Genomic DNA, 115,343 nt, shown 5'->3' with positions numbered 1-115,343 from the left:
CATTTCCATTTCAAAGAGCTTAGCTTTTAACAACTTCATCGCCGTTGCACGGTTCTTATGTTGAGAGCGGTCAGCTTGACAAGCGACAACAGCGCCCGTTGGAACATGGGTAATACGAATAGCTGAATCAGTTTTATTAACATGTTGACCACCAGCGCCCGAGGCACGAAAGGTATCAATACGTAAATCAGCAGGATTAATATCGATTTCAATATTATCGTCAATCTCAGGATAAATAAATGCCGAAGCAAATGAGGTATGACGACGACCACTGGAATCAAATGGTGATTTTCTTACTAAGCGATGAACACCTGTTTCTGTACGTAACCAGCCATAAGCGTATTCACCGGTATACTTAATCGTACACCCTTTAATACCGGCAACATCACCGTCAGTCACTTCAATCGCTTCTGTTTTATAACCGTGTGCTTCACCCCAACGCAAATACATACGCATTAACATTTCAGCCCAGTCTTGTGCTTCAGTGCCACCAGAGCCCGATTGAATATCTAAATAACAGCTATTTTCGTCATGTTCACCAGAAAACATCCGGCGAAATTCTAATTTTTCTAAACTTTTTTCTAGCGCTTGAATTTCATCGCTCGCATCGTTAAAGGTTTCTTCGTCGTCTTCTTCTAGAGCAAGTTCAACTAAACCTTCAACGTCTTCACAGCCTCGATCCATTTCATCAATGGTTTCAACGATGGCTTCAAGAGAAGAGCGCTCTTTACCGAGTGCTTGTGCTCGTTCAGGATCATTCCAAACTTCAGGTGACTCTAATTCACGCACCACTTCAACCAAACGTTCTGATCTTTGGTCGTAGTCAAAGATACCCCCGAAGCATATCTGTACGCTCGCGGATGTCTTTAATCTTGTTTAATACCGGGTTAGCTTCAATCATAGTTTATAATTTTACATCGCAAATTTGGCGTCAAGATGCACGCCCGAAAGAATAAAATAAAATAGTCGCGCATTATAGCGTAATTTCATCGCTAAATAAACGATTTAACTGACTAAACTGGCTGAAAATAAAGCAATGAATCGCCAGGCTTTTATTCAAGGTATTCCACAATAAATTGCACACTTTGCTTGCCACGAAATTCATTAATATCGAGACGGTAAGCAAGGTGGACTTGTTGAGTTTGATGGTCAGGCCAACGGCTTAAGTCAACATTAAAAGCGATAGCATCAAAAACTTGCCCCGCTTTTTCAACAACCAGTTTCAGATGTTTCTGGCCGACAATGCGTTGCTGAACCAACTTAAATTTATCGTCAAATAAAGGTTCGATAAAGTTTTGTCCCCAAGGGCCAGAATCACGTAATAGCTGAGCAAAAGATAAGGTCATTTCATTGGTGGGTAGTTCGCCATCGGAGGCGAGCGTACCTTTGAGATCGTCACTGCTTAACCAAAGCTCGGCATATTGATTTAATAAGCGCTGAAATTCTTCAAAGTTTTCTTCTGCTATTGATAAGCCAGCTGCCATGGCGTGACCACCAAATTTAATAATGATATTTGGGTGCTGCGTGTCAATATGTTCCAGTAAATCTCTAATATGTAAACCAGGAATAGAGCGTGCGGAACCTTTAATTTCACTGGTTTTTCCTGTTTTCTCAAGAGAAAGGTCATCACTCGTGCCAGCAAAAACAATACTGGGTCGGTGATACTTTTCTTTTAAACGACCAGCAACAATACCGATAACCCCCTGATGCCAATCTTTTTGAAACAAAGAAATCGCGTGCGGTAAGTTATCATCAGAAAAATTTAAGCTTTTCAGCACTTGTTCTGCTTCTTGCTGCATGCCCTGCTCGATTTCTCGGCGCGACTTATTTAAATCATCAAGATCAGCAGCCATTACTCGAGCAGAAGCAAGGTCTTTGGCAAGCAAACAATTAATACCGTAAGACATATCGTCTAAACGCCCTGCGGCATTTATTCTTGGACCCAAAGCAAAACCAAAATCACTAGCAACTATCTTTTTCTGATCTTTACCGGCTATTTCGAGCAATGCTTGAATGCCTGGGCGCGTAACTCCCGCACGAATTCTTTTCAAGCCTTGTTCAACCAAAATTCGATTATTGTTGTCAAGAGAAACAACATCGGCTACGGTCCCCAAGGCAACTAAGTCAAGGAGTTGAGCAATATTAGGCTCTGCTATTTTTTTGTCAACGAACCAGTTCTTCTCACGTAAATATTTACGCATTGCCATCATAAAATAAAAAGCAACACCAACACCCGCCAGCGCTTTACTGGCGAAGTCACAGCCAACTTGGTTTGGATTAATAATAGCGTCGGCATCAGGTAGTGTCATGCCCGGTAAGTGATGGTCGGTAACAATAACACCTAATCCTAAAGACTTGGCTTTAGCGACGCCGGCAACACAACTAATACCATTATCAACGGTTATTAATAGCTCAGCGCCTTGCTTAGCAGCTATTTCGACAATTTCAGGTGTTAAACCATAACCATATATAAATCGATTAGGTACTAGGAATTGATAATTATCACAGCCAAACAAACGTAAAGCTTCCATCATTAATGCAGTGCTAGTCGCACCATCTGCATCAAAATCCCCAATAATGGCAATGTTTTTATTCGCGACTAAGCCTTCATATAAAACCTCACAGCCTTGATTAATCCCTTTTAAACTTTCAATGGCACAGAGTTGGCTGACATTAAGTTCGAGTTCAATTGCCTTATCAATACCGCGGCTGGCATATATCTGCTTAATAAGTGGATGAAGATGATTGGGAAGATGGTTATCTTCAACTTTGACACGGCGTACTATTTGCTTTTGCATAAGGAGAGTTTCTGATGATTAATTCAAAGAGGTTAAGAGAGCAAAATGGCAGGCTATTTGGCCTGCCACTTAGGTTAAATCATTAACAAACGATTATAATTTATCCTGCCGCTTTCATCTGTTCAATTATAGCAACAAGCGCATCCGGTTCTTGATAGCCAGGTAACATCATACCGTTTTCTAAAATAACAGCCGGTGTGCCACTAACCCCAACTTGACGGCCAAAATCAAACTCATCTTCAATGGGTTTATCACATATACGTTGTGCAACATTTGAACCCATTTTAGCTTTTGTTAACGCATCTGCTGGATTTTCATGACACCAAATAGAGCGTAAATCTTTAAAGCCTTGAGAATATTGACCCGAACGGTCTTTCACACCTGAACGAGGGTAAGCTAAATAACGTACCGTAATACCTTTTTCATTATATTCATCCATTTGTTCATGCATCTTACGGCAGTAGCCACAAGTGATATCGGTGAATACGGTCACAACATGCTTTTCATTTTTTGCTGGATAGACAATCATCGCATCAGCAAACTTGTCCAGACCATCAAGTCGAACTTGCGCTAAACTTGCTTCTGAATAATTGACAACCTTGCCGCCTAAACCATAAAGTTTACCTTGAATGAAAAATTGACCATCGGCACTCGCATAGAATAAACCTTGGTTAGTGATAAGTTCAACTAAACCAGGCATAGCTGATGGTTTAACGGCATCAATTTCTAGGCCTAACATTAAACTAAGCTTTGCTTTTAATTGAACCGCATCGAATTGGGTAGGATTATTCATGGTAGATGTGGTGGTTGAGGCGCTACTTGCAACCACAGTCGGCTGCTCTACAGCAAACACTAAACCAGCAACACCGATACAAACCGCCGTAAGGGCAAGGGAAATTTTCTTAAACATTAATGACTTCCTAAAAGTAGAACTAACAATCGGTAATCTCAGTGATTACACAAGATTAATTGAGCTATATAACATGACCGTTTCTTAGTCGGTAAAATTACAGGGAATTGAAATAAAATGCAATAAACCTAGTCATATCACTCTATTAATAAGTGTAAACAGCCACTTTATAACGATATATATATTTTACTGCCTTGATATAAACTATCTGTTAAACTCTCGCAAAAATAGTGACCCTAATGTTAATCGGTCAATATCTTACTTCTAAGCTCAAAAAAGATGCTAAAGGCTACCTCATGAAAATTGGTTTATTTTACGGTTCTACCACTTGTTATACTGAAATGGCGGCGGAGAAAATTCAACAATATTTTGCTGACAAAGCAAAGTTCAAGACAGAGTTCGACGTTGAATTGTTTAATATCAAAGAGACACCACTAAGTAAGATTGACGATTTCGATCTGGTTATCATGGGTATTTCTACTTGGGATTATGGTCAAATTCAAGAAGATTGGGAGGGCCACTGGGATGATATCGCGACTTTAGATTTATCAGGAAAAATTATCGCCCTTTATGGCATGGGTGACCAAATTGGTTATACCGAGTGGTTTCAAGATGCGCTGGGCATGTTGCATGAACAAGTCATCGCCCAAGATGGTTTTGTTATTGGTTTTTGGCCCAACCAAGGTTATGAGTTTGAAGCCTCTAAAGCGCTCACCGAAGATAATAGTCAATTTGTCGGTTTGGCATTAGATGAAGACAATCAATACGAACAAAGTGATGAACGTATTGCATTGTGGTGTCAACAAATTCAAAGAGAAATAGCTGAGATTATTGAAAGTGAATAAAAACTAAAAATAAATAGCTTTAGCTTTAGCTAAATAGCCTGTTTCGCTTTATAATTCACGGCAATATTATCCTGACCGAAATTATACTTTATGTTTGAGCAATTTGACCTAGATTCAGCACTACTAGGCGGCATTACAAATGCTGGCTATAAAAAACCAACATCTATTCAAGAGTTGGTTTTACCTGTCGCCATGACAGGTAAAGATGTTTTAGCTTCAGCGCCAACGGGCACAGGTAAAACAGCTGCTTTTATATTACCTATCGCTCAACATCTGCTAGATTACCCGCGTAAAAGCCCAGGTTTTCCTCGGGTACTTATTTTGTCACCAACGCGCGAGCTTGCTATTCAAACCAGTGAGCAATGTACACAATTAACTGAATTAACTGATATTAAAACTGGGTTGATCACTGGTGGTGTTAGTTATGACAGCCATAAAGATGTCTTAACTAAGAACACCGATATTCTAGTTGCTACGCCAGGCCGTCTACTTGAATATCTTGAATCAGAACAATTTGAAGCCCGCGACATTGAAATTCTTGTACTTGATGAAGCTGACCGTATGCTTGATATGGGTTTCTCTGATGCGATTAACCGTATTGTTGGTGAAGCTCGCTGGCGTAAGCAAACCATGCTTTTCTCAGCAACCCTCGAAGGTGCGGGTGTTTTACGTTTTTCAAAAGAAGTACTTAACGAGCCAGTATTTTTAGAGTCTCACCCATCACGAAAAGAAAAAGCCAAAATTCACCAATGGCTTCATTTAGCAGATGACAAAGAACATAAATTTAAATTATTAATCAACTTGTTAAAACAAGAAGGCTTTGAACGCACGGTTGTTTTTGCCAACAAACGTGAAACGGTCCAGCATTTGTCAGGAAAACTCTACGCTGAAGAAATCCCCTGTGCTTGGCTTGAAGGTAAAATGCCACAAGACAAACGTAATCATGCCATTAACCGTTTACGCTCAGGTATGGTAAAAGTATTGGTTGCTACTGATGTTGCTGCTCGTGGTTTAGATATTGATGACATTACTCATGTTATTAACTTTGATATGCCACGCAAAGCAGATATTTATTTACATCGTATTGGTCGTACAGGCAGAGCGGGTAATAAAGGTACGGCTATCTCTTTAGTTGAAGCACACGATATGCCTGTCATTGCCAAGATTGAACGTTACATGGACGAGCGTTTATCACGTCGAAATATTGAAGGCTTAAAACCACAATATAAAGAGTCTAAAGTTGCCTTGAAAAAACCTAAGATCAAAATTAGTAAATCACAGAAAAAAGCTAAGGCGAAAAAACAAGCAAAACGTGCAAACAAAAAGAAATAAAGGTAGAGTAGAAAATATAGGAGGGTTTTCTAGTTTTGAAAGCCCTGATTATCATATTGATTTGTTAGGTAAAGTAAGTTTTACTTGATAATAAAAAACCGTTTGCTATTACGCTAGGATGCACGGCATGGTCGAATAAATATATCGATGTTTGCGTGAATTGAATGAAGACAAAATATTTATTATGGCTAAAATACAATATAATAATGAAATAGAAGTGCAGGCCAAGTATTGGCTATCTCGCATTGAACAAGGATTATCGCAACAAGAGCGACAAGCTTTTGTTGCTTGGGTTAATCAAGAAAACAATCATCACTTAGCCCTTCATAAGTACTCACCTTCGACCAAAATTTCTAAGTTACTTGCCGAGTTTAATGGTTTATTTCCTTTAGAAAAAAAACATTCTCCTCACTCTAAAAAATTATTCATGCAATTATCAATGGCTGCCAGTGTTATTTTCTTTGGTATCATTACCAGTGAGTTTTTTTTAAATAAACCAATATTTTCGTTTTTTCAATCAACGTCATCTGAAGTTATTTATGATCAATTTTCAACAAAAATAGGCGAGCATAAAAAAGTGACCTTACCCGATGGTTCAAATGTCGAGTTAAACACTGATAGTTTACTCACTATTAGCTTCAGTGAAGAACATCGTCAATTAAATTTGATCAAAGGCGAAGCCTCTTTTGAAGTCGCAAAAGATAAATTACGCCCCTTTAGTGTCACGTCTGGGCAACAATCATTTACCGCTTTAGGCACCATTTTTAATGTACAAAAAAGCGATAATAATCAGTTAGAGTTAATTGTTACCGAAGGGCGAGTATTAATCGCTGATTCGAATGAAGCATTACCGGCATTAACGAAAAAAATAGCCAGTACGGTTCAATTTCCGCAAAAAAATAGCATTATAGTTGCAGGTGAAAAATCGACTATAATCAACAAAATTCAATCACCGACAAATAAAATTTCATCACTCACTTTATCTCAGGAACTTTCCTGGAAAAAAGGCATACTTATTTTTGATGGTGAATCACTGGCCACTGCACTTGATGAAATTAGTCGCTATACCGATGTTAAATTTACCATTAAAGATAAAGCGCTTGCCCAAATGAAAGTGTCCGGTTATTTTAAGTCAGACGATGTTGGTACTTTATTAGATTCAATTAGCTATAATTTCGACCTAAAATATACCAAGACAAGTCACAACACTGTAGTTATCACCAAAGCAACTGACGCCATAATTTAATGGTCAACGCCTCAAATAGGCTATAGATAAGTACAATGAATAAAAATTATAAATAGAAGGTGAGCTTTCTGTATTCAACGATCACAATCAAAGCACTAGTTGACACCTTGCTAAACTATTTATTTAAAGAAAGAAAAAAACAGCAACACCGTGCCGTTTTAACAAAACTATTGACACATTTTTTTTGTTCATTCTTTATTATTTTTCCATTATCTTTTAGTTTAACCACTCAAGCTAAAGTACAAGCTATTGCACCCAATATAACGCACTTTACTGTCGCCGCTCAATCCGTTGATCAAGCATTAATTAAACTTGCCCAGCAGGCCGATCAGACCATTATATTTTCTTATGATTTAACCCGAAGTTTTAACAGTAATGCCATAGAGGGTTATTACTCAGTTTCTTTGGCTTTGAGGAAGCTCCTTAAAAACACGGGGCTTCATGCAGAAATAAATAATAAAGGCCAATGGTCGATAAAGCAGAAAAATAACGTTACAGCGCAGAGCAAATCTAAACAAGAAATTAAGACCACAGAAAAAGTCAAAGCCATTGAAAAAATAGTTATTGTTGGTAGTCATATTAATGGCAGAACCGTAAAAGAGTTACCTGTTCCTGTTGATATTATATCTGCGGACACTCTGCGTAATAGTGGCCAGACTAACCTTGGTCAAATATTGCAAGCACTAGTACCTTCTTTTAATTTTTCTCGTTCAGCAATAAGTGATGGCAGTGACGTATTACAGCCAGCAACATTGCGTGGTTTAGGACCGGATCAGACACTGATTTTATTAAATGGTAAGCGTCGTCATCAAGCGAGTTTAATTCATATTAATAGCTCTGTTGGCCGAGGTACAGCTGGTACAGATATGAACGCCATTCCAGTAAGAGCCATTAAACGTATTGAAATTTTACGTGATGGTGCAGCCGCACAATATGGCTCGGATGCCATAGCGGGTGTTATTAATATTGTGCTAAACGATAGTAATGAGCAAGCGACCTTAATAACATCAGCTGGTGCTTATCAGCAAGGTGATGGTCAAGATTTTCAGCTATCTTATACGCAAGGTTTACCGCTGGGTGATGATGGCTTTATCAATGCCACATTAAGTTTAGTCGACCATCAAAGTACCAACCGCTCAGGTTTACATGGTGCCTGCCAATTTGGCCAGTGCACTCAATTGGACAATGGTCATTGGCAAACCGATGATCCTCGAGAGTTATCCGCTAACCGAGCAACATTTCGTATTGGCGACCCTTCGTATCAACAACTTTCTTTTGCCGCAAACAGTACATTTGAACTGAATAACGGGCAACTTTATGGCTTTTTAACCTATTCACATCGAGAAAACCAATCTGCCGCATTTTTTCGTCACAGCGCGAATAACAATGAAAACCCATTATTAAGTGATGGTCAAGCAACTATTCCTCAGGGTTATTTACCCAAAATAGATTCAGATATAAAAGATATGTCATACAATTTTGGCTATAAAGTGGCTTTCGATAATGACAGCGCCATTGATATTTCATATACCTATGGCAAGAACCAAATAGACTATACGACTAAAGATTCACTTAATGCTTCTTACGCTAACTATCTATTACAAACCAGTGACTTAACAGTAGATGAATTACGTGCTCAATTACCAAAGTCTGCTTTTGCTTACGGGCTATCCTTGTCACTTGAGACAGTAAATTTACTTTTTAGCCAAGACTATGAAAATTACTCACTCGCGTTAGGCGCAGAGTTTCGCCAAGAAATATACCAAATAATACCAGGTAACCCCTACAGCTTTCAGGATTATGATACCGACAATAATCAAGCATTGTTTGACCAAGATGCCGCTGGTGGTATTCAAGGTTTTCCGGGGGTTGCACCTGAACTTGCGGTTAACGAGAACCGTGATGTTGTTTCACTTTTTGCGGAGTCTGTGACCCAAATCAATGACTTTATCGAGCTCAGTGCGGCCATTCGTTATGATGATTATGATATATTTGGTAACAGCACCAATACAAAACTTGCGGTGCATTGGCAAGCACACCAGCAACTTATTTTGCGCGGAGCCTATAGCACAGGTTTTCGTGCACCTTCTATGCAGCAAATGTATTTCAATAATATCAGTACACAGTTTATTGTTGACGAAAGTGGCTCATTGTTGAGTGAGGAAGTGGAAACATTCAGAAATGATAGTACTTTGACCACTCGACTCGGGGTGCCTTCTTTAAAAGAAGAAGAATCTGACAACCTCAGTGTTGGCTTTATCTACAGCCCTACTGAAAATGTAGATATTAGCTTTGATTTTTATCAGATTGATATTGATAATCGTATTGTCATTAGTAGTAAATTGGGTATGGGAATATCACCTCTACTCGACCAAGCTTTTACTGAGGAGTCTGTTACCAAAGGACAGTTTTTCTTAAATGGCGCTGATACCGCAACTCAAGGCACAGATATTGTTGCTACTTGGCAGACTCAAGCTTTTGCTGGAGATATTAACTTCACCTTGGCGGCAAACTTTACCAATACTGAGGTAACCAAGTTATTTACACCTGATCACAGCACACTGCATACCATTAGCGTTGAAGAAATTTTTTCACAGCAAGATATTTCTATCATTGAAGAGTGGCAACCACGCAATAAAATAAGTGTAAACACCCTTTATAAAAACCAGCACTGGACCATCAATATATTGTTCAATCACTATGGTAAATATACGATAACCGATGGTGGTAAACAAACTTATGGCGCAGAGCTATTAACTGATATTAGCGTTAGCCATCAAATGTCAAAAAATCTTGCGGTCACTGTGGGTAGTCATAATTTATTTGATGTTATGCCTGACAAAAATCGTATAGGAAACTCTCGAGGAGGCACGATTGAAGATCAACAAGGTAATATCATTGTTGATAGCACAGGTGTATTCAAATATTCACGCCGATCAGCTCCTTTCGGTTTTAACGGCGCATATTTTTATGCAAGTCTGCAGTATGATTTTTAAGGGTGTGCTGTTAACACTTAATAATAGGTAACCGCTTTAATTTCACGTTTGGGTGAAGAAGCTAAATAAATATTATAAACATCTTCAAAGTCTAAACTTAACTCTGTGGTGTAACTGTCGCCAACAGGATAGCTTTTAATCACTTTAGCTGCGCGGATGACACCTTGAACTGACGCTGACACTTCATTTTTACCCATTATCAGTTGTGACATGGTCATTTCACCATTTATCTTTTGCCCATAAACTTGTTCTGCAAGTTCTGCATAAGCGGCAAGCTTTGAGGCATTAATCGCCATCAACATACGCTGCGTTTCATGTTGTGAGTTTTGCAAACTTATCGGCGCTTGGCCAATAGCATGTAACACAGGGAAGGTTTCAGGCTTAACACTTTGCCATTGTACGTGTTTGTCATAAACACTAGAACAGCTGGCAAGTAACAAAGCTAAACTACCAGCGGTTAATATATTAAGAATAATTTTTTTCATCATAAATACCAAAAGTTAGTCCTACATCAATATAAAAAACTAATTAACAATTTTAATTGAACGTTCGTCTTCTGCTAACATAACGCTGTTTCGAATGATTAATCCATCTTTTATCCGAACACTTTCATCTTGATTAATCTGTTCACCAATTACCCAGCTTGGAATAAAAGATTGTGCCGTGGCAACAACAACACGTGATTGCATACCAATCATCCGAGCATTAATCATCACACCATTTTCTTGTTCCATCATGGTACCGGTTACAACATAGTCAATAATCTGCCGCTCTGGCAGCTCTTTCCAGTCGCGACTAAAAACATAATCACCTTGAGCAGTGACACGAATATGTCCCGTCGTTTTAAAATCAATAACAACTAAACCATGGCGCTGTAATTCATGAACAAAGTTCTCTGATATTTGATTACCCAGCCAATTAGTTGACTCAAGGTTTTCTAATTCGACAAAAGAAGCTACCGCGATAGGTGTTTTAGGGTTTACAAAAGAGCTGCTTTCAAGCATCTGATAAGTAAGCCCTTTAACAACATCTGCTATCGCATGTCGAGGTAGATTGAAACTGTCAATTTCACCTCGTACTTCTTGCTTTGATTTATAAAAATTATCTTCATCACTCATCATATTCATTGATGAACACGACATCAACGTTGGAATAAATAATGGAATAAGCCACTTTTTCATTGAGCTCCCCTTGATCGCTCTGAAAGCGAATAATCAGTTTTGCAGTAATATCGATAAACGACATCAAATAGTTTCTAATATAAATAAAGCACAAATCGCGCCAATCTATAAAGTTACTTGCGTATTAAAATAAGTGGGCATAGAAACTGCATATTCGACAGTAGATATTAAACCTTTTTTACTGACGGACTTCATATGCGCTTATTTATATCAGCTCTACTTTTATTTTTTATCACTCATTCTGCTGATGCCCAGTGGTATGAAGCTCAGGGAAAGTCAGTAATAATGCAGGGCAATGCCGAACGAGCAAAAACATTAGCCATAGAGAATGCATTAAAAAAAGCCTTACTCGTTGCCGGAGCTTCCGTATCGAGTGTGCAAAAAACGGTTAACGGATTATTGACACAAAATGAAATAAATATTCGCGCCAGCGGTACCGTAAACTCTTTTGAGCTGGTTGATGAAAATTATGAGGGCAATTTGGTCACCGTAACCATTCGTGCTGACATCTTCCCACAAAGTAAACAGTGCTTCTCTTCTGATTATCGAAAGTCTTTATTAATTACCCGTAGTAACTTAATGCATAGAGAGCAAGCGAGTATCGGTAAAATTTATGCTCTTGATAATAAATTGATGGCTAAACTTGCTTATAAAATTAACAACCAAGGTATTTATCTAGACACCCGATTGTTATTAAAAGAGAAGTCTCAGTTCTCAAGATTAAATAACAGCTTACAAGTTGAAGCAATAAAAAATCTCACCATGTCGTTAGCTAATATCAGCGATACTCAGTATGTCATGTATTCTGAAATTAATGACATTAGCTTTGCACAAGCCTCAACCAACGGTTGGCAGTTCTGGCAAGAAGATGTTTTTAACCGTCAGTTTAGTGTCAGCCTATATATTTACAACGGTACTAATGGTGAATCTGTCTTCACTAAGCAGTACCGTAGTTCTGCCCCATGGGAATTTGGCAAACGTCAGCAAGTTGATGTTCATAGCGAAGTATTCTGGCAAAGCCAATACGGAATGGCCATTGAAAAAGTGTTAGGGGATATGATCATTGATATCGACGAAAATATGATGTGTCAACCTACTCGTGGCAAGGTAGTGCAAATAGCTGGTAATTCGTTAACGATTAATTTAGGTAAAAGGCATGGCGTAAAAGTTGGTGATGAGTTTTCTCTGTTACACTTAAATAATATCATTACTGACTCAGGAAAAACCTATGCAGGTTTTAACGTTAGCCCTTACACAGTAAAAATAACCCAAGTGTCTCAGCAAAGCGCACAGGCAATGACTACTGACGGGCAATTATTGGGTAACATCCAATTAAATGATTTAGCGGTGCGTTACTAACTTCATCGCTATATAGAATGTTAACGTTACCAGCATGCTGTTAACGTTAACATTGTCACTGTTTTGCGCCTTATTCGTTTGACAGACTAATACGTTTAATCAATAAGGCTGAAAGTCCAGCAAACAAAGCGGAAATGATTAAACAGGTAATTAAGTTAGTAAATTGATAAATAACACCTGACATAACAGTCCCTAATAACCTTCCCAGGGCATTAGCCATATAATAAAAGCCAACATCCATAGAAACGCCATCTTCTTTCGCCATGGCTACAATCACATAGCTATGTAGCGCAGAATTAATAGCAAAAACAGCCCCAAAAATAAATAAGCCTGCAATAATAATGATTTCAGTACTGATGTTGAGCTTGGTCGCATAAAACATCAACAGTGCTAACAACAAGGTAACACCGGATAAAATCATCCCCCAAGTAAATAACAAATGACCCTTGATATTATGTTGGTTATTTTTAATAAAAAATTTAGGTGTTGAGCCTTGAACAATACCATAAGCGATAATCCATAACGCCATAAATATCCCAACATTAGTATGTTGCCAACCTAAATTACTGACCAAATATATCGGTAATCCGACAACAAACCAAATATCCCTAGCAGCAAATAAAAATAAGCGCGCGCCCGCCAAATAATTTAATGATGAGTGATTTGAGAATATCTCTTTAAATTTAACTTTGTGCTTTGCCTTACCTAAATCACCTTGCAATAATAACAGACTAAGCACAAAAACAATCGCTAGCACACTCGCCATTATTAGCATGGCTACTGAAAATCCCACGGTACTTAGTAACCAGGCACCTAGGAAAAAACCGATACCCTTTAAGGCGTTTTTTGATCCTGTAAGATAAGCAACCCAACGGAAAAGAACAGCGTGATCTTGGTTGTTATTGCTCGTTGGTACCAACGTTTTAATACTGCTTTTAGCGCTCATCTTATTAAGATCTTTGGCTATACCCGACAGCGCTTGTGCCAACATAACCCAGATAACGGTTAAGTATTGTTCAGGAACTGTTAGCATTAATAAAGCAAAAACTTGACTGAACAGACCAATATTCATGGTTTTATTCAAACCAATTTTTGCTCCTAACCACCCGCCAACTAGGTTGGTTATCACGCCAAAAACTTCATAAAATAGAAATAACATCGCAATGGCAAGCGGGGAATAACCTAGATGATGAAAATGTAATAATACCAGCATACGCAAAGCACCATCGGTTAAGGTGAAAAACCAATAGTTAGCGGTAATTAATAGGTACTGTTTTACCGCACTAGGCAGTGCAGTTATTCTGTTTAACATAAAGGTACCAATGATGGTATTTTCGATTGATGTTGGCGTATGCTAATAAATAATCAAGAGTATTAAACATTAGCGTAACGCCAAGATATTATTCGTTTAAAAACGCAGTCTATGTCGATATTCTCAAAGACTAGTCCTTAATATCAGATCGTCCAACTAACAACATTAACTCTGCAGCTCGATTGGCATAACCCCATTCGTTGTCATACCACAAATACATTTTCAATTGGGTGTCATTAACAACCATGGTTGATAGCGCATCAACAATACATGAACGTGGATCCGTTTTATAATCAACAGAGACCAAAGGACGCTCTTCATAGCCAAGTATATCTTTTAGGTCTCCTTGTGCCGCCGTAGACATCAATTGATTAATTTCTTCAACTGTTACGGCTCTATTTAGCTCAAATACACAGTCAGTAATTGAGGCATTCGCTAACGGAACTCGCACGGCATGACCATTTAATTTTCCCTTTAGCTCAGGAAAAATATGGGTAATAGCGGTTGCAGACCCGGTAGTCGTTGGAATTAAACTTTGGCCACAAGCTCGCGCTCGACGTAAATCTTTATGAGGCGCATCAAGGATAGTTTGCGTATTGGTAATATCATGGATAGTCGTCATACTGCCGTGTTTTATGCCAACACTGTCTTGGAGAACTTTAACCACTGGCGCTAAACAATTAGTGGTACAAGAAGCAGCAGTGACAATTTTATGCTGTGCTTTGTTATAAAGGTGATGATTAACGCCCATGACAATATTTAAGGCGCCCTCTTCTTTTACGGGTGCTGTAACCATAACCCGTTTAACACCTTGTGCTAAATAAGCGCTTAATAGTTTGGTCGTTTTCATCACTCCAGAAGCTTCTACAACAACATCACATTGTGACCAGTCAGTTTCAGCTATGGTTAAATTATGACTAATATTAATGTGATGTTCACCATCTTCATCACAGACGATCATTTGGTTATTGTCGACTTGTGCATCAAATTTCCAACGACCATGAATAGAGTCAAAATTCAGTAAGTGTGCTAATGTTTTAGCATCACCTGCGGGATCATTAATTTGAATAAACTCTATTTCTGGCCATTGCCATGCCGCACGTAAAACTAAACGTCCGATGCGGCCAAAGCCATTAATTCCTACTTTAATTGTCATGATTTATTCCTATTTATTAAGGTTATTCGCAACATGTTTGCTGTCTGCTCGGACGATTGCCCATATCAATAAGGTTTGTTACACATGCGGTTAAATATGCTTGATTGTTAAGACTTGATAACTCGATGACTTCTTTTTGCCAAAATGGCATTGCATCAACGAGACTATAAAAAACCCAGCGTCCTACTTTTCGTTCACTGAGAATATGATGTAATTTAAGTTGGGCAATATGACGTGATATTTTAGGTTGAGATAAAGACAAAGCGGCCGTTAATTCACAGACACACAGTTCCTTTTCCATTTGTATAAGTAAAATTATTTTTAGCCGAGTATCATCAGCTAAATTTTTAAAAAATTGAACCACCCTATCATTATTCATAACTGGCACCGCATTAATTCGAAAGCTTATTTGGAACATACATAAAATAACAATACACATTTAACATATGTTTTTTCATATATATGGAAAAACATATGTTATTTCATATTGAGAGAGTATGCAAATAACCTTTTTAAATAAAAACAGTTGTTAGATAAAAGCGCAAAAAAAAGCATGAGTTAACTCATGCTTTGGTGTTAAGAAACTAAATATGGTTAAATTTCGACCATGTCACCTTTACTTTGCAGCCATGTTTTTCTATCTGGGCTACGTTTTTTTGACAGTAGCATATCCATTAACTCCATCGTTTCAGAGTGCTCATCTACCGTTAATTGCACTAAACGACGTGTATTTGGATCCATAGTCGTTTCGCGTAGTTGCAGAGGGTTCATTTCACCCAGACCTTTAAAACGTTGTACATTAACTTTACCACGTTTTTTCTCAGCTTCTATTCGATCTAAAACACCGTCTTTTTCGGCTTCATCTAAGGCATAGAAAACTTCTTTACCGACATCGATACGATAAAGTGGTGGCATAGCCACATAAACATGGCCACGTTGCACTAAAGGTAAAAAGTGTTGCATGAATAAAGCACATAATAACGTTGCGATATGAAGACCATCGGAATCGGCATCGGCAAGAATACAAATTTTACCGTAGCGTAATTCTGATAAATCATCACTATCTGGATCTATGCCTAATGCCACTGAAATATCATGGACCTCTTGTGAAGCCAGTATTTGTCCGGAATCGACTTCCCAGGTATTTAAAATTTTACCTCTAAGCGGCATAATTGCTTGAAACTCACGGTCTCTCGCTTGTTTAGCACTACCTCCCGCCGAGTCTCCTTCCACTAAAAACAATTCTGTTCGGGCAATATCTTGACTGCCACAATCAGTTAATTTCCCGGGTAAAGCAGGTCCTTGAGTAATTTTTTTACGAATAATTTTTTTACTGGCACGCAAGCGTCGCTGAGCATTTGAAATACAAAATTCAGCAAGGTTTTCTGCGATTTCAGTGTGTTCATTTAACCATAAACTAAAAGAATCTTTTACCACACCGGTAACGAAAGCGGCGCATTGTCGAGAAGATAAACGTTCTTTAGTTTGTCCTGCAAATTGTGGTTCTTGCATTTTCACCGATAAAATATATGAACATTTGTCCCATATATCATCTGGCGTTAATTTTACACCGCGAGGAATGAGGTTTCTAAATTCACAAAATTCGCGCATTGACTCCAATAAGCCTTGGCGTAAACCATTGACGTGTGTACCACCTTGGATGGTTGGAATTAAATTGACATAACTCTCTCCAATGCCCTCTCCACCTTCAGAGAGCCAAGTTACGGCCCAATCAGCGGCTTCATGCGAAGAAGAAAAAGTCCCAACAAAAGGGTCTTCAGGTAAACAAATACAGCTTTTAAGAGAATCTTTCAGGTAGTCGACTAATCCATCTTCGTAATACCATTGATATTTTTTATCTTCATTCTTGTCATGGAACTTGATGGTCAAGCCTGGACATAAAACAGCTTTCGCTTTTAATAAATGTACTAAGCGACGCACTGAAAAATTTGCTGAGTCAAAATATTTAGGATCAGGCCAAAACTTTACGCGTGAACCGGTATTTCTTCGGCCAACCGTTCCGGTTTCATGTAACTCTTCAACTTTTTCACCATGCTCAAAAGCCATTTCATACACTTTACTGTCACGGCGAACTGAAACATCAACTCGGGTAGAAAGTGCGTTAACCACAGAAATGCCAACACCATGCAAACCACCAGAAAATTGATAATTTTTATTAGAAAATTTACCACCGGCATGAAGTTTACAGAAAATAAGCTCAACACCTGAGACACCTTCTTCGGGATGAATATCGGTTGGCATGCCTCGACCATCATCAATAATTTCCAGTGATTGGTCTTTATCGAGCACAACGGTGATATTTTGCGCATGCCCAGCCAAAGCCTCATCAACCGAGTTATCAATAACTTCTTGGCCTAAATGATTAGGGCGAGAAGTATCTGTGTACATACCTGGACGATGTCGTACTGGGTCTAAACCACTGAGGACTTCAATGGAGTCTGAATTATATTGTTCGCTCATTTAACTATTCTAATAATGATTATGATTAAAAAATGTTTTAATACCTATCGGTCTACTTTATTGACTCGTTGGGTATAAATTAAAAAACATCGCAATTTTAGGTAACACTTTCGAGTAATCAATAAAGCTGTGATCCCCGCCTTGCTGGACAATTATTTGGCAGTCACAATATTTATCGACAGCTTTTTGATAATCTAACACTTCATCGCCTGTTTGTACCATGACCAAGTAATTATTTTTCGAAATAAATTGTTGTTCAAGGCTTTTTAATGACTCAATAAAATGCTTTTCAATGTAATAAACTTCCTGTGTGTAAGGATTAGTTTGTTCACCTAAATAATCAACTAATAATTCAAAGGGCTTTACCGCCGGATTAATTAATACGGCTTTGCCTTGATATTTCTCTGATAAATACGTTGAAAAATAGCCACCTAGTGATGAACCAATAAAATACCAAATGTTTTCTTTATCGCTTTTTGAGTCTATTAGTGTCGTTAATTGTTCGATAACAGCCGTTGGTGACGAAGCTAACTGAGGGCTAAAAAATGAGACTTCGGGAAAATGTTCATTAAAGTAATGCTTTGTCAGTTGTGCTTTCATCGATTGTGGTGATGAATTAAAACCATGTAGATATAAAATATTAACCTGTTTAGACATTTTATTCCTTTGTTAAAAAGTAGCTGTCTGACTTTATTTTTCCATCAGTAAATAGCGAAAAAACACGATAGCCTGGCCCTTGTCCATTTGAAGCACCAGCGCTTTTATTGGTGTCAAATTGAATCGATGTAGCGGGACAAGTAAATAAGGGAATGGCTGGTGATTGGTCTGAATACAAGGTTAATGCTTGATGCACATGACCACAGGTAATGGCTTTGATACTCGAAAACTTATTAATCGTTTGCCAAAACTCTGCTTGATTTTCTAAACCGTGTTGATCAATAAAATAACCAACATCTAATGGGTGATGATGCATCATCACTAATTGATGTTTTTTATCATCAACGATTGACTCAAATGCAGATAAATCGCTTGGTGTTACCAGACCTTTCGGTGTTTCACTTTTACTATTAAGTAAAACAATTTGCCAATATTTATCATTAAAGACTTTTTCACGATTGAAAGGAGGAACAGATAAATATTGATCCAATAACTCGAGTTCATCATGATTACCCGCCAAATAATAAAAAGGTATCGCTATGTCACTTTCAACAACAGCTTGCACAAAAAGTTGATAAGACTTTTCACTATGGTCTTGAGTTATATCACCGGTGAATACAATAGCATCGACTAAATGCTGATTTTTAATGTCGTCTAAAACACTGACTAAATTATGGTAAACATTAGCACCATGATGCAAACCATCTGTTTGAGAAAACAAATGGCAGTCGCTTATTTGCGCAATTTTAAAAATAGAAGACAAAAGGATTACTCAAAAAGTGATAAGTTGACTTGGCCTAACTTTAAACAAAGTTGCAGCCATTCTTTAAGAAACTGATTAATTTGCTCTTTTTCATCAGGTAAATGCATTTTACTATTAGGATAATCGTAACGAGGTTTAACTTGTTTGATGTCTTGATTACTGATCACCTCAGCCATTCGAGCATCATGATATAAACGGATAATCATTTTGGGACGTAAAATGTGGTCAAATACCGTTTTATTATTGTTATCTTCTCCAGTAACGACTGCTTTTGTCTTAGGCAGTTCTTGGCGAATACTCACCAAGCTGGTGTAGCGAGTAATTTCGAGTATTGTTATCTTGTAAGATAAAAAATCAGAAATAAAAAAACGCCGCTCATCACCAACCGCTTCTTCATCGTTATGACTGGCCAATAAGCGAACTAAAAACATATAGTTAACTTCACAAAGATTCATTAAGGTTGATAATCTTGGCTGATATTTTTTACTTTGCTGTATCATTTACGAAGACCATTTCTGCTGTAGTTGATGAAAGTTATTCTGTAGCCATTGTAACCCAATTATTGTTGCTGCATTGGTGATTTTTCCATTTTCTAACAACGACATGGCTTGTTCTCTTGACATGACATGCAACAAAATATCTTCACTTTCAGTTTCTAAACCGTGCACCCCTGAGACATTTTTGCTATCTATATTAGCAACATATAAATGTATAACTTCGCTCATACCACCAGGACTTGAAAAATACTCCAGCACTTTATCGAGTTGATTAGCATTTAACGTTAAGTCGGCTTCTTCTTTAGCTTCTCGAATAGCAACATCAATAGGCGATTCATCTTGACCAAACATACCGGCGACAAACTCTAATAGCCATGGCGTGTCTCCTTGACCAATAGCGCCAACTCGAAATTGTTCGATTAACACAACACGATCATAGGTCGCATCGTAAGGAATAACGACTACCGCATGACCACGTTCAAAAACTTCGCGCGTTAATACTTTACTTTCGCCACCATCAAATAATCGATGACTAAGTTGATACTCATCCATTTTAAACACACCTTGGTAGCAGGTTTTTTGTTGATAAATAGTGACGTCTTTATTTGAAAACTTTGATGGTTTTGTATTTTTGTTAGGCATTGAGTGGCTTTATTTCCCATATAAAAATTTAAAATAAATGAAGATACTATAATAAAGCGAGCACTAGCATAAAACATTTTGTTACACTAGAATGCATTCGCAAACACTTATTTTATTTAGCTAATTCAAAAATCAAGATACGATAGTATCATAATAATATAGCGTACATGGCACACTCAAAGGAATAGCTCACTCATGAAAAAAACAATTACGGCACTGATCATTGGTTTGGTTTGTGTAACTAATACTACGTTAGTTAACGCTGAAGATTTATTGGGCGTTTATCAACAAGCACAAAAAAATGATCCTACCGTATTGAGATCAAAGGCTTTATTTAACGCATCAAAAGAAGGCATAGATCAAGCCAGAGCTGTTTTATTACCAGAGATCAGTGCTTCAGCTAGCTACACAATGAGTAAAGATCAATTTATTCCAACATCGGATGATGGGCAATCATCAAATAGAACATTGACCAATAAATCTGATACTTTGCGCTATGGCTTGAGTTTAAGTATGTCATTATACAATCATAGTACATGGTTAAGATTAGATAATGCCAAAAAAGCCGCGCACCGCAGTGATGTTTCTTATCAAGCAGCAAAACAAGAATTGATTGTTAGAGTAACGACCGCTTATTTTGATGTTTTAAGTGCTAAAGACGATTTAGATTTTGCTAAAGCTGAGAAAGCGGCTATTGAGCGTCAATTAGAACAGACAAAACAACGTTACTCTGTTGGTCTAAAAGCAGTAACAGACGTGCATGAAGCACAGTCGCAATACGATAATGCCGTTACTTCTGAAATTCGCGCTGAAAACAGTGTTTACACTGCAGAAGAAGCGTTAAGGGTAATTACCAATGTGTATCCAAGAGACTTAAGTGTTTTAAACACTGAACGTTTCAGTACCTCACGCCCTATACCCGACAGTGCAAACGAATGGCAACAAACAGCAGAAGCAAAAAATTTAGATTTAATTAGCCAAAAAATAGCGGTTGATGTTGCTAAAGAAAATATTAATATCGCAAGATCTGGTCATTATCCAACATTAAGTTTATCGGGCAGTTATGGTGCTAGAGATCAAGATAACGAAGTAAACAATGCCACTTTTGAAAACCCTGCTTTAGATAGTCAGTCTATCGGCATAACGTTAAACGTACCTATTTATTCTGGTGGCGCTACGTCAAGTGCTGTTCGCGAAGCACAGAGCAACTATGTTGCTGCCAGCCAAGATTTAGAGTTAACTTATCGTAATGTTGTTCGTAATACACGTAATGCTTACAACACCGTTATTGCTGCTGTTTCGGCAATCAAAGCCCTTGAGCAATCTGTTGTTAGTGCTGATAGTGCATTAAAAGCAACGGAAGCTGGTTTTGAAGTAGGAACTCGTACTATTGTTGATGTGTTAGATAGCACGCGTAATTTATATAACGCAAAACGTAACTTATCATCAACGCGCTATAATTATGTACAATCAATTTTATCGTTAAAACGTGCGGCAGGTACAATCAGTGAGCAAGACTTAATCAACATCAATCAAGGGTTAAGTGCCGCTAAGTAAGCTTATTAAACTTCCTTTGTGAAGTATTAATTGTAGGTTTAAAAGTTATAGATATAAAAAAACCCTGATATTTCAGGGTTTTTTATTGTCTACAACTTTATTGTTATTAACTAAACATAGTTTTTACATCAGTAACCATCTGTTGAAATTCTTCACTTTTCATAAAGTCCACGTCAGGTAAAATACCTTTATTCACATAGCTTTTTAATAACACTTCACAGGTTGATACATTCTTGAAAATACCGTTGTGAATAGCACCTGCACGAATGAAGTCCAAATAATGAGTTTCAGAAGGTAATACCGTTAAATCACTCCAACTGGTTACTAAAGTGACAAATTCATCTGAGAATCCCCACGCTTTAGTCACTTCTCCACCAATATCCGCAGCTAACTTAGCAATAGCTTGCTGTAAAAAAGTCGGGTTAGCGAAAACATCAGGATGATTTTCAGCTTCAGTTAAAATGGGTAAAACACCTATATTATGAACCAGTGCCGCCAATGTTAAGGTGTCTAACGTTAATGATGTGTGTTTATGGTCTTGGATATAAAAAGTCATTAAACTGATGGCAACTGCGGCTACATCGACGGTTTTTTTCCATGACTTTTTCAAATACATTGAAACTATTTCATTTTTTGAAACAAATACTTGCTCTAACGCCATCGCTGTTGCGATACTTTTGATTTGGCGCAAACCAATGCGAGTTACAGCCTGGTTGACTGTTTCAACTTTAACAGAACGTCCTAAAATAACGCTATTCGCTACTTTCAACATACCCAAAGATAAAGCAGGGTCATGACCGATAATATCACTCATTTGTTTTAAGTTAATGTTTGGGTCATCCGCCGCTTGGCGCACTTTCAGTGCTACTTCTGGCAAGGTTGGAAGTACAAGCGCATCTTGTTTAATTTTTTCTACTAAAATTGTATAAAGGGCATTTTCAGTTCCCATAGTCTCACCTTAATTATTATTATCATTTGTCAATTATCAATTGTATTACATTAAAAAGTAGCACAGTTTTTTGCTTATATTATTATTTTAGGTCAAATATTAGTAAATTTTTCAATACTGTATCTTTATTAGACAAATGCTCAAATATTTAAAATTCTAGTTTTTAATCACTTAATATGATTTTCATCAAAGAACCGCCTGATAAGCTGTTTACCTATGACAAACGATGTTTTTATAATACCGCTAATATAAATCATCTATGTTGTTCATTATGCTAAAACCTGAATTATTATCGCCTGCTGGAACCTTAAAAAATATGCGTTATGCTTTTGCTTACGGAGCTGATGCTGTGTACGCAGGGCAACCCCGTTACTCTTTACGGGTGAGAAATAATGAATTCAATTTAGAGAATCTTAAAATTGGTATTAATGAAGCTCATTCCCTAGGTAAAAAGTTTTACTTAGTCAATAATATTGCTGCACATAACAGTAAATTAACAACGTTTATTAAAGATATTACGCCCGTTATAGCAATGCAGCCCGATGCCCTGATCATGTCTGATCCCGGCCTTATCATGATGGTACGGGAAAAATTCCCTGATATGCCAATTCATCTATCTGTGCAAGCTAATGCGGTTAATTGGGCAACCGTAAAGTTTTGGTATCAACAAGGTGTTGAGCGCGTTATTTTATCACGTGAATTATCGCTTGATGAAATTGAAGAGATTCGTTTTCGATGCCCTGAAATGGAATTAGAAGTTTTTGTTCATGGTGCTTTATGCATGGCATATTCTGGTCGTTGCTTGTTGTCTGGTTACATTAATAAACGCGACCCAAATCAAGGAACATGTACAAATGCTTGTCGTTGGAAATATGATAGCCACCAAGCAAAAGAAAACGAAACCGGTGATATAATAGCGGTACAGCCAGACATTAAAGTAAAACCAGAACTATTTATCCCTGATTCAGCTAAAATCATTATTCCAGAGCAACAACCAATTGAGGATATTATTTTATTGCAAGAGCAAGGTCGACCCGGTGAATATATGCCAGCATTTGAAGATGAGCACGGTACTTATATAATGAATTCAAAGGATTTACGTGCCGTTGAACATGTAGAACGTTTAATAAAAATAGGCGTGCATTCATTAAAAATTGAAGGTCGAACTAAATCATTTTATTACTGTGCTCGAACAGCACAAATTTATGGCCAAGCTATTTCTGATGCTTTAAGTAATAAACCTTTTAATCAAAATTTAAATACCGATTTAGAACATCTTGCTCACCGAGGTTATACCCAAGGTTTCTTAAAACGTCACCGCCATAGTGACACACAAAATTCTGATTACGGTTATTCAAAAAGTGATACTCAGCAATTTGTTGGTGAAATATTAGGCCGCAACGAAATAACAGGTTTAGTAGAAATAGAAGTAAAAAATAAATTTCTAGTCGGTGACCGTTTAGAGTTAATGACACCGCTAGGTAATACATCTTTTGTTTTATCTCATATGGAGAACGCCAAAGGTGAAGTTATTATTGACGCAAAAGGGTCCGGTCATAAAGTATCAATTTCGTTAGTAACTGAGCACGATTTAACTTTTGGTATTATTATGCGCTACCTTAATGAAGGTGGCACAACACGCCAACCGTTTACACAAAATCAAGTAGCGTAATAGGGCCATGGCACTGATTATAGAAGATGCATGTATTAACTGTGATATGTGTGATCTAGAATGTCCTAATGAGGCCATTGCATTGGGTAGCATGATTTATGAAATTGACGTGGATAAATGTACTGAATGTGTTGGCCATTATGACAAGCCGACTTGTATTAGCGTTTGTCCTATTGATTGTATCAAAAAAGATCCAAAGCATAATGAAAATGAGCAAACGTTATTAGCTAAATTTATCGCTATGCATGGTTAACAGCACCTACTACGACTGAAACAATAACGTGCAATTGCTCAGTCGATTAAGTTTGTATTTAGACAGATATAGCGGCTTTTATATGAGCGTGGCATTGATAATTCACTAATTCAAAGTCTTCAAAAGTAAAATCAAAAATACTTTTTATCTCAGGATTAATTTTCATAGTTGGCAAAGGTAGCGGAGTGCGACTTAGTTGTTCATCAACTTGTTCCATATGGTTTGAGTATAAATGAGCATCTCCGAAAGTATGAACAAAATCACCTAGCTCTAAATCACAGACTTGGGCGATCATCATGGTAAATAGTGCATAACTTGCAATATTAAAGGGTACACCTAGAAAGATGTCGGCACTGCGTTGATATAATTGACACGACAGCTTGCCATTGAGTACATAGAATTGAAAAAGCGTATGGCACGGGGGTAATGCTTGCTTGCCCTGTGCAGCATTCTCTGCAGGGCTTATAGATGTATCAGGTAATAATGCAGGATTCCAAGCGGTAATAATATGACGTCGTGAATCTGGGTTATTTTTTAAATCATCAATCAATTGTGTAAGTTGATCAATTGTTTCGCCATTGGCTGATGGCCAATTACGCCACTGTACTCCATATACAGGCCCTAGTTCGCCCGACTCTGTTGCCCAAGCATCCCAAATTTTAACGCCATTCTCACTTAAGTAAGCAATATTAGACTCACCTTTAATAAACCATAATAATTCATGAATAATTGATTTTAGATGACATTTTTTAGTGGTGACCAGTGGAAAGCCTTTTGCTAAGTCAAAACGCATTTGATAACCAAAAATACTTTTGGTGCCTGTACCTGTGCGGTCTGATTTTTGTACGCCGTTATCACGAACATGTCGCATGAGATCTAAATATTCTTTCACTGTCTTTCCTTCTCTAAAAAATTTTAATTTTAAACAAACGCTATTGTACTAACTTAATATCATTTTAACTGCTACTAGCATCAAAAATATCGCAAATGCTTTCTTGATAGTACCAACCGGTAGCTTACTCGCCGCTTTAACACCTATTGGGGCAAAAAGAGAAGACGTAATAATGATACCAAGCAAGGCAGGTAAATAAACATAGCCTAAGCTATATTTGGGTAAATTCTCTTCTCCCCAACCAGCAATCACATAGCCGCTAACACCAAATATGGCCACAACCATACCACTGACCGTGGCAACACCAATACATTGGCGTAGAGGGACTTTAAAGTAACTTAATATCGGGACTAGAATAGCACCACCAGCAATGCCCATTAGACTTGCTAAAATACCAGTAAAAAAGCCAATACCTTTAACAATGATATTTTTGGGTAGTTTTTCATCATCATTGTGATTAATTAATTTATTTTTCTTCGCTCGATTTATAGCAATAAACATATAAGACGAAAGTAAAAAAACAGCAATAGCAAAAGTATTTTTTAGTGCAACAACAGAAAGCATATCAGCAATAAATCCGCCAAGTAACGATCCTAATGCAATCGCCATCATGAGTTGCTTAGCAAGTGGCCAAGGTATATTGCTATTACGGTGATGAGCTAACGCCGCGGAAAGTGAAGTAACAACAATAGTGGCTAACGAGGTCGCAAGCGCCATTGGCATAACTAAGTTCGGTTCAATCCCTAGCTGCGGTAATAAATACACCAAAGCGGGTACAATTATCAACCCGCCACCTATGCCTAAAAGACCAGCAGAGAAACCGACCACTGAGCCGAGTAACACGCAAATTAGAAAGATACTTAATAACATTGTTTACTGCTTTTTAAGTTAAATTAACCGGATACATTACCTACCGGCACGTACGAAACTACTTAAACCGAATTGTTCAAGTTGTTCATTTAAATAACTGTGTACTTGTTTGGATGTAGAAAGGGTTAACACATGCGCCAACATCATTTTTACTTGATGAAAATCAACATGGCGGATCACCCATTTAATTTTTGCGATATTATGCGCGTTCATACTCAATTTGTCATACCCCATCGCTAATAATAATAAAGCGCCTGCTGGTTCACTGGCTAGCTCGCCGCATAGGCTCAAGGGTACCAATGAGCGAGCTGATTGTTCAGCAATATGGTTAAGCGCTCTTAAAACAGCTGGATGATATGAATTATATAACGCTGATACGCGGGCATTATTTCGGTCAACTGCTAATAAATATTGAGTTAAATCATTACTACCCACCGAAAAGAAATCAACTTTACTGGCTAATTCAGGCAATTGATAAATAATACCTGGCACTTCGATCATTATACCAACTTTTGGACGAGTGAGCTTTTCTTCACCGATAAAATCAAGTTCACCAGACAGTTCATAATAAGCTTGATTGATTAAGCGAGTTGCTTCGTCTACCTCTAAAGTACTTGAAATCATCGGCAACATAATCTCTAAATTATTTAAGCCAACATTCGCTCGCAACATTGCTCGTACTTGTAAGAGAAAAATTTCAGGATGGTCAAGTGTAATGCGAATACCACGCCAACCAAGAAATGGATTATCTTCATTTATCGGAAAATAGGGTAACGACTTGTCACCACCAACATCTAAGGTACGCATAGTTACAGGTTGATCAGGAAAAGCACTTAATACTTGACGATAAAGTTCAGTTTGCTCTGACTCAGAGGGAAAGCAGCTGCGGTTCATAAAAGGAATTTCAGTACGATACAAACCGATCCCTACAGCACCTGAATTTTTTGAATATTCAAACCCTGATGAAAGCCCAGCATTAAGTTGCAACTCAATGGTTTGACCATCTTTGGTAATAGCAGGCAATTGCGCTACTTTTTTAACCTTATCGGCGAGTAATATCTCTTGAGTGATTAAGTGTTGATATTCACGTTGTAAGGCTTCATTAGGCTGAACAAAAAGCTCACCACTAAAGCCATCTACAATACAGTTCTTCTGGTGTAATCGACTAAGCGAAATTTTCTCAATACCCATTACCGCTGGCACACCTAGTGCTCTTGCTAAAATAGCAGCATGAGAATTATTGGAGCCCTGAAGCGAGACTACACCTTTTAAGCCTTGGTGCTGGTATTGTGCAAGCATAGCTGCCGTTACTTCTTCAGCAACTAGTATAAATTCTCGTGGAAGTTGTTGCTCTTTTATATTTAGTTTTTTTAAGTTAAGTAATAATCGATTACCTAAATCGCGTATATCACTGGCCCTTTCACGCAAATAACGGTCATCTAAGGCTTCAAACTGAATAATATAGCTATCAATGATTTGTTTTAAAGCACTTTCAGCAGTCCAACCTGATATTATTTTCTGGGTAACTTCTTTAGTAATATTTGCATTATTTAATAATTGCTTATACATATCGAAAATATCTAAAGTACTCTCCGCAATAATCCCTTGTAACTTACTGGCCATGAAATCAAAATCTATGCGTGTTTTCGCCACGGCTTCTTCAAAAAATTGTAACTCTAGCGTTGGGGTTTTAGTTCGTTGTAAAGAAACAGAAGCTAAACTTACCGCTGGATACACAACAAACATTTCACCAATCATTACCCCTGAGGAGCCAGCAACACCCTGTAATGCTTTAGTCCAATGACTATTAGCATCTTGCTCTGTGATTAACACATTAGCTTCAGCATTGGCCAATGAAGTAGCTAATTGGGCTGATAAGGTAACTAAGAATGCTTCTTCATTTTCGGTAAAATGCCTAGCCTCTTTTTGTTGAATCGCCAGTATGCCCAGCACTTTTCGTCGATGAATGATGGGGGTCCCCAGAAAGGCATTTAATTCGTCTTCCTCAACTTCAGGGGCATGAATAAATTGAGGATGGTTTTGCGCATTAGCAATGTTAAGTGGTTCTTCTCGCTGGCCAACTAAACCGACTAAGCCTTCAGTAAAACCGATGGTTGTTTGACCTAATGAACCTTCTGCCAAACCGTCAGAGGCAACCAATAAAAAATGTTGTTTGAGGTGGTCAGCAAGATAAATTGAACAACAGTCAGTATTCATCGTTTCTTTTATTTGTTCCACCATACGATGTAATGCACTGTCGAGTTCAGCGTTTTGGCTAAATTCTAGAACAATTCTCCGTAGGATAGTTAACATACGGCTCCTTAAATAAAAATGCCCGTTCACTTTAAGATATAGGGTCATCTTTAAGTGATACGGGTATATTATACATTTTGTTTTGTCGTATAAAACTGCTACATAATAATAATCAACTACGACGTTTACGGTTTTGATGGCGATAAGAAGGCATAGACGCCTGAGCAAATTCCTTCATCACTTTACGGTAAACTTCACGTTTAAAAGACACTACCTGACGCACTGGGTACCAGTAACTTACCCAACGCCAATCATCAAACTCTGGATGATCAGAGTGAAGTAAATCAACCGCAGACTCTTCTGAAGTTAGCTTAAGTAAAAACCATTTCTGTTTTTGCCCAATACAAACAGGTTTACTTTCATGCCTAATTAAACGTTTTGGTAATTTATATCTCAACCAGTGTTTGGTCGAAGCAACAATACTGACATGTTCCGGTTTTAATCCCACTTCTTCGTGTAATTCTCGGTACATGGTTTCTTCTGCTGTTTCTCCCTCATCAACCCCCCCTTGTGGATATTGCCACGAGTGTTGACCATAACGCCTAGCCCAAAATACTTGTCCTCTATCATTGATTATGACTATGCCGACATTAGCTCTATAGCCTTCGGCATCTATCAAAGGAATTCCCAATAACTTTCATAAAATATATCTTGATTCTTCCATAATATGGGCTTGCGGGCAATTAATTAATTTTTTATTTTATCTAGACCATAGCGTCAAAAGTTATGAATCTTTATACTGAGTAAAGAAAAGTCACGACTAAAGAGTTTACTCATTAAAATTAATATCCCTACTAACGAAGATGATTTACTAAAAAGAGCGCAAGCGCTTGCTGGACTTAATTTAGCTGAAATAGCTGAACAAGCAGGCGTAGTAGTCCCTGAGAATTTAACGAGAGAAAAAGGTTGGATAGGTCTTTTACTTGAGCAGGTTCTTGGCGCTAGTGCGGGGTCAAAACCTGAACCTGACTTTCCACATTTAGGTATTGAATTAAAATCGTTACCCATTAGCATGCAAGGCAAACCTTTAGAGACAACATTTGTATGTGTTGCACCTTTGACTGGCTTAGTAGGGGCTAGTTGGAAAACCAGCCATATACGCAACAAAATGGCGCGTGTTTTATGGGTACCGGTAATTTCTGAACGACATATACCAATAGGCGAGCGTATAGTTGGCACCCCTTTTATTTGGTCCCCGTCTTATGAAGAAGAACAATTACTCGCCCTAGACTGGCAAGAGCTTACCGATATGATTGTATTAGGTGAAGTAGAAAACATCTCAGGAAAACATGGCCAAGTGTTACAACTTCGCCCCAAAGCGGCCAATAGCCAAGCTAAAACACAAGCCTTTAATAAACACGGCGAGCCCTTTCGAACACTGCCTCGTGGCTTTTATTTAAAAACATCTTTTACACACATGTTATTACGTAATCATTTGCGTATTGATTAACGATATCTGCGGTATTCATATTTCAATTGAAACTTATCTTAAATACACAAACCATCAGGTAATTATTAATTGACTGATTTACTTTAACTACTGAATTTATGAACTTATCTATGCTAAAAAGTAAAATTTAAACTATTGTTACAGGTACTGATCTTATTACTCGTTGATTCATTTCGTTGTTACTGGTTTTGAAAGAATACGTTATAAGGCTTATCTGAAATATACTATGGTCATTCTATGAATAGTCTCCCCCTTAAGCCTTCTTTAATAATCGAGAATATCTCCCGCCTTGAAGGACTGCCATCACAACAAATACATAGTCTGTGTTATTCTCACCGAAAATTTTGGCTAAGCACACCTAATGGATTAGCTATATATGATGGTGAACACGTTGAAATTCTTAATCAACATTCAGGACTTTTAACTCACGGTCAACGTTCAGTTACTTCAAATAGAGATACTATTTTAGCCTGCTCAGATTTAGGCATTTCAATTATAAACGCTGAAACCCATCAATCCATCGTTGATCTTAATACAGTTGACCTTGGCCTTGGTTGGTGCCAATGCGCGATATCTATTGATAACAACCACTATTTATTAGGATGCGCCAAAGGGCTATATCGATGGAATAGCAAGTCAGATGAATTGAACAAAGTAAGCCTTGACGTTTCCGGCGAAGGCGTACTCAGTATTGTTAAAAGCAAAGATCAAACTATTCTTATTCAAATGTCACAGTCAGGCATTTGGGTGTACCAAAATGAAATGATTCGACCTCTTATTAATCAATACACCAAGAGCTTTAACTCGGCGAACCATATTAGTGCATCGACGCAAGGCTTTCTCATTGCTAATAACAAGAGCATCATCATTTTAGATTTTGATTTAAAACTTAAAGAGCATATCCAACTCCCTGATATAGAGTCAATGATTGTCCGTATATTGTTTCCTCATTCAAATCATATGATCATTGCAGAGAAAACCTGTGTATACGAACTAATAAAGCACGATTACATTTGGAAAAAAGGAAAGACGCTATTTACCACCGCAAAAATCACCGATCTTTGTTACGATTCATTCAACAATCTTTGGGCTACTACCGACTTCAGTGGATTAATTAAGTATCCAGCTTTGAATGACTATATTCGAACGTTTGTACCTAAAAAAGCTACATCAATACTAACGCTTCGACTGGCTCAAAATGGACAAGACATTCTTATTGGAGGCACAGGCCATAGTTATTCACTTTCATCGCAAAATGATGCGATACAGAGTGAAATAAGCAGCTTAAAAAACTTAACTTGTTGGGATATTTACCAAGACAAACAGCTAAAAATCTTTGCTGCCTGTAATGAAGGGCTAGCCATCTGTGAAATGACAGATAATTCTTCTGTACAACTTTTTACTGACAAAAACATTGGTGCTGGACGTTGTATTCAGAATATTGGAGAAAATTATCTATATGGCAGTGTTTACGGTTTATTCATATTTTATCCAAGCAGTAAAAAGTTTGAACCTATCAATGATTCATTAGGAAAAACCTTAAGTTATATCTACACAATAGTCCCGAAAGATACAAATAACTATTTTGTTACAACACTTGGTCGAGGACTGTGGATCTATAACACCGATGACAACACGCTCATTTCTGTCGAATTAAAGAATAAATACCTTAACATCTACGATATTAACGTTAATAAAGAGGGTGCATACGCGATAGCAGCTGACAATAAACTATTGTTGATGATTGACTCACAAGTCACCGAAATTTTCGAGTCTAGCGATTCTATCGCAGCCTGGACCTGCCGATGGCACAATAAAGATGAAATACTCATTGGTACTTCGCAAGGTCTGCAGTTGTTTGACATCAATTGTCGGCAACCAAAGTACGTTATTAATAATGTTCCCGAACGTCAGTTTTGGGAGTTTACAACCAGCCGTAGCCTATTGAGGAAAGGTGAAGATAGTTACTGGTGTGGTCTCAATGAAAGCTTAAACGTCATTGAAATACCCAGATTAATTGATACCATACAAGCACCAATACCTGAGATAAAATCTGTTTCGAGCAGTAGCCAATTCCTGCTTGATGGCAATATATTAACCATAGAAGAAGGTAGTTGGAACCTCGACATTATGCTTTGTTCTTATTGGTTGTGGAAAGAAAAAAGCATTAGTTATCACTATCGACTGGTTGGATTTCACGATAATTGGCGAAAAACCAAACACGAACCAATAATGTACTCAGCCCTTCCTTCTGGAGAATATTTACTAGAAGTTCAGGTTAAGTGCGGTTTAGCCCAGTCAAATCAAAAGATCAAACTACTTTTAATAAAAGTGATCAGGAAAGGGACTATTTTTAAGCTTTTAACATGGATAAAAAAAGCCATAGCAACCAGTATCATAAAAATTAAACAGCGCAAAAATTTTTGGAAACTATATGAAAGTCATTTAGAACTAGAGAGGATTGTCGAAAAAAGAACGGCAGATTTGTCAATTGCCAATCAAAAACTGCAGGAGATGAATCTATCATTAGAGCTACTGTCAAACAAAGATCAATTAACTGGAATAAATAACCGTAGGGCCTTTCAAAATTTCGTGGATGAAGAAATAAAAAGAGCCAGCCGAAATAAGTATCACTTTAGTATTCTAATGATAGATATAGATTATTTTAAGCAGTATAACGATAATTATGGCCACTTAGCTGGTGATTTATGCTTAAAGCTGGTTGCACAAAACCTTTTATCTTGCTTGCACCGTAGCGGTGACATTTTGGCTAGATACGGCGGGGAAGAATTTATTATTGCATTACCAGAAATTGACCATCAACAAGCTAAAAATTTTGCCGACCTTTGCATAAAATCCATTAATACATTAGGCATAAACCATGAGCACTCTGCGGTATCATCAAATATTACCATTAGCGTAGGCGTAGTAAATTCACTTGTAGAACCCCTGAAAAATAGGTCTGAACGTATAACGTTCATAACAAAGCTTATTGGCCAAGCCGATGAAAATTTATACTTAGCCAAAAAGCAAGGCAGAAATAGATCCGTTTAAAATAGCTATATTAAAAAACCCTGTTTATCTAGCAAGCTTTCCTCCAAAGCGACTTTAACTTTTTACAGACGGAACAAACCAAATTCCAGGCAAATAAAACCAACTCGAAAGTTGGTTTATTCCTGCTTTTCAGCAAATGTGGTGGGCGCGGCTGGGTTGAACCTGCGATCGGAAGCGGTTAGTTTCGTAGCTGCTATTATATGCTCGGTCTCTCCAGCAGGTTCGATACACTATCACTTTACTTTAGACGAAAAAAAACCAATCCGAAGATTGGTTTATTTCTGCTTTTCAGCAAATGTGGTGGGCGCGGCAGGAGTCGAACCTGCGACCGCCTGGTTCGTAGCCAGGTACTCTATCCAGCTGAGCTACGCGCCCACATTAAACTTTATTTACTATCTTGTTCAAAGATAACACCCATTATTTTTATAAGCTTTGGTATTTGCTTAACAACTCAAAATATCTCCTAAGGATGATACTTGAGTTTTTAACTGCTATATTCCAGAAGAAAAAAAACCAATCCGAAGATTGGTTTATTCCAGCTTTACAGCAAATGTGGTGGGCGCGGCAGGAGTCGAACCTGCGACCGCCTGGTTCGTAGCCAGGTACTCTATCCAGCTGAGCTACGCGCCCACATTAAACCTTATTTAATATCTCGTTTGAAGATAATATCTATTAATTTTATAAGCTATGATATTTGCTTAGTCCACATTTCAATAAAGAAAAGTGGTGGGCGCGGCAGGAGTCGAACCTGCGACCGCCTGGTTCGTAGCCAGGTACTCTATCCAGCTGAGCTACGCGCCCTCACATGAACTATTTTTTATATCTTAGTCTAAAGATAGCAAATTGCTTTGCATTTATTACTTTTACCGCAGTTACCTTTAATAAAAGTAATGGCGGAGAGCGAGAGATTCGAACTCTCGAACGGATTTAAAGCCGTTACTCCCTTAGCAGGGGAGCTCCTTCGGCCACTCGGACAGCTCTCCATTTTTACTTCTTTACTGTTGAGTTCTAATGCGTACTTTGAAATACATCTTAGAAAAAACTCTCTATCAGGCTAGTAGCCAGATACTCCTTTAACAGGTGAGCGTCTTCAACCAATCGGTCACATCTCCAGTGGGTGCGAATACTAATGGATCGAGAAAATAAGTCAACAATATTTTCTATTTTTCTGTACTTTTAAATCTGTTTGCCGAGATTTCAACCAACAAGGCTATTTTTCAAGCTCAAAAAGATTATTGTCACTAAATTAATGCTAAAAAAAATTAATATTAGTCATTAAAAAAGTCGGCAATTGCCGACTTTTTTTAATGAAGGTGTTCAACAAAGCTAAAATTTATTACCTGTTTCGGCTTCGCTACTGTCACTTCCTGTTTTTTCTGCTTGTATTCGCATGTAAATTTCTTCACGGTGAACAGATATTTCTTTTGGCGCATTTACGCCAATACGAACCTGATTACCCTTTACACCTAAAACAGTGACGGTAACTTCGTCACCAATCATTAACGTTTCACCAACCCTACGAGTTAAAATTAACATCCTAAATATCCTTTATGTTTAAAAGCCAGTCCACTAAAAAATTATAAGCTAGTAATAAATTTAGTTTAATTTTGGTAAAAGTACATAATAAAAATTAAAAACTTTGTAAAAAATAGTTACTTAAGTTCACTAAGACCCAGTTTTACCACTATTTACAAAGATTTTATTACCACGAGTGATAATCAGTTATTAACTTTGCACTTATAACCAATATTGGCATTCTAGCAAGCTTATTCAAGCAATAAAGTTATTTTTTGGAAATAATTATAACTATTTGTTATTATTAATATTGTAGTTGACGTATGTTAACTATGCATTAACCGCTAAGTAACCTAACTTACTATTTAAAAGATTTACCCACAAAAAAGGAGCTAAAACGCTCCTTAATGAAATATATTAGCTTACTATAATATTACGATAACTGGTCAATTAACCATGCTTTCGCTGTGTCTAATGCCATAGATAAATTCTCTGGCTTGTTGCCACCAGCTTGTGCCATATCTGGACGCCCACCTCCTTTGCCACCGACATGCTGTGCTGCGGCATTAACTAAATCACCGGCTTTTACCTGTCCAGTGAGATCTTTAGTTACACCAGCGATCAAACCTACTTTTCCGTCTGATGCTGTGCCTAATAAAATGATCCCTGAGCCTATTTTATTCTTGAGTTCATCCATCATGCCGCGAAGCGCTTTAGACTCGGTACCTGCTAAATCTGCAATAAGTACCTTCACACCATTAACATCGACAGCCTCACTGATTAAATCAGAACCGGCTTGAGCCGCTACTTGCTGTTTTAGGATTTGAATTTCTTTTTCGAGTTGCTTACCACGACTAATTAATTGCTCAACTTTCCCTGGCATACTCGCCACATCAGATTTAACCATTGAGGCAACTAAGCTTAGGTTTGAACCTTGCTGCTCAGTAAAAGCAAGTGCACACTCACCGGAAACAGCTTCTATACGACGAACACCTGCAGCTATACCTGATTCTGACACTATTTTAACAAAGCCAATATCGCCAGTACGCTCAACATGAACACCACCACAGAGCTCGGTAGAGAAACCACCTAAAGTAACCACTCGTACTTCATCGTCGTATTTCTCACCAAATAAAGCCATAGCGCCTTTTTCTTTAGCTTCGTCTATTTGCATTAAGTTGGTTTCACGAGACAAATTATTACGTATTTCTTGGTTAACTAGACGTTCAACAGTTTGCAACTCTTGCGCGGTAACCCCTTCAAAGTGAGAGAAGTCAAAGCGTAACTTTTCAGCATCACATAACGAACCTTTTTGCGTAACATGTTCACCCAAGACGCTACGTAATGCCGCATGAAGAAGGTGAGTAGCCGTGTGGTTTTTAACGATAGCTGCGCGTCGCTCAGTATTTATTTCAGCTTTTACTAGGCGATTTAAGCCAATATTTACGCGAGCAATTCCTTTATGAGCAAAGGCGTTACCCATTTTAGTGGTGTCATGTACTTCAAATATACCGTCATCAATATGAAGAAGGCCTTGGTCTCCTGCTTGGCCACCCGACTCAGCATAAAAAGGTGTTTTGTCCAAAATAACAATGCCCTGCTCGCCTGCTTTTAATTCAGCAACCGACGCTTCGTTATTGAATAATTCAACAATCGTTGCGGAGAATTCATTACGGGTATAACCTTTAAACTGCGTGTTGTGATCAGATTTAAGCTGGTCGTTATAGTTAGAACCAAACTGACTTGCTTGCTGAGCACGTTCGCGTTGAAGTCCCATAGCAATGTCAAAACCATTGTGGTCGACTTTTAATTGACGTTCTCGGGCAATATCTGCCGTTAAATCAGCAGGAAAACCATAGGTGTCATAAAGTTTAAAGGTATCGTCACCTGAAATAGTGTCGCCTTTAAGATTCGCTAAAATATCTTCAAGTAAGATCATGCCACGATCTAGGGTGCGGCCAAATTGCTCTTCTTCGATACGTAATATTTTTTCAATAACCGCTTGTTGGCTAATAAGCTCAGGGTAGGCTTCACCCATTTGCTTACCTAATGAAACAACTAGTCGATGAAAGAAGTGTGATTTTGCTTCTAATTTATGACCGTGGCGTACGGCACGTCGAATAATACGACGTAATACATAGCCACGACCTTCGTTTGAAGGCATAACACCATCGGCTATTAAGAAGCTACATGAGCGAATATGATCGGCAATTACACGCAAAGACTTATGTTCTAAATCATTGCACTGTAACAACTCAGCAGTATCTTTAATTAAGCCTTGAAAAATATCAATTTCATAATTGCTATGCACGCCTTGCATTATCGCTGAAATACGTTCTAAGCCCATACCTGTATCAACAGAAGGCTTTGGCAAGTTTTCCATGGTACCGTCAGCATGACGGTTGTACTGCATGAAGACTAAGTTCCAAATTTCAATAAAACGATCACCATCTTCATCTGGTGAGCCTGGAGGTCCACCAAAAATATTTTCACCATGATCATAGAATATTTCAGAGCAAGGTCCACATGGCCCCGTATCACCCATTGACCAAAAGTTGTCTGACTCGTACTTTTTACTGGGTGACTTATCACCGATACGAATAATTTTATCTACCGGAATACCTATTTCGTCACGCCAAAAAGCGAAGGCTTCTTCGTCACTGTCATAAACAGTCACTAATAGCTTTTCTTTAGGTAAGGCTAATTTGACGGTTAAAAATTCCCAGGCAAAACGTATAGCGTCTTCTTTAAAGTAATCACCAAAACTAAAGTTACCTAACATTTCAAAGAAAGTATGATGGCGCGCCGTGTAGCCAACGTTCTCTAGATCGTTATGTTTACCACCCGCACGAACACAACGTTGCGACGAGGTTGCACGGGTATAACTTCTGCTCTCTGCCCCTAAAAAAACGTCCTTAAAAGGAACCATACCAGCATTGGTAAATAATAACGTCGCGTCATTACCTGGAACTAATGAACTACTTGGAACAATTTGATGTTGCTTCGAAGCATAAAAGTCTAAAAAAGTCTGTCGTAATTGTGCACTAGTTTTAATCATGGGAATGTTCACTCTCTGAAAAGTTAATTCTTGAATTTATTCGTTTAATCGCTATGAGTATATTTAATCAATATCATGATTTCATCCGAAGAGAAACCTCGAGACTGCATAAATCGAATGCGTTTTAATTTATCTTTTTGGTCTTTAATTGTACTTTCGCCAAAGCGTTTATTATACGCAAGCTCGGCTTGAAGATACCAATCAATTTGCTGATTTTTACTCAGTTCAGCTATAATAGTATCGCAAACACCTTTTTGTTCCAATTCATTGCTAATATAAAGCCAACCATAACCTTTATTAAGACGGCTACCAAACAAAGATTCGGCAAAACGTTGGTCACTCAAATAGTTTTTTTTAATTAGAAATTCAAGGACTGGCGTAATTTCATCTTCACTGTGTTGACGAAATTTGAGCTTTTGCATTAACTCTTCATAAGAATGCTCGCGACGAGAGAGGATACCTACCGAACAATGTAAGATAGCTTTGTTCAATGATTCATCACCTTTAAAGACGTTTTACCGCTTATTTTACCTTTAAATTAACGGATAATTATAGTGTTCAATTATTTAAATTTTAGATAAATAATAAGTTTTTACTTTGAGTGAATAATCACGCAGAATAAGTTGTTATAAAAGTAAGCGTAAAGTTTGCAGATAAACAGCAAAATAAAACAGGGATCTGTATGAAGGTATGTTTTAAGAACCTCAGTCAAATGTTCACCATTTTTTGTATAACATTATTGCTTTCTGCCTGTGGTGGTTCTAATGATAAATCAAAAAATTACGCCATCAACGCTGATGTTTCAACGATTAGCTTTAGCAATGAGATAATTACTGAGTTTGACGATTCAATAACCGTTAATGTTACTTTTGCTGGCGACGGTTTATTAGTGGGTTATGCCCCTGACTCCCAACCCGTGGGCTGGCTAGCCTTTAGAACTGAAAACCTAACCAGTAATTCTGCCACTGTTCATATTGATTTAACCCAAGCAGACCAAATTAATTTAGGTGAATACGTCACAAAGCTGCGTTTTTCAACGGGCGAACTCTCTGATAATGGCGCAACCTTAGTGCATCATGACATCAACGTTTCATTACTTATTTGGCAAGCAAATATAGATACTGAGCTGGTCAGTTTTCGTGGCACCTTTGGTGATCTCAGCATTCCTAGCCAAACAATCGCTATCACCAGTGAGAGTAATAACTGGCAGTTAAGCAGTGATATTGACTGGATAACTTTTGACATATCTTCGGGCTCAGGTGATGCAACGGTCACCGTTACCCCCAATATTAGCAGTTTTACTGCCGCGCAGTTAGCAAGCGGAAATATTATACTCACCGAAACAACAACGGGTGATACTAAGCTTATCCCTGTAGAAGTTGGTTTAGATAATCAATATTTGTATGCCAACCAAGCCAGCTTGGCTTTTACGTCAACCGCGAATATTTCAGTGCTTGAGCAAACCATCAAAGTCAGTACCAACAGCAGCGCTGAAATAAATTGGCAAGCAAGTTCCGCCTCAACCTGGTTAACCTTAACAAAACTCGACAATGATTTTCTTAAGGTTGCTGTTGATGTTAATGCCATGCCGGTAGCGGCGATAAGTCAAACTGAAATAACCCTCAATGCCATTGAAAATGAAGTTGTTATTGGGCATGTTCTACCGGTATCATTATTTCAAAGTACTGAGCAAACAGAAACTAAAGTCATCACGGACATAGCCGCAAATATCGATACCGTGATAGCAGCACCTAACATGCCCTACTTTTATGTTGGCTCAGAAAACAACTTACTTGTTTATCAACAATATAGTGGTGAATTAATTGCAACCATCGCTATCGCTCCTGATAACACCCTACTTGAGCAATTTATTGTTCATCCTGACGGTAGTAAATTACTAGCAAAAGCGCTTGAAGTTGTTATCAATGAAGACGAGACTACCACTGAAGTTGTTCATCGTTATAATATCAATTTAAGCGATTATAGTTTTACTGAAATTGCATCACCAACCATAGAGTTTGAACCTAGCCGTTACGTACAATTTTCTGGCCGATACTTTATTGTCACGCAAACACTTGAATACGCAAATGAAGAGTTACAACGCTTATTTTGGGATCGTGAAAATATCTTTTTCACGGAAACCATTGACCAAGCCAGTGAAACAGAAGCTTTATATGCATTAGACTTTCAAACAGCAACCTTAAATCGCTATAACGCAAAAATTAATGACTTTAGTCAAGATAAAATCATTACGAGCTTAACCCATGAATATAAACCAGAACGGTTAGCTGAAGCCGATAGTATTTCAAGCTTTGTCGTTAATGATAACGAAACGGCGCTTTATCTTATTAGCCCAACAAGTGAACACATTAGCTTCGATGGCACCGCTTTTACCGATATGGGATTACTCAACCAAGCAGACGGTGCAACGACGTTATTTGTTGAAAAGTCGAATAACAATTTTGCCCATTATCTTCGTTTTGTTCCCGCTAGCGGCTTCGTTGTGAATGTTTACAACCAAGCATCAGCACTGACTGCTACCATTGAAACTCAGGGACAACAGCCCACCAGCATTTATATTTCATCTGATAATAAACGCTTGTTAGTGAACGCGATAAATAGTACTCAAATAGAAATGGTAACTTTAGCGCAGTTTGATGTGTCGGCATCTCAGTTGTCTTTTAATACTACCTTAGGCAATGCCAGCGTTGCTAGCCAGGAATTGACTATTTCAGGCGTGAGTGATTCATGGCAAGCAACAACAGATGTTTCATGGTTATCTTTGACTCAAACAACAACGCAAGAGACTAAAACGCTTGTTATTTCCATTGATTCAAATGAGATCATCGGTTGGGGTTTATTTACCGGTATCATTACTATTACCGACCCAGAGACGGGTATCAATGTACAAGTAGTGATTGAGTTAGCGGTTGATGAAATAAGGTTATTCAGTAACGCTTCAGCACTAACCTTTACTTCACAAGCGGACAAGTCAACGCTCAGTCATACGGTAGATATTGTCACCAATAAATCCAGTGCGGTAGCTTGGCAAGCACAAAGTAATGTTAATTGGTTAACGTTAACGGCTGATACCGTTAATAATACCCTAGCGATCGACGCCGATCCAAGCAAAATAACGACTAATGGTTTGTACTATGGCGAAATCACCTTAGCACCGGTCAATAGTTCTGAAAGCGTCAAAGGTACAATAAAAGTCAGCTTTGAAAAAGGCGATTTTGACACAACAAGCATCAGTGAAATTGTTATCACTGATATTACACCTAATACCTCAGCTGTCGTATTAGACCCACTGCGTCCTAATATTTATATCGGCCAAGGTGATGTGATAAAAGTGTTTAATATTATTACTGGCGCTGCAATAACAACGATTAATTCACCGCTTGGCGGTGTTGATTTAACCGACTTGGTTATTCACCCTGATGGCTCACTCTTGTTAGCTTCAAATAGTGAAAACTACAACGATGAAAATGGGCAGCCGCAAACGCGTATTAATCATTATCAAATAAACCTTAACGATTTCAGTATTAACTTACTGCCAGCTGCTGACATAGATCTACAATCTAGGCCTAAAACTATTGCGATGGTCGCCGGTAAAGCCATTGTTATCAGTCAAGCGTTAGAATATGCAAACTTAGCTTTAGCGGTGCAGTTTTGGGATAGAGAAAATACTTTCAACTCACCCATTATCTATGACGTACCGGCAAGCAATCATGTTATTGCTTACAACACTAACACTTCAGCATTGCTACAATATACCTTAGCGTACAATGCCTTTACTGCTGAAAGTGTTCAACAAATTGCCAGTAATGAAAATATTAACAGCGCTTATAGTGGCGTTTTATTAAATATAGTCACCAGTAGTCGTGGCGCAGATCTTTATACAGCAAGCACCACTTCAGAGTGGACAACTTTTGATGGTACAAGTTTTACTGACCAAGGCGTTTTACGAGCGAGTATACGAACGGTTAACGTAGCCATTGACTCGGCTAATAATAGTTATTTCTATCGTTTAGATAGTAGTAGTAGTATTTTTATTCTCAGTAAATATGATGAAAACCAACAAGCCTTATTTACCGTCGGATATACTGCCGGTTCTTTTGACAGTTATATATCGCCAAACTACCAGCGAATTATTCACTACAATTCAACTGCAAATAGCTTAGTACTTGATTATATTCCTGATTAAGCTCAGCTACATATTGCACTTATATAATCCCGTGCTCGCACGGGATTTTTATTTCCACTAAAGCCTACTTATTTATCTTATTATGTATTTTACAAAAATAATCAAGGTAAAAGCTGACAACTTAACAATTCAGCTTTTTTAACCGGTTACTCACCGTTTTTAAACGTGCTGCATCTTGTAGCTTGGCCGAGTGCAACATAGAATAAATTCATTAGCTTTGTCTATACGATATTAACAAAGTCATTTAATTGTCTAACATTTAATAAAGGTCATTTATGAAAAAGCGCTTACTCGCCCCGCTTGCTATTGCTATCACATTAGCCGGTTGTCAGTCGTACGACGATAACAAGAATCAAACTAAAGAAAGTCAGCAAAAAATTAAAAAAGCTGAACATATAAATCCATTGTTCAGTGCATTTACTACGCCACACGGCATCCCCCCTTTTGATCAAATTAAAAAAAGTGATTACTTACCCGCATTTGAGCAAGCTATTAGTGAAAATAAAATAGAAATTTCCACTATTGCCAATGCCACTAACACAGCAACATTTGCAAATACCATTGAAGCGATGGAAAAGTCAGGTGATTTTCTTAACCGCGTCAGTAATGTATTTTACGGTTTAACCGGTTCAATGTCTGACGAAGAAATGCGCAATATTGCCAAAGCAGTATCACCACAATTATCAGCGCTAAATGACGACATTAATCTTAATGCAAAATTATTTGCTCGGGTAAAAACGGTTTATGACAAAAAAGATCAACTGAATTTACAAGTAAACGAATTAACCTTACTTGAGAAAACCTACAAAGGTTTTGTCCGTGGTGGTGCTAATTTATCAGATGCTGACAAAGTAAAATTACGTCAATTTAATACCCAATTGAGTGAATTAAGCTTAAAATTTGGCGAAAATTTATTACACGAAACGAACAGCTTTGAAATGGTTATTGATAACAAGGCTGATCTAAACGGTTTACCTGATGATATTATTGCCGCCGCAGCTGTTACGGCAAGCGATAGAGGCCATGAGGGTAAATGGGTATTCACCACTCATCGTCCTAGCAAAAATCCCTTTCTAACCTATGCAACTAACCGTAAATTACGGGAAACCTTATATAAAGGTTACACCATGCGCGGTAACAATGACGATGAGTTTGATAACAAGAGTATTGCTGCAGAAACAGCCAGCTTACGTTACCAAAAGGCACAGTTATTAGGTTATAAAACTCACGCACATTTTGTCCTTGAAAATGCGACGGCTAAAACACCTGAAAACGTATTTGGTTTATTAAATCAAGTATGGCCAGCTGCTTTAGCGAGAGCAAAAGAAGAGTCAGCTGATATGCAAAAGCTGGCTAACTCACAAGGCACTAAAATTGAAATAGAAGCTTGGGATTGGTGGTACTACGCTGAGAAAATTCGTAAAGCTCGCTACGATATAGATGCAGCAGAAACTAAGCCATATTTCTCGCTAGAAGGTACTTTACAGGGAATATTTTTCACCGCAGAGAAATTATGGGGCGTAACCTTCAAAGAACGCAACGACTTACCTAAATACCATGAAGATGTACGTACCTTTGAAGTCTTTGATAAAGACGGCAGCTATGTTGGTATTTATATGACTGACCATTACGTGCGCGAAAGTAAACGTGGTGGTGCTTGGATGAGCAGCTTCCGCAAACAACATCGTATGTATGGTGAAGAAGTTACCCCTATTATCTACAACGTATTAAATTATCCACGCCCGGTCGGTGATACGCCAACATTATTAACTTTTGATCAAGCATCGACCTTATTTCATGAATTCGGTCATGCAATTCAGGGCTTGTTGTCTAACGGTTATTACCGCTCACAAACAGGTACTGCTTTACCACGTGACTATGTTGAATATCCTTCACAAGTCATGGAAAATTGGATGACTGAACCAGAAGTATTAGCAAACTTTGCTAAGCACTATAAAACAGGTGAAGTTATTCCAATGGCATTAGTTGATAAAATTCAAGCTTCAGGTAAATTTAATCAAGGTTTTGGTACCACTGAATACCTTGGTGCAGCTTTACTTGACATGAGTTGGCATTCTTTAGAAACAGCAGAGCTGCAAGATGCTGCCGTATTTGAGAAAAAGGTCTTATCAGAAATTGGCTTAATCAAAGAGATATCACCTCGTTATAGAACAGGTTACTTTTCTCATATATTCTCTGGCGGTTATTCATCAGGTTATTACGGCTACATTTGGTCAAATATCTATGATGCAGATACATGGTTAGCGTTTAAAGAAAATGGCATATTCGATGAGAAAACTGCAGATTTATACCGTAAGCATATCTTAGAGCCCGGTGGTAGTGAAGATCCTACAATAATGTACCGTCGCTTTAGAGGTCAAGACCCTAAAGTTCAACCTTTGCTTGACCGTCGTGGTTTAACGACAACTAAGTAACGTTAACCCTAATATTATTAATATCCGTTATTTAAGACTCCGTCATGCTGATACTAGATTTATATGAGTCTCAGCATGACGATTTATAACTGAAAAAGATATTAACTGACATAACGCTTTATGGTTGCTAAAAAAACTAAGTGCTTATATTTACATGCTGATTTTATATCCAATAAAGTCCTTTTCAGCGGAATAACGTCCAGCTTTAAAAATTTTTAATAAAAGTTTATTTGTATTGTTTATAACCTAATAATGTAATAATAATATTCTTTCATCGCCATATAGCTCACTAAAGTTAACCCCCAATTATGAAGTTAAAATCTGCTGTATTACTCATATTGAAAGGTTTTGTAAAAATGAGTGTTATTTTCAATAACCGTAAAATAAAGCCTTCGCTGTTTTTATTTTTGCTGATACTTTTTCCTTCCTGCGTTTCATTCGCTGCAGTGCAATCAACTCGGTTTGAGCGTCTATCTATTGAAGATGGCCTACCACAAAGTGATGTAAATCAAATACTACAAGACAGACAAGGCTTCATATGGGCAGGAACTTCCAACGGGTTAGCACGTTATGACGGCTATACGTTTAAAGTATTTAAGCATAGTGGTAAAAATCAGAACTCACTAACAGGCAATGTGATTCGAACTATATTTGAAGATAAAAGTGCTAACCTCTGGATAGGTACAGAATTTGGACTTAATCACTTTAATCCGAGAACTGAACAGTTTAGACACTTTCGTTACAATGCTAATAAGCCAAATAGCTTAAGCCATGATGTTGTCAATGCAATAACTCAAGACCGCTTAGGCAATATCTGGATAGGTACTCGGGGCGGACTTAATCGTTTTGATCCAAAAACAGGGCAGTTTACTCATTATAAATATAATATAAATAATCCAAAGAGTTTAAGCCATAATAATGTCTGGGCAATATTAGAGGATAATAACGGCGAAATTTGGGTTGGCACTCATGCTGGTCTTAGTCGCTTTAATGCAAAAACCGAGCAATTTACTCATTACTTTCACAATGCTAACGACCCCAATAGCATAACTCAAGGACCAGTTTGGTCAATAATTACCGATAGACAAAATAATCTTTGGATGATTACTGAAAACGGCTTAAATCGATTTAGTCTGCAAACTGAGCAATTTACTCATTACCGCCATGAGGCTAATAATGCTAATAGTTTAAGTGATGGAATAGTTTTCACGTTAGCGGCTGATAAAAACGGCAACCTTTGGATTGGGACAAGTTTAGGATTGAATAGACTAAACCTTGAAACTGAGGCTTTCACCTATTACCGTCATGAAGAGGCTAATATAAATAGCTTAGGCTCTGGTGGTGTTATGGCTATTTTAGAGGACGGAGAAGGTAATATTTGGTCAGGGACTAACAAAGCGGGTCTTAGCCGCTTCAATCCAAAAATAGAACAGTTTGGACATTACCGTCGAGATGCCTTTACCCCCGGGAGCTTAAGTAGTAATTGGGTTGCTGCGATCGTTGAAGACCCGCAAGGCAACCTTTGGGTGGGGTTTGATTCAGAAGGCATTAATCGTTTTAATAAAAAAACTCAGCAGTTTGAGCATTATAGTATAAATAAAACTAACCCAGAAAATATAAGTAATAACGGGGTTAACGCAATAACTAAAGATCACCAAGGCAATATTTGGTTTAGCACTAGGAGTGCATTAAATAAATTCACCCTCAAAACGGAAGTATTCAGTAATTATTGGCATAACTTGGATGATTCAGACAGTTTAGGTAGCAGAGGTATCCAAGCGATAACTGAAGACAGCCAAAATAACCTTTGGATAGGTACTACTAATGGTCTAGATTATTTTCTCCCTAAAACTGCAAAATTTAGGACCTATCAGCATAGTGAAGTTAATTTAAACAGTTTGAGCCATAACCATGTTTTAGCAATAACTGAAGATAACCAAAAAAACCTTTGGGTGGCTACTGCTGAGGGCCTTAATTATTTCAATCCTAAGACTGAAGTATTTACTCATTATCGTCATGATATGACTCAACCAAGCAGTTTAAGTCATAATTATATTACCTCAATAGCTTTAGATGACGAGGGTAACCTTTGGGTAGGCACCATGAATGGCTTAAACCTTATGGATATGAAGTCGGGGGAGTTTATACGTTTTACCGAAGAGGACGGATTACCTGATAGCACCATTTATGCAATAGAGATTGATGATCAAGGTTATTTATGGATAAGTACCAATCAAGGCTTATCTCAATTTAACCCCAAGTCTAAAACGTTTAAAAATTATGATGTTGCCGATGGCTTACAAAGTAATGAATTTAATGCTGGCGCTTCTTATAAGAGTGACAGTGGCGAATTGTTTTTTGGCGGCATTAATGGTTTTAATCGATTTTTTCCTAATAAGCTAATTCAGGATAACAATAAACCTGTGGTCGTTTTCACCGAAATGCTATTGTTGAATCAATCAGTCGCTATCGATGCCAATAAAGAACACGATAAAAATAAGGCAAAACCAGAAGATGGTACATTTTTTTTGGAGAAAGGGATCCATGCAACATCAGCAATCACTTTAACCCACAAAGAAAATTTAGTGGCGTTTGAGTTTAGTGCTTTACATTTTTCGGCCCCAAAAAAAAATCAATATGCATACAAGCTTGAAGGTTTTGATGACCATTGGATAATGACCGATTATAAAAATCGCCGAGCAACGTACACAAATCTATCTGGTGGTGAATACTTACTAAGAGTAAAAGCAAGCAACCCTGATGGTATTTGGAATGAAGAAGGTGTTTCACTTAAAATAACCGTGCTACCACCGTTCTGGAACTCTTGGTGGGCATATACCTTATATTTCATCTCATCTTTGTTCATATTAGTCTTTTTTATTAGGGCTCATCAAAAAAAAGCAATTTTTGAACGTGACCTTATTAAGCAATTAGAGCATCAAGTTTCCACACAAACGGCTTCAATCAAACAAGAATCGAAAAAGGTTATTAAAGCGAATGAAGTTAAATCTCAATTCTTAGCGAATATGAGCCATGAGATAAGAACACCTTTAACCTCTATTATTGGCCAAACTGAAGCGATATTACATGGTGATATTGATAACAGTGCTGACAGCATAAAAGTTATATATAATAATAGCTTGCACTTGCTGAGCTTATTGAATGACACCCTAGATTTAAGCAAAATAGAGGCAAATAAATTTGAATTAGAAATAACGGCCTTAGATCTGATACAAATACTTGTCGACATTAAAAATATTTTCTCAGAACAAGCTAAATCTAAAGGCTTAAATTTTACCATATACCATACTTTGCCCTCCCCTTTTATGATCAATATTGATGGCTTTCGTTTAAAGCAAATTCTTATTAACCTTTGTTCAAATGCCATTAAGTTCACTGAAAAAGGGGATGTTGCTATTGAAATATACGCGCAACATTATAATCATATCAACGAATTAACCTTCAAAATACGTGATACAGGCATAGGTATCAGTGATGAACAATTAAGAAGAGTGTTTGACGCCTTTACGCAAGCAGATACCAGCATTAGTCGGCGCTTTGGTGGCTCAGGTTTAGGGTTGAATTTATCTGAAAAATTAGCAGACTTCATGGGGGGAATAATCGATGTTGAAAGTGAGATAGGTCAAGGCAGTATTTTTACTTTGATATTACCGTTCACTCCCACCAGTTCAACTGAGATTGTAAAAGAATTCGAAGTAACAAAGAAGACCTTCAGTGGCGCTATTTTATTGGCTGAAGACCATGATGATAATAGGCATTTAATGAGCAGGCTACTGACCGGACTAGGTTTTGAGGTTTATACTGCGACAAACGGCTACGAAGTAATAGCGTCTTACTTTAAAAATAAACCTGATTTAATCTTACTTGATATTCAGATGCCCAAAATGGATGGTATAGAAGCGATAAAAATTCTAAGAGCTAGATCTTGTGAAGTACCGATTATTGCATTAACGGCAAATACCTTAGCCAAAGATCTAGAACAATATTTAGCGCTAGGATTTAATGGATTTCAAGCTAAGCCTTTTGAGCGACAAAACTTTATCAATACCATCGCTAAGTATTTTGAACAGCCTATCAAAACCAACCACGAAGACAATAGCTCGCTAACTAATAGCAACATTGATATATCTGATTTGGTTGCTAAATTTGAAGTGGGTTTAATTGCAGAACATAAAAACTTCATATTGTTGAACCAAACGAATGATAATGATGCACTTGCTAAGCAAGCACATAAACTAGCTGGAGCCGCACAAATGTTTGGTTATAGCAACATAACACGAGTCGCAATGAGCTTAGAGTCCAATATTAAGAAAAAAAATTCTGCCGATATTAAATCTAGCACCCATGAGCTTATTGCGGCGTTATTAACGGTTATTAACAAAAGTGACTGATAACGTTTCTCATCATTTTATCTGTTAGCACATTTGAAGCATATTAATCCGGCTATTAGCACCATATCCTACTGTTCGTCGTAAACGTAAAAACCCCAGTAAGTGCAAACTTACTGGGGTTTTTTATCAGCTTAAACTAAAAGAAACACTTACTTCATGTAAGGGTCACTTTCAAAAAAAGCAAAAACGGTATCAAAGGCAGGTTCTTGATATTGCTTCAAGCCGGTATCACGAAAATCAATATCTATTTGACTTCTTACCAGGGTTTTCTTAACAAAACTACCCGCAATAATTTCTACTTGTAGTTCTTTTATAAGTTGAATACACGCTTCTAATTTAAAGCCGATCGGTCCACCAGAAAATTTACCTTTTAAAGCACGACCACGGATAACAACTTTATCAACGTGATAGTCTTCCATCAATTTAGCAAAGGTAAATTGGAAGTGTTGTACTGCTTCGGAATCACCTGCATCTACTAAAGATATTTTTTGCACGCGTGTTTGCGGAATATCATACAAACCGTTTTCACGTGACATAATACAAATAATTGCATCATTACCTTTTAATTCAACACCACATATTCTCATAACTTACCCTCATTAAATTCGCGGTCGCATTATATACCGAAACAGTGAATACCGAAACAGTTAATGACATTAGTTGTATTACCCTATAGTGTTGCTTTTAATTTAATCCCCTTTTGCTTAGTAAAATCAAGATAATCTTCTAAGGCTTTGGGGTTACCTTTATTTTTCTGGCAAACACTTTTTTGATATTGATAACTAAACATATCAAACCATTGATCCAATAATTGTCCATTGACCGGTTCTTTTGCCATTGTTAACATTTTTGCCGCGACTTCTGCGGTAGCAAATTGATAGTTTTCTTCGGCAATGCGTATTTGATAGCGAGAGGTATTAGCCGCTTCGTCAAGTAAATGTGGGTCAAAAGCAGCAATGGGGAATTGGTTCAAGTAAGGACTTTTACGAAACATTTTTTTCGCTTCACGCCAGCAACCATCCAACATAACAAAGAGTGGTCTTTTACCTGAAGGTATGGTCATTTCATTACAAAAAACCTCACGTTCAGCCTGTGCATACTGTTGAGGAAAAACAACATAAGGTTGCCATTGCTCGTCGTTTAAAATGGCTAACATTTCTTTATTTTCTTTAGTTCTTGACCAAAGAAATGCAAAGGTATCTGGCACGACATCAGCAATTAACTTGCCTGTATTACTTGGTTTTAGTACTTCTGTGTCATACATCAATAATAAAAAACCGGCATTACTGGTAGAATTTGGCGAATATGAACAAATACAATGAGGTTTTGCTAGACGACATAAGTCACAACGTACAACACGTTGCCCACGAGACTTGTAAGTCGTCGTGCTCAGACTCATACGATAATGATGAAGTTTATGTACAGCGTGCATAAGTGTAATTAAGACCAATTCCAACATAAAAAAATAGCGGCAATTAAGGCCGCTACTTTAGTGATTTTTAGTTTGATGTGCAATGCTTAAAATTGCGGTTTACTGAATAAATTAACTTACTCAAACCCATTGGGGTTTTGTGACTGCCAGCGCCAAGTATCAGCAATCATAGTATTTAAATTACGTGTTGCTTGCCAGCCTAATAGGCTGTTTGCTAATGATGCATTAGCGTAAACAGTGCCAATATCACCCGCGCGGCGCGGTACAACTTTATAAGCGATGTTTTGACCACTAATTTGTTCAAAAGTATTCACTATTTCTAATACCGATGTACCATTTCCCGTACCGATATTAATGGCTTTACAGCCTTGTATTTTTGTTAAACTCTCTAACGCTTTAACATGACCAATCGCTAAATCTACCACATGAATGTAATCACGAACACCGGTGCCGTCTGGCGTGTCGTAATCATCTCCAAAGACTTGTAGTTGAGGTAAACGTCCTACAGCTACTTGGGCAACATAAGGTAATAAATTATTAGGAATACCATTAGGATTTTCACCAATAGTCCCTGATTCATGTGCGCCAATCGGGTTAAAATAACGCAGACATGCGATTGACCATTCGCTATCACTTTTCGCTAAATCAAACAGCACATGCTCAACCATTAATTTAGTTTGCCCATATGGGTTAGTCGCAGAAGTTGGCATAGTTTCATCTAATGGTGATGGATTATTCTCACCGTAGACAGTTGCAGATGAGCTAAAAACTAAATTTTTAACGCCATGTTTAGCCATCACCTGAAATAAAGTAACAGAGCCTGAGACATTATTTTGATAATAACTCAGTGGAATTTCGTTTGATTCACCAACCGCTTTTAAGCCAGCAAAGTGCACAACTGCTTCGATATTATATTGCTCAAAAACAGCATCGAGCGCTGCTTCATCGCAAATATCAGCTTTAATAAAGGTTACTGTTTTCCCGGTAATCGCTTTAACGCGATCAAGGACTAAGGTAGATGAATTTGATAAGTTATCAACGATAACAATATCTTTATCTAATTTAAGTAACTCTACCACGGTATGACTACCGATATATCCAGTACCGCCGGTGATTAATAAACTCATTTTTAGTCCTTGTTTAAATAGATCCGAGATCTTAAAGCCGTCATATTGATACTGAAATTCATTCAGGATGACGATGGAAAAGTGATACTTTATTTGATCACTGTGTTATGAGTGATATTCTGACACTGTCGCGATAAACTTACTAAGGATTTTTTGGATAATTAAATGTCTACCGTGTCTGCTCGACTGTTACCTTAGCCTCAATGCTCAATGCTCAATGCTCAATATTATCAGGCTAAATTCTACGCAAAAATATTATAAGTGATTTAATACATCCCAAATAAACATAGTAGCCGTTATGTTTTACTATCCAACAATATAAAGTACAGACAAGACTTTACCGCTACTTTATTGGTTTGGCTGAATTAACATTATCCTTCTGCGAGCTCTCTTGCACAAAGGAACGCTTTTATTTCATCACGAGAACCCAAAATATGCTGTTTTAACAAAGCAACAGACTTTTCAATATTACCTGCTTTACATAGAGCGAGTAATTCATTGTGTTCAGATTCTGCTTTTGAAATACCCCCTGCCCATAATAAATGCATGCGAATATAACGGTCTGCATTTTTATTCAAAGTGTTAACTAAGTCTTGTGTTTGCGGACGATTTGCCCCTGAGTATAAACAGTTATGGTAATCAGAGTTCAATTCGCTCCAGGTATTAGCCGCATTTTCTTTACCAAGCGCTTTGTCTAATTTCCCAAGAAGTTCTGTCGCTTCGTCAAGTTTTTCAACCGTAAGACGAGGGATTGATGACGCCAACAAGTCAGCTTCCAACATAGCACGCAGTTCAAATAATTCATCAACTTGACTAGCATTTAGCTCGGTAGCTGTAGCGCCTTTATGCGGTTCAAAAGCAACTAAACCTTCAGCTTCTAATTGTAGTAACGCTTCACGTACCGGAATTCGACTAACATTTAACTCTTCGGCTAATGCCGCTTGCCGTAAAGGTTGTCCTGCTTGAATTTCGCCACTGAGGATCTTCTCTCTAAGGGTTTCAACAACTAACTGAGTTCGGGTTTTATAAACAATGGTCATAAAGTACTTCTCTTGCAAGTGTGCTGACATTATAAGGGTTTATTAGCTAAAAAAAAGCGACTAACAAATATTAGCCGCTTATTGTTGTTATCAATGAAAGTTATAACTTCAAACCTACCGACTTAATAATCTAGTTAGTGACTCATAGGGCTGATTTTAATAACCAATGATTGGGGGAGGAGTTGATTTGCATTCCCAACAGTGATTACGATCATTTAATTAGCGCTAAACGTATGGCTTACCTTGTTTTTTTTATGAATACACTTCAACTTCTGTTGGTACCTTATTGTCAATTAAATGATGATTTCATAGACAATCGCTAAATCATTTTTACGCGATATTAAAGTATTTCACTTGCAACAAGATTGGCCTTTAAGTTGGCCTCTAATTAGGGATAAATTCTATGAATTATTATTATCAGCTCTTTAAAGTAGCACTTGCTGAAATCACCCATTTTAAAAGCCATTTACTTGTCTTTGAAAAGAGCTCAGCTAGCACTATTATGTGTCAATTTACCCATCCCCCTTTTAATGACAAATAAAATAAAGACTAGCCAGCTAGTTAAAAATTCTTTAAGTAACACAACTATTACAGGGCATTAATCGACGTATAAAGTTATTAACATCAACACCCTTTTATGACGAAAAAAACGATGGAGATTACAATACAAAACTGGGACTTGGCATTTTTATGCGTTAAAATAACGCAATATTATATTAAATAATAACATCACCAATAAGATAGCGATAACCACAACTTGGTCGTATTATACAACGAACTACAATCCTTTTTTAATTGATTTTAAGCTCCATAGAGTAATTTTTTTCATATATAACTTGGCAAACACAAAGGCTTACCATGCAAAACCACCAAATAATAAAAAAAAGAATATTCACTTTACTGTTATTGGTTACTGCAATGGCAGTATTTATGCCAAAATCTGCAGCAACCACGATCATTTTAGACTTCACGACTATCGACTCTACTGATATGTATGGCGCTAAGACTAATGCTTTTGATGAATCTATCTATGGCTTTAGTAACATGGGATTAAATGACGTTATTAACAATATATCGTCGGCGATCAGCAATGACTTCTTTGGCTATAGCTATGCTGGTTTATCGGCTGGTAAAGAGCTAAATATTAATTTCGAAGTTGGCACAATAGGTTCAGGCCCAAGTAATGGCGATAATGAGTTCTCGTATTTTCAATTCGGTAACGTAACCAGTGGAGAGTCACATTTAGGCCATGCCTGCTCAGGATGTGCTTTAACATCGTATTGGCAAGGGAAGGTTATTGGTTCAATTTTCACCAATAATATAGCAACAGACTTAGCCCGCTATGCCACTAATAATAAAGAACTGATTAACCTGATAGCTGGTACAGCATCACATGAAATTGGCCATTCTCTTTTCTTATCACATCCAGGGGGAAAAGAACTTAACCCCGGTGAGTCGGATTATGGTTTGATGGCAACAGGTGCTTCACAACCGTCTATGCCAAACGAGCAACGAGTACTAGACCGTGCCTTCTCTAATAGAAATTTCGATACTTTAATAACGAGAGTAGGTCTTCGAGATGTTCAAATCGCCGCTATTCCAGAGCCAAGTACTATTTTGTTATTGTTAAGTGCCTTACTTATGCTTATTGTAAAAAGAAAAAAATATTAGTGGTGACTTTTATTTTATTAAAAAATAGTTCTATAGTACAAAAAAAAATAGTCTTTTATACTAAGCTACTTACGTGTTTACTTTTTTTATTTATGCTACTAAATTCGTTTGTCGCTCATGGCGATCAAATATTTTTAAGCTCGCAAGCGCTTGTTAAAGTTTCTGATGTTGCCGTAACAGGAAAGCTAATACATAAACAAAATATAACACTTACAAACAAACAAGTTATTCGTGTGGGTGCTATTTATATCGAACAGGTATTTAAAGGGCTATCACCGAGTCAACAGAGTCTTTTAATAGAACTCCCACCTTTCACAGCTAATGGAATGTTAAAGAGTACTGATGTTGTTTTAGAAATAGGTAATGAGGGTCTCTGGTTATTAAAAAAGCACACTAATGGTCTTTATCGAGTAGAACGGACAGACGCCTTATTACCAAAAGAAAAAGCAACCATACTATTTAAGTGACCCCCATTAGTACCCCCTACTTAGATTGGCACTAGCGTGAACTAATACTGAGCGGTACTAACACTAAGGGGGGAACTTGTTATTAATAGGTCTCCTTGACCGCATAGTATTAATTTTAAAAGGTTCATGAAAAAGCTAAACTCATTAATGCAGTGAAACAGATGACATCGAACATTGTGCAGTTTCTTTACTTTGATAAATAGCTTGTTGGCTATCAATAATGTTAGCGTCTTTCGGTGCGAGTCTTAAGGCTTGTTCAATCGTTTGTTTTGCCAATTGGTTACAGCCTATCGCATTTAATGCATAAGCATAATTATTGAGGTAAGCAGACTCTTGTGTTGCTAATTTATAGCCTTGTTGATACCAAAAATTTGCTTGTTTTACATCGTGGCTTAAAAAGTAATTACCCAATAAAAAATAAGGTAGCCAATAATCTGGCCATTGCTTGGTTGCTTGGGTAAGCGCTGTTATGCCCGCTGAGCTTTTCCCTACTGAAATTAAATCTTGGGCTGCGCGCGTATAAATGAATGGCTTCAAATACTGACTGGCTTTAGTCGGGGGGAGCGCAGCTAAAAGCCAATATTTACCTCTAGCCCATGTTCTTTCAAAAACACTAAACTCAGCAACTCTATTAGCAAGGTCACCCGAATGCAGGGTAATAAGTTGTTTTTTTAAGTCATAACCGGTAACCACAGCATAATGCCACATCGGATACCAAGGCGTTGAGACATTTTGCAAAACAACAACAGGTATATCTTCGCTAACTAACGACAATAACTGAGCTAAATTACCTTCTTGTGCGTAAGCAACAAAACCAGCTTGACGAGCAGAAGCAACCATCTCAATTTGAAAGCTACCTTTTAACTTTGGAACAAATAACTCAGCCGCTAAGCTTTGTTGATCTTTTTCCACCCCATAATAATTAAAAACTTCAGACAGCGTTGCAGGACCACAAAAAAAATCTTGCTGGGGGAAGAAAGGTACGTTGTTAATTTGATGTTTAGCCGTAATGTCAGGCGGTGAAGCCAAGAGTGCCTTGCTTTGCGGTGGCGTTGCACAGCCATTAGCTAAAAACAAAAAGCTGACCAAAAGGCCAGCTTTACAAAAGGTATAATTTAACACCTATAATTTAATTTATGGGTCTAATGAATGAATAAACATCAGTTATACCCATTACATCCAAAACAGCTAAAACCACTAGCACAGTGACTATAGTACCAACGACTCCGCTAGCAGCAGGCATATCGTTTAGGGTTGAATTAAAAGTATTGAGTTCTTGTTGTGTCATATTAGCCACTCGAGTTCGAGCATCGGCAACATTAACCCCCAAAGAAACTAACTTTTCTTGAACTTCTGCACCATCAAGTAAGCTTAAAACTTGTTGGGTGTTATACAAACTTTGCTGCTGTTGAATAACATTGCTTGAAGGGATAACTGCGCCAAAAGCATTTGAGATGCTAAACAACACAGTAAATATTGCACAGGATACTATTGATATTTTTTTCATGTTATTGCTCGCTTAATGATTAATAGTGATACTTGTAAAATAAAATAAGGCTAACGACTAAGCGTTAATTACTTTAGCCAGTCACAAACCGTTATATATCAAAGTATGACTCTAGCACAGATAATTGAAAACCCTAACAATGTTAGGCGACGTCTTGATTTTATATAAGGTTAATCCGTTGTGCTTAGCTTAAATTTAAATAAAACAATTAGTTTGATTCAGCACAAAGTAATACTTTTCACATTTTATATAATACCCTAAACCCACTAAAACACTATTCTTATGAATCAACAGCTTATCGTTTTTTTAAAAGCATTACTCGGTAGTTGCAAAGACTTACTGCCAATAATTTTAGTGATCGCTTTTTTTCAATTTGCTGTTCTTCAACAACCCATGCCAAATATTGGTGATATTTTAGTAGGTTTAGCATTAGTTGTGCTCGGCCTGACTTTTTTTATTTATGGCCTAGAAATGGGACTATTTCCCATTGGCGAATCTATGGCACAAGCCTTTGCAAAAAAAGGCAGCATTAGTTGGTTACTTACCTTCGCTTTTTGCCTGGGCTTTGGCACCACCGTTGCCGAGCCTTCATTAATTGCTGTAGCCAAAGAAGCAGCAAGTGTGGCCGCCTCTGGTGGCATTATAAAAGATACTTTAGCCGCACAAATTTCCTATGCAAATGGACTGCGTTTTACTGTTGCATTTGCCGTAGGGCTTGCCATTGTGATTGGTGTATTACGTATTATACGTGGCTGGCCAATTCAATACCTCATCTTGGGAGGCTATGTACTTGTAGTGATGATGACTATGATTGCTCCAAGCTGGATAATCGGTATTGCTTACGATTCAGGTGGCGTGACTACATCAACCATTACCGTTCCCTTAGTCACTGCACTGGGCGTTGGTTTAGCTTCTGCAATCAAAGGTAGAAACCCGATGACCGATGGTTTTGGCTTAATCGCTTTAGCTTCATTAACCCCGATGGTTTTTGTGATGATTTACGGCATGGTGATCAATTAATGGCTTTACTTTTTGAGTTTTTAATTACCTTAAAAAACACCATTATTGACGTACTGCCAATACTGTCAATTATTTTAGGTTTCCAACTATTAGTGATCCGCAAACCCATTCCACATATTAAACAAGTCGGCTTTGGTTTTATTTATGTATTAATTGGTTTAGCTTTATTTTTACTGGGTCTAGAAAAAGCCTTATTTCCATTAGGTAAAATGATGGCAACACAATTAACAGCGCCAGAATTTATCCATACTGGCGAACAGGTATTAACTCGCATTCATTGGTCAGATTACTTCTGGGTATATATTTTTGCAGCTGCAATAGGTTTTAGCACTACAATTGCTGAGCCGTCATTGATTGCTGTAGCAATAAAGGCAGAAGAAGTTTCTGGTGGAGCCATAAAGGCCAATAGTTTACGAATATCTGTGGCGATTGGTGTTGCTATCGGTATCGCCCTTGGTAGTTATCGTATCGTGGTTGGTCATCCTATTCATTACTATATTATCTCTGGTTATATCGTTGTCGTTATTCAAACATTTTTTTGTCCTAAGCTAATTGTGCCTCTGGCTTACGACTCTGGCGGTGTAACCACATCAACAGTCACAGTCCCTTTAGTTGCCGCTTTAGGCTTAGGTTTAGCCAGTACCATTCCGGGACGTAGTCCACTGATTGATGGTTTTGGCTTAATCGCTTTTGCCAGTTTATTTCCTATTATTGCTGTAATGGCTTATGCACAATTAACCCAAGCAAAAGCCCAACAAATCGAACGAAAAAGTGAAAACAGAAAACGAATTAATATTAATAAACGCAGCTTAAGAAAAAAACAAGAGCCCTCAAAAAGCTCAAGACAAGATAAATTAAACAGGTGATCACATGCAATTCAAACTAATTGTCGCATTTGTTGACGACGGTGTAACAGACGAAGTTATGAAAGGCGCCAGAATGGCTGGAGCCACTGGCGCAACGATAATAAATAATGCTAGAGGTGAAGGTATTAAACGCCAAAGAACCTTTTTTGGTATGCAACTTGAGACACAAAGAGACGTATTACTTTTTGTCGTTGAAGAACATTTATCAAGAAAAATTCTAGAACGGATCAGTAAAATCGCAGGGTTTGACCAAGATCCGGGTAAAGGTATTGCGATTCAACTAAATGTCGAAGATGCTGTTGGCGTAGCTCATCAAGTAGAACGCTTAAAAGGCAAAGTTGAGGAAGAACTATGATCCATAAATTAGTACAAGTTAAAGATGCAATGACCACTGATAACTATCAATTTGCTGATGGCATGATGACTGTTGCTGAAGGTATTAAATTAGCAAAAAAGCATAATGTTAATGCCTTAATTATCAATAAGCGTAATCCTCAAGATGAATACGGTTTAGTGATGCTTGCTGATATTGCGAAAGAGGTCTTAGCAAAAGACCGTTCGCCCGACCGGGTAAACTTATATGAAATAATGGCAAAACCTATCTTAAGTGTTAACCCAAATATGGATGTAAGATATTGCGCTCGGTTATTTGAACGCTTTAGCATTCACTTAGCCCCCGTTGTTGCAGACAATGAAATTGTTGGCATGGTTGATTACATTAATATGGTTTTTAGCCAGGTAGAATAGCAACCCTGTTATAAAGTCTAAGGTGATGCTTTAGGCTTTATTATGAGTAAAACATCTTGGCGTTTTAAAAGAAAAATAAGCGGTGATAAAAAACACGCCCATAACGATTAATGTGCCGGTGTCTCCCTGATAAGGTGTAATAACATTAAAGTAAAATAAAGCATTCTCTAATAAGCCAACACCCACACCGATAATAAATAAAATATAGCCACTAGACTGCCCTTTTGCTCCGATAAGTTTGGCCAACAAATAGCCTAACACAGGTATAAAAGACCAAATAAAGAAGACCACTATTGAAAATATAATGGCTGACAAAGCAAGACTTTGCTGTGATAGAACATTAATAACCGAGTAAAGTTTAACCAAACAATAGCCAATATATAAATACAAAAATAACATCTACAACTTCCTAAAATAACGATAACCCAACTATAATAACAAGCAGTATAAAAATTAACTTATGCTAGAACAAACAAAGACCACTTAACTATAATTAACTAGCAAATAATGCTTTAGCTATTGTTCAATAAATCGTTACCGTGAGCTGAGTTATCGATTAGTTAGTTTGATTAATTAAATTAATAAGTCAGTTATCACAGCTGACAATTGATTATATAAAACATTTCTCATTGACGTTTTTCGCCATAACACACCAATTTCTCGATAATAATCTTGATCTAATGGTGCAATGGTTAACCCCTCATTTTCCCCAATATTTTTCTTTACCGCCATCTCAGGCAAAAAAGTAAAACCTTGATGAAAAGCGGTCATCTGTACCAATGTTGACAAGCTTGACGCAGAAAAAGAATGAATACGCGATTTATCAGCAAGTTTACATGCCGACAAGGCATGCTCAGTAAGGCAATGTTCTGATGATAATAAGAAAATACTCTGTTCTGGTAAATGTTTATAACTGTCTGTTTGTTGAAAGGTCTCTACTAGCCTTTTATTACCTGCCATAAAAAACCTGTCTTTACCTACTAATCGACAATGAAAGTTATTTACTGCTATTGGCAACGCTAGAATCAACACATCTATTTCACCATTATTAAGCATATTCATTAAGTTTTCAGTAGTATCTTCACGTAAAAATAAGGCTAAATCAGGAAGTTTACTTTGGCAGGCGCGCACAAAATCGGTTAATAGGAATGGCGCAATCGTTGGAATACAACCAATACGTACGGTGCCGGTATACTCACTACCTTGTTGTTTTGCAAAGTTGACTAATTCGTTGGCCGAGACTAATAACTGTCGGGATTTTTCAACAACTTCAATGCCCTGAGTAGTAAATAAAAAAGATTTGTTGTCACGTTCAATTAATTGACAATTTAGCTGTTCTTCTAATTTTAGAATAGCGCTGCTTAAGGTTGACTGACTAACAAAGCATGCACTAGCTGCTCGATGAAAATTTTGTTCTTGGTAAAGCGCAATTAAATAGCGTAAATGTTTAAGATTCGGTAAAAACATAAGGCAAAGTCCAAAGGGTAATGACGATTAATTTATCACATCACAATTAAATAAAACGATTATGATTTAACAAACACCGAATAAGGACCCTAGGACAAAAGTATAAATTTATTGTTAACTTGTCATTTTAATCAATAAACCGAGTATAAAGTTGATGAATATTAATTCAATCCATCGATTTCTTTAATTTTTTCTAAAGATACGGTAAAGTTAGAGGATTAATTTACACCATCATATAGGAAGCAACATGTCACAAGCATCAGCACGTCATTTATTAGTAGATACAGAAGAGCAATGTTTAACGCTTAAAGCACAAATCGAAGATGGAGCAGATTTTGCGGTTGTAGCGCAGGAGCACTCAAACTGTCCTTCAAAAATGCAAGGTGGAGATTTAGGATCATTTGGCCGTGGTCAAATGGTACCAGAATTTGATGAAGTGGTTTTCACTGCTGATTTAAACACAGTTCAAGGACCAGTAAAAACGCAATTTGGTTATCATTTATTAGAAGTAACGGCTCGCTCTTAATAGTCAGCTTGCTTAAAAATCGATAAAGGAAAGGTTATCAATGGCAAAAATTATAATATTGATGCTTCTTTTATCGATTGCAAATCACTGCCAAGCTAATTCTATTGCAATTGACGCGGTAAAAGCAGATGAAAAAATAATTCATTACCTTGCTGATAAATCTATCACTAACTTTCAAATAACTTACCAGCAACTCGAGCTTGGTGATATTTGTGGATTTGTTGGTTGCCAGTGGCGAAAACTCGTTTCTGTCGTCGTAACGTCTAGAAGTGCTAATGCACCATCAACAACCATTGTCGCGCTTGTTGAAGGCATAGTACCTAATAACCAAGAACAACCTAAGGTTACCTTTGTAACGTTAAACAATAGCCTACCCAACACGCTAACCTTTATTAATTAACGAACGCGTTAATACCTTATTAATTTGTTAGATACTTTCATTATTTTCTCGAATCTTTATTTATTTTTCCTTATATAAATCATTGCCTATTTCACAAATATCACTTCGCATAAATTTTTTTAAACAATAGTTTATTGATATAGTTGTTAATTAAATATTAATAATAGATCAATTTGTTGCTAAAGATGTTAAATCAATGTTACGTTTGATTTGTCAGCAAAGACTGGCTAAAAAATCCTCAAGGCCATTGGAGGACAAATTAATCAAAGGAATGAGGGAGGAAAATAAAAATATCGCTTGGCTTTTAATGCAAGTATAAATTAAGTAAAATTAGGAACACTTAATGCAAAATAATAATAAGATTTCTCAACTTTCATTCCTTATTGGCGCAGCACTTACCGCTGCAACAATGAACGCAACAGCTGTTGAAATGAGCGCTAGTTCACTGCAACAAGAAACAAACACCGGAACACCGGTTATGGCACCAGCAAGCCCAAGTCCAGTGCTTGGAAATTACCCGCTGGTAATCAAAAACCCTGCAGAACAAGCCTTTCAAAACATCATTTCAAATCAAAGCTCATACGGCTCAGTTGGTAATGAAAAATTTAAAGTTCGACGCCAATGGACTGATGAATTAGGTAAAAGCCATACTCACTTTGATCAAACGATTAACGGTATTAAAGTTTATGGTACAAGTATGATTATGCATACTAATTCGCCAATAAATACTTTTAACGCAAGTAACAGTGCAAGTAGCGTTTATAAAGTTACGGGTAAATTAGCCACTAATTCATTACCTTCGTTTTCAGTAATGAACAACGCTAGTGCATTAAGCAATGACTCTGCACAAGCACTGGTTGCTGCTGAAAGTGTTGGAGACGTGTTAAATATTCCTGAGCTTGCTTACGTGTACCTACCACTTTCAGAAGAAACTAAACTCGCTTATAGACTAGAAGTATCATGGGATAATGGCGGTGAAGACTTTGGTCGTGATTTTATATACTTTGATGTGAATACTTCTGAAATCTTAGCGAGAGAGCCACAAGTACATTCTGCTAAAAATTGGCGGACATACACGCTTAATGGCGGTTCGGCAAACTCGGCTCCAGGTACTTTGTTATGTACTAACACACAAAGTTGTGGCAGTAACGCCGCAGCACAACGTGCACATGATGGCGCGTCAAAAGTGTATGACTATTATCAAAGTAAATTTGGTCGCGACAGCCTTGATAACAATGGAATGACACTCGTATCTAGTGTTGATTTAGGCGTAGTTAACGCTTATTGGACGGGCTCACAAATGATGTATGGTCAAGCATCTGGTGGCATGAACGACTTTACCAGTGACTTTGATATCATAGGTCATGAATTAACACACGGTGTCACAGATAAAACGGCAAACCTAATTTATGCCAATGCATCAGGCGCCTTAAACGAAGCTTGGTCAGATATTCTTGGTATCTCAGCCGAAGCTTACCGTAATGGCACAACAAGTTCTTCATGGTTATTGGGAGATGGTTTATATAACACTCAAGGTCAGGCCTTACGTTACATGGATAATCCAACTCAAGATAATTACTCAAAAGATTGGTACCCAGAGCGCATTCCTTTTGTAAGTAACCCAAGTAATAGTAATGACCAAGGTGGTGTTCACGGTAACTCAGGTATTGCTAATTTAGCTTATGTTTTGTTGGTAGACGGTGGTACTCATCCGCGCAACAAATCAACGGCACAAGTACCCAGTATAGGTATGGCAAAGGCCGAAAAGATTTTCTATCGTGCACTTGTTACCTACATGAATCAAAATACTAATTTTGCGGGTGCAAGAGCGGCAACAGCTCAAGCCGCACAAGATTTATATGGTGCTACCGAAAAAACAGCAGTAGAAACGGCTTGGTGTGCTGTAGGTGTTGGTGCTTGTCCGACAACAGGAACACCTCCAACGGGTAATGTATTAACCAATGGTGTTGCTGCCACGAACCTAAGTGCGTCAACAAATGCAGACGTTGTTTACACGATGGAAGTTCCATCGGGCGCAACAGATATCAGCTTTTTAACAACGGGGGGTTCTGGTGATGCTGATATGTATGTTAAGTTTGGTTCAGCACCTACCGATTCAAGCTATGACTGTCGTCCTTATAAAGGCGGAAATGTAGAGTCTTGTGCAGGTACATCAACGGGTGGAACATATTATGTTCGAGTCAAAGCCTATTCAGCATTTTCGGGAGTTAGCTTAACAGGTAGTTTTACAGAAGCTGCTACAGGAAATCCTGCGCTTAATGGTTCAGAGTCGAATGTTGCTGTATCAAAAGGACAGTGGAAGCGCTTTACTCAAGTTTTACCTGCAGGTTATGCCGATCTGACTATTAGCCTTTCAGGAGGGTCAGGTGATGCTGACTTATATATTCGCCGAGGAGCACAATCAACAGCTTCTGCCTATGATTGTCGACCTTATAAAAATGGTAACAATGAAAGCTGTAGCTTTACAACCCCTGCTGCAGGTACATGGTATATAGATATATTTGGCTATAGTACAGCTTCAGGTATGACGTTAACATTGCAAGCAAATCCATAAACTTACTTATAGTCATTACTTTATAAATAATAAGTTAAGACTAGCCAGTGCTTTTGGCTAGTCTTTTTTTATCCACTTATTTAGTTTTTTAAAACGAAGTGCTAAAAGAAGAAAAGTAATAAAAAGATAAATACTCGGTTCTATGATTTCAGACTTTACCGACCAATAAAAATGAATCCCAACAAGAACAACAGCTAAGTAAACCCAATTATGGAGCTTTTGCCAATTTTTACCCATTTTTTTTCTTAATAACGAAATTGATGTTATCGCAAGCGTTAACAAAATCAATAACCCCGCCATACCAATAGTAATATAAGGTCGTTCAAGTATTTCACTCACAAATAGTGACCAATCAAACTGCACTTCAAACACTAGAAAATTGGTTAAATGTAGGAAAGCATAAGTAAAGCTATATAAGCCTACTAATCGGCGAACTTTTAATAATATTGATATTTTAAAGCGCTTACTTAAAGGCGTTATCATTAAACTTAACAACAATAAATTAAACGCACCAATACCGGTAAAATGAATAATGGCTTCAACTGGGTCAGCGCCTAGTTGATCAGTAAAAGCCAGATAATAAGCATTGGCTAATGGTAAAAAAGCCGCGAGGTGGACAAAAATTTTAAACAAAATAACTTTATACTTCATAGAGATGATACGACTCAAGTTATTACTACAGATTAGTGGGGCAATAAAGCCCCTACTCACGATTTTACCCTGTCGCTATTTTTAAAAGTTTTTCCGTAAATCAAGGTTTCTATATAGATCGGCAACTTCCTCACCGTAGCCATTAAAAGGCAAAGTATCGATACGGTTACGCGCAAACAATCCGCCAGAAGTTAATCTTCGTTCACTGGCTTGACTCCACCTTGGATGGTCAACGTCAGGATTAACATTGGCATAAAAGCCGTATTCGTTAGGGGCTAAAATATTCCATGTTGACGCAGGAGGATGTTCAACAAATTTTATTGCAACAATCGATTTAATACTTTTAAAACCATATTTCCATGGCACCACTAAACGGATTGGCGCACCATTTTGTGCTGGTAATGTTTTGCCATAGAGACCGACACTCATTAGGGTAAGTGGGTTCATCGCCTCATCAATACGTAACCCTTCCACATAAGGGTAATCAATACCGCCGCCCATTCGCCTACTTGCTTGTCCTGGCATTTGCTCTGGGTCGTGTAAGGTTTCAAAAGCAACATACTTAGCTCGAGAGTTCGGCTGTGCCTTTTTTAATAGTTTTGATAATTCAAAGCCAACCCATGGGATAACCATTGACCAAGCTTCTACACATCGCAGCCGATAAATACGCTCTTCAAGGGCAAAACTTTTCGTTAAATCATCTAAATCTAAAGTATAAGGCTTATCACACTCACCACTTATCGTGAGCTGCCAAGGTTTAATATTGAAGTTTTGCGCATTATTAACGGGATCGTTTTTACCTATACCAAATTCATAAAAATTATTATGGCTGGTTACCTTAGCTTCAGGTGTCAACACTTCAGTATTATTAGTAGCGTCAGTCGTGAACTTTAAGGGATAACGTTGAAAGGTATTTTCTGGTTCTGATGAAAAAAAATCTAAACCTTGGGCGTTTACAGTGCTAGATATAGTTGAAGATAATAAAGTACCGGCACCGAAGAAACCCATTTGCTTAATAAGCTGCCTACGCTTTAAGTAAACACTTTCGCTGGTAACTTGATGTTCTTTTAGTGCTGATTTTCCTGGAGATTTAATTAACATATGGCTACTTCTCAGGTTATTAATTAACTAACGATAAACCAATAGACCCGAGAAATAGAGAAATACTTCATTATTTATAAAATAATATTACTGTTCTATCAATTAGCGGGCAAATTGATGTAAATAATCAACCACAGCAGAAGATTCATATAACCAAGTAACCTTTTGGTTTTCATCCGTGATTTTCAAACAAGGTACCGTACGTTTTCCACCTTCTTTGATTAACTCTTCACGATAATTCTCATTTTGATTAATATTACGTAATTCGATATTTAAACCATCGCGTTTTATAGAACGACGAACTTTCACACAAAAAGGACAAGCGGGTAATTGATATAAGCTCAAGTGTTGTGTGCTTGTATCTATTTCAGCTTGCAATTGAGTTGTTCTTTTTGGGCCGCTCGGTGAAAAAACAAAATTTAACAATAAGATAATACGACCAATAATCCAGCGAACAATAAACATAAATCAATTTCTCTTTATTTAAAAAAAAACACTAGACTGTCTAAAAACAGCCACCCTAATTTTGCGCGAGTTTAACATATCTACTTGGTTAACACTGCTTTCATTTCGCGAAAATGGCTATCTACCACATCATATCGTCAGGAATTTGATAATCGGCATAAGGATCGTCAGCTTCAACTAAATCACTTTCCACTTTATCATTTTGTACTAAAATAACACTAGCATCTAAAGTCGCTACTTTTGCTGCGGTTTCAGCTGTCACTAAATAACTCTGTTCGGTTAACCCACAAACCGCTAATCGTCCATTAACTAAAGCTCTATGGGTAACCGCGTTAACAAATAACTTTTTAATTTTACTGTTAAAGGTGTAATTATATTCTGTTTCACCACTAACATTTTTTATTTGATGGTGTTCGAGTATTTGTTGGATGCGTAGCATTTTTTCTTTGTTGGCGAGTTGTTGCTTTTTTTCTTCATTGAGCGCGGTGTCTTTCGCCAATTTTTCTTTTTGAGCTTTAGCTAAGTCTTGCTTTACTTGTTCTTGTAAACTTTCGTCTTTTGCTACGCCACTGCGTTTTTGTTTATTTGATTTACGCTGGCTTGTATTTGCTTGTCGCGCTTTTTGCTTAGTCGTTAAGCCTGCTTTTAATAGCTGATCTTGTAAAGATGCCATACAAACTCCTTAATTAGGTTTATCAATAGTAATTGTTGCTATTCTATCGGGAAAAATAGCAATAAAAAAGTAGCTCGGCTTTTCTTTGTACATAAACCGATAATAATCTTCTATCATTAAATGTTAACTTTATAAATAATAAGGTAATCTAGCACGTCTAAATATCCTAAATACACCACATTATGAATAGATTTAAACATATATTAATTGGTTTCTTGCTGATCTTATTTTTAGTTGTTACAAGTTTAGGTACTTGGATTTACAGCCAAATTGATAGCGCGTTACCGGTACTTGAAGGAAAGCGAACATTACTTGGCTTGAGTGATACGGCCATTGTTGAGCGCGATAGTCAGGGTATTGTCACCATAAAAGCGAAGAAACGTAACGATGTTGCAGTCGCCACAGGGTTTATACATGCCCAAGAACGTTTTTTTCAGATGGACTTACTGCGCCGTAATTCAGCAGGTGAACTCGCCAGCTTATTTGGCGAAAAAGCCTTGCCACATGATAAAGAGATCCGCCGTCATCGTTTTCGTGAGCGTGCTAGAGCGATAGTTGCACAACTTCCTGAAAAAGATTTAGCCTTATTAAAAGCCTATACCCGTGGTGTGAATCAGGGCATAAATAATTTAAGTTCACCTCCTTTTGAATATTTATTACTTCAACAAGCTCCCGTTTCTTGGCAAGAAGAAGACACCATATTAACCGTATTAAGTATGTACATGGACTTGCAATATGCGGCAGGTGACCGTGAAAGAACCTTAGGAAATATAAAAAACACCTTAGGTGAAGATGTCTTTAAATTTTTGAATCCTAAAGGCAGTATCTGGGATGCAGCCATTGATGGTAGTCAATATCCATCAAGTAAAATGCCAACACGTGCATGGCCTTCAGCCTCATCTGAACAAGATGCTTTAGCTGCTAATACGGTGCAAAATTTAGTAACAGATGTACCTGAGCAAAGGTATCAAGGTGAGGAGTTCCCAGGTTCAAACAACTGGGCGGTATCGGGGGAAATAAGTAAAACAGGAAGTGCTATTGTTGCTAACGATATGCATTTAGGAATACGCGTACCAAACACTTGGTTTCGGGCAACCTTTGAATATCAAAGCGATAACAATAAAGCCATCAAAGTAACAGGACTGACCCTCCCGGGAACACCTAATATCATTGCTGGCAGTAACGGTAATATTGCATGGGGGTTTACTAATAGTTATGGCGATTGGAGCGATATAATTATTTTAGATACCAATGCAGATAATAGCCAATACTTGACACCTGCTGGCTACCAAGACTTTACAGAGCATAAACATGTTATTGCGGTAAAAGGTCAAGACGCGCAGGAAATCATAGTCAAAGAAACAATTTGGGGGCCAGTTATAGGAACGAACAACAGCCAACAATTATTAGCTTATCGCTGGGTTGCTCATGATGTACAAGCCGTAAATCTGCACCAAACTCAACTCGAATTAGCCACTAGCGTTGATGAGGCATTTAACATTGCTAACCATGCAGGTATTCCGGCACAAAATCTAGTTGTCGGAGATAAAGCGGGAAATATTGGCTGGACAATCATGGGGCCTATTCCAAAAAAATCTTCCTCGTTTGGCGAAACACCTACACATTGGGGTGACGGTATCAATCATTGGCAGGGATATTTAAAAGCGGATCTATATCCTAAAATTAAAAATCCACAAAATAACCGTTTATGGACCGCAAATGCTCGTGTGGTTGGCGGGGAAATGTTAGAAAAATTAGGCAACGGCGGTTATGCACTTGGTGCAAGGGCACAACAAATCAGAGAGGGATTGCTTGCAAAAGAGGTATTTTCAGAACAAAACTTACTTGATATTGCGCTGGACGACCGCGCCATTTTTTTAAAGCGCTGGCAGAATTTTTTAATTGATAAAGTACTAACACCAGACGCGATTATCAATCATCCGCGTTGGCAAGCAGTGAAAGAAACCCTTAATACTGATAATTTATGTGCATGCACAGACTCGGTTGCTTATCGCCTTGTTAATAATTTTCGCTTGAATGTGCGTAATGATGTTTTTAGTCTACTCAACGAAAACTTAACTCACTTAGATAATGGCTACTCTTTTCACACCATTCGCCACCAAGTAGAAACACCGCTTTGGCAAATGATTAATGAACAACCAAGCAACTTTTTATGGTTGCCCGAAGATAACTGGCAAAAAGTTTTTGAGCGAGCACTCTCTACCACCTTAACGGATATGACCCAAGACCAACCATTGGCTAAAGCGACTTGGGGGCAACAAAACACCAGTAAAATACAACACCCACTTAGTAACGCTATACCCTTTATTGGTCGTTGGTTAGATATGCTGCCAATACCTCTTGCTGGCGATAGCTATATGCCTCGTGTCCAAGGAAAGTCTTTTGGTGCCTCTCAACGTATGGTGGTTTCACCGGGTCATGAGGCCTCAGGAATATTACATATGCCAACCAGCCAGTCTGGCCACCCGTGGAGCCCTTATTATGGTTTAGGTCATGATGATTGGGTACAAGGAAAGCCCTCACCTTTCTTACCGGGTGAGACAAAATATACACTGACATTACTGAGCTATTAAGCTAAATTTTCAACATTAAAATTAATATCTACAATATAAAAAGAGGAAAAGTATGACGATTCTTATCTGGTGTTTATTTGCAGCCACTCTATTGCCTTATTTAGCTAAAGCCCCTGTCGCAATAGCTATGAGTAAACTCGATGGTTATGACAATAACCACCCGCGTGCGCAACAAGCAAAACTAACTGGCTTTGGAGCCCGTGCACTCGCCGCTCACCAAAATGCTTTTGAATCACTGATTATTTTTGTCCCTGCGGTTTTACTCGCAATAACCACAAATACAATAACCGACAGTGTAACCTTCTTAGCAATTACCCACGTTGTCGCTCGAGTGGCTTACAACTTATTATATTTATTCAATATTGGACTACTGCGCTCAATTGTCTGGGGAGTAGCAACCGTGTCTTCTTTTGCCATTATTTGGCAATGTTTTCCGCAAAGCTAAAAATCTATTTCTATTATAGATTTTTTTAATACAAGCCTTTAGCAATAAAGGCTTGAACAATTTCTTCGCCCTCGCTAAAGTAATGCTATATATCCTAGCTAATAGCTTGTTTTAGTCGCCTTCATGACTTTCTTTTACTAAAACATCAGGATTCTTTCTTTTTAACCATTTTCGAAAATAATATATAGGGTGGAAGTACTGTGAGTGAAGATTTAGATCTGAATAAAATTCGTGAAAAAATAACCAAACTTGACCAGCAATTATTAGAGTTATTTGCTCAACGCCGTTCTCTCACTCTCAGTGTTGCAAAAAGTAAAGCGCATCAGATACGCCCCGTTCGCGATCAACAACGCGAGCAAGAATTATTAATACGTTTAATTAACCAAGGTAAAGTGCTTGGTTTAGACGCTCACTATGTTACCAGCGTTTATCAAACAATTATTGAAGATTCAGTATTAAATCAACAAGCCTACTTACAAACATTGGCCAACCCCAATATCCAAGTGCCTACGGTTAGCGTCGCTTTTCTAGGTAATAAGGGCTCTTATAGCTATTTAGCCAGTCATAGATATTTTTCACGCCGTGCAGCAAAAATCAATGAATACGGTTGCCAAAGTTTCAAAGAAATTATGCAACAAGTCGAATCTGGCCATGTAGATTACGGTATGCTGCCCATTGAAAATACCAGTTCAGGTAGTATTAACGAAGTTTATGACGCCCTGCAACACACTAACTTGTCAATTGTTGGTGAGATAACTCAGCCTATTGAGCACTGCTTATTAACCGCAGTAAATACCCAACTCAGCAAAATAAAAACGATTTACGCGCACGGACAACCCTTTACTCAGTGCAGTAATTTTCTCGACAAACAAAAAAACATTCGCATCGAATATTGTGACAGTACCGCTGATGCAATGGCCCAAGCGTATGAGTTGCAAGACCCTACAGTCGCCGTTATTGGCAGTGAAGAAGGTGGTCATCTCTACAAGCTTCATGCTTTAGAAAAGTCGATTGCTAACCAAGCAGAAAATCACAGTCGCTTTATTTTAGTCGCTCGTAAACCTATTGATGTCGCTGAACAAATCCCGGCTAAAACGGCATTGATTTTGGCAACAGGACAAAAAGCAGGTGCCTTAGTTGATTGTCTTATTATTTTAAAAGCAAAAGGTATCAACATGTGTAAACTTGAATCTAGACCTATTCAAGGGCGACCATGGGAAGAAATGTTTTATATTGATGTTGAAGCCAATTTGAAGAGTGCTGTACTGCAAGAGGCAATTAATGAAATAACCTCAATTACCAATTTCATTAAAATATTAGGCTGTTATCCTATTGAACATATTAGCCCAACCAGTGTACCAAGTAGCGCGATAAACGCTTAGCCGTTGTCGCTTAACTTTTAAGTTAATGGCTTTGATAAAGTCTCTACGCCAGCAATATTGACCTTACTCGACCTCGTGAAAAACACAGGTCGGTAAGGTTTTAGTTTTAAGCGTTATTCAACAACGCTTTAAGAGCTGCACGATAACATCGAACAACCCGCCTTATTTCTCGCCCATTCAGGACGTTTCTCACTGTAATGATGAAACTCAACTTGTTCATCATAAGGTTTTTCCAGAACCTTTTGTAATTCATGTAATTTACTAAAATCACCTTGCTCTGCAAGCTCAATGGCTTGTTGTGCTAAATAATTACGCAATACATATTTAGGGTTCACCTTATTCATCGCCGCTTTTCTTTGTGCTGCTGTTTTTTCGTCGTGCTGAATTCGATTAGCGTAGCTTTCTAGCCAAGAAGAAAAAAGTGCTTGATGCTGTGGCGTTAACTGCTCGTCTAGATAGAAACAATCGGCAAAATGATTGACGTTATTTGCTTTAACTTTTTCGTCGTAACTAAAATCAGCCAGTAAACGATAAAAAATAGTCATGTCTGTTTCTATATCACCCAACAAGGTTTCAAGTGCTAAAAACAATGCTGTGTCCGCTTTATGGTTTATATCTTCAGCCGTAATACCCAGTTTATTCGACATCATTTCATGCCACTGTTGTTGATACGTTTTACTGTAATTATTTAATATCACTTCTAGTGGCTTAGATTCTTCTATCAATGGATAGATAGCGTTCGCTAATTGAAATAAATTCCATTGTGAAATTTCACCCTGTTTGCCGAAGCTGTAACGCTTACCTTGGGCATCTGTTGTATTTGGTGTCCAAGACAAATCAAAATTATCAATCCAACCATAAGGACCATAATCAATCGTTTCACCGATTAATGACATATTGTCGGTATTCATTACGCCATGAACAAAACCAACCCGCATCCAATGCACCATCAATCGACAAGTGCGTTGGGCAATTTCATCAAACCAAGCTAAGTAACCTTGTACCGAGTCATTTTCGTGGTCATTTAATAAATGCGGAAAATCTCGTTTTATCGAATAATCAACGAGCTGCTTTAACAAAGCCTTATCTTTACGGTAAGCCGGTAGCTCAATACTTCCAAAACGCATAAATGACGATGACACTCGACAGACAACAGCGCCTAATTCAGCTTTCGCATTACCGTTATAAAACATATCCCGAACGACACTGTCACCCGTTAACGATAAACTCAGTGCTCGGGTGGTAGGAATACCTAAATGAAACATCGCTTCTGAACATAAGAACTCTCGTACCGATGAACGTAATACCGCTAAGCCGTCAGCCGTTCGTGAAAACGGTGTTGGTCCTGCACCTTTTAGCTGGAGAACTTTATGGCCATCTAAGGGAGTGTTTACTTCAGCTAAGTTAATGGCGCGGCCATCACCTAATTGTCCAGCCCAATGGCCAAACTGGTGTCCGCCATAACACATCGCATAAGGGGCAAATTCTTCAGGCACGACATTCCCCGTGAACAACTGTAAAAATTCATCACTTTTAAGCTGCTCTTCGCTTAACCCTAATATTGAGGCAACATCACGACTAGTCGTAACCAACTGTGGATTTGACGTTCTTTTAGGCGATACCCAAGAAAAAGCAGCGGCATGAACTTGGTGTGGAAAAATAGACTCTTCTAAATCTGCAGGTAACTGTGAAGAAAAGCTATTCTCAATATTGAAATCTAAGTAAGACAAAATAAGCGACTAATTGAAAAATAGAATTGAAAGGGAATTATTGACTGTCAGTTTCTATATTGCAATATTCATTTCAAACAAAAAGCTGATTTGGGTTATACCCTTGTCAGCTTTCTATTACTTATTTATATATTCACTTATAAATATCATTAAAAAGTAATATCTACTCAGGTAAAAGCTAGCACTGACTATTGCAAAGCTATCGTCAGTGAAGCTTTAAAAGTGCTATGGCAAGATTGACAACCCAGTATTAATTTTTGATATTCAGCGACAATAACAACCATATTTTTTTCTTTGGCCGCTTGCTTAATTTTGATAGCGCCACCATGAACAACTTTGTCAAAATCTTTAAATGTAGCGACTTTTGATCCTAAGGCTTTCATCAATTTTTTCCGTTGCGACATTGCCGGTTTTGGGTGATTAATAATCCCCTGTGCTGCACTTTCAACAAGGCTAAAGTCTTCTAAAATAATTCCTTGTGTGATCATCTTGGTGTCAGGTAACAATGCCTGCATAACCTGTTTAAACGTTACAATACTATTTTTATCGATATCTTGTTGGTAATGCTGTGCGTTCGCTGAAACACCAACGAAAAAAGCTATCACGACACTGGTAATAATCATTGTTTTTTGTATTTTATACATAGTGACTCTTATTTTATCAGTGAGGTAAATGAATAAACTAAGGTTAATAAAGTGGTTAAGTTATGATGACATTAATCGCTTTAAGGATAACCAAACAGGAAATAATCATTAATACTCGCATAAGAACAGCCAATTTACGCCAAAAATATTAAAGCACTTTAGCTTAGTTCAGTTTAACGGTAAAATAGCGGCAAATTTTAGCGCCCTATTAGGCTTTATCTTGCAAACATTAGCCCAGCTCAATTCAGGTAAATATTCAGATATAACGCATTTAACCCTCAGTGAGAATTTAACTGAATTTCCGCAAAAAATCTTTTCATTAGCAAACTCTCTTGAAGTATTAGACTTAGCAAATAACAAATTAACGGCTTTACCCTGTGAGTTTTCTTCATTGAAGAAGTTAAAGATATTATTTTTAACTAATAATAACTTTAAAAGTATTCCTGAAGTCTTAGCGGCTTGCCCACAACTAGAAATGATCAGTTTCAAAGGTAATCAATTAAGCCGAGTAGATGAAGACGTGCTGCCAACAGGAACACGTTGGTTGATATTAACTGATAATAAAATATCAGCACTACCCCATTCAATGGGCAAGCTAAGCCGTTTACAAAAATTAGCATTGGCTGGCAATCTATTACAGCAACTGCCCGATAGTATGAAAAACTGTAAAAATTTAGAATTAATGCGTCTTTCGGCTAATCAGTTAATCACACTTCCCGATTGGCTCTTTCAATTACCTAACTTGGCGTGGCTGGCTTTTTCGGGTAATAAGTTAACGCGCAGTGTTAAACCAGTGATTGATCAGATACCGAGTATTTCACCGCAAGACTTTCAACTAAAACAAAAATTAGGTGAAGGCGCATCAGGAATAATTCATCAAGCAACATGGTTAACTAGACCTACCACCATTGATTCAGATGACGATATAGCAGTAAAAATTTTTAAAGGTGAAATAACCAGTGATGGTTACCCTATTGATGAACTAAATAATTGCTTGCAAGCCGGTGAACATAAAAACTTAATCAAAGTCATTGCTAAAATCATGTCGAAAGAGCAACTTTCTTTAATCATGGAGTTAATTCCTCAGAGTTTTTATAACTTAGGTTTACCCCCTTCGTTAACAAGCTGTACTCGTGATACTTTCCCTACATCTGCCACATTAACAACAAGTCAGATAATAAAAATAGTCCTTAGCATGGCTGATACTTTACGTCATTTACATGAAAATAAAGTCAGCCATGGTGACATCTATGCTCACAATACTATGGTCGATGAAAACGCAAATATGCTGTTTGGTGATTTTGGTGCCGCTTCTAACTTGAAGGTTTTGCCTGAAACACAACAAAAAGCAATGCAAGCGATAGAAGTGAGAGCTTTAGGCTGTTTATTAGATGATTTATTGCCTTTGTCTGTTCATTTAGAAAACACTGAGCAATACCAAGCTCTGTTGATAATAAAAGAGCGTTGTATGCAAGCCGATACGTTTAAAAGACCTACCTTTTTCGCTATCGTTGAGCAATTAAAAGTACATGTTTAACCTGATTTTTAATTCATATTATTAGGCGTGTAACCGGTGAGATCGAATAACTGGTTTTAGAAGCTCTCTTTTAAAACCAGTTTGTTCTCTACAAAGCGATTTTTTTTAAACACCAGTACTAAAACGATTCAAACACATTTGCTTGCCCAGCCCCTTTAACCTAAAATATCGACAAGTTAATTTTTCCTTCAAATAATAAGGTTTTTCATGGCACAACCATTACCAGATAAATTTATCATGTCGATGAACCGCGTATCAAAAGTGGTTCCACCTAAAAGAACAATACTTAAAGATATTAGTCTTTCATTTTTCCCTGGCGTTAAAATTGGTGTTTTAGGTTTAAACGGTTCAGGTAAATCAACGCTGCTTCGAATTATGGCAGGTGTTGATAAAGATTTTGAAGGTGAAGCAACGTCTTTAGCCGGTACAAAAATTGGTTACTTACCGCAAGAGCCTCAACTTGATGAAAGCCAAACAGTGCGTGAAGCTGTTGAAGAAGGGGTTGCTGAAGTTAAAAATGCTATGGCTCGTTTAGACCAAGTCTATAACGAATATGCAGAAGAAGGCGCTGATTTTGATGCCTTAGCCAAAGAACAAGGCGATTTAGAAGATATTATTAATGCGCAAGATGGTCATAATCTTGATAACGTTTTAGAACGTGCGGCTGATGCTTTACGCTTACCTGAATGGGATCAAAAAATCGCGGTACTAAGTGGTGGTGAACGCCGTCGTGTCGCGCTTTGTCGTTTATTGCTCGAAAAACCAGACATGTTATTACTTGATGAACCAACTAACCATTTAGATGCTGAGTCTGTTGCTTGGTTAGAGCGATTCTTACACGATTACCCAGGCACTGTGGTAGCAATTACCCATGATAGATACTTCCTTGATAATGTAGCGGGTTGGATTCTAGAGCTTGATAGAGGGCATGGTATTCCTTATGAAGGTAACTATTCTTCATGGCTAGAACAAAAAGATGCACGTCTTGCACAAGAAAGTAAAGGTGAAAGTGCACTACAAAAAACCATCAAGCAAGAACTTGAATGGGTGCGTTCAAATCCGAAAGCTCGTCAATCAAAAAGTAAAGCCCGTATGGCGCGCTTTGAAGAGCTTAATAGTCAAGATCATCAAAAACGTAATGAAACCAACGAACTTTACATTCCACCTGGACCACGTCTAGGGGATAAGGTTTTAGATGTTAATAATTTAACAAAATCTTTTGGTGACAGAGTACTCATTGATAACTTAAGTTTTAGTGTGCCAAAAGGTGCTATTGTTGGCATTATCGGACCAAACGGCGCAGGTAAGTCAACATTGTTTAAAATAATGTCAGGCGCAGAAAAACCAGACTCGGGTAATGTAGAGCTAGGTGATACGGTTAAACTTGCCAGTGTAGATCAGTTCCGTGATGACATGGACAATAGTAAAACCGTCTACCAAGAAATATCTCAAGGCCATGAGATATTACAAATTGGTAATTTTGAAATTCCAAGCCGTGCTTATGTCAGCCGTTTTAACTTTAAAGGTAACGATCAACAAAAGATCATCGGTGAGTTGTCTGGTGGTGAACGTAACCGAGTTCATTTAGCTAAACTAGTGCAAACCGGCGGTAACGTATTACTGCTTGATGAACCAACCAACGATCTTGATGTTGAAACCTTACGTGCGCTTGAAGAAGCGTTGTTAGAGTTCCCAGGTTGTGCCATGGTTATCTCGCATGACCGTTGGTTCCTTGATCGCATTGCAACTCACATTTTAGATTACCGTGATGAAGGTAAAATTAACTTCTATGAAGGTAATTTTACTGACTATGAAGCTTGGTTAAAGAAAACATTGGGCCCTGCAGCTACTGAGCCTCACAGAATTAGATACAAAAAAATTGGCTAACCTAAAGCTAATAGATAATTTTTAAATTACCTATTAGTTATTAAATAGTTATCGGCACTTTATTTTTGTGGTTTTATAAAAATCCACACGAATAAAGTGCCTTTTTGCTAAAAGGGAGCTATGCTAAAGATACCCATTTATAATTTGAACTTAAGCAATGGAAAATAGACGTCAATTCACGCGAGTTTTGTTTTCAATCAATGCGATATTAGAGGTTGAACAGCAGAATTATCCAGTTACTATCCACGACATTTCACTTAATGGCGCTTTGGTCACTATGCCTAAAGCTGAAAAGTCATTAAAAGGTAAGTTAGGCTTATTACATTTTGACTTAGTTAATGGCGAATCAATCGTTGAAATGCATATTGCTGTCGTTCATGAAGAAAATGACAAGCTAGGTTTACAGTGTGAAGTAGGCTTGCAATGTAATGCTATCGATATTGACAGTGTGACCCATTTAAGACGGTTAGTTGAATTAAATTTAGGTGATGAAAGCCAGTTACATAAAGAACTTTCACAATTATCACGCCTTGCTTAATATGATGACAATCGCCTTGCTTTATAGAGGAACATTATGAATCACTTAGTTATTTCATTTATTACCAAAGACCGTCCTGGTTTAGTCGAAACCTTATCCAAAGTCATTAAACAACACCAAGGTAACTGGCAAACCAGCAGTTTGCATCATTTGTCCGGCTGTTTTGCTGGTGTACTTGAAATAGCGGTAGCGCAAGCTCAATGTGAAGCCCTAACTCGTGCAATTACCACACTGGACGGTTTTAAAGTCATTATCGAAAAGACTACCCCTAGCCAAATTAACGATGAGTCACCGGTAGTTTTAGAGCTAACAGCAAACGATCGAGAAGGTATTGTAGAAGAAATATCTGCGGTTATTCACCATCAAGGCGGTAACATGATAAAGCTTGTCAGCGAGCAAGATAATGCGCCACATACTGGCCAGCCACTATTTAAAGCAAAAATAACCTTAGCGGTTAATAAAGAACAAACACCAAGCTTAATAAATGCATTAGAAGATCTTGCTGACGATTTAATGATTGATATTTCTTGTTAATCTGTTGAATAGTAACTTAATCTACACGGTATTATTAGCCCACTTATCAATACCTCTTTGGGCTAATAATACCGTGATATTTTATTCATAGACTGGCTTAACCCTAATGTTAAAAAGGATCGAGTAAACAAGATCCCCCCTCTTTCCCCTTCAATAATGCTCCCGTAAAATTACTGTTAACTCCTAGCTACTAAACTAAAAAACTAAAAATAAGTATTAACTGAAAATGGCCTTACCTCCCCTAAAGAGTTTGATGAACCTTTAGGGATTTACCAGTGCAATAGAAACAAAAAGGCCTGACATAAGCCAGGCCTTTTCAAAGTGGTACTGGTGCTTTTACTTAAAGCTTAATACCTAATTTTTTCAATTCTTTTTGAACAACTGAGTTCGGTAATGGAATATAACCATCTTTCTCAACAATTTTTTGACCCGACTTAGAAAGTACCATAGTTAAAAATTCAGCATCCATTGGCGCTAATGGCTTGTTTGGATGCTTATTTACATAAACGTATAGGAAACGAGATAGTGGGTATTTTTTCGATATAGCATTCGCCATATTAGCTTCAACATAGTTGTCACCTTTTTTAGACAAAGCTAAAGCACGAACACCTGAAGTTGTATAACCGATACCAGAATATCCAATACCGTTTAGTGAAGAAGATACTGATTGAACAACTGAAGCTGAGCCTGGTTGTTCATTAACTGTGTTTTTAAAATCACCTTTACAAAGGGCTTTCTTTTTAAAGTAACCGTAAGTACCAGAAACTGAGTTACGACCATAAAGTTGAATGTCTTTTGCTTCCCAGTCACCTGTTAAACCTAAGTCACCCCAACGGTCTGCATCTTTATCAGCACCACATTTGCGGTTATTTGAGAAAATAGCATCGACTTGATCAATACGTAATCCTTTAATAGGGTTATCTTTATGAACAAATACCGCTAATGCGTCAATAGCAACACGAACAGCCATTGGCTTATAACCGTAACGTTTTTCGAATGCTTCAATTTCACGCGACTTCATCTTACGGCTCATAGGGCCTAAGTTTGAAGTGGCTTCTGTTAATGCTGGTGGCGCAGTAGATGAACCAGCGGCTTGAATTTGTATATTCACATTTGGGTAAGTGCGCTTAAACTCTTCAGCCCAGAATGTCATCATGTTTGCTAAGGTATCTGAACCCACTGAAGATAAGTTACCTGAAATACCACTGACTTTTTTATATTCAGGTAAATCTTTATCCATTGCTAATGATGAGAAACTCACCAAGCTTGCTAAACCTATAACGCCTAAAGCACGTTTAAAACCCATGTTATTCTCCACTGAGAGTGATGTCCCATTAAATTATTATTAATTTGTTTGGGGCTAATTAATTTATGAACACTATATAAAGTTTATGTGACAATTATATTTAAGGTTTATGACACTTATATTACAGTGATCAATATATGGGTATATAAACAACATTTAATCAATTTCTCTCCTTCGTTCAAAGATAAAGGCGAATAGTTAGACCCTAGCTACGATTTTATAACGAGCAGTATTACTGGAACTTACGGCGAAATAAGAATTAACACATCAAATAATAGCGTTGATCATTAAAGCCGTGAATGTTCAGATAAAAGATTAGGATAAAAATACCACGGCAATAATTATTATAATGATAAAAATTTAGCGTGTGTTGAAGTTAGTTAACCTTGGTAAATAAGCCACGTATAGCAAATAAAGCGCTATCGGCACCTTATTCACTAGTGAATAAGGTGCCGATCATAAGATTATTTTTTATTTAATGCTTCAAAGTAAATAATAAACTCACTACCCTTGCCCCACTCGCTTTCAATGGCTAATTCGGCATTATGGTGATGTAAAACATGTTTAACAATTGATAGACCTAACCCTGAACCACCGGTGTCACGAGAACGTGACTTGTCTACTCTAAAGAATCGTTCTGTGATACGGTTAACGTGTTCAGGACGAATACCAGGACCATTATCTTTAACGGAAAACTTAGCCTTATTACCACTTCGTTGCCATAAAATGTGAACAGAACCATGGGCAGGCGTGTAAGCAATAGCATTAGATATTAAGTTAACACACGCACTTTTCAATTCAGTATCTATGCCTTCAATCCATAAGTCATCATTAAGATCAGCAGTAATTTTGTGTTGTTTATCTTGGTTAAGCCAAGTGGCATCGTCGACCAATGTTTTAATTAGTTTAGGCATATCAACAAATTGTTTATTTTCTTCATCGGCATGATTTTCTACACGCGATAAAACTAATAACTGCTCTACTAAGCGGTCCATACGTGATACTTGAGTTTCAATAGTGCTAAAAGCTTTTTGCCAATGAGGCTCGAGCGCATGTTCAGTGGTCAGTATCATTTCCACATAACCACGCACCACGGTAAGCGGTGTTTTGAGCTCATGAGAAACATTGGCAACAAAGTCACGCCGCATTTCTTCTAATCTTTTAATTTTACTGACGTCTCGGGCAAGAAAGAGTACTTGGTCACTTCCATAAGCCATTAAGCGCAGCTCTAACTGTAATTCGCTGTTAATGGGTGAAATAATATGACAGGGTTGTTCAAAATTACCGAGTTCTAGGTATTTAGAGAATTCAGGAAAACGAATGAGGTTGTCAATACGTTGACCAACATCACTGGGCCAACGAATGCCTAAAATGCGCTGAGCTTTTTTATTACCCCACAAAATAGTCAGTTCATCAGATAAGACTAAGGCAGCATCAGGTAATGCTTCAGCACCATCCCTGAATTTTCTAATTCTTTCGTTTAACTGTCTTTGTTTGTGGCGGTGCTGTCTAATTTGTCGGTACAGGCCATCATATATTTTCCCCCAGATACCTTCAGATTGTGGAGGAGAGAGTGACTTACTTAGCCACAGCCACTTAATAAGTTTAAATAAATGATGATAATGCCAACATAAAATAACCAAGGTACTAATACAAAGTACGAGGAGAGTTTGGCCAATTAAAAAACCAAAGAACGCGCTTACCGACAATATAGTCAGTAAACGCGTGATAATACTTTTTACGGATAAACGAAAATACATAGTGAGTCGTTTTTACCTATATATAATAATAAAATGCATACTTATGTATTACACACTCGTTTTAAGCTTTCCGGAGAATCGGTAGCCAGAGCCTCGAACGGTTTGAATAAAATCTTCATGCCCTTCGCCAGTAATCGCTTTACGTAATCGTCTAATATGAACATCTACCGTTCGGTCTTCCACATAAACATTCGTCCCCCAAACATTATCAAGTAATTGTTCACGGCTATAGACTCGCTCGGTATGAGTCATAAAAAAGTGTAATAAACGAAACTCCGTTGGTCCAAGCTCAAGTGACCGATCATTAATTGAAACCCGGTGGGCGATGGGGTCAAGTTTCATTCCATGAAATTCAATGGCTTCTTCGAGCGCGGTAGGAGAAACTCGGCGAATAACAGCTTTGATACGTGCTATAAGCTCTTTTGGCGAAAATGGCTTAGTAACATAGTCATCAACACCTGCATCAAAACCTTTAACCTTGTCGTCTTCATCGGCACGGGCAGTTAACATTATAATAGGAATAGACCGCGTATATTCATTTTGTTTTAATGATTTAGCAAGCTTAACACCTGTGCCTCCTGGCAACATCCAATCCAATAAAATCAAATCAGGATAAGGCTCAACAATCTTTGCTTTTGCCTGTTCGTAATCTTCAGCTTCAATAGCATTAAAACCATTTTGCTCTAATACAAAAGTAATCATTTCCCTGATCGGCGCTTCATCTTCAACAACCAATATTTGTCTATTCATGTAAACTTCCCGTTGTCTAACTACACTTTACTTATTGACCATTGTGATAACTTTTTATGACATTTATATTACACACAACAAGTTTAATTCATTTATCTTTATGCCAAAAGCTTAATTTATTGATCTTCATCTACATCGCTAGTTATAAAAAAAGCGACCAAAAGTCGCTTTTTTTATTTTTACAATACGGTAATTAATTAAAACTTGTATTCTATGCCTGCCGCTAAGTAATCTTGATCAGCTTCATTGTCGAGATCAAAACTCGTGTAAAAAGCAAAAAGTTTAGTACTTTTCGCTAAGGCGTAATCCGCGCCAACGGTCATACCTGAACGGTGATCGCCGCCATCATAATTAGCCGTTTGTACTTGTCCTTTAACTGTAATTTTATCAAAGCCATATTTTGCTGAAAACAAGAAACCTTCGACATCACTGCCATCAGAAACTTTTTCTTGTCTGTGAACAATAGCACCTAAGGTAAAGCCAGCGAGTTTACCCTGCACGGTTAAACGGGCCGCATCATAACCTTTAACTTCTGAGTCTACCGCGATAGCAGCATAAATCTTAGATTTTTTAAGCGCTTTATCACCATAAAAAAGGGCCATTGAGGTGCCATCTTGTCCATCAACCTCATCTTCTGCAATATAAGTAACACCCAGTTGAAAACCGTTAACCTTAGGTGATTTATAAGTAACCGTGTCGCTCATGCGGTTCTCACCTTTCCAGAGCTGTTTAATATCTGCGTTTAAATCACTGAATAAGTCAACCTTGCCTTGTGACTGCTTTAATACGGTATCGTTAATACCTAACAATACTTCACCAAAATTACCTTTCAAGCCAATGTATTGATTACGGTCAGTAATGCTATCACCCTTGTCACTATCACCATCAAGGTCGACTTGAAACTCTGCTTTAAAAATAACTTCAAGGCCATTACCCAAATCTTGACCACCTTTAAAACCTATACGTGAAGCGTTACTTTTAACTTCAGAGTAAGTACCAGTACCGTCATCTGATGACTGAACTGTAACATTGGCTTTACCATAGATATCAACATCACCAGCAAACGCTGATACAGAAAGAGTTGATAATAATGCCGCTGCAAGAGTGCTGTAAGAAATTTTCATATATATACCTTATTGGGTGACAGAGTCTTTTATATTAAGAACGATTTAAATTAACTAATTATTTGCCGCATATTCTGCCTAATTTATATGACATTTTTGTGACATTATGAATTATTTTTTAAAAGTTTATGACAATTTGATAAATTTAGCTAAGAAAGACTTCGTATAAGCCACAGCAATTTTAAATAAAAAATTATTTCCTTTAAAAAGAGATAAAACACCTTATATTGAATAAAAATCATTCTTATAGCAGAAAATACTTTTAACCTACCGTAAAATGTCTAGAATTAAGCTAGGTATCATAATAAAGAAGATAAAATGAAGGTAACAAGCATTTCTCGAAAACTATTGACCCGAGTGCTCTCGGTTTATTTTGTTTTAACCTTTATTGTCACCTGCGTGCAAATTGGTGCTGAGTACATTAACACTAAGAGCCACATAAACAGTGAGTTACTGACCTTAGAAAAAACATTTAGCAGCAGTTTAACACGTGCTGTTTGGGAGTTAAATACACAGCAAGCTGTTGATATTGCTGTGGGATTAGTCGCCATTCCTATGATAAAAGGCATTGTTGTTACCGATGAAAATGACCAAATCATTGCACAATTAGGTGAGTTTTCTGAGGGTGAACTTTTTAATCAACCCGATAAAGTAACCTTAAATAGTGAATCTACTGCCATTAGCTCTTTTTCTGAAGGATTATTTGGCCATTCGTTTCAACTCATCTTTGAGTTTTCTGGTCGAACAACAAAAGTGGGGACCGTCGTTCTCTTATCAAGTAATGAAGTGATTTTCGATCGTATTGAAGTTGGTATATATTTTTTAATCGGTAATGCGATGGTAAAAACAGCCGCGTTAGTTATTTTATTTTCTCTCGCCTTTTCCAGCTTATTAACAAATCCGCTTAATGAACTTACTGAACAAATCAACCATTTTGATATAGATGATCCCGAAGCATCAAAGCTTCATACCATGAATTATGAAAATAACGAGCTGAACATTTTACAAAGAGCTTACAACAATCTGCTCGATGAGCTGGTGCAATATCAAAATCGACTGAGTACCGCCAAGCAAGAGATATTAATGGCAAATCATAAACTTGACGATCAAAATTTAATATTAGAACAAGAAGTCGCTAAAAAAACGTCATCGCTAAGTACCACCATGCTTGAAATGAATAAACAACAGCGTGAACTTATCGAGCAACAAAAACAGTTAAAAGCTGAAAATATTCGCCGCAGCCAAACAGAACAAACCTTAACAAAGACCAATCAAGAATTAAAAAACTCGATTCTAGAACTCAAAAAAGCGCAAGAACGTTTACTTGATGCAGAAAAAATGGCTATTTTAGGAAAATTATCCGCTGAAATATCCCATGAAATTAATACCCCTATTGGTGTCAGTATTACCTCAACCAGTTATTTATCAGATTTATTAAATTCATTAAAAAATGATGTCGACAACCAAAAATTAACCAAACGTTCATTAGATGACTTCACTAAAAATGCTGACCAAAGTTTACATTTACTCTTTAACAATCTTAATCGCGCATCTGATTTGATCACCAGTTATAAACAAGTTGCTGTTGATCAAACAAGTAATAAAACACGCAAGATTAACGTTGCACAATACCTAAATGAAATTATTCAATCTTTACAGCCAAAATTAAAGAAAACCAAACATACGGTTAACGTAAACTGTGTTGATAATATTGATATTTATTGCCATGCGGGGGCAATATCACAAATATTTACTAACCTAATAATTAATTCTATTATCCATGGCTTTGATGGTATAGAGAATGGCATGATTACCATAAGTGCAAAACTAAAAGGTGAACGGCTACATCTGCATTACCAAGATAATGGTGTTGGTGTTCCTCAAAATAAATTGCCACAAATATTTGACCCTTTTTATACCACCAAAAGTGGTACTGGAGGCACAGGCTTAGGCACTCATATCATTAACGAATTAGTTACTGATACATTGAATGGCACAATAGTCGCACATTCTGAGGTTGGACAAGGTCTTAGCTATGATATTGAATTTAATGATATGCGTTAAAAAATTCTTCATTGCGATATCTTAACGGTAAGACTCTGCAAGTAAGTGCTAATAGCTGATATTTAAGTTACTATATTGCTCTTTTAAAATTTATCAGCCGGTGCACTTAGTGTTCCAGCGGCGCAGGAAACTTCTATGTGGTTCAAAAACCTATACTTTTTCACATTTACTCGCCCTTTTGCATTATCAGAAGATCAATTAGAAAAACACTTAGCTGAACATTTATTCACCCCTTGTGGGTCAACAGAGCAATCGCATTTTGGTTGGGTAAATGCTTTGGGTAAACATGGCCATTCAACGGTTCATGCCGCTAACGGTAACCTTTTAGTTTGCGCAAGAAAAGAAGAGAAAATTCTTCCTGCTCCCGTTGTAAAAGATATGATTGAAGCAAAAGTTGCGCAACTTGAAGTTGAACAAGCGCGCAGCGCAACTAAAAAAGAAAGAGAACAGTTTAAAGAAGATATCATTTTTGAACTACTACCTCGGGCGTTTTCTCGTGTTACCGATACCCATGCTTACATTAATGCTGAGCATAACCTTATTGTTGTAAATTCAGGTAGCCGCGGTAAAGCTGAAGATTTATTAGCCTTGTTGCGCAAAGTTATTGGTACTTTACCCGTAACAAGTGTTTCACCAGAAAAAGCGCCTGATGAATTGATGACTGACTGGTTAAACGAGAAAAGTATTGGCGACAACTTTACTTTAGGTATGGAAGCAGAGTTTCATGCCTTAGGCGATGATGGTGCGGTAGTTCGTGTTAAAAATCAAGATCTTGATAGCGATGAAATTAAAACACATTTAGACGCTGATAAATACGTAGTGAAATTAGCGCTTGAATGGGATGAAGCAATGTCGTTTATTCTTTGTGACGATCTAGCGATTAAGCGTTTAAAGTTTTTTGATGTCTTACAAGAACAAAATGACGATATCGATAGTGACGACGTTATAGCAAAACTTGATGCAGACTTTGCCTTAATGGCTGGAGAAATTAATCGTTTGATTAATGACTTACTGGCTGAATTCAATGTTAAAGCGACAGACTACTTAGAGAGCTAATACGCTTTAGGTTACTGATGTCTCTAAAGAAAAAAGCAGCTAATATAGCTGCTTTTTCATTGCTTCACTTTATTACTTCAGTATCAATCGAGTTAATAATACCGGTAAAATAGGTAGACTACTTCAAACGAATAGAGTTGATGATATCGGTCGTGGAAATACCTTCTTCAAAGTTAAGTACTTTAACTGTGCCGCCATTGGCCATCACTTCTTTACCGCCAGCAATATCTTCAACTTTATAATCCCCCCCTTTAACTAATATATCGGGGAGAATGTTGCTTATAATACGTTGAGGGGTGTCTTCTGAAAAACTCACTACCCAGTCAACAGCGCCTAAACCAGCTAAAACTGCCATTCGTCTGTCGGTAGGGTTAACCGGTCGTCCACTGCCTTTTAATCTTTTTACAGAAGCATCGTCATTAACAGCAACAATCAAACGAGTGCCTAAAGTACCGGCATGGGCTAAATACGAAACATGGCCTGCATGTAAAATATCAAAACAGCCATTGGTCATGACAATATTTTCACCACGAGCTTTTGCTAATTTAACCGCAATTTTTAATTGCTCTTCGCTGACAACACCAAAACCACTTTCTTGCCCTGTCGATATTTCAGCTAATAATTCGGTCTCGCTCACGGTTGATGTACCCAATTTACCAACAACAATACCGGCAGCAATATTGGCTAAAGCACTCGCTTGGGTATATTCAGCTTTTGCTGCAATAGCCAAAGCAAGTGTCGCAATAACCGTATCACCGGCACCGGTTACATCATAGACCTCACGCGCTCGAGTCGGTAGATGGAATTCGTCATGATCTCGACGGAGCAAGGTCATTCCTTGTTCACTGCGCGTCACTAACATTGCTTCTAAATCAAGGTGCACTAACAGTGCCTGACCTTTAGTGACAATATCATTTTCTGTTTTACATGCGCCAACCACAGCTTCAAATTCGGATAGATTGGGCGTTAGTAATGTTGCACCACGATAGCGTTCAAAGTCGGTACCTTTGGGATCAACTAAAACAGCTTTCCCTTGCTTTTTAGCTATAGCAATTAAATTTTGAACCTCAGATAACGTACCTTTGCTATAATCAGACAACAAGAGTAAGTCATGATTAACCAATTGAGCAGCTACTTTTTCTTCAAGTACTTTTTTATTTACTTCGCTAAGAGACTCTTCAAAATCTAAGCGGATCAACTGCTGATTTCGGCTCATTACACGTAATTTAGTGATCGTGGGAATATTAGCTTGTTGATCAAATTCACAATTAATATTTAATGCTGATAGCTTTTTTTTCAAATGCTGAGCGGCTTCATCATCGCCAGTAATGCCAACAAGAGTCGCTCTTCCACCAATAGAAGCTATGTTTAATGCAACATTTGCCGCACCGCCGGGGCGATGTTCATCTTGATTAATTTTAACAACAGGAACGGGGGCTTCTGGAGATATACGATGTGTTGGACCGTACCAATATCGATCTAACATAATATCACCAACAACCAACACACTTGCTTGCTCAAAAGCGGGAATGTCTACTTTCATCCTATGCCTCTTAACTCTTTATGGATATACAGATATAATGGTTAATATTGTATCACATGAATTTCAATGAGTTGACATCATCCCGTGAGTAAAAATAAAGTTTTACAACCTGATTTTAAAATATCCTTCCTATTACCTAAGTATTGGTTAACTTGGTTTGGGGTAATTGTTCTCTATACCATTTCATGGTTGCCTTATAAATTACAATTAATGCTCGGCAGGATGCTCGGGCGCTTACTGTATAAAATAGGCTCAAGTCGCAAAACGGTTGCGATGAAAAACTTGCAACTATGTTTTCCAGAAATGTCGGCACAAGAACGTACCCGTATTTTAAAGAAAAACTTTGAAAATACCGGCATCGCCTTATTTGAAACCGGCATGGGCTGGTGGTGGCCAGATTGGCGAGTTAGACGAAAAACAAAGATTGTTGGCCTTGAGCACCTAGAAAAAGCCCATCGAGAAGGTAAAGGTGTTTTACTATTAACCATGCACTACTTAAGTGTAGAAATTAACTGTCGTGGCATGGGTACTGGACACCCTACGGTGGTTTTTTATCGCCCCCACAATAATCAACTAATGGAATTTTTTCAGTTTAGAGGTCGTGGCCGCTCCAATAAATACATGTTGGGTAAGCGCGACGTTAAGGGCTTAATGAAGGCACTACGTGATAAGGAAGTTTGTATTTATTTGCCCGATCAAGATTATGGTCGAAATCGCAGTTTATTTGTGCCTTTTTTTGCTGTACCTGATGCAGCAACAACCACGGGTACATTAATTTTTGCTCGCCAGAAAAACGTACAAAGTCACATACTCATACCGACCAGAAATGATGATGGCAGCGGATACACTTTAGAAATAAAGCCAATGATGGAGAATTTCCCTACCGATAATGACGAGGCTGACGTTATTCGCATCAACCAAGAGCTAGAGAAAGCCATTATGTTTAAGCCTGAACAATATATGTGGTTACATCGACGTTTTAAAACAAGACCTAATGAAGGTGACCCTTCACTTTACAAATAAGTCATGGTTGAAATCATCAGCATTGTATAAATAACAACTTTTCAGTATGGTAGTATTTATTATAAGTACACCATACTGGAATTTTCCATATGGCCTCATAACTAAGACAGCCTTATATGAACTTTTGGTTACGCAACATTATTTTTGGTTCAATTCTAATTGCTTTAGCTTTTTTATTATTTGATAACCAAGAAGAGCTATTTTCTTCTTTGTCGGATGATACCCAGGCAACAGCAGAAGTTGCGCCAATTAAACCAGCAGATAAAGCCGTTCTGGCATCAGAGTCATCGACTTCAAAAATAAAAAGTAACAATGCGGCGGCAGATGGTTTATCTCGCTTTTACGCCAACTTACATGGTGACGATGGCAGTTCAGGTCCAAAAATTCGCAATAATATAGTTTACTTGCAAGAGCCAACGGGTGACATTGTCAAACTGCTAGAAGCTCGGCGCATGGTCACACGTCCCTTACGAAAAAACTGGCGTGGCACCAATGAAAACCACCCATTTCGCTTAGGTGAAACACTCTTTCAAAAACTTTCAGAATATGCAAATAGTGAGGGTTTAGAAGTTATTTGGTGGTTAAATAGAGATTTTTTGGTCAAAGACCCTTTTCGTATTAATAAAGAAATCATCAAAACAGCTTACCAAGTTGGTAAAGCGGTTGAAGGACACTTTCGTGAAGGTATTAAGGTCTATTTTTGTCATCAACAACGAGCCATTGTACTGATTGATTTGGATATACCCTACCTAGATGAAGAGTGTATTTTATTACCGCAAAAGTCTCAAAGACGCTAAATAATAACGTCTTTGTAGTTATCAGACATTTCTATAAAGATTTTTCATACAGTGACAGGCAAATAGCAGCAACGTTTTCAGCTATTACTTCAAAGTCCACCTTAGTCAATAATTGCTGCTCATTTTTTAAGGTCGCGTGGTGACCAAAATCACGTAACGTGCAATAACTAGTCGTTAGCTGCTTTTGTTGCTCTGAACTTATTACTCCGCAGTGTTGTAGCCCTTTAAGTAAATGCAAGTTATCGGAATATTTGCAAAGCTCTGGGTGCTTTGCACTTTCGCTAAGTACAAGGAATTGGACTAAAAATTCGATATCAACTAACCCACCCTCGCCTTGCTTGATGTCAGTGTCAGCCGATGTTGATTTATCTAAATGCGCACGCATTTTTGCACGCATTTTTAAAACATCGGCACTAACATTTGCTCGTTCACGGACGCAAGTCAGTATTTCTTGTCTTATGGCTGAAAACTTATTAGCTAATTCAAGGTTACCAAATACAGTACGAGCTCTGACTAACGCTTGATGTTCCCATGTCCATGCTTCTTCTCGCTGATATTGTGCGAAAGTATCAACATGAACGACCAACAAACCAGAGTTACCAGAAGGACGTAGACGCATATCTAATTCATATAAAATACCACTGGCCATACGTGTATTAAAAATGTGCATAATACGCTGTGCTAGTTTCATGTAAAATTGCGAAGCGGGGATCTGCTTTAAACCGTTAGTAACCTCATTACTTTGACTATTATGAACAAAAACCAAATCTAAATCGGAACTATAACTTAATTCTATACCGCCCATTTTTCCATAGCCAATCGCAGAAAAGCCTTTATGGTTTTCGCCAACTGTCGACTCGGGCACGCCAAAACGCTGAGCCATTTGTTGCCAAGCTAAATGAATAACTTCTTCAATAATGGCTTCGGCAAGAGCGGTTAAATGATCGCTAACTTTAGTTACTGGTAAGATCCCACAAATATCACCGGTCGCAATTCGCAAGTGTTGTGCTTGCTTAAATTGTCTTAACATGTCCATTTGTGCCTCCTGATCATCTTCAGGTATCCGCAACATTGCTTGTCTTAAGTCAGCAGAATAACTACTCAGCTCTGGCGGATTGTGTAACAATTTAGGATCGATTAATTCATCTAATAATATCGGATACTTGGCAATATGTTCTGCGATCCAACTACTTTGATGGCACAGTTTAATGAGGTGCTTCAATGCGCCTTCATTTTCAAATAATAATTCAATATAGGCGGTACGCGTTGATATCTTATTAAAAATAATTAAGACCCGCTCTAGCGTAAAGTGACCACTATGCTCTTGCTGTATGTGCCACATTAAAACGGGTACTAATTTATCAAGTACGCCACGCCCTCGATTACCGATACTGCGCTTTTCCATCTCAGCTCTAAATTCAGCGAGCAAACTCCATATTTTTTTAGCATCAACGAAGAAGCTGACCTGTTCGATCCAAGCAACACTCTCCTCATCTGACCATTTACTGTCCCACAATGCTGTCCAATGCTGATCTTTCGCTTGATGATTTGGACTCTCTTCGCCAATAAGTGCACAAAACTCCTGATGAACGCTGTTCATTTTCAACGCTAAAAACTCAAGAAAGTCTGGCCATGTTTGACATTGTTTATGATTAAGTGCCCATAATAAACGCATTTGATCCAAGGTATTATCTGGCAAGGTCTGAGTCTGTTGATCATTTAACGCTTGAATAATATTTTCTACTCGCCGTAAAAAACAATAAGCATCGGTCAGCACGGCTTCATTCTCAGCGGTAATAACTTCTTTCTCGACCAAAATAGGTAACACCGTTAATAAGCGGCGGTGTTGCAATTCTTTTATCCGCCCGCCACGAATAAGCTGAAACACTTGCACTATAAATTCAACTTCTCTAATACCGCCTGCACCCAGTTTTATGTTGTTATTTAATTGTTTACGACGCACTTCTTGGGCGATCATCATTTTCATACGGCGTAAGCTATCGATAACACTAAAATCAATATAGCGACGATAAACAAAAGGTCTGAGTATGGTTGAAAGTTGGTCATGATATTTGCCCTGACCAATAAGACGCGCTTTGAGCATCGCATAGCGCTCCCAGTCACGCCCTTGCTCTTGATAATAATCTTCCATGGCATTAAAGGTTAAAACAAGCGGACCACTTTCACCAAAAGGACGTAAACGCATATCAACGCGATAAACAAAACCATCGGCCGTTTTTTGATGTAAGGCAGTAATTAATTTTTGTGCCAAACGAATAAAAAATTGCTGATTATCAAGACTACGCCTAGCACCTTGTGTTTCTCCCATTTCTGGGTAGGTAAAAATAAGATCGATATCAGAAGAAAAATTTAATTCACGTCCACCTAGCTTGCCCATCCCATAAACTAACAGTTGTTGAACCTCACCATTTTTGCTGTTGGGTATGCCCCATTTTTCTTGGCAGAGTAATGTTAACCAGTTTAATGCGGCTAAAATAAGCTGGTCAGCGAGTTCGGATAAACGCTCTAACGACAAGGTTAATTCAAGATCAAACAACAAGTCAGCAACGGCAATATTAACCATCTCTTGTAAACGAAACTGCCGTAAGATTTTATGTAATTGCTCTTCACTTTCACAAGGGGCAATCAGCTCAGTAAGCATTTGCTGATAATTGGGACAGTCAGTTTGGTAAACACGTTCACTTGAAAATAAAGACACCACAATGTCAGGGCACTGCAATGCACTGTTTAATATAAAGTCACTTGCCATTAATGCTTGATGAAAATCAGCGAGTTGTTGCTTGGACAAATTAGCGGTTGCTTCGGGGTATTGATGATTAAACAATTGCGTGCTTTTTTGCTGTTGCAGGGAGAGTATATTTGGTAGCTGAGTTGATTTATTCATTTAATGACCCATTTGTTAACTATGCAAAAGACAAGGAAGAAGAATTTCAAATGAAATCACGAATTAATAGACATATTATGTCTATGATGCTATTAATAACGTGTTATATATATTACACATATAGATAGCAAATTCGTACTCAAATAACCTGAGTATATGTTAATAATAGCATTTTTGAGGACACTATGGCAGGAATGCAACACATCAAATACGCTTTTTTAAGCTTGATTATTTTCTTAGTCGGTTGCTCTGATCCCTTCGAAGAAAAAATTAAACAACAAACGCCAATCACTGAGCTTCGTATTCAACAATTAGCTGACGCCTTAACGGATGGTCAGGTACGTAATGCCAGTTTAATTCATCAATATGCTGAAAAACTTCAACAGCAAAAACCTCATCTTACGCAATTAATTAACGAATTTAACAAAGATGCGACGACAAAAGGTCCAATGTATTTGTCGCTACTTGACCGTTTAGCAACCATTAAAAATCAACCAAGTATGTTTGCCAGTAAAGAAGATATCTTCAATGAACTGGTTAACATTTATCTTGCCGCTGACCCAGTACTTTACTCCGACGCATTAAGCGATCCACTCAATGTGCTTGCTGACATGTCTGATGGGGTTTTGCCGCGCGTTAACTCGTTATCAAAAGCACAAAGCAAACAAGCCAATAATGCTCAGGACTTTGGTACCGGAGAACAGTTAATTGGCAATCCAAGTTATGGTAGTTGGACGCAAGGAAGCAATGGTATGTCTTTTTGGGCATGGTATGGCATGTATTCAATGATGGGTGATGTATTTGGTTCTCGCCGCACTTCATATAATGATTGGGGTCGTTCAAGAAACTACAGTTATTATAATGATTACGGCCGAACTCGCTATAGTTCACCAAGCCAATTAAAAAAACAAAATGATTTAGATACCCGTACAAAAAAATCATTTCAAAGCCGCGGTCAAAAATATAACAGTACTTACAGTAAAAGTCGGACGGGGTCATCTAGCCTTTCTAAACAAAGTAGTACGGCACAAACCAGTGCAAAGCGATTTAGTACCAATAGTTCATACGCAAAGAAGTCTAGCTACTCAAAAAGCTCCAGCTTTAGAAACAGCAAAAGCACCACATCTCGCAGCTTTAGACGCGGCAAATAACGAGTAGGATATAGGAATTAACATGAATACATTTTTTGAAATTACTGCCCTAAATCAAGATTTATTAATTTACTTAGTTATTGATATTTCTATTGCGATTGTTTTATTAGGTGCAATGCGTTTTATTTCAGGTTTATCGGCTAAAGTTAACTCTACGCAAGAGTTAGCACAAAAAGATAACTTTGCTTTTGGCATCAGTGTCGCAGGGAGTGTTGCCGCCTTAGGTATTGTTCTTACAGGTGCAATCAGTGGTGAAAATGCGCCAAGCTACTGGATGGAATTTGTTGGCATGTTCGCTTATGGCACATTAGGCTTGATACTGATAAAAATTGGACGTGTTATCCATGATAAATTATCACTGCAACACATCAATAAAACACAAGAAATTCTCAATGAAAATTTAACCATAGGTATTGTTGATGCTGCAGGTGCCATTGCGACGGCTATCATCATTCGCGCGGTTTTACTTTGGGTGCATGGTTTAGACGTTGATACCTTTATTGCCATCATTGCCGGCTTTATTATCTCTCAAGCTATTTTATTATTAGTTACCCGCTTAAAAGAGCGCCAATACGCAAAAAATAATCAAGGTGATTGCTTACAAGAAGCATTTACACGTGGACAAACCGCAATTGCTATACGTTATGCTGGCCAATTAATTAGTACCGCTTTAGCCGTTACCGCAGCGAGTCACTTTCTTACGTACTCACCTGAAACTTTATTTTACAATTTAATCTCTTGGTTTGTATTTGCGGTCGTGATGACTCTATTAGTCGCAATATTAACAGCCATTGCCAAACGTATTGTACTGTGGGGAATTAATTTAGTTGAAGAAGTTGATCAACAACAAAATATAGGCGTTGCTTGTGTTGAAATGGCAACGAGTATTTCAATTGCCCTCATTTTAACCGCATTGATGTCATAACCTTCCCCTCTTTTACCAAAAAAGCTTTAAGGGCATAAGCACTTAAAGCTTTTTTATCTTCAGGAAGAACAGTATTAGCCATTGACCTTATTTGATGGTGCTAGGTACTTTATAACTATGAATAAAAAACAATTATTTTGGAACGATACACTGCTTATTTTAACCATGGCCGTTTTAGCTGGTTGTGGTTTAATCTATGAATACCTTTTATCCCATTATGCTGGTCGTGTCTTAGGCGCGATGGAAAGTACTATTTATGCCATGATAGGCTTGATGATTGTCGCTATGGGTTTAGGTGCTTTTGCCGCACGCAAGATCACTTGTGCATTCAAAGGTTTTGTTTGGTTAGAGCTTACCATCGCGTTTTTAGGTTGCAGCTCAATTTTAATTATTGGTGGCTTAATAGCACTCACTCAAACGTTTCCACAGGTATTAGCAGACACCTTTAATTTGCCACCCGACTCTATGCCCCAGGGTGGATTTTTAAAACAACTATCGCAGCTCGCTTTTAATAGTCCCTATTTTTTTGGTTTCATCTTAGGTTTTTTCATTGGTATGGAAATTCCCCTTATCGCACGTATTAGAGAATCAATTCACCAAAAACATTTAAAAAATAACCTAGGCACTATTTATGGCGCCGATTATGTTGGCGCGGGTATTGGTGCTGCAATTTGGGTTATTTTTTTATTATCTATTGATATCAGTAAAGCCAGTGCGTTAACTGCTGCCTTAAACTTAATTGTCGGTGGTATTTTTATCTTTCATTTTTGGGATAAACTCACCTGGCGAAAAACCTTAGTTTCACTTCATATTTTATTATTGATCGCCATTGGCGTTATTTATCAGTCTGGTAATAGCTGGTTAAATCAAATGAGTAACTTGCTCTATTTAGATAAAGTTGTTTATACCGATAAGACCCGCTATCAACAACTCAACTTTACCCAACGACATATGGGAGCAGAGCAGCCAAGTGTGATTAATTTTTATCTTAATGGCCGTTTACAATTTTCGTCTGCTGATGAGTTTATTTATCACAGTTATTTAGTCAGTCCTGTTATGGCTGGTTCTGCTAGACATGACAATATATTAATCATTGGCGGTGGTGATGGATTAGCATTACGTGATGTCTTGCAGTGGTCGCCCAAAAAAGTCACCTTAATTGATTTAGACGCCGAATTAATGCAAATATTTTTGGATCCTACCGAAAAGTTATCACCATCGTTGGCGGCTCAGCTTAATCAGTTAACGCAGAAAAGTTTACAAGACCCTAGGGTAAAAATTATTAATGAAGATGCCTTTTTAGCGATTGATAACTTGTTAAAACAACAACAAACCTTTGATAGCATCATTGTTGACCTACCTGATCCTAGCCACCCTGATTTAAATAAACTTTATTCTGTTAATTTTTATGCGCGCTTACATCAGTTGCTCGCGGGTGACGGCTTAATTGGCATACAATCGGCAAGTCCATATCATGCCAAAGATGCTTTTATTGCGATTGGAAAAACAGTAAAAGCGGCTAAATTCGCTCACGTTCAGCAATATCACGATAATGTGCCAAGCTTTGGCGAATGGGGTTGGACGATAGCGTCAAAACGTGGTGCTAGCCCCCTTAACCGTTTACAGTCTTTAGAAAAATTACCAATTGAACATCATTGGCTAACACTACCTATGGTGATTAATTCATTCGAGTTTTCGAAAAGCTTTTATAAGAACCAAGCAGATGTTCCTATTAACTATTTAGGTAGCCATAATATTTATCAATTACATCAAAAAGCATGGCGCGATCAACAAGGTTTGAACAATGCTTATTTACAAGAATGACAAATAAATAACAAATAATGCAAATCGGCTCTTGACATATTATGTCAAAGTGCTAAATTTACCTCAACGACATAATATGTCTGAGAGATATTTACTTTTAGATTTATTAACGAAAAATACAGACTAAGGAATCACATGAACATTCATAAAATTGCTGATCACTTAAATAGCTTAGCGGACAATTCTGAAACCGGGATGGTTTTTGATTGTCAGCCTATTTCAGGCGAAGTGGACGTTTTACAAATTACTGTTATCGACCGTGAAGAATTACCAATTTTTGTTTCTGTAACCGATGATCAAATACTATGTATCACCTACTTATGGGGCGTAGAAGAAGTAAAACCTGAATACCTTCAAGACATGCACGTAAGCATGTTAGAAATGAATATTCCGATGCCTTTATCATCATTTTCAAAAATTGGTGATAAATACGTAATTTTTGGTGCCCTATCTATTAATTCGTCTTTTCATGATATTGAACACGAATTAGGCGTTTTAAGTAATAACGCGATGGAAATTATAGATGATATGGGCGAGTACCTAATTTAATTAACCACCCTAAGGAAAAAACTATGAGTATTTTTAAAAAGATAATGACCGCAATTCGAGGTGGCGCTTCAGAAGTTGGAGAATCAATTGTTGATTCAAACGCTACCCGTATTTTTGAACAAGAGATTCGTGATTCAGAAAATCACTTAACTAAAGCTAAACGTGACCTTACTGGTGTTATGGCTCAACAAATGTCATCAAGCCGTGAAGTTGACCGTTTAAAGCGCGAAGTCACTGAGCACGAAGGCTATGCAGTACAAGCCCTTGAAAAAGGTGATGAAACGTTAGCATTAGCTGTTGCTGAAAAAATTTCTAACTTGGAAAATGATCTAGCATCTCAACAACAAGCACTTGATAGTTTTTCAGGTAGTGCTAATCGTTTAAAAGAACTAGTGAAGAAAAGTGAGCGCCAAGTAGGTGAATATAAGCGTCAACTTTCTATGGTTAAAACAACAGAAAGTGTTCAAAAAGCAACATCGGCAATCACAGATAACTTTTCATCAAGTAATTCTAAGCTGTTAAATGCTAAAGATTCTTTAGAACGCATTAAAGCTAAACAGCAGAAATTTGATGATCAAATGAAAGCGGCAGAAGTGTTAGAATCTGAAAACTCAGATAATTCATTAGCTGCTCAACTTAAGCAAGCCGGTATTGGTGGCACAGATAATAGTGCGAATTCAGTATTAGACCGTTTAAAAGCTAAACAAAAGTAACACACATGCTCGTTAGCCATTATTGACTAACGAATACCGTTTTAACCGCCTAGCTGTTTTCCTCCCAACAACTAGGCGGATTTTTGGGATCTGAATATGAGTTTTCTAAAGCGACTATTTAAAAAGAAAGAAGACGAACGCCAAGTTAACTCAGCTGAAGAGTTAAAGATTAAAGATATTATTGTGCTGACCGACAGTTTCGCCTTACCTGAGTCCTTACGTAAACAACAGTTTCAAGTATCAGCCATTAACTGCTACGAATTTGAAAGTAACACACAAACTGAATGGGTTTTACAAGGTGCGAACAACCTTGAGCTTTACTTAACCATCGAAAGTGATGATAAAACTTACCTTAAATTTGCTCTTAAAATTCAGCACCAAGATATCGAATCACTGTTCGATTTAGATGAGTTTGCCACAGTATTTGATGAACCTGGTGAAGCCTTTCTAGAGAGAAAGTCAGATTCTTTATTAACATCAGGCTGGAGTAGTCCACAATACCAGCAACAAGTTTTTGCAAAAGTAGGTTATTTTCACCGCAGAGATAATCGTAGTGAAAGTTTAAGCGCCTATGAAGGAAATGAAGCAGGCGAGCAATTTGAACTTTATAGCTTACTTGATGAAGAGCAATCGCGCGGTATTGATATTGAAGTATGGCAAGATGGTGATACCGACTTATTTATTACGTTATACCGTCCAACTTCTGATATTATCGATATTTTCCCGGGGAGCTAATTTGTGAGCAGAAAATTACCTGAAAAATGGCAATCTTCAATTCAAGCAGTCAAGGCGGTGCAAGTTGCTTTTGATATGGATGAAAAAATTCAATTAGCAATTCGTACTCAAGCATTACATGCCGGTCTGAGTCCATCAGACCAAATTCGTGATATTCTTGGCCTACCAACGAATAAAAGACCTAAACGACCTCGTTTAACCGTAAGTTTAGGACAAGATGATTACCAAATATTAGCCTTAAAATACGGCCTTTCTCCTGAACAACAACTTGAAATAAAGCGTAAATTAATGGATGATTTAATTCTACATGTTACGCAAAACAATAATAGTTAACTGCAAAAATGAAATTATAAACATTATGATGATGCGCCATAGACTTAAACATTACACTATCGATGAATTTGGTATTAAGAATTATAAATCTCGATATATATTAATCTTAACAATATTGACACTCTATTTGATTATGGCTGGAGCAGCGAAACTGTTACTGCATTTCGAATTACCCGCACCTACGGCCAATATAAAAACATATAATGATGCTTTCTGGGCGCTACAAGTGAGCTCTAGTACCATAGGTTATGGTGATTACTATCCTGTAACTACAGGTGGCAGGGTCGTTGTTATGTGTATGTTCTATATTGGTGTTGGATTAATGAGTTTTATTGGCGCGCAGTTTATTAATCGTTTTTTTGGATTTTCTAACACAGACGTTAAAAATAGAGAATTGCGCCGACAAAATAAAGAAATACTTGATCATAATAAGCAACTCGAAGTGAAAATTGATTTATTAGCCAATAAAATTGAAGAAGTTATTCACAAATCAACCAAGTAAATATTAATAAATAATGTGTAATAAATTTATTATATTATGCCATACTTGTCTTTTAAATATAATAAAAGGGAAAACACTATGTTAATTAAAACTATTGCTCTAGCAGCACTTATCATGACGGCAACAGGCTGTGCTAACACTGACGCTTTAGAAGCAAGTGTAAGTAGCCTAAACCAAAAGGTTGATACACTAACTAATAAAGTTAATGCCTTAACGGATGAAGTTGCCGATGTAAAAAGTCAGCAAACAATGAATACAGAAACAATAGAAGGTGTTAAAACATCTGTTGCTAATGCTAATGAACGCATGGATAACATTGCTTCTAGCTACAAAAAATAACGGTTAGACCATAGGTCTATTAAATAAAACACGAGATTGATTATATCAGCCTCGTGTTTTTTTATGCCTGCTATTTTCGTATCAACAAACTATGACTATTGGCGTGCAATGATGGACAAACGCCTTGAAGGACAGCCTGTCTAAGAAATACCATTATCGACTCTTACATCGACATCAAGGAGTATCAAGACCATGTGACTATATGAATGCCTAGAAATGGCCATACCGTTGTGAACATCGTCGTTCCTTGCCATCTCGGTTACTGCTCCTGCGTTACTCTACTTATTGCATCCATGCAGTCACAGCATCACGACATAACGTAGACGTACAGAGATACACTAATGCCTAGAAAAACAGGATGTATGAGAAAGACCATCCTGAACATAAAAAGCCAGTTACTTTTCAGTAACCGGCTTTCATTTTCTGTTGATTAATACCAACATATACTAGTACTTAGCTAGCTACTTTTTCTTTCACCCAAAAACTGGAGATAAAGGAAATTAAACCAATTAAGAAAAACACGCCGGCAATTTCACGTAGCCAATAAAATATTGAAAGTTTATCTTGAGTTACCATAAAACTTAACGCTTCACCACTTTCTGGTATACGCTGTAACCACACTTGTAATACACCAGCACCTGTTAAGAATAATGTGATGAAAACCATAGCAACAGTCATCAACCAAAATCCCCACATTTCACGTACTTGGGCACGATTACAATTAGCTTCACCGATACCACGTAACTTAGGCATAGCATATGAAATAATTGTCATTACGATCATCGCATAAGCACCATAAAAAGCCATGTGACCATGAGCAGCAGTAATTTGTGAACCATGGGTATAGTAGTTTACTGGTGCTAATGTATGTAAGAAGCCCCAAACACCTGCACCTAAGAATGCCATTACTGACGTGCCTAATGCCCAGAGTGTTGCAGCCTTATTAGGGTGCTCACGGCGACGGCGATTAACCATGTTAAAGGCATACAATACCATCGCAAAGAATGGTAAAGGTTCTATTGCTGAGAATACAGAGCCCACCCACTGCCAATATTCTGGAGTAGTTAACCAGTAGAAATGATGACCTGTACCTAAAATACCTGAGATTAACGCCATTGCAATAATGACATACAACCATTTTTCAATAACTTCTCGGTCAACACCTGTTATTTTGATCAACACATAAGCTAAAATTGCGCCCATGATTAATTCCCATACACCTTCTACCCATAAATGAACAACAAACCACCAAAAGTACTTATCAAGTGCTAAGTTAGTTGGATTATAGAATGCGAATAAGAAGAATACGGCTAAACCAATTAAACCTGTCATCAACACCATGTTAATAGCTGTTTTACGGCCTTTTAAAATAGTCATACCTAAGTTAAACAAAAAGCCTAAACAAACAATAACAATACCAATTTTTGTGATAGTAGGCTGTTCAAGGAACTCACGTCCCATCGTTGGCCATAATTCATTTAACGTATAGTGAGCTAAAGTTGAATAAGGGACTAATAGGTATCCTAAGATAGTTGCAACACCTGCGGCGGCAAATATCCAGAACAAGATAATAGCTAATTTAGGACTATAAAGTTCAGTTTCAGATTCTTCTGGAACCATATAATAAGCAGCGCCCATAAACCCAAATAATAGCCAGACTATTAGTAGATTGGTATGCACCATACGTGCTACGTTAAAAGGAATTGCGCCAGCAAGAAAGTCACCAACAACATATTGTAACCCCATAACTAAGCCAAATAGAATTTGGCCAACAAAGAGTATTAATGCAAAAATGAAATAAGGTTTTGCGACCGCTTGAGATTGATATTTTAAAGTGTTCATCGCATTATCCTTCAATATTCGGTGGCCAGTCATTAGTATCTAACTCTGACGTCCACTTCAAAAATTCTGCTAAGTCATCAATTTCTTTATCGCTAAGATGAAAGTTTGGCATTTGACGACGGCCAGGGATATTTAACGGCTGAGCTTTCATCCAACCATTTAAAAAGGCTTTAAAGCCCGCTTCACCGCCACGGCGTTTATAAACATTACCGAGTTCAGGTGCAAAATAAGCCCCCTCACCTATTAATGAATGGCAACCGATACAGTTATTCTCTTCCCAAAGTTCTTTACCGTGAGCAACAGCTTCGGTAATATTTTCACGGTGATCCCTTTCAGGCATCACTTTGGTGGTGTGGTAGGTCAAAGCTAGAAATATTAAGAAGAAGAATACGCTTCCTCCATAATAAATATTCCGAGCCATGCCTTTAGTAAAACGCTCTGACATGGTGTTTTCCTTAGTAAAAACGATAATAAAGCTTGAGGATAATAAACCGCTCTTAAATAAGGAGACTTGATTTCTATCAAGTTTTAAAGAATGTGTAATAATTTGTGACTAAAAAAAAGGTAAGTATGCGTTATATCAAAAAAGTGGAAGTTTTTTCGCCATTGCCCTAGAAACATTTAGCATTCCCAGCAAAACAAAAGCGGCATGCATAGTAACAAAGTAAATGATCATCACCATTAAAGACACTTCAAAAGCATCAGTTGTTAGTAAGACAACAAGCGGAATTACGATAATAAAAAAGCCGGCTAAAATAGACAATTGAATGGAGCGGTATAGATGAATACATTGCCAGCCTTTCTGGTGCTTTTTTTTAATAAATAACCATATTAAAATTAAAAAAGACAGGCCAGGTATAAGTAATAAATTCATCAAAAATAACGATTGATAAATAATAGCATCTCGGCCATCTTTGGCTGAATGGTGTTGGTTCGATGACTGCTCAACTGAATTTTTCATATAAACCTCTCTTAACTAAAAGTAACACTATTGTTTAGGTCAATGATTAATCTGAATAGACCGCCCAACGCCTTAAACATCACTACAAAAGATAAATTACACAAATAACAGCAGGAATTATAAATACATAGCCAAGTAATAATATCCGCCACATTTTAGGCGCTGTGCGAAGTTCCATGAAAACATCGGTAATTTGCTGCCCTTTAAGGAAAACAATTAATAATACAAAAGCAATTAAGTACTCTGGGGATTTTATAACCTGTCCGATATAAACTGAACTAAAGGTCAATATAATTAAAAGTAGCCAACTTATAATTGTTTGTTTCAAAGTGATCATAGTGTCATTACCGCCTCTTTAAATAACATAGATAAGTGGAAACAAAATAATCCATAACATATCAACCATATGCCAATAACTTGCACCCGATTCAAAGCCAGAGACGTCCTCTTGATAAGCACCTTTCTTAGCATTTACGCCAATAATAAGCAGAATAACCATACCTAAAAGTACATGCATAAAATGGAAGAAGGTAATAAGAAAATACAAAGTAAAAAAAGTATTTGTCTCTATATCAATGCCTATATTGAAGAGAAACTGATATTCCCAAATTTTTACTGCTAAATAAATACAGGCAATAACTTGTGAAATGACGAGTAAGTTAATTGATTGTTTAACTTGATGAAGATGAATAGCTCGAACAGATAAAGCAACAAATAAGCTGCTGGTGATTAAGGCAATCGTATTAATTAAACCCGCAATCGGGTGAAGCTTAGCTTTACTCGCAATGAACATATCACTATGTAATTGCTCAGTAATAGCAAAGCCAATAAAAAATATAGCAAAGACAGTAAGTTCAGCAAGAATAAAAAACCACATGGCTAAATCACCCGGCAGTCTTTTATTAACCATATTGTCAGCTACTTTAACCTCGCGAAGTTCTAAAGTTTTTGAAGTAATAACGCTGTTACTCATCAAAGTAAATTCTAGCAACATCCATTAAAGCATTAACCGTATCAATATCATCTGATAATGGTTCGGCTAAACAACAACGACAAACTTCGATAGGATTCATACCACTTGAAATCATTTTCGCTGCATAGATTAACAAACGTGTTGAAGCAACTTCATCGAGATCGTTTTTTTCTAAACGACGTAAAGCTTGGGCAAGTTCAACTAATTTAAAAGCTAAATGGGGATCAACCCCTGCTTCTTTAATTAAAATTTCTTGTTCTAATTCCGCAGTAGGGTATTCAAAGCGCAGTGCCACAAAACGCTGACGTGTACTTGGCTTCATACCTTTCAATAGATTTTGGTATCCGGGATTATAAGAAACAACCAGCATAAAACCGGGGGCGGCTTCTATTAACTCACCGGTGCGTTCAAGGGGTAATACGCGACGGTCATCAGCTAATGGATGCAATACAACGGTTGTGTCTTTGCGTGCTTCAACGACTTCATCTAAATAACAAATGCCGCCTTCACGAACAGCCTTTGTTAACGGACCATCTTGCCAATAGGTGCCGTTGGGACCAATTAAATGGCGACCTACTAAATCAGCAGCGGTTAAGTCATCGTGACAAGAAACAGTATAAAGGGGTTTATTGAGTTTTTCTGCCATATGGGCAATGAAACGCGTTTTACCACAACCTGTTGGCCCTTTAATTAATACGGGTAATTGATGGTGATAGGCATATTCAAATAAGGAGACTTCATTCTTTTGTTCTTTATAATATAAAGAATCGTCAGTTTTGGTCGAAGGTTTAAGATTAACGGTGTTCATAAAAACTCAAAGGCGTAATTTAACTTAACGTTAAAATACGCCCTAAATGAGTTAGCTGCAAATTTGAATGGACCTTAGTTGATTCCGATCAATTGAGCATGAAAATAGCGATTAATTAGCCAAAAATTGCGCGCATTAAACCGATAGCTTGTTCAACACTTTTACCATTTTTAACCTGAATAATAATTGAGTCACGTTTACCCTGCAAGTACGCTGGAAGATCTTCTGAGGTAAGCGCTTTGTCCACTAATATTTCAGCTGACTCTTTACTACGTTTTTTAGGCGTCGCCTTTGACTTCGACTTCGCTTTATTAAGCATTTTTTCACGTAACTTAATGTAGTTTGAATTTGGTGCTAAGTCAGCATCAGCAAATAAAAACAAATCAATTAATACCGCACGATTTTTCCAAAGAATAAGTTCACGATTCTCTTTGTTGCCAGTAGCTTCATCTTGAGCGCTTTCTTCGCCCTCATTTGCATCACTGTTTGCTTCAGCTATCTCTGGTTGTGCTTGATGCCACCATGCAAAAGTACGCATAGTACCAATCATGTCATGCCAGTAAGATGAAAAATCTGTGTTTTTTAGTTTAGCAATCGATAAGCCTTGGCAAAGAATATCAATTTTATTGTTATTTAATGCAATAAATTGATCCGGTCTGCGCATCGCTAATAGACGTGTAGCTACCGCTAAAGGCGCTTTTTCGCCTTGGGCTTTTGTTTGCGTATATTCTTTAAAAATTTGTTGGAAGTCGTTAACAAAACTTTGGTAGTTTGCATGACTTACTTCTCCAGTTAAAGGAATGTGCGCTAATGCTGCATCAAACTTTTCTGGCGACTGCTCAAGCAAGGTATGAAAAACTTTTGCACCTTTAGTGCCCGCAAACCATTCAACATCAAAATTATAAATGCTGTAGTCATGCTGAGTTGTGTGCTTACCAGAAAAAGCTAAACGGTCTTCAACAATTAAGTCTGCTAAAGGTTGTTGGCGAATTTCGTCAAGATAATTCAATAAACGTAAACGTTCATCTAAAGCATGAATCGTGCTTTGTTGTTCAATAAAACTGGCAAATATTGGCCAAGGAGCAATTCTAGCCATTTTAAACTGACTAAGCGTAAAGCCAGCTTCAAGAATATCTTGTAGCTTCTTAAGCGGTAAAAGTTGCTCATCTTCTAAAAGATCCTTATTAAGTTCTTCACGACATAGTCGGGCCAACTCGCCACACCAGCCCAGAAAATCATCTGGACGATGTGTCACTTTAACCGCCATTAAATTTAGGCTCAATGGCGTGACATATTTAAGGGCATTTTGATAAACCTGATTTTCAGCATCAGACAAGGGCATATTAACAGGTGAAGATAACAACTTTCTCATGAAACTATATAAACTCCGTATAAGGAATTATCACTAATAATACGGTTAAGCATAGATTAGAAATAATATAAAAAAAGCGTGAAAAATCCACGTTTTTATTAGGTATTGCAATTAAGTATATCGATTATAGCAAATGAGGAGTGTTTTGTTGATTTAATCTGCGAAAAAAAACGCTAGCCAACTTTAATCTTTATGCATCTACACCGCCCAACTTATAATTAGCATCGATAAAGCATAGCGTGTAGTTAAACGGAACGATAAAAGTGACGTGTAATGATTAGTTTTCAACAGCACTTTATTATAAGTTATTATTCTGTTAATTTAAGTACAGAGCTCTTCGTAGTTAAGTTATCCCGTGGCAAGACGAGATAAATATACCCGAATGTTAAGGATGACAAATGCATCGCATAAAAATAATTTTACTTTTGATATTATCTTTTGTTTTTCAGCCTGTTCAACTACATCTATAGATGGCTCAAAATCTGATATTAAACAACACATCAATATTCCTATTAATTACAATTTATTTGAACAAACAAAAATAGCGCCATTAAATGAGCAAGAGCTGTTTTACCTAACGCAAGACCAACAGAAAAAAGTAAAAATAGATTTTGAGAAAAAAGTAGCTACGGGCTATGAACCTCACCAAGCACTCTATCAGATACTTAACGAGAACATGGCCAATTTTACCTATTATGGTGAAACATATAATGCCACTACCGTAATGCGTCTTAATAAAGGTAACTGTATGAGTTTGGCCATTTTAACAACTGCTTATGCTAAGCTTTTGGGGTTGTATTTCTCATATCGTAATGTGTATACCTTACCGATTTTTTCTAAAAAAGAAGATGTTATTTTGTCATCTTCGCATGTACAAACAGTAATTTATGATCCTTCTTTTGTTGCTGATGATAACTTTTTCTATTTTTCTCCCTCCGGTATAACCATTGATTACTTCCCAAATAAAAATAATCGTAGAGGAGGAACGTTTTCTTATAATACCTTTGTAGCTATGTATTATAAGAATATAGCTGCTGACGCTTTAGCTGATAAAAATTTAGCGAAATCCTTTATGTATGCTAGTACCACCTATAAATATGACACTAAAAATATCGAAACAATTAATTTATTAGCCGTTATTCATCGTAGGGCTGGCGATGTAAAAACGGCAGAAGCAATCTACAAAATAGGTATAGATAGAGGAAAACCAAACATAGCACTATTAAGTAATTATATTATGCTACTTAAGTCTCAACAGCGAATGGAAGAAGTGAGTTTTCTGCAAAGTAAGATGGAAGAATTAGACGACCCTAGCCCCTATAAATCGTTAACTCAGGCTTATGTCGCAACACAAAACAATGATATTAAACAAGCAGAAAGACACTTTAAAAAAGCATTGAAGAAAGCGCCCTATTTAAACCAAGCCTATATGGAACTATACCGTATTTACATAAAGCAACAAAAAATGGAGATGGCCCAAGCTATGTTAGTTAAAGCACTGGAGTGGACCTATGAGCTTGATGAAAAAAAGCTCTATAATATTAACCAAAGCATTGCTAGAAATATCTAAACGGTAATATTGGTAAATATCGAGTGTAGTTGATAATTTATCGTATCAACCTTTAGGAAGCGATATGACAGCTTCAACTCCTGCGACATTTTCTCTGTTTTTTAAGGATAAAAGTCCATCATGATTAAATAATATTTGTTTGCATAACGTTAAGCCAATACCACTGCCTTGTGGTTTTGTCGTATAGAAAGGGACAAATAAGTTATTTTTGTTAGCTATCCCGCTACCTGAATCACAGACGTGAATGTGAAAATATTTATCATCCTCATGACAAAACACTTCAATTATTTTATCTGTGCTACGAGTTATCTGCATGGCTTCTTTGGCGTTTTTAAAGACATTTATAAAGACTTGCTCAAGCTGAGCTTTATCTGCGTAAATATTTACCTGCTCTAAATCAATAGAATTATCTGGAAATAGAATACGACAATCATTAAAGAGCGCAATACAATGGCTAATAAAGCCTTGCAAGGCAAATCTACTTTTATTGGGTTCAGGCAAGTGAGAAAGCTGACTATAGCTGGCAATAAAGGAACTAAGCGAACTTGCTCGTTCGTTAATAATATCAACCCCTGTTAATAAAGACTCGCGATTTAAGGCTTTCTGCCCATCTTGTAATTTAGAACTTATCGATTGGCTAATACTAGAGATAGGTGTTAACGAATTGTTCATTTCATGACTTAAAACACGCAATAAACTTTGCCAAGATTTTCGTTCTTTTTCTAATAATAATCGTTGTGCTGAGGTGATTAAAAAGAGTTGATGTTGCTTGCCTTCACTTAAAAAGTATTCTTTAAAAAGGAAGTGTTCACCACTAAGCTGGGGGTGTTCAAAATCAATAATTCCGCTTTGTGCTTCACTAATAACTTTCCCTATCACTAGGCTTGTCAGCAATAAATGAGCGTGTTGAGACATATCTATTTGTAATAATTTTTGGGCCGAATCATTTGCCAATACAATCCGACCTTGTTCATCAACCGCTAAAACCATTGCATCCATTTGTTGCATTATTCGCTCAAGTAACTGCCGACTCTCTTTCGCTTCAATTTTACTTAATGCCAGTGTGTCTGCGAGGTTATTAACGAGAGTGAGTAGTTCTTGAAAAGCCTTATTTTCTTGCTCTCGGCCACGTAAACTATAATCGCCATCAATCATTGATTCCAAAATATTGGCCAAGGTTCTTATTTGTTGCTGAGAACGTTGCTCAGAAATGACAACAATAAAAACAGCAATTAACGCCAAAATAATAAGTATAAAAGCAATTAAATAAGCAGACACATTGGCTATATAAAGTGCTACGGTCGTTATAAGCAAACAAGGCAAGCACAAAAACAGAGCTAGCAAGCTATGATCATTTTTTTGTTTTCGTTGTTGATTAGTCAAGGCCGTGTTTACTCATACGACGATAAAATCCACTGCGACTTAACCCTAAAGATTTGGCCGTTTCTGTGGCGTTACCTCGATGATGTTTCAAACGGCTGATCATTGATATTTTTTCTATTTCATTTAAAGATAATGACGAATAATTAGTGAGTTTATCACCTCTATTCTCATCAAGTTCACTTGCTGAAGGATGAATATCCTCAAGTAATAAATCTCGTCCACCTATCACCGATTTTTTACAGGTAAAAAGTAGTTTTTCCATAAGATGGCTTAGCTCACGAATATTACCCGGCCAAGTATGCTGTTGTAACTTTTTAACAGCATCCGATGATAACTCAGGGGCGACAATATTATATTTAGCACTAAAGCGTTGTAAAAAATAATGGGCTAAAGGCTCAATATCTTCAATTCGTTCGTGCAATGAAGGTATACGTAGTTGAATGGTATTTAAACGGTAAAATAAATCTTGTCTAAATTGCTGTTCACTAATAGCTTTTGCCAAATCACAGTTGGTGGCTGAAATAATACGTACATCCGCGCTCAGTGATTTACTACTTCCGACTACTTCAAATTTTTTTTCCTCTAATACTCTTAATAACTTAGCTTGTTGAGCCATTGGGATATTGGCAAGTTCATCCAGAAATAACGTGCCTTGCTCTGCCATTTCAAAACGGCCAACCCTGTTTTCTTTAGCGTCTGTAAATGCCCCTTTTAAATGACCAAACATTTCGCTTTCAAATAAGCTTTCTGGAATAGCGCCCATATTTACTGGAACGAAAGAATTTTCAGCTCGCGATGACTGTTGATGCACATAAGAAGCAAGCATACTTTTCCCCGTGCCATTGTCACCGGTAAGTAAGATACTCATATCACTTTTTGCGAGTTCTTCTAACGATGACAACAATGTTTTCATTACGGGTGATTGCGCAATAATGCCATTATTTTTAGGAAACGATTGTGAGCGGAGTAGTTTATTTTCTTGATTGAGTCGGTTGAGCTTTTTATCGATACTGGCTAATTTCAATTGCGTATTAATAGCGCTTAGCATACGTTCATTGTTCCACGGTTTCTGGATGAAATCTTTTGCGCCGGCCCGCATAGCATCAACTGCAATATCAATAGTTGCCCAGCCGGTCATAACAATAATAGGCAGAGTTTCGTCAAACTGTTGAATAGCCTCAACTAACTGTAACCCTTCACCACCAGAAGTGGTGTCTTGTTGAAAATTCATGTCAATTAAAACGAGATCTACACTTTCACGCTTTAAATTTTCCAAAACAGCTTCTGGCGTGGTCATCGCTAAAATATCAAAATTCTCTTCTGATAACATATATTTTAAGCTGGCAATAATATTGAGGTCATCATCAGCAATTAAGATTTTATTATTTTTCACAGTATTATAGTTACACCATTAATTAATATTAGTCTATCGCCCTAACATTAAGGGCGATAGCTTTTCTTCCTTCGTCTTATTCGTAACGAAGAGCTGAGCTTGGTTCCATTTTAACTGCTCTGGTCGTTGGTGCATATATCGCTAACATTACAATAGCAGACAATCCGATAACTACCGTTACTGCAAGAACCACATATAAATACGTTGGAAATATACCTTCCGACATTTTATTAAAACCAAAGGCAATTAATACAAAAATGATTAAGGCTAAACCTAATCCTTTAATTAATTGTTTCGCACCTTGTTTCATAAACATATTCACAATACTTTTATCGGTAGCACCCACTGCGCGTCTAATACCAACTTCATGAGTACGTTGTGCCACCGAATTAGCGGTTAAACCATAAATGCCAACCAGTGCTAACATTAGGGCAAAGAAGCCTGTACCAAAAGTGATATTAGACGTTAATTGCATTACATCACGCATCATACCTCTATTTTTCTCTGCCGGTTCAACCGCATAAAAGAGATCAATATTTCGATCTATTTTATACAAGGCTTGATAAAATATTTCTTCACTATTAATTAATTCACCTTCTATTAGGTAAAAAAAGTTTTGAAAAGCCGTCATAAATTGTAACCCTGAAGTATAAACTTCATCAGCGCTATCAAGCTTACCGAGCATGGTTTTAGGATTCATGCGATTTGTTACAACGCCTACTATAAATAGTTTTTCGTTTTTTTCATCGATCTTAAGTTGAAAGCTTTTACCAATGACAGATTCTCCTGGCCAGTATCGACTCGCCATTGATTGACTAATCAAAGCGACTTTACGATTACCTTCTTTGTCTTGATGATTTAAGAAGCGCCCATCAACCAAGTTAACACCAATAGTATCTGTTTTCCCTATCACACTTAGCGTATCAACAGATGGCTTACTTTTTTCATCGGTGTAATCAATTCCCTCAAGTGTTAGGGGAAAATTTCCAAGCCAGTTGTTCATAACGACACCCGCAACGCGAGGGTGACTTTTGATGTCTGTCATTAGGTTTTGATAAAAAGCAATTTGCTGCTGTGGTTCTGCATACTTATTTTCAGGTAGGCTGAGCCTAGCTCTCATCACATTAGTGTAATCATCTCCCGTTTCTAAATTAACCAGTTTATTGGATATATACCCTGACATCGAGCCAATAAGCATTAATATCGCGACAAGAAATACTTGAGTCGTCACTAAGAATCTTGATAAACGCCCTGCTTTTTTACCTTGTGCGCCTCGAGTTCCATCACGTAATGTTGTATTAATGTCTTGATTGGCAGAGCGCCAAGCGGGTAAAAATGAGGATAAAAAAATTGTCACTATAGTAAAGGCGGCCGCCATTAATAGTGTTTCTTTGTCCATACCCCAACGCCACCAAAATACTAACGTTTTGGAGTTCCATGAATGCAATATAATATCGGTGTAATGTAAAGCTGCACCTACAAGTAAAACCGACAAAACGCCACCTAATAAGGTAATAATAACGCCTTCCCACATTAACTGACTAACTAAACGAGTGTTTGATGCGCCTAATGCTGCTCGTATCGCGGTTTCTTTTTGACGTTCTATAGCCCGAGCAAGTAAAAGATTTCCAACATTGATACACGCAAGTAATAGGATCATCCCAGCGATCACATTTAAAAAGGTAAAAATTACCGTACCTTCCCCTCCCATTTGCGCAAAAGGAAATGACCAGAAACGTACTGACTTATCACCTTTTTCTAAATCGTATTGTGTAGCATTTTGTTGATAAATCGTATTAATTTGCTGGCTTAAGGATTGTTCAGCTTTAGCTCTACTGATATCAGGTTTAATACGACCGTAAAGATGAACATTATTAGGATTGTTCGCTGTCTTTTTTATGAGTGATTGTTCTATCGGCAGCCAAATATGACTCGAACCAGGAAAAAGATACCCATGGGGCATAACACCAACAATTTCGGTAACAATATCATTCACAATAATAGTCTTACCAATAATGTCTTTGCTAGATGAATAATCACTCGCCCAAATCTGAGTGCTGATAACTGCAACTGGAGAAGCACCTGCTTCTATATCTGCAGCTTGCAATGTTCGACCTAGCGCTGCTTTTGTACCACTGAAATCAAAAAATCCTTGGTCAACATAAGTCCCGTAAACATTCTTTCCACTATCTTCAAAAGACAATCTAAAATCTTGTTTATCATAAATACCAAATTCACTGAGTACTGTTTGTTTTTCCTTTATCATAAAGAATTCATAGGAAGTCCATAACTGAAATTCACCATTAAATTCTGCATTAACCGACAGCATGCTTTCGCCGTTAGGTAAGTCTAAGTCTTTATGCATGGTTGAATACAAAAATGAAAAGGTGAATAAGCTGATGGAAAGCCCTCCAACAAGAACAGCTAAAGTCATCGCAGTGAACTTAGGCGACTTAAAAAGTAATCTAAAGGCATATTTGATATCAATAAATGTAGACATGTATCCTCCTAACCTACCACTAATGTAGGTGCAGGCATTGAATCTGCATTGTTTTTTATGTTGATATTATCGGCAATTAAACGGCCATCAAACATCTCTAAACAGCGGTCTGCTCTTTTTGCAGAAGAAGGATCGTGTGTCACCATACATATTGTCGCTCCTTCTTGGTGAAGTTTATCAAGCAAGGCTAATACAGCTTCAGCATTTCTTGAATCTAAATTACCGGTTGGTTCATCAGCAAGAATAATTGCGGGGTCGTTAACTAAAGCACGAGCTACAGCGACTCGCTGTTGTTGACCACCAGAAAGCTGTGATGGGAAATGATCTTTTCGGTGAGACATTTCAACTTTTTCTAATACCTGCTGTACTTTGCCCTCTATTTCACTTTTTGATAAACCTTTTTGATACGTTAACGGTAGCATCACATTTTCAAAAACCGTCAAATCGGAAATTAAGTTAAATGACTGAAAGACAAAACCAATTTGTTCACTGCGAATTTTTGCTCGTTGATCTCTTGATAATGATGAAACATCAACACCATCTAGTTCATAAGTGCCATGGGTTGGAGAATCAAGTAAACCTAAAAGTGATAATAATGTAGATTTACCACAGCCAGACTGTCCACTTAATGAAATATACTCACCCTTTTTAATCGTTAAATTAACAGTATCAATAGCGCGTGTTTCGATTTCTTCAGTCAAAAACCTTTTACTGATTTCTTTCAATTCGATTAATGTGCTCATTTTTATTTCCTTTAATTTGTCTGTTACTCTTATCTTCATAAATAATTATTATTAGTTAATCATCACTTCTTGATGCTCTTGCCAACTCGTTGTATCGGAAATAATAATTTCATCTCCAACGTCTAAACCAGAAAGTATTTGAATTTGGTTGACTGAACTCTGCCCTAACTTCACCTTTTGTTTTTGAGCAAATTTTTTATCATTAATCAATTTATATAAACCTGCATCACTATAACGAGGGGCAAATACCGGACGTTGGACATAAAGTGTATCCGCAATATCACTTACCTCAATTAAACCATCTACCGTTAAATCAGGTCGGGCATCATTAGGTAATTCACTATTTAGCTGCACATCAATTTGAACCATGCCAGTATTTACTGCCGGGTCAATACGAATAACTTTACCAAAAATTTTATTACTTCTCGTATCAACAACAACGGCTTGACCTAATGCAATATCACTCACTTTATTTTCTTGTACTTGAAGCTCAGCAAACAACGAACGTTGATCCGCAATCAAAGCGACACTACCACCAACTTGAACTTGCTCTCCTAACGCAAGAGAAACCTGCTGAACCACCCCATTAGTTGTCGCTTTTACGGCTAAAGCATCGACTTGATCTCTAATACGCTGATAGTTATTTTCAACTAAGCCCAATCGTGCTTGTTGAGCAGTTTTAGAGGCAAGTAAACTCGCTTTCATTTTTTCAACTTTTTGCATTTGTGATAGCCAGTATTGATTTTGTTGCTTAACGGCCAGTTGGCTATGCTGATAATCAAGCGCTGATACGGTGGCATTTTTTTGCGCGATTAATTGTGTTTCAGCATCAAGTTTTAACTTGCTGATTTGGTAACTATAGTCAGCTTCAACGACTGAATTTTCTAAATCAAGCAATTGAGATTCAAGCGCAATATAAGCAGCATAATTTTCTGCTTTTTTTGCTTCGTATTCCCAACGGGCTTTTTCTAATTCACGGTGTAATTCAGGGTTAGAAAGTTGCATCAGCATCTGCCCTTTAATGACATGAGCGCCTGCTTTTACAAAGGCTTGTTCAACACGACCAGAAACTTGTGCTGAAACCCAACGAATATAGACTGGTTTTAAAACCCCTGTTGCGCGAACATTCACTTGAAAACGACCTTGTTCAACAACAGCGGTCACTAATTCATTTTGTTTAACAATAAAAGAAGCATCGCCCATCACACTTTTTAATTTATACGTTGCAAAAGCTAACATCAGTACAACGGGTACATACCAGTACTTACGCCACAAAGGTATTATTTTTTTTTCTCGTTGGATATCCATACGCTGATGATTTCATTTTATTAAGTAATAATTAAGTAAGGTAATACAAGGGACATGCCAACTTCAAAAAATACGTAAGCAGCTGTTATTTAATAACAAAAAAATTCAATCAATTGCTTTAGCATTAAACTGTGTCGAAAACGACACAAAGTAAAAATTAAGATGTGGCATTTATGGAACAAGCTAAAACGCGACCCCATCAAAAAATAAATCCTACTGTGAATAGGTCTTCAATTTTTGGTATATTTACTCTTTTATATAGATTTTTAATATTAACTCAAGCTGTTATCATAGAGTAAATTTCAATTTATTAAGATAAGTAAAGTAGATGTCAATAAAACCCTTAGCGCGCGTTACGGTAGAACCAAAATCAACAGCCACATCATGTGTTATTTGGCTACATGGACTTGGCGATTCAGGTGATGGCTTTGCACCGATTGTTCCTGTATTAAATTTACCAAAAAATCATGGTATTCGTTTTATTTTTCCGCATGCTCCTGAGCAAGCGGTAACAATTAACCAAGGCTATGTGATGCGTTCTTGGTACGATATAAAAAGTATGGACTTGCATAATCGAGCTGATATGGCTGGCGTACTTGAGTCTGAACAAGCCATTCACGCGCTTATTCAACAGCAGATAGATTCTGGTATTGCTGCCAATAAAATAGTACTAGCAGGTTTTAGCCAAGGTGGCGTTATTAGCTTATTTACCGGTCTTAGGTACCCAAAAGCCTTAGCGGGCATTATGGCTTTGTCATGTTACCTACCAACCGCAGATAAATTGCCCGACAACTGTCACTTCGCCAATAAGCAAACTCCTATTTTGCAAAACCATGGTGAGCAAGATGACGTAGTACCAATGAGCTCGGGAAAAATGGCCAATCAACTATTGATTGATGCTGGATATAATACAAAATGGCAATCTTATCGTATGCCTCACAGCGTATTACCGGAACAACTTAGCGATATTTCAGCTTGGTTAGTGAATACCTTATTAAAGTAATTAAGCTATAAATTAACTCAATAAAAATAAAGCCGGCATATTGTCGGCTTTATTCATTTAGGTCAGATAAGAAATAACACGTTAGTTATGAACGACCAACCCCTGACATTAACCCCTTGACTTTCATATCTAAAACTCTCTTTACCATTCACAGTGGCTATCCAGATTGGCCAAAACTCAAAGTGATTTTTTAATGGGTGAATAATTTATGCGCGTTATTTCAGCCAAATTTTTAACAAAGCATTATTTA

Annotated in this window: 98 protein-coding genes and 4 tRNA genes (1 of these 102 running past the window's edge); 45 read left to right on the top strand and 57 right to left on the bottom strand. The window is 37.5% G+C overall.

The genetic code is table 11. The features are described from left to right. The 3 genes from prfB to dsbC form a co-directional block, all read right to left on the bottom strand. Positions 1-901, bottom strand: a protein-coding gene (prfB, locus tag H4J62_RS10925) for a peptide chain release factor 2 (RefSeq protein WP_182216879.1) whose coding sequence is annotated in 2 segments (ribosomal slippage) — positions 1-825 and positions 827-901 — 1,098 coding nt in all (it extends 198 nt beyond the left edge of the window). Because the reading frame shifts where the segments join, the coding sequence is not laid out codon by codon here. A 151-nt stretch (positions 902-1,052) separates the two neighbouring features. Then, positions 1,053-2,798 carry a single-stranded-DNA-specific exonuclease RecJ gene (recJ, locus tag H4J62_RS10920; RefSeq protein ID WP_182216881.1) on the bottom strand — a complete coding sequence of 582 codons (1,746 nt, stop codon included), beginning with the start codon at positions 2,796-2,798 and terminating at the stop codon, positions 1,053-1,055. Between the two features lie 100 nt (positions 2,799-2,898). Beyond that, a complete protein-coding gene (gene dsbC, locus H4J62_RS10915; RefSeq protein WP_259364958.1) occupies positions 2,899-3,708 on the bottom strand; it encodes a bifunctional protein-disulfide isomerase/oxidoreductase DsbC in 810 nt (269 codons plus the stop codon). A gap of 296 nt (positions 3,709-4,004) precedes the next feature. Between dsbC and fldB the strand changes: the two genes are divergently transcribed. The 4 genes from fldB (at position 4,005) to H4J62_RS10895 (ending at position 10,127) form a co-directional block, all read left to right on the top strand. Continuing rightward, positions 4,005-4,553: a flavodoxin FldB gene (gene fldB, locus H4J62_RS10910; protein ID WP_182216882.1), complete on the top strand. Its 549-nt coding sequence runs from the start codon at positions 4,005-4,007 to the stop codon at positions 4,551-4,553. A gap of 90 nt (positions 4,554-4,643) precedes the next feature. Further along, entirely contained in the window at positions 4,644-5,885 is a 1,242-nt protein-coding gene (srmB, locus tag H4J62_RS10905; protein WP_070376001.1) for an ATP-dependent RNA helicase SrmB, read from the top strand. Between the two features lie 184 nt (positions 5,886-6,069). Further along, the gene (locus H4J62_RS10900) at positions 6,070-7,131 is read left to right on the top strand and encodes a FecR family protein (RefSeq protein ID WP_182216884.1); all 1,062 of its coding nucleotides are present in this window, start codon (positions 6,070-6,072) and stop codon (positions 7,129-7,131) included. A 107-nt stretch (positions 7,132-7,238) separates the two neighbouring features. Beyond that, the gene (locus H4J62_RS10895; protein WP_259364959.1) at positions 7,239-10,127 is read left to right on the top strand and encodes a TonB-dependent receptor; all 2,889 of its coding nucleotides are present in this window, start codon (positions 7,239-7,241) and stop codon (positions 10,125-10,127) included. Between the two features lie 17 nt (positions 10,128-10,144). On the opposite strand, the gene H4J62_RS10890 is transcribed toward H4J62_RS10895, so the two are convergent. Together H4J62_RS10890 and H4J62_RS10885 are read right to left on the bottom strand one after the other, a co-directional pair. After that, entirely contained in the window at positions 10,145-10,612 is a 468-nt protein-coding gene (locus tag H4J62_RS10890; RefSeq protein ID WP_070375999.1) for an LPP20 family lipoprotein, read from the bottom strand. Positions 10,613-10,651: 39 nt separating this feature from the next. Then, positions 10,652-11,308 (bottom strand): FlgO family outer membrane protein, encoded by a 657-nt coding sequence (locus H4J62_RS10885; RefSeq protein WP_070375998.1) that lies wholly within the window; start codon positions 11,306-11,308, stop codon positions 10,652-10,654. Positions 11,309-11,503: 195 nt separating this feature from the next. Here H4J62_RS10885 and H4J62_RS10880 point away from each other — a divergent pair, with 195 nt between their 5' ends. After that, a complete protein-coding gene (locus tag H4J62_RS10880) occupies positions 11,504-12,667 on the top strand; it encodes a flagella assembly protein FlgT (RefSeq protein WP_182216887.1) in 1,164 nt (387 codons plus the stop codon). 70 nt (positions 12,668-12,737) lie between these two features. On the opposite strand, the gene arsJ is transcribed toward H4J62_RS10880, so the two are convergent. The 8 genes from arsJ to H4J62_RS10840 form a co-directional block, all read right to left on the bottom strand. Continuing rightward, positions 12,738-13,979: an organoarsenical effux MFS transporter ArsJ gene (gene arsJ / locus H4J62_RS10875; RefSeq protein ID WP_182216888.1), complete on the bottom strand. Its 1,242-nt coding sequence runs from the start codon at positions 13,977-13,979 to the stop codon at positions 12,738-12,740. A gap of 130 nt (positions 13,980-14,109) precedes the next feature. Continuing rightward, positions 14,110-15,135 carry an ArsJ-associated glyceraldehyde-3-phosphate dehydrogenase gene (locus tag H4J62_RS10870; protein WP_182216890.1) on the bottom strand — a complete coding sequence of 342 codons (1,026 nt, stop codon included), beginning with the start codon at positions 15,133-15,135 and terminating at the stop codon, positions 14,110-14,112. Between the two features lie 22 nt (positions 15,136-15,157). Next, positions 15,158-15,514: a metalloregulator ArsR/SmtB family transcription factor gene (locus tag H4J62_RS10865; protein WP_182216891.1), complete on the bottom strand. Its 357-nt coding sequence runs from the start codon at positions 15,512-15,514 to the stop codon at positions 15,158-15,160. A gap of 215 nt (positions 15,515-15,729) precedes the next feature. After that, positions 15,730-17,616, bottom strand: coding sequence for a DNA topoisomerase IV subunit B (gene parE / locus H4J62_RS10860; protein ID WP_182175801.1), 1,887 nt, complete (start codon positions 17,614-17,616; stop codon positions 15,730-15,732). A gap of 57 nt (positions 17,617-17,673) precedes the next feature. Next, positions 17,674-18,273 carry a YqiA/YcfP family alpha/beta fold hydrolase gene (locus H4J62_RS10855; RefSeq protein ID WP_182216893.1) on the bottom strand — a complete coding sequence of 200 codons (600 nt, stop codon included), beginning with the start codon at positions 18,271-18,273 and terminating at the stop codon, positions 17,674-17,676. 1 nt (position 18,274) lies between these two features. Beyond that, positions 18,275-19,036 carry a metallophosphoesterase gene (locus H4J62_RS10850; RefSeq protein WP_220470087.1) on the bottom strand — a complete coding sequence of 254 codons (762 nt, stop codon included), beginning with the start codon at positions 19,034-19,036 and terminating at the stop codon, positions 18,275-18,277. A gap of 5 nt (positions 19,037-19,041) precedes the next feature. After that, positions 19,042-19,536, bottom strand: a complete 495-nt coding sequence (locus H4J62_RS10845) for a DUF1249 domain-containing protein (RefSeq protein WP_182216895.1) — start codon at positions 19,534-19,536, stop codon at positions 19,042-19,044. Then, entirely contained in the window at positions 19,537-20,175 is a 639-nt protein-coding gene (locus H4J62_RS10840) for an NUDIX domain-containing protein (protein WP_182216896.1), read from the bottom strand. A gap of 195 nt (positions 20,176-20,370) precedes the next feature. Here H4J62_RS10840 and tolC point away from each other — a divergent pair, with 195 nt between their 5' ends. Further along, positions 20,371-21,732 (top strand): outer membrane channel protein TolC, encoded by a 1,362-nt coding sequence (tolC, locus tag H4J62_RS10835; RefSeq protein WP_182216898.1) that lies wholly within the window; start codon positions 20,371-20,373, stop codon positions 21,730-21,732. A 106-nt stretch (positions 21,733-21,838) separates the two neighbouring features. On the opposite strand, the gene H4J62_RS10830 is transcribed toward tolC, so the two are convergent. Then, positions 21,839-22,681 (bottom strand): HDOD domain-containing protein, encoded by an 843-nt coding sequence (locus H4J62_RS10830; protein ID WP_182216900.1) that lies wholly within the window; start codon positions 22,679-22,681, stop codon positions 21,839-21,841. Between the two features lie 271 nt (positions 22,682-22,952). On the opposite strand from H4J62_RS10830, the gene yegQ reads away from it, so the two are divergent. Further along, positions 22,953-24,353: a tRNA 5-hydroxyuridine modification protein YegQ gene (yegQ, locus tag H4J62_RS10825; protein WP_182216901.1), complete on the top strand. Its 1,401-nt coding sequence runs from the start codon at positions 22,953-22,955 to the stop codon at positions 24,351-24,353. Positions 24,354-24,360: 7 nt separating this feature from the next. Further along, positions 24,361-24,606 (top strand): YfhL family 4Fe-4S dicluster ferredoxin, encoded by a 246-nt coding sequence (locus H4J62_RS10820; RefSeq protein WP_182216903.1) that lies wholly within the window; start codon positions 24,361-24,363, stop codon positions 24,604-24,606. Positions 24,607-24,664: 58 nt separating this feature from the next. Here the strand turns inward: H4J62_RS10820 and H4J62_RS10815 are convergent, their stop codons facing one another. The 4 genes from H4J62_RS10815 to rppH all read right to left on the bottom strand — a co-directional run bounded on the left by H4J62_RS10815 (position 24,665) and on the right by rppH (position 29,300). Further along, positions 24,665-25,498, bottom strand: a complete 834-nt coding sequence (locus H4J62_RS10815) for a thymidylate synthase (protein WP_182216905.1) — start codon at positions 25,496-25,498, stop codon at positions 24,665-24,667. A gap of 48 nt (positions 25,499-25,546) precedes the next feature. Then, positions 25,547-26,368 carry a sulfite exporter TauE/SafE family protein gene (locus H4J62_RS10810; protein WP_070375985.1) on the bottom strand — a complete coding sequence of 274 codons (822 nt, stop codon included), beginning with the start codon at positions 26,366-26,368 and terminating at the stop codon, positions 25,547-25,549. A gap of 36 nt (positions 26,369-26,404) precedes the next feature. Continuing rightward, a complete protein-coding gene (gene ptsP, locus H4J62_RS10805; RefSeq protein WP_182216907.1) occupies positions 26,405-28,681 on the bottom strand; it encodes a phosphoenolpyruvate--protein phosphotransferase in 2,277 nt (758 codons plus the stop codon). 112 nt (positions 28,682-28,793) lie between these two features. Beyond that, entirely contained in the window at positions 28,794-29,300 is a 507-nt protein-coding gene (rppH, locus tag H4J62_RS10800; protein WP_182216909.1) for an RNA pyrophosphohydrolase, read from the bottom strand. Between the two features lie 162 nt (positions 29,301-29,462). Here rppH and mutH point away from each other — a divergent pair, with 162 nt between their 5' ends. Next, a complete protein-coding gene (gene mutH / locus H4J62_RS10795) occupies positions 29,463-30,131 on the top strand; it encodes a DNA mismatch repair endonuclease MutH (RefSeq protein WP_310733524.1) in 669 nt (222 codons plus the stop codon). Positions 30,132-30,368: 237 nt separating this feature from the next. Beyond that, positions 30,369-33,185: a diguanylate cyclase domain-containing protein gene (locus tag H4J62_RS10790; protein ID WP_182216911.1), complete on the top strand. Its 2,817-nt coding sequence runs from the start codon at positions 30,369-30,371 to the stop codon at positions 33,183-33,185. Positions 33,186-33,483: 298 nt separating this feature from the next. Here H4J62_RS10790 and H4J62_RS10785 read toward each other — a convergent pair. The 7 genes from H4J62_RS10785 to H4J62_RS10755 all read right to left on the bottom strand — a co-directional run bounded on the left by H4J62_RS10785 (position 33,484) and on the right by H4J62_RS10755 (position 38,249). Beyond that, positions 33,484-33,560 (bottom strand) — tRNA-Arg (locus tag H4J62_RS10785). 178 nt (positions 33,561-33,738) lie between these two features. Further along, positions 33,739-33,815: transfer RNA gene (locus tag H4J62_RS10780), tRNA-Arg, on the bottom strand. A 94-nt stretch (positions 33,816-33,909) separates the two neighbouring features. Further along, positions 33,910-33,986, bottom strand: a tRNA-Arg gene (locus H4J62_RS10775). Positions 33,987-34,076: 90 nt separating this feature from the next. Continuing rightward, a tRNA-Ser gene (locus H4J62_RS10770) sits at positions 34,077-34,168 on the bottom strand. A 343-nt stretch (positions 34,169-34,511) separates the two neighbouring features. Further along, positions 34,512-34,721, bottom strand: a complete 210-nt coding sequence (gene csrA, locus H4J62_RS10765; RefSeq protein WP_070375981.1) for a carbon storage regulator CsrA — start codon at positions 34,719-34,721, stop codon at positions 34,512-34,514. 412 nt (positions 34,722-35,133) lie between these two features. Beyond that, the gene (gene alaS / locus H4J62_RS10760) at positions 35,134-37,758 is read right to left on the bottom strand and encodes an alanine--tRNA ligase (RefSeq protein ID WP_182216913.1); all 2,625 of its coding nucleotides are present in this window, start codon (positions 37,756-37,758) and stop codon (positions 35,134-35,136) included. A 44-nt stretch (positions 37,759-37,802) separates the two neighbouring features. Beyond that, complete coding sequence (locus tag H4J62_RS10755) at positions 37,803-38,249, bottom strand: regulatory protein RecX (RefSeq protein ID WP_182216915.1); 447 nt, start codon at positions 38,247-38,249, stop codon at positions 37,803-37,805. A 191-nt stretch (positions 38,250-38,440) separates the two neighbouring features. Here H4J62_RS10755 and H4J62_RS10750 point away from each other — a divergent pair, with 191 nt between their 5' ends. The 3 genes from H4J62_RS10750 (at position 38,441) to H4J62_RS10740 (ending at position 48,812) form a co-directional block, all read left to right on the top strand. Further along, a complete protein-coding gene (locus H4J62_RS10750; RefSeq protein ID WP_182216917.1) occupies positions 38,441-41,965 on the top strand; it encodes a BACON domain-containing protein in 3,525 nt (1,174 codons plus the stop codon). Positions 41,966-42,240: 275 nt separating this feature from the next. After that, positions 42,241-44,400, top strand: coding sequence for a M3 family metallopeptidase (locus H4J62_RS10745; RefSeq protein ID WP_182216919.1), 2,160 nt, complete (start codon positions 42,241-42,243; stop codon positions 44,398-44,400). A 308-nt stretch (positions 44,401-44,708) separates the two neighbouring features. Next, positions 44,709-48,812: a hybrid sensor histidine kinase/response regulator gene (locus tag H4J62_RS10740; RefSeq protein WP_182216920.1), complete on the top strand. Its 4,104-nt coding sequence runs from the start codon at positions 44,709-44,711 to the stop codon at positions 48,810-48,812. A gap of 149 nt (positions 48,813-48,961) precedes the next feature. Here H4J62_RS10740 and H4J62_RS10735 read toward each other — a convergent pair whose 3' ends face one another. The 4 genes from H4J62_RS10735 to H4J62_RS10720 all read right to left on the bottom strand — a co-directional run bounded on the left by H4J62_RS10735 (position 48,962) and on the right by H4J62_RS10720 (position 52,411). Beyond that, on the bottom strand, positions 48,962-49,399 hold the full coding sequence (locus H4J62_RS10735; RefSeq protein WP_070375975.1) for a DUF3010 family protein: 438 nt from the start codon (positions 49,397-49,399) through the stop codon (positions 48,962-48,964). 83 nt (positions 49,400-49,482) lie between these two features. Further along, the gene (locus H4J62_RS10730) at positions 49,483-50,244 is read right to left on the bottom strand and encodes a tRNA-uridine aminocarboxypropyltransferase (protein WP_182216922.1); all 762 of its coding nucleotides are present in this window, start codon (positions 50,242-50,244) and stop codon (positions 49,483-49,485) included. Positions 50,245-50,360: 116 nt separating this feature from the next. After that, positions 50,361-51,371 carry a UDP-glucose 4-epimerase GalE gene (galE, locus tag H4J62_RS10725; RefSeq protein ID WP_182216924.1) on the bottom strand — a complete coding sequence of 337 codons (1,011 nt, stop codon included), beginning with the start codon at positions 51,369-51,371 and terminating at the stop codon, positions 50,361-50,363. Positions 51,372-51,742: 371 nt separating this feature from the next. Beyond that, positions 51,743-52,411, bottom strand: a complete 669-nt coding sequence (locus H4J62_RS10720) for a GntR family transcriptional regulator (protein WP_070375969.1) — start codon at positions 52,409-52,411, stop codon at positions 51,743-51,745. A gap of 403 nt (positions 52,412-52,814) precedes the next feature. On the opposite strand from H4J62_RS10720, the gene H4J62_RS10715 reads away from it, so the two are divergent. The 3 genes from H4J62_RS10715 to H4J62_RS10705 all read left to right on the top strand — a co-directional run bounded on the left by H4J62_RS10715 (position 52,815) and on the right by H4J62_RS10705 (position 54,549). Next, a complete protein-coding gene (locus H4J62_RS10715) occupies positions 52,815-52,952 on the top strand; it encodes a hypothetical protein (RefSeq protein WP_182216521.1) in 138 nt (45 codons plus the stop codon). A gap of 317 nt (positions 52,953-53,269) precedes the next feature. After that, positions 53,270-54,082, top strand: a complete 813-nt coding sequence (locus H4J62_RS10710; protein WP_182216520.1) for a PEP-CTERM sorting domain-containing protein — start codon at positions 53,270-53,272, stop codon at positions 54,080-54,082. After that, entirely contained in the window at positions 54,082-54,549 is a 468-nt protein-coding gene (locus H4J62_RS10705) for a hypothetical protein (RefSeq protein WP_182216518.1), read from the top strand. Before H4J62_RS10710 ends, H4J62_RS10705 begins: the two co-directional genes overlap by 1 nt. Before the next feature lie 144 nt (positions 54,550-54,693). Here the strand turns inward: H4J62_RS10705 and H4J62_RS10700 are convergent, their stop codons facing one another. Then, entirely contained in the window at positions 54,694-55,626 is a 933-nt protein-coding gene (locus H4J62_RS10700; RefSeq protein WP_259364637.1) for a PA2778 family cysteine peptidase, read from the bottom strand. Positions 55,627-55,678: 52 nt separating this feature from the next. Beyond that, a complete protein-coding gene (locus H4J62_RS10695) occupies positions 55,679-56,056 on the bottom strand; it encodes a PA2779 family protein (protein ID WP_182216513.1) in 378 nt (125 codons plus the stop codon). A gap of 282 nt (positions 56,057-56,338) precedes the next feature. Between H4J62_RS10695 and H4J62_RS10690 the strand changes: the two genes are divergently transcribed. The 4 genes from H4J62_RS10690 to H4J62_RS10675 are packed head-to-tail and all read left to right on the top strand — an operon-like array spanning position 56,339 to position 58,689. After that, positions 56,339-57,076: a DUF1538 domain-containing protein gene (locus tag H4J62_RS10690; protein WP_182216512.1), complete on the top strand. Its 738-nt coding sequence runs from the start codon at positions 56,339-56,341 to the stop codon at positions 57,074-57,076. Next, positions 57,076-57,942 (top strand): DUF1538 domain-containing protein, encoded by an 867-nt coding sequence (locus H4J62_RS10685; protein WP_182216510.1) that lies wholly within the window; start codon positions 57,076-57,078, stop codon positions 57,940-57,942. The genes H4J62_RS10690 and H4J62_RS10685 overlap by 1 nt, the downstream gene beginning before the upstream one ends. A 4-nt stretch (positions 57,943-57,946) precedes the next feature. After that, on the top strand, positions 57,947-58,297 hold the full coding sequence (locus tag H4J62_RS10680; RefSeq protein ID WP_070375962.1) for a P-II family nitrogen regulator: 351 nt from the start codon (positions 57,947-57,949) through the stop codon (positions 58,295-58,297). Continuing rightward, positions 58,294-58,689: a CBS domain-containing protein gene (locus H4J62_RS10675; protein WP_182216508.1), complete on the top strand. Its 396-nt coding sequence runs from the start codon at positions 58,294-58,296 to the stop codon at positions 58,687-58,689. The genes H4J62_RS10680 and H4J62_RS10675 overlap by 4 nt, the downstream gene beginning before the upstream one ends. Positions 58,690-58,719: 30 nt before the next feature. On the opposite strand, the gene H4J62_RS10670 is transcribed toward H4J62_RS10675, so the two are convergent. After that, entirely contained in the window at positions 58,720-59,088 is a 369-nt protein-coding gene (locus H4J62_RS10670; RefSeq protein ID WP_182216507.1) for a hypothetical protein, read from the bottom strand. 174 nt (positions 59,089-59,262) lie between these two features. Next, positions 59,263-60,156 carry a hydrogen peroxide-inducible genes activator gene (locus tag H4J62_RS10665; protein ID WP_182216505.1) on the bottom strand — a complete coding sequence of 298 codons (894 nt, stop codon included), beginning with the start codon at positions 60,154-60,156 and terminating at the stop codon, positions 59,263-59,265. A 247-nt stretch (positions 60,157-60,403) separates the two neighbouring features. Here H4J62_RS10665 and H4J62_RS10660 point away from each other — a divergent pair, with 247 nt between their 5' ends. From H4J62_RS10660 to H4J62_RS10650, 3 genes are all read left to right on the top strand, one after another. Beyond that, on the top strand, positions 60,404-60,682 hold the full coding sequence (locus tag H4J62_RS10660) for a peptidylprolyl isomerase (protein WP_070375959.1): 279 nt from the start codon (positions 60,404-60,406) through the stop codon (positions 60,680-60,682). A 40-nt stretch (positions 60,683-60,722) separates the two neighbouring features. After that, positions 60,723-61,082 carry a hypothetical protein gene (locus tag H4J62_RS10655; RefSeq protein WP_182216504.1) on the top strand — a complete coding sequence of 120 codons (360 nt, stop codon included), beginning with the start codon at positions 60,723-60,725 and terminating at the stop codon, positions 61,080-61,082. A 343-nt stretch (positions 61,083-61,425) separates the two neighbouring features. After that, on the top strand, positions 61,426-63,657 hold the full coding sequence (locus tag H4J62_RS10650; RefSeq protein ID WP_182216502.1) for a M4 family metallopeptidase: 2,232 nt from the start codon (positions 61,426-61,428) through the stop codon (positions 63,655-63,657). 57 nt (positions 63,658-63,714) lie between these two features. Here H4J62_RS10650 and msrQ read toward each other — a convergent pair whose 3' ends face one another. From msrQ to H4J62_RS10630, 4 genes are all read right to left on the bottom strand, one after another. Next, positions 63,715-64,308: a protein-methionine-sulfoxide reductase heme-binding subunit MsrQ gene (msrQ, locus tag H4J62_RS10645; protein WP_070377183.1), complete on the bottom strand. Its 594-nt coding sequence runs from the start codon at positions 64,306-64,308 to the stop codon at positions 63,715-63,717. Between the two features lie 81 nt (positions 64,309-64,389). After that, positions 64,390-65,409 (bottom strand): protein-methionine-sulfoxide reductase catalytic subunit MsrP, encoded by a 1,020-nt coding sequence (gene msrP / locus H4J62_RS10640; protein WP_182216501.1) that lies wholly within the window; start codon positions 65,407-65,409, stop codon positions 64,390-64,392. A gap of 102 nt (positions 65,410-65,511) precedes the next feature. Continuing rightward, entirely contained in the window at positions 65,512-65,874 is a 363-nt protein-coding gene (locus H4J62_RS10635) for a glutaredoxin (RefSeq protein WP_182216499.1), read from the bottom strand. Between the two features lie 121 nt (positions 65,875-65,995). Further along, positions 65,996-66,547 (bottom strand): DUF2058 domain-containing protein, encoded by a 552-nt coding sequence (locus H4J62_RS10630; RefSeq protein WP_182216498.1) that lies wholly within the window; start codon positions 66,545-66,547, stop codon positions 65,996-65,998. Positions 66,548-66,729: 182 nt separating this feature from the next. Here H4J62_RS10630 and H4J62_RS10625 point away from each other — a divergent pair, with 182 nt between their 5' ends. The 3 genes from H4J62_RS10625 (at position 66,730) to H4J62_RS10615 (ending at position 70,968) form a co-directional block, all read left to right on the top strand. Beyond that, positions 66,730-69,141, top strand: a complete 2,412-nt coding sequence (locus tag H4J62_RS10625; protein ID WP_182216496.1) for a penicillin acylase family protein — start codon at positions 66,730-66,732, stop codon at positions 69,139-69,141. Between the two features lie 52 nt (positions 69,142-69,193). Next, the gene (locus tag H4J62_RS10620; RefSeq protein ID WP_070375942.1) at positions 69,194-69,586 is read left to right on the top strand and encodes an MAPEG family protein; all 393 of its coding nucleotides are present in this window, start codon (positions 69,194-69,196) and stop codon (positions 69,584-69,586) included. Between the two features lie 200 nt (positions 69,587-69,786). Then, positions 69,787-70,968 carry a chorismate mutase gene (locus tag H4J62_RS10615; protein WP_146796287.1) on the top strand — a complete coding sequence of 394 codons (1,182 nt, stop codon included), beginning with the start codon at positions 69,787-69,789 and terminating at the stop codon, positions 70,966-70,968. Between the two features lie 128 nt (positions 70,969-71,096). On the opposite strand, the gene H4J62_RS10610 is transcribed toward H4J62_RS10615, so the two are convergent. Next, positions 71,097-72,698, bottom strand: a complete 1,602-nt coding sequence (locus tag H4J62_RS10610; RefSeq protein ID WP_182216495.1) for a YdiU family protein — start codon at positions 72,696-72,698, stop codon at positions 71,097-71,099. Between the two features lie 188 nt (positions 72,699-72,886). Beyond that, positions 72,887-73,342 (bottom strand): hypothetical protein, encoded by a 456-nt coding sequence (locus tag H4J62_RS10605; protein WP_182216493.1) that lies wholly within the window; start codon positions 73,340-73,342, stop codon positions 72,887-72,889. A gap of 220 nt (positions 73,343-73,562) precedes the next feature. Here H4J62_RS10605 and H4J62_RS10600 point away from each other — a divergent pair, with 220 nt between their 5' ends. The 4 genes from H4J62_RS10600 to H4J62_RS10585 all read left to right on the top strand — a co-directional run bounded on the left by H4J62_RS10600 (position 73,563) and on the right by H4J62_RS10585 (position 77,838). Next, on the top strand, positions 73,563-74,879 hold the full coding sequence (locus tag H4J62_RS10600; RefSeq protein ID WP_182216491.1) for a leucine-rich repeat-containing protein kinase family protein: 1,317 nt from the start codon (positions 73,563-73,565) through the stop codon (positions 74,877-74,879). A 207-nt stretch (positions 74,880-75,086) separates the two neighbouring features. After that, entirely contained in the window at positions 75,087-76,766 is a 1,680-nt protein-coding gene (gene ettA, locus H4J62_RS10595) for an energy-dependent translational throttle protein EttA (RefSeq protein WP_182216489.1), read from the top strand. A 157-nt stretch (positions 76,767-76,923) separates the two neighbouring features. Beyond that, positions 76,924-77,304, top strand: a complete 381-nt coding sequence (locus H4J62_RS10590; protein ID WP_070375936.1) for a PilZ domain-containing protein — start codon at positions 76,924-76,926, stop codon at positions 77,302-77,304. Positions 77,305-77,340: 36 nt separating this feature from the next. After that, positions 77,341-77,838, top strand: coding sequence for a glycine cleavage system protein R (locus tag H4J62_RS10585; protein WP_182216488.1), 498 nt, complete (start codon positions 77,341-77,343; stop codon positions 77,836-77,838). Positions 77,839-78,178: 340 nt separating this feature from the next. On the opposite strand, the gene H4J62_RS10580 is transcribed toward H4J62_RS10585, so the two are convergent. From H4J62_RS10580 to H4J62_RS10565, 4 genes are all read right to left on the bottom strand, one after another. Beyond that, positions 78,179-79,144, bottom strand: a complete 966-nt coding sequence (locus tag H4J62_RS10580) for a PstS family phosphate ABC transporter substrate-binding protein (protein WP_182216486.1) — start codon at positions 79,142-79,144, stop codon at positions 78,179-78,181. A gap of 464 nt (positions 79,145-79,608) precedes the next feature. After that, a complete protein-coding gene (gene phoR / locus H4J62_RS10575; RefSeq protein ID WP_182216484.1) occupies positions 79,609-80,904 on the bottom strand; it encodes a phosphate regulon sensor histidine kinase PhoR in 1,296 nt (431 codons plus the stop codon). A 48-nt stretch (positions 80,905-80,952) separates the two neighbouring features. Next, positions 80,953-81,654: a phosphate regulon transcriptional regulator PhoB gene (gene phoB, locus H4J62_RS10570; protein ID WP_146796261.1), complete on the bottom strand. Its 702-nt coding sequence runs from the start codon at positions 81,652-81,654 to the stop codon at positions 80,953-80,955. 197 nt (positions 81,655-81,851) lie between these two features. After that, positions 81,852-82,778, bottom strand: coding sequence for a porin (locus H4J62_RS10565; protein ID WP_182216483.1), 927 nt, complete (start codon positions 82,776-82,778; stop codon positions 81,852-81,854). 318 nt (positions 82,779-83,096) lie between these two features. Between H4J62_RS10565 and H4J62_RS10560 the strand changes: the two genes are divergently transcribed. Both H4J62_RS10560 and rdgC read left to right on the top strand, forming a co-directional pair. After that, the gene (locus H4J62_RS10560) at positions 83,097-84,842 is read left to right on the top strand and encodes a HAMP domain-containing sensor histidine kinase (protein WP_182216481.1); all 1,746 of its coding nucleotides are present in this window, start codon (positions 83,097-83,099) and stop codon (positions 84,840-84,842) included. A 135-nt stretch (positions 84,843-84,977) separates the two neighbouring features. Further along, positions 84,978-85,898: a recombination-associated protein RdgC gene (rdgC, locus tag H4J62_RS10555; protein ID WP_070375929.1), complete on the top strand. Its 921-nt coding sequence runs from the start codon at positions 84,978-84,980 to the stop codon at positions 85,896-85,898. A gap of 118 nt (positions 85,899-86,016) precedes the next feature. Here the strand turns inward: rdgC and hldE are convergent, their stop codons facing one another. Then, a complete protein-coding gene (gene hldE, locus H4J62_RS10550; RefSeq protein WP_182216480.1) occupies positions 86,017-87,441 on the bottom strand; it encodes a bifunctional D-glycero-beta-D-manno-heptose-7-phosphate kinase/D-glycero-beta-D-manno-heptose 1-phosphate adenylyltransferase HldE in 1,425 nt (474 codons plus the stop codon). Positions 87,442-87,525: 84 nt separating this feature from the next. On the opposite strand from hldE, the gene lpxL reads away from it, so the two are divergent. After that, a complete protein-coding gene (gene lpxL / locus H4J62_RS10545; protein ID WP_182216478.1) occupies positions 87,526-88,464 on the top strand; it encodes an LpxL/LpxP family Kdo(2)-lipid IV(A) lauroyl/palmitoleoyl acyltransferase in 939 nt (312 codons plus the stop codon). A gap of 116 nt (positions 88,465-88,580) precedes the next feature. Further along, on the top strand, positions 88,581-89,261 hold the full coding sequence (locus H4J62_RS10540) for a TcpQ domain-containing protein (RefSeq protein WP_182216477.1): 681 nt from the start codon (positions 88,581-88,583) through the stop codon (positions 89,259-89,261). Between the two features lie 31 nt (positions 89,262-89,292). Here H4J62_RS10540 and glnE read toward each other — a convergent pair whose 3' ends face one another. Then, on the bottom strand, positions 89,293-92,166 hold the full coding sequence (gene glnE / locus H4J62_RS10535) for a bifunctional [glutamate--ammonia ligase]-adenylyl-L-tyrosine phosphorylase/[glutamate--ammonia-ligase] adenylyltransferase (protein WP_182216475.1): 2,874 nt from the start codon (positions 92,164-92,166) through the stop codon (positions 89,293-89,295). A gap of 185 nt (positions 92,167-92,351) precedes the next feature. On the opposite strand from glnE, the gene H4J62_RS10530 reads away from it, so the two are divergent. The 9 genes from H4J62_RS10530 to H4J62_RS10490 all read left to right on the top strand — a co-directional run bounded on the left by H4J62_RS10530 (position 92,352) and on the right by H4J62_RS10490 (position 99,237). After that, entirely contained in the window at positions 92,352-93,317 is a 966-nt protein-coding gene (locus tag H4J62_RS10530) for a hypothetical protein (RefSeq protein WP_070375925.1), read from the top strand. Positions 93,318-93,339: 22 nt separating this feature from the next. Then, entirely contained in the window at positions 93,340-94,242 is a 903-nt protein-coding gene (locus H4J62_RS10525) for a DUF350 domain-containing protein (protein WP_182216473.1), read from the top strand. A gap of 117 nt (positions 94,243-94,359) precedes the next feature. Beyond that, positions 94,360-96,066, top strand: a complete 1,707-nt coding sequence (locus H4J62_RS10520) for a polyamine aminopropyltransferase (protein ID WP_182216471.1) — start codon at positions 94,360-94,362, stop codon at positions 96,064-96,066. Between the two features lie 135 nt (positions 96,067-96,201). Beyond that, positions 96,202-96,615 (top strand): YjfI family protein, encoded by a 414-nt coding sequence (locus H4J62_RS10515; protein ID WP_070375922.1) that lies wholly within the window; start codon positions 96,202-96,204, stop codon positions 96,613-96,615. A 23-nt stretch (positions 96,616-96,638) separates the two neighbouring features. Further along, positions 96,639-97,328, top strand: coding sequence for a PspA/IM30 family protein (locus H4J62_RS10510; RefSeq protein WP_182216470.1), 690 nt, complete (start codon positions 96,639-96,641; stop codon positions 97,326-97,328). A 96-nt stretch (positions 97,329-97,424) separates the two neighbouring features. After that, positions 97,425-98,063: a hypothetical protein gene (locus H4J62_RS10505; protein WP_182216468.1), complete on the top strand. Its 639-nt coding sequence runs from the start codon at positions 97,425-97,427 to the stop codon at positions 98,061-98,063. 3 nt (positions 98,064-98,066) lie between these two features. Next, positions 98,067-98,396, top strand: coding sequence for a hypothetical protein (locus H4J62_RS10500; RefSeq protein ID WP_182216467.1), 330 nt, complete (start codon positions 98,067-98,069; stop codon positions 98,394-98,396). 31 nt (positions 98,397-98,427) lie between these two features. Beyond that, positions 98,428-98,898: a potassium channel family protein gene (locus H4J62_RS10495; RefSeq protein WP_182216465.1), complete on the top strand. Its 471-nt coding sequence runs from the start codon at positions 98,428-98,430 to the stop codon at positions 98,896-98,898. Positions 98,899-98,976: 78 nt separating this feature from the next. Then, on the top strand, positions 98,977-99,237 hold the full coding sequence (locus H4J62_RS10490; RefSeq protein WP_182216463.1) for an LPP leucine zipper domain-containing protein: 261 nt from the start codon (positions 98,977-98,979) through the stop codon (positions 99,235-99,237). A 453-nt stretch (positions 99,238-99,690) separates the two neighbouring features. On the opposite strand, the gene H4J62_RS10485 is transcribed toward H4J62_RS10490, so the two are convergent. The 7 genes from H4J62_RS10485 to H4J62_RS10455 form a co-directional block, all read right to left on the bottom strand. After that, entirely contained in the window at positions 99,691-101,079 is a 1,389-nt protein-coding gene (locus H4J62_RS10485; protein ID WP_182216461.1) for a cbb3-type cytochrome c oxidase subunit I, read from the bottom strand. Positions 101,080-101,083: 4 nt separating this feature from the next. Further along, the gene (locus H4J62_RS10480) at positions 101,084-101,524 is read right to left on the bottom strand and encodes a cytochrome c (RefSeq protein WP_146796219.1); all 441 of its coding nucleotides are present in this window, start codon (positions 101,522-101,524) and stop codon (positions 101,084-101,086) included. A gap of 135 nt (positions 101,525-101,659) precedes the next feature. Next, positions 101,660-102,040 carry a hypothetical protein gene (locus tag H4J62_RS10475; RefSeq protein WP_182216459.1) on the bottom strand — a complete coding sequence of 127 codons (381 nt, stop codon included), beginning with the start codon at positions 102,038-102,040 and terminating at the stop codon, positions 101,660-101,662. Positions 102,041-102,122: 82 nt separating this feature from the next. After that, positions 102,123-102,377 (bottom strand): cytochrome C oxidase subunit IV family protein, encoded by a 255-nt coding sequence (locus H4J62_RS20765; protein WP_182216457.1) that lies wholly within the window; start codon positions 102,375-102,377, stop codon positions 102,123-102,125. 18 nt (positions 102,378-102,395) lie between these two features. Beyond that, the gene (locus tag H4J62_RS10465) at positions 102,396-103,013 is read right to left on the bottom strand and encodes a cytochrome c oxidase subunit 3 family protein (RefSeq protein ID WP_259364636.1); all 618 of its coding nucleotides are present in this window, start codon (positions 103,011-103,013) and stop codon (positions 102,396-102,398) included. Further along, on the bottom strand, positions 103,006-103,821 hold the full coding sequence (locus H4J62_RS10460) for a CbbQ/NirQ/NorQ/GpvN family protein (RefSeq protein WP_182216455.1): 816 nt from the start codon (positions 103,819-103,821) through the stop codon (positions 103,006-103,008). Before H4J62_RS10460 ends, H4J62_RS10465 begins: the two co-directional genes overlap by 8 nt. Before the next feature lie 115 nt (positions 103,822-103,936). Then, complete coding sequence (locus tag H4J62_RS10455) at positions 103,937-105,193, bottom strand: hypothetical protein (RefSeq protein WP_182216454.1); 1,257 nt, start codon at positions 105,191-105,193, stop codon at positions 103,937-103,939. A gap of 391 nt (positions 105,194-105,584) precedes the next feature. Here H4J62_RS10455 and H4J62_RS10450 point away from each other — a divergent pair, with 391 nt between their 5' ends. Continuing rightward, entirely contained in the window at positions 105,585-106,763 is a 1,179-nt protein-coding gene (locus tag H4J62_RS10450) for a lipopolysaccharide assembly protein LapB (RefSeq protein WP_182216452.1), read from the top strand. 45 nt (positions 106,764-106,808) lie between these two features. Here the strand turns inward: H4J62_RS10450 and H4J62_RS10445 are convergent, their stop codons facing one another. The 5 genes from H4J62_RS10445 to H4J62_RS10425 form a co-directional block, all read right to left on the bottom strand. Further along, positions 106,809-108,077: a PAS domain-containing sensor histidine kinase gene (locus tag H4J62_RS10445; RefSeq protein WP_259368913.1), complete on the bottom strand. Its 1,269-nt coding sequence runs from the start codon at positions 108,075-108,077 to the stop codon at positions 106,809-106,811. 61 nt (positions 108,078-108,138) lie between these two features. Next, positions 108,139-109,539 carry a sigma-54 dependent transcriptional regulator gene (locus H4J62_RS10440; protein WP_182216448.1) on the bottom strand — a complete coding sequence of 467 codons (1,401 nt, stop codon included), beginning with the start codon at positions 109,537-109,539 and terminating at the stop codon, positions 108,139-108,141. A gap of 76 nt (positions 109,540-109,615) precedes the next feature. Further along, the gene (locus tag H4J62_RS10435) at positions 109,616-112,039 is read right to left on the bottom strand and encodes an FtsX-like permease family protein (protein WP_182216446.1); all 2,424 of its coding nucleotides are present in this window, start codon (positions 112,037-112,039) and stop codon (positions 109,616-109,618) included. 8 nt (positions 112,040-112,047) lie between these two features. Continuing rightward, on the bottom strand, positions 112,048-112,782 hold the full coding sequence (locus H4J62_RS10430) for an ABC transporter ATP-binding protein (protein ID WP_182216444.1): 735 nt from the start codon (positions 112,780-112,782) through the stop codon (positions 112,048-112,050). Positions 112,783-112,833: 51 nt separating this feature from the next. Beyond that, on the bottom strand, positions 112,834-114,090 hold the full coding sequence (locus H4J62_RS10425; RefSeq protein ID WP_182216442.1) for an efflux RND transporter periplasmic adaptor subunit: 1,257 nt from the start codon (positions 114,088-114,090) through the stop codon (positions 112,834-112,836). A gap of 328 nt (positions 114,091-114,418) precedes the next feature. Between H4J62_RS10425 and H4J62_RS10420 the strand changes: the two genes are divergently transcribed. Further along, entirely contained in the window at positions 114,419-115,093 is a 675-nt protein-coding gene (locus tag H4J62_RS10420) for an alpha/beta hydrolase (RefSeq protein WP_182216440.1), read from the top strand. Positions 115,094-115,343: the final 250 nt, after the last annotated feature.

The sequence above is a fragment of the Colwellia sp. BRX8-5 genome (assembly GCF_014077325.1).
In the GTDB taxonomy this organism is placed as follows: domain Bacteria; phylum Pseudomonadota; class Gammaproteobacteria; order Enterobacterales; family Alteromonadaceae; genus Colwellia_A.
Note: the sequence above shows the minus strand (reverse complement) of the source record. Positions and strands in the feature narration are given on the sequence as shown.

Bases quoted from the DNA above. Each gene is read 5' to 3' on its own strand.
- H4J62_RS10660 (WP_070375959.1), top strand. From the start codon at position 60,404: ATGTCACAAGCATCAGCACGTCATTTATTAGTAGATACAGAAGAGCAA.
- parE (WP_182175801.1), bottom strand. From the start codon at position 17,616: ATGAGCGAACAATATAATTCAGACTCCATTGAAGTCCTCAGTGGTTTA.
- H4J62_RS10865 (WP_182216891.1), bottom strand. From the start codon at position 15,514: ATGAATAATGATAGGGTGGTTCAATTTTTTAAAAATTTAGCTGATGAT.
- ptsP (WP_182216907.1), bottom strand. From the start codon at position 28,681: ATGTTAACTATCCTACGGAGAATTGTTCTAGAATTTAGCCAAAACGCT.
- H4J62_RS10670 (WP_182216507.1), bottom strand. From the start codon at position 59,088: ATGTTATTTTTGTATTTATATATTGGCTATTGTTTGGTTAAACTTTAC.
- H4J62_RS10495 (WP_182216465.1), top strand. From the start codon at position 98,428: ATGCGCCATAGACTTAAACATTACACTATCGATGAATTTGGTATTAAG.
- H4J62_RS10790 (WP_182216911.1), top strand. From the start codon at position 30,369: ATGAATAGTCTCCCCCTTAAGCCTTCTTTAATAATCGAGAATATCTCC.
- H4J62_RS10665 (WP_182216505.1), bottom strand. From the start codon at position 60,156: ATGTTTTTACCGAATCTTAAACATTTACGCTATTTAATTGCGCTTTAC.
- galE (WP_182216924.1), bottom strand. From the start codon at position 51,371: ATGAGTTTATTAATCACCGGCGGTACTGGATATATCGGTAGTCATACC.
- glnE (WP_182216475.1), bottom strand. From the start codon at position 92,166: ATGAATAAATCAACTCAGCTACCAAATATACTCTCCCTGCAACAGCAA.
- H4J62_RS10890 (WP_070375999.1), bottom strand. From the start codon at position 10,612: ATGAAAAAAATTATTCTTAATATATTAACCGCTGGTAGTTTAGCTTTG.
- H4J62_RS10730 (WP_182216922.1), bottom strand. From the start codon at position 50,244: ATGCACGCTGTACATAAACTTCATCATTATCGTATGAGTCTGAGCACG.
- alaS (WP_182216913.1), bottom strand. From the start codon at position 37,758: ATGATTAAAACTAGTGCACAATTACGACAGACTTTTTTAGACTTTTAT.
- msrP (WP_182216501.1), bottom strand. From the start codon at position 65,409: ATGTTAATTAAATCTCCAGGAAAATCAGCACTAAAAGAACATCAAGTT.
- H4J62_RS10695 (WP_182216513.1), bottom strand. From the start codon at position 56,056: ATGAAAAAAATATCAATAGTATCCTGTGCAATATTTACTGTGTTGTTT.
- H4J62_RS10430 (WP_182216444.1), bottom strand. From the start codon at position 112,782: ATGAGCACATTAATCGAATTGAAAGAAATCAGTAAAAGGTTTTTGACT.
- H4J62_RS10740 (WP_182216920.1), top strand. From the start codon at position 44,709: ATGAAGTTAAAATCTGCTGTATTACTCATATTGAAAGGTTTTGTAAAA.
- H4J62_RS10560 (WP_182216481.1), top strand. From the start codon at position 83,097: ATGAAGGTAACAAGCATTTCTCGAAAACTATTGACCCGAGTGCTCTCG.
- H4J62_RS10455 (WP_182216454.1), bottom strand. From the start codon at position 105,193: ATGAGAAAGTTGTTATCTTCACCTGTTAATATGCCCTTGTCTGATGCT.
- tolC (WP_182216898.1), top strand. From the start codon at position 20,371: ATGAAAAAAACAATTACGGCACTGATCATTGGTTTGGTTTGTGTAACT.
- H4J62_RS10565 (WP_182216483.1), bottom strand. From the start codon at position 82,778: ATGAAAATTTCTTACAGCACTCTTGCAGCGGCATTATTATCAACTCTT.
- H4J62_RS10420 (WP_182216440.1), top strand. From the start codon at position 114,419: ATGTCAATAAAACCCTTAGCGCGCGTTACGGTAGAACCAAAATCAACA.
- fldB (WP_182216882.1), top strand. From the start codon at position 4,005: ATGAAAATTGGTTTATTTTACGGTTCTACCACTTGTTATACTGAAATG.
- H4J62_RS10450 (WP_182216452.1), top strand. From the start codon at position 105,585: ATGACAAATGCATCGCATAAAAATAATTTTACTTTTGATATTATCTTT.
- ettA (WP_182216489.1), top strand. From the start codon at position 75,087: ATGGCACAACCATTACCAGATAAATTTATCATGTCGATGAACCGCGTA.
- H4J62_RS10480 (WP_146796219.1), bottom strand. From the start codon at position 101,524: ATGTCAGAGCGTTTTACTAAAGGCATGGCTCGGAATATTTATTATGGA.
- H4J62_RS10845 (WP_182216895.1), bottom strand. From the start codon at position 19,536: ATGATACAGCAAAGTAAAAAATATCAGCCAAGATTATCAACCTTAATG.
- H4J62_RS10605 (WP_182216493.1), bottom strand. From the start codon at position 73,342: ATGTATAAAATACAAAAAACAATGATTATTACCAGTGTCGTGATAGCT.
- H4J62_RS10855 (WP_182216893.1), bottom strand. From the start codon at position 18,273: ATGTCTAAACAGGTTAATATTTTATATCTACATGGTTTTAATTCATCA.
- H4J62_RS10490 (WP_182216463.1), top strand. From the start codon at position 98,977: ATGTTAATTAAAACTATTGCTCTAGCAGCACTTATCATGACGGCAACA.
- H4J62_RS10750 (WP_182216917.1), top strand. From the start codon at position 38,441: ATGAAGGTATGTTTTAAGAACCTCAGTCAAATGTTCACCATTTTTTGT.
- H4J62_RS10485 (WP_182216461.1), bottom strand. From the start codon at position 101,079: ATGAACACTTTAAAATATCAATCTCAAGCGGTCGCAAAACCTTATTTC.
- H4J62_RS10885 (WP_070375998.1), bottom strand. From the start codon at position 11,308: ATGAAAAAGTGGCTTATTCCATTATTTATTCCAACGTTGATGTCGTGT.
- H4J62_RS10580 (WP_182216486.1), bottom strand. From the start codon at position 79,144: ATGGGTTTTAAACGTGCTTTAGGCGTTATAGGTTTAGCAAGCTTGGTG.
- H4J62_RS10690 (WP_182216512.1), top strand. From the start codon at position 56,339: ATGAATCAACAGCTTATCGTTTTTTTAAAAGCATTACTCGGTAGTTGC.
- H4J62_RS10510 (WP_182216470.1), top strand. From the start codon at position 96,639: ATGAGTATTTTTAAAAAGATAATGACCGCAATTCGAGGTGGCGCTTCA.
- H4J62_RS10900 (WP_182216884.1), top strand. From the start codon at position 6,070: ATGGCTAAAATACAATATAATAATGAAATAGAAGTGCAGGCCAAGTAT.
- H4J62_RS10465 (WP_259364636.1), bottom strand. From the start codon at position 103,013: ATGAGTAACAGCGTTATTACTTCAAAAACTTTAGAACTTCGCGAGGTT.
- H4J62_RS10655 (WP_182216504.1), top strand. From the start codon at position 60,723: ATGGCAAAAATTATAATATTGATGCTTCTTTTATCGATTGCAAATCAC.
- H4J62_RS10520 (WP_182216471.1), top strand. From the start codon at position 94,360: ATGAATAAAAAACAATTATTTTGGAACGATACACTGCTTATTTTAACC.
- csrA (WP_070375981.1), bottom strand. From the start codon at position 34,721: ATGTTAATTTTAACTCGTAGGGTTGGTGAAACGTTAATGATTGGTGAC.
- H4J62_RS20765 (WP_182216457.1), bottom strand. From the start codon at position 102,377: ATGATCACTTTGAAACAAACAATTATAAGTTGGCTACTTTTAATTATA.
- H4J62_RS10880 (WP_182216887.1), top strand. From the start codon at position 11,504: ATGCGCTTATTTATATCAGCTCTACTTTTATTTTTTATCACTCATTCT.
- H4J62_RS10830 (WP_182216900.1), bottom strand. From the start codon at position 22,681: ATGGGAACTGAAAATGCCCTTTATACAATTTTAGTAGAAAAAATTAAA.
- yegQ (WP_182216901.1), top strand. From the start codon at position 22,953: ATGCTAAAACCTGAATTATTATCGCCTGCTGGAACCTTAAAAAATATG.
- H4J62_RS10475 (WP_182216459.1), bottom strand. From the start codon at position 102,040: ATGAAAAATTCAGTTGAGCAGTCATCGAACCAACACCATTCAGCCAAA.
- H4J62_RS10630 (WP_182216498.1), bottom strand. From the start codon at position 66,547: ATGGCATCTTTACAAGATCAGCTATTAAAAGCAGGCTTAACGACTAAG.
- H4J62_RS10840 (WP_182216896.1), bottom strand. From the start codon at position 20,175: ATGCCTAACAAAAATACAAAACCATCAAAGTTTTCAAATAAAGACGTC.
- H4J62_RS10675 (WP_182216508.1), top strand. From the start codon at position 58,294: ATGATCCATAAATTAGTACAAGTTAAAGATGCAATGACCACTGATAAC.
- msrQ (WP_070377183.1), bottom strand. From the start codon at position 64,308: ATGAAGTATAAAGTTATTTTGTTTAAAATTTTTGTCCACCTCGCGGCT.
- recJ (WP_182216881.1), bottom strand. From the start codon at position 2,798: ATGCAAAAGCAAATAGTACGCCGTGTCAAAGTTGAAGATAACCATCTT.
- H4J62_RS10715 (WP_182216521.1), top strand. From the start codon at position 52,815: ATGAATTATTATTATCAGCTCTTTAAAGTAGCACTTGCTGAAATCACC.
- H4J62_RS10680 (WP_070375962.1), top strand. From the start codon at position 57,947: ATGCAATTCAAACTAATTGTCGCATTTGTTGACGACGGTGTAACAGAC.
- srmB (WP_070376001.1), top strand. From the start codon at position 4,644: ATGTTTGAGCAATTTGACCTAGATTCAGCACTACTAGGCGGCATTACA.
- H4J62_RS10650 (WP_182216502.1), top strand. From the start codon at position 61,426: ATGCAAAATAATAATAAGATTTCTCAACTTTCATTCCTTATTGGCGCA.
- H4J62_RS10515 (WP_070375922.1), top strand. From the start codon at position 96,202: ATGAACATTCATAAAATTGCTGATCACTTAAATAGCTTAGCGGACAAT.
- H4J62_RS10820 (WP_182216903.1), top strand. From the start codon at position 24,361: ATGGCACTGATTATAGAAGATGCATGTATTAACTGTGATATGTGTGAT.
- H4J62_RS10620 (WP_070375942.1), top strand. From the start codon at position 69,194: ATGACGATTCTTATCTGGTGTTTATTTGCAGCCACTCTATTGCCTTAT.
- H4J62_RS10585 (WP_182216488.1), top strand. From the start codon at position 77,341: ATGAATCACTTAGTTATTTCATTTATTACCAAAGACCGTCCTGGTTTA.
- H4J62_RS10505 (WP_182216468.1), top strand. From the start codon at position 97,425: ATGAGTTTTCTAAAGCGACTATTTAAAAAGAAAGAAGACGAACGCCAA.
- H4J62_RS10625 (WP_182216496.1), top strand. From the start codon at position 66,730: ATGAATAGATTTAAACATATATTAATTGGTTTCTTGCTGATCTTATTT.
- H4J62_RS10460 (WP_182216455.1), bottom strand. From the start codon at position 103,821: ATGAACACCGTTAATCTTAAACCTTCGACCAAAACTGACGATTCTTTA.
- H4J62_RS10745 (WP_182216919.1), top strand. From the start codon at position 42,241: ATGAAAAAGCGCTTACTCGCCCCGCTTGCTATTGCTATCACATTAGCC.
- H4J62_RS10540 (WP_182216477.1), top strand. From the start codon at position 88,581: ATGAACTTTTGGTTACGCAACATTATTTTTGGTTCAATTCTAATTGCT.
- H4J62_RS10435 (WP_182216446.1), bottom strand. From the start codon at position 112,039: ATGTCTACATTTATTGATATCAAATATGCCTTTAGATTACTTTTTAAG.
- H4J62_RS10710 (WP_182216520.1), top strand. From the start codon at position 53,270: ATGCAAAACCACCAAATAATAAAAAAAAGAATATTCACTTTACTGTTA.
- H4J62_RS10635 (WP_182216499.1), bottom strand. From the start codon at position 65,874: ATGTTTATTGTTCGCTGGATTATTGGTCGTATTATCTTATTGTTAAAT.
- phoB (WP_146796261.1), bottom strand. From the start codon at position 81,654: ATGAATAGACAAATATTGGTTGTTGAAGATGAAGCGCCGATCAGGGAA.
- dsbC (WP_259364958.1), bottom strand. From the start codon at position 3,708: ATGTTTAAGAAAATTTCCCTTGCCCTTACGGCGGTTTGTATCGGTGTT.
- H4J62_RS10530 (WP_070375925.1), top strand. From the start codon at position 92,352: ATGGCAGGAATGCAACACATCAAATACGCTTTTTTAAGCTTGATTATT.
- hldE (WP_182216480.1), bottom strand. From the start codon at position 87,441: ATGAAAGTAGACATTCCCGCTTTTGAGCAAGCAAGTGTGTTGGTTGTT.
- H4J62_RS10720 (WP_070375969.1), bottom strand. From the start codon at position 52,411: ATGACCATTGTTTATAAAACCCGAACTCAGTTAGTTGTTGAAACCCTT.
- H4J62_RS10525 (WP_182216473.1), top strand. From the start codon at position 93,340: ATGAATACATTTTTTGAAATTACTGCCCTAAATCAAGATTTATTAATT.
- rdgC (WP_070375929.1), top strand. From the start codon at position 84,978: ATGTGGTTCAAAAACCTATACTTTTTCACATTTACTCGCCCTTTTGCA.
- arsJ (WP_182216888.1), bottom strand. From the start codon at position 13,979: ATGTTAAACAGAATAACTGCACTGCCTAGTGCGGTAAAACAGTACCTA.
- H4J62_RS10870 (WP_182216890.1), bottom strand. From the start codon at position 15,135: ATGACAATTAAAGTAGGAATTAATGGCTTTGGCCGCATCGGACGTTTA.
- H4J62_RS10590 (WP_070375936.1), top strand. From the start codon at position 76,924: ATGGAAAATAGACGTCAATTCACGCGAGTTTTGTTTTCAATCAATGCG.
- H4J62_RS10685 (WP_182216510.1), top strand. From the start codon at position 57,076: ATGGCTTTACTTTTTGAGTTTTTAATTACCTTAAAAAACACCATTATT.
- H4J62_RS10735 (WP_070375975.1), bottom strand. From the start codon at position 49,399: ATGAGAATATGTGGTGTTGAATTAAAAGGTAATGATGCAATTATTTGT.
- H4J62_RS10425 (WP_182216442.1), bottom strand. From the start codon at position 114,090: ATGGATATCCAACGAGAAAAAAAAATAATACCTTTGTGGCGTAAGTAC.
- H4J62_RS10810 (WP_070375985.1), bottom strand. From the start codon at position 26,368: ATGTTATTAAGTATCTTTCTAATTTGCGTGTTACTCGGCTCAGTGGTC.
- phoR (WP_182216484.1), bottom strand. From the start codon at position 80,904: ATGTATTTTCGTTTATCCGTAAAAAGTATTATCACGCGTTTACTGACT.